Origin of the sequence: Streptomyces sp. NPDC050617, assembly GCF_040654795.1 — a bacterium.
In the GTDB taxonomy this organism is placed as follows: domain Bacteria; phylum Actinomycetota; class Actinomycetes; order Streptomycetales; family Streptomycetaceae; genus Streptomyces.
On record NZ_JBFAIS010000001.1, the window covers coordinates 1 to 114,671 of the forward strand.

At 72.5% G+C, this 114,671-nt stretch carries 97 protein-coding genes, 3 pseudogenes and 1 riboswitch (1 of these 101 running past the window's edge); of the genes and pseudogenes, 67 read left to right on the forward strand and 33 right to left on the reverse strand.

The window, feature by feature from the left end; genetic code table 11:
- The 5 genes and pseudogenes from AB0I49_RS00005 to recX all read left to right on the forward strand — a co-directional run.
- Positions 1–365, forward strand: a pseudogene (locus tag AB0I49_RS00005) (ABC transporter ATP-binding protein); the annotation flags it as partial.
- 213 nt (positions 366–578) lie between these two features.
- Complete coding sequence (locus AB0I49_RS00010; RefSeq protein ID WP_363224402.1) at positions 579–773, forward strand: DUF3046 domain-containing protein; 195 nt, start codon at positions 579–581, stop codon at positions 771–773.
- A gap of 50 nt (positions 774–823) precedes the next feature.
- Positions 824–2,038, forward strand: a complete 1,215-nt coding sequence (locus AB0I49_RS00015) for an AI-2E family transporter (RefSeq protein WP_363224404.1) — start codon at positions 824–826, stop codon at positions 2,036–2,038.
- Between the two features lie 218 nt (positions 2,039–2,256).
- Positions 2,257–3,384, forward strand: coding sequence for a recombinase RecA (gene recA / locus AB0I49_RS00020; RefSeq protein WP_363224406.1), 1,128 nt, complete (start codon positions 2,257–2,259; stop codon positions 3,382–3,384).
- 3 nt (positions 3,385–3,387) lie between these two features.
- Positions 3,388–4,155, forward strand: coding sequence for a recombination regulator RecX (recX, locus tag AB0I49_RS00025; protein ID WP_363224408.1), 768 nt, complete (start codon positions 3,388–3,390; stop codon positions 4,153–4,155).
- Positions 4,156–4,426: 271 nt separating this feature from the next.
- On the opposite strand, the gene AB0I49_RS00030 is transcribed toward recX, so the two are convergent.
- From AB0I49_RS00030 to AB0I49_RS00065, 8 genes are all read right to left on the reverse strand, one after another.
- Positions 4,427–4,840: a rhodanese-like domain-containing protein gene (locus tag AB0I49_RS00030; RefSeq protein ID WP_363224410.1), complete on the reverse strand. Its 414-nt coding sequence runs from the start codon at positions 4,838–4,840 to the stop codon at positions 4,427–4,429.
- Positions 4,837–5,388: a cysteine dioxygenase gene (locus AB0I49_RS00035; protein ID WP_363224412.1), complete on the reverse strand. Its 552-nt coding sequence runs from the start codon at positions 5,386–5,388 to the stop codon at positions 4,837–4,839. Before AB0I49_RS00035 ends, AB0I49_RS00030 begins: the two co-directional genes overlap by 4 nt.
- A 69-nt stretch (positions 5,389–5,457) precedes the next feature.
- Positions 5,458–5,544: a putative leader peptide gene (locus AB0I49_RS00040; protein WP_342668371.1), complete on the reverse strand. Its 87-nt coding sequence runs from the start codon at positions 5,542–5,544 to the stop codon at positions 5,458–5,460.
- A gap of 32 nt (positions 5,545–5,576) precedes the next feature.
- Complete coding sequence (locus AB0I49_RS00045; RefSeq protein WP_363224413.1) at positions 5,577–7,259, reverse strand: FAD-dependent monooxygenase; 1,683 nt, start codon at positions 7,257–7,259, stop codon at positions 5,577–5,579.
- A gap of 246 nt (positions 7,260–7,505) precedes the next feature.
- Complete coding sequence (locus AB0I49_RS00050; protein WP_363224414.1) at positions 7,506–8,429, reverse strand: amino acid ABC transporter permease; 924 nt, start codon at positions 8,427–8,429, stop codon at positions 7,506–7,508.
- Entirely contained in the window at positions 8,426–9,076 is a 651-nt protein-coding gene (locus AB0I49_RS00055; RefSeq protein WP_363224415.1) for an amino acid ABC transporter permease, read from the reverse strand. Before AB0I49_RS00055 ends, AB0I49_RS00050 begins: the two co-directional genes overlap by 4 nt.
- Before the next feature lie 110 nt (positions 9,077–9,186).
- A complete protein-coding gene (locus AB0I49_RS00060; protein WP_363224416.1) occupies positions 9,187–10,107 on the reverse strand; it encodes a glutamate ABC transporter substrate-binding protein in 921 nt (306 codons plus the stop codon).
- A 202-nt stretch (positions 10,108–10,309) separates the two neighbouring features.
- Positions 10,310–11,095 (reverse strand): amino acid ABC transporter ATP-binding protein, encoded by a 786-nt coding sequence (locus AB0I49_RS00065; RefSeq protein WP_363131115.1) that lies wholly within the window; start codon positions 11,093–11,095, stop codon positions 10,310–10,312.
- A 389-nt stretch (positions 11,096–11,484) separates the two neighbouring features.
- Between AB0I49_RS00065 and AB0I49_RS00070 the strand changes: the two genes are divergently transcribed.
- Together AB0I49_RS00070 and AB0I49_RS00075 are read left to right on the forward strand one after the other, a co-directional pair.
- Positions 11,485–12,192, forward strand: coding sequence for a response regulator transcription factor (locus AB0I49_RS00070; protein ID WP_363224417.1), 708 nt, complete (start codon positions 11,485–11,487; stop codon positions 12,190–12,192).
- Positions 12,193–12,207: 15 nt separating this feature from the next.
- The gene (locus AB0I49_RS00075) at positions 12,208–13,614 is read left to right on the forward strand and encodes a HAMP domain-containing sensor histidine kinase (RefSeq protein WP_363224418.1); all 1,407 of its coding nucleotides are present in this window, start codon (positions 12,208–12,210) and stop codon (positions 13,612–13,614) included.
- A 126-nt stretch (positions 13,615–13,740) separates the two neighbouring features.
- Here AB0I49_RS00075 and AB0I49_RS00080 read toward each other — a convergent pair whose 3' ends face one another.
- The gene (locus tag AB0I49_RS00080) at positions 13,741–14,739 is read right to left on the reverse strand and encodes a TAXI family TRAP transporter solute-binding subunit (protein WP_363224420.1); all 999 of its coding nucleotides are present in this window, start codon (positions 14,737–14,739) and stop codon (positions 13,741–13,743) included.
- Between the two features lie 185 nt (positions 14,740–14,924).
- Here AB0I49_RS00080 and miaB point away from each other — a divergent pair, with 185 nt between their 5' ends.
- From miaB to AB0I49_RS00095, 3 genes are all read left to right on the forward strand, one after another.
- Positions 14,925–16,463, forward strand: coding sequence for a tRNA (N6-isopentenyl adenosine(37)-C2)-methylthiotransferase MiaB (gene miaB, locus AB0I49_RS00085; RefSeq protein ID WP_363224936.1), 1,539 nt, complete (start codon positions 14,925–14,927; stop codon positions 16,461–16,463).
- A 110-nt stretch (positions 16,464–16,573) separates the two neighbouring features.
- A complete protein-coding gene (locus tag AB0I49_RS00090) occupies positions 16,574–17,059 on the forward strand; it encodes a hypothetical protein (protein ID WP_363224422.1) in 486 nt (161 codons plus the stop codon).
- Between the two features lie 123 nt (positions 17,060–17,182).
- Complete coding sequence (locus AB0I49_RS00095; RefSeq protein WP_363224423.1) at positions 17,183–17,893, forward strand: class III extradiol dioxygenase subunit B-like domain-containing protein; 711 nt, start codon at positions 17,183–17,185, stop codon at positions 17,891–17,893.
- Between the two features lie 109 nt (positions 17,894–18,002).
- Here the strand turns inward: AB0I49_RS00095 and AB0I49_RS00100 are convergent, their stop codons facing one another.
- Both AB0I49_RS00100 and AB0I49_RS00105 read right to left on the reverse strand, forming a co-directional pair.
- Positions 18,003–18,257 (reverse strand): antitoxin, encoded by a 255-nt coding sequence (locus AB0I49_RS00100; RefSeq protein ID WP_363224424.1) that lies wholly within the window; start codon positions 18,255–18,257, stop codon positions 18,003–18,005.
- Between the two features lie 24 nt (positions 18,258–18,281).
- Entirely contained in the window at positions 18,282–18,602 is a 321-nt protein-coding gene (locus tag AB0I49_RS00105) for a hypothetical protein (protein ID WP_363224425.1), read from the reverse strand.
- Positions 18,603–18,786: 184 nt separating this feature from the next.
- Here AB0I49_RS00105 and miaA point away from each other — a divergent pair, with 184 nt between their 5' ends.
- From miaA to hflX, 6 genes are all read left to right on the forward strand, one after another.
- Positions 18,787–19,725: a tRNA (adenosine(37)-N6)-dimethylallyltransferase MiaA gene (miaA, locus tag AB0I49_RS00110; RefSeq protein WP_363224426.1), complete on the forward strand. Its 939-nt coding sequence runs from the start codon at positions 18,787–18,789 to the stop codon at positions 19,723–19,725.
- Positions 19,726–19,842: 117 nt separating this feature from the next.
- Positions 19,843–20,325, forward strand: a complete 483-nt coding sequence (locus tag AB0I49_RS00115) for a hypothetical protein (protein WP_363224427.1) — start codon at positions 19,843–19,845, stop codon at positions 20,323–20,325.
- Between the two features lie 28 nt (positions 20,326–20,353).
- Positions 20,354–21,247: a diaminopimelate epimerase gene (gene dapF, locus AB0I49_RS00120; RefSeq protein WP_363224428.1), complete on the forward strand. Its 894-nt coding sequence runs from the start codon at positions 20,354–20,356 to the stop codon at positions 21,245–21,247.
- Positions 21,248–21,448: 201 nt separating this feature from the next.
- Complete coding sequence (locus AB0I49_RS00125; RefSeq protein ID WP_363224429.1) at positions 21,449–23,602, forward strand: HD domain-containing protein; 2,154 nt, start codon at positions 21,449–21,451, stop codon at positions 23,600–23,602.
- Between the two features lie 209 nt (positions 23,603–23,811).
- Positions 23,812–25,227 (forward strand): M1 family metallopeptidase, encoded by a 1,416-nt coding sequence (locus AB0I49_RS00130; protein WP_363224937.1) that lies wholly within the window; start codon positions 23,812–23,814, stop codon positions 25,225–25,227.
- A 115-nt stretch (positions 25,228–25,342) separates the two neighbouring features.
- Complete coding sequence (hflX, locus tag AB0I49_RS00135) at positions 25,343–26,878, forward strand: GTPase HflX (protein WP_363224430.1); 1,536 nt, start codon at positions 25,343–25,345, stop codon at positions 26,876–26,878.
- Between the two features lie 86 nt (positions 26,879–26,964).
- On the opposite strand, the gene AB0I49_RS00140 is transcribed toward hflX, so the two are convergent.
- Positions 26,965–28,137 (reverse strand): hypothetical protein, encoded by a 1,173-nt coding sequence (locus AB0I49_RS00140; RefSeq protein WP_363224431.1) that lies wholly within the window; start codon positions 28,135–28,137, stop codon positions 26,965–26,967.
- A gap of 430 nt (positions 28,138–28,567) precedes the next feature.
- Here AB0I49_RS00140 and AB0I49_RS00145 point away from each other — a divergent pair, with 430 nt between their 5' ends.
- From AB0I49_RS00145 to AB0I49_RS00165, 5 genes are all read left to right on the forward strand, one after another.
- Positions 28,568–30,004 carry a diaminobutyrate--2-oxoglutarate transaminase family protein gene (locus AB0I49_RS00145; protein ID WP_363224938.1) on the forward strand — a complete coding sequence of 479 codons (1,437 nt, stop codon included), beginning with the start codon at positions 28,568–28,570 and terminating at the stop codon, positions 30,002–30,004.
- A 205-nt stretch (positions 30,005–30,209) separates the two neighbouring features.
- Entirely contained in the window at positions 30,210–32,207 is a 1,998-nt protein-coding gene (locus AB0I49_RS00150) for an IucA/IucC family protein (RefSeq protein ID WP_363224432.1), read from the forward strand.
- Between the two features lie 102 nt (positions 32,208–32,309).
- A complete protein-coding gene (locus AB0I49_RS00155; protein WP_363224939.1) occupies positions 32,310–33,059 on the forward strand; it encodes a GNAT family N-acetyltransferase in 750 nt (249 codons plus the stop codon).
- 94 nt (positions 33,060–33,153) lie between these two features.
- Complete coding sequence (locus AB0I49_RS00160) at positions 33,154–34,959, forward strand: IucA/IucC family siderophore biosynthesis protein (RefSeq protein WP_363224434.1); 1,806 nt, start codon at positions 33,154–33,156, stop codon at positions 34,957–34,959.
- Between the two features lie 67 nt (positions 34,960–35,026).
- A complete protein-coding gene (locus AB0I49_RS00165) occupies positions 35,027–37,018 on the forward strand; it encodes an ATP-dependent DNA helicase (protein WP_363224436.1) in 1,992 nt (663 codons plus the stop codon).
- A 111-nt stretch (positions 37,019–37,129) separates the two neighbouring features.
- On the opposite strand, the gene lexA is transcribed toward AB0I49_RS00165, so the two are convergent.
- On the reverse strand, positions 37,130–37,915 hold the full coding sequence (gene lexA / locus AB0I49_RS00170; RefSeq protein ID WP_363224437.1) for a transcriptional repressor LexA: 786 nt from the start codon (positions 37,913–37,915) through the stop codon (positions 37,130–37,132).
- Between the two features lie 523 nt (positions 37,916–38,438).
- On the opposite strand from lexA, the gene nrdR reads away from it, so the two are divergent.
- From nrdR to AB0I49_RS00185, 3 genes are all read left to right on the forward strand, one after another.
- Complete coding sequence (nrdR, locus tag AB0I49_RS00175) at positions 38,439–38,951, forward strand: transcriptional regulator NrdR (protein WP_363224438.1); 513 nt, start codon at positions 38,439–38,441, stop codon at positions 38,949–38,951.
- Positions 38,952–39,064: 113 nt separating this feature from the next.
- On the forward strand, positions 39,065–41,938 hold the full coding sequence (locus AB0I49_RS00180) for a vitamin B12-dependent ribonucleotide reductase (RefSeq protein WP_363224439.1): 2,874 nt from the start codon (positions 39,065–39,067) through the stop codon (positions 41,936–41,938).
- Between the two features lie 89 nt (positions 41,939–42,027).
- A complete protein-coding gene (locus AB0I49_RS00185) occupies positions 42,028–42,534 on the forward strand; it encodes a DinB family protein (protein WP_363224440.1) in 507 nt (168 codons plus the stop codon).
- 91 nt (positions 42,535–42,625) lie between these two features.
- On the opposite strand, the gene AB0I49_RS00190 is transcribed toward AB0I49_RS00185, so the two are convergent.
- A complete protein-coding gene (locus AB0I49_RS00190) occupies positions 42,626–43,177 on the reverse strand; it encodes a TerD family protein (RefSeq protein WP_363224441.1) in 552 nt (183 codons plus the stop codon).
- Between the two features lie 138 nt (positions 43,178–43,315).
- Between AB0I49_RS00190 and AB0I49_RS00195 the strand changes: the two genes are divergently transcribed.
- From AB0I49_RS00195 to AB0I49_RS00215, 5 genes are all read left to right on the forward strand, one after another.
- Positions 43,316–43,921 carry a YdbC family protein gene (locus AB0I49_RS00195; RefSeq protein WP_363224442.1) on the forward strand — a complete coding sequence of 202 codons (606 nt, stop codon included), beginning with the start codon at positions 43,316–43,318 and terminating at the stop codon, positions 43,919–43,921.
- Positions 43,922–43,997: 76 nt separating this feature from the next.
- Complete coding sequence (locus AB0I49_RS00200) at positions 43,998–44,657, forward strand: histidine phosphatase family protein (protein ID WP_363224443.1); 660 nt, start codon at positions 43,998–44,000, stop codon at positions 44,655–44,657.
- A gap of 10 nt (positions 44,658–44,667) precedes the next feature.
- The gene (locus tag AB0I49_RS00205) at positions 44,668–45,558 is read left to right on the forward strand and encodes an ADP-ribosylglycohydrolase family protein (protein WP_363224444.1); all 891 of its coding nucleotides are present in this window, start codon (positions 44,668–44,670) and stop codon (positions 45,556–45,558) included.
- A 113-nt stretch (positions 45,559–45,671) separates the two neighbouring features.
- A complete protein-coding gene (locus tag AB0I49_RS00210) occupies positions 45,672–46,373 on the forward strand; it encodes a ribonuclease HII (RefSeq protein WP_363224445.1) in 702 nt (233 codons plus the stop codon).
- Between the two features lie 58 nt (positions 46,374–46,431).
- A complete protein-coding gene (locus AB0I49_RS00215) occupies positions 46,432–47,118 on the forward strand; it encodes a hypothetical protein (RefSeq protein ID WP_363224446.1) in 687 nt (228 codons plus the stop codon).
- Positions 47,119–47,244: 126 nt separating this feature from the next.
- On the opposite strand, the gene AB0I49_RS00220 is transcribed toward AB0I49_RS00215, so the two are convergent.
- Together AB0I49_RS00220 and AB0I49_RS00225 are read right to left on the reverse strand one after the other, a co-directional pair.
- Positions 47,245–47,901 carry a hypothetical protein gene (locus AB0I49_RS00220; RefSeq protein WP_363224447.1) on the reverse strand — a complete coding sequence of 219 codons (657 nt, stop codon included), beginning with the start codon at positions 47,899–47,901 and terminating at the stop codon, positions 47,245–47,247.
- Between the two features lie 220 nt (positions 47,902–48,121).
- Entirely contained in the window at positions 48,122–50,287 is a 2,166-nt protein-coding gene (locus AB0I49_RS00225; RefSeq protein ID WP_363224448.1) for a RecQ family ATP-dependent DNA helicase, read from the reverse strand.
- Positions 50,288–50,431: 144 nt separating this feature from the next.
- Between AB0I49_RS00225 and AB0I49_RS00230 the strand changes: the two genes are divergently transcribed.
- The 7 genes from AB0I49_RS00230 (at position 50,432) to AB0I49_RS00260 (ending at position 60,898) form a co-directional block, all read left to right on the forward strand.
- Complete coding sequence (locus AB0I49_RS00230) at positions 50,432–51,907, forward strand: DUF4192 domain-containing protein (RefSeq protein ID WP_363224449.1); 1,476 nt, start codon at positions 50,432–50,434, stop codon at positions 51,905–51,907.
- A gap of 215 nt (positions 51,908–52,122) precedes the next feature.
- Positions 52,123–54,063 carry a glycogen debranching N-terminal domain-containing protein gene (locus tag AB0I49_RS00235; protein WP_363224940.1) on the forward strand — a complete coding sequence of 647 codons (1,941 nt, stop codon included), beginning with the start codon at positions 52,123–52,125 and terminating at the stop codon, positions 54,061–54,063.
- 89 nt (positions 54,064–54,152) lie between these two features.
- Complete coding sequence (locus AB0I49_RS00240) at positions 54,153–54,914, forward strand: NUDIX hydrolase (RefSeq protein ID WP_363224450.1); 762 nt, start codon at positions 54,153–54,155, stop codon at positions 54,912–54,914.
- Between the two features lie 202 nt (positions 54,915–55,116).
- Complete coding sequence (locus tag AB0I49_RS00245) at positions 55,117–57,096, forward strand: ATP-binding cassette domain-containing protein (protein ID WP_363224451.1); 1,980 nt, start codon at positions 55,117–55,119, stop codon at positions 57,094–57,096.
- Positions 57,097–57,115: 19 nt separating this feature from the next.
- Positions 57,116–58,060, forward strand: coding sequence for a FadR/GntR family transcriptional regulator (locus AB0I49_RS00250; RefSeq protein WP_363224452.1), 945 nt, complete (start codon positions 57,116–57,118; stop codon positions 58,058–58,060).
- A gap of 318 nt (positions 58,061–58,378) precedes the next feature.
- A complete protein-coding gene (locus AB0I49_RS00255; protein ID WP_363224453.1) occupies positions 58,379–59,935 on the forward strand; it encodes an RNA polymerase sigma factor in 1,557 nt (518 codons plus the stop codon).
- A gap of 156 nt (positions 59,936–60,091) precedes the next feature.
- Positions 60,092–60,898 (forward strand): serine protease, encoded by an 807-nt coding sequence (locus AB0I49_RS00260; RefSeq protein ID WP_363224454.1) that lies wholly within the window; start codon positions 60,092–60,094, stop codon positions 60,896–60,898.
- Positions 60,899–61,047: 149 nt separating this feature from the next.
- Here AB0I49_RS00260 and AB0I49_RS00265 read toward each other — a convergent pair whose 3' ends face one another.
- Positions 61,048–61,284, reverse strand: a complete 237-nt coding sequence (locus AB0I49_RS00265) for a hypothetical protein (RefSeq protein ID WP_363224456.1) — start codon at positions 61,282–61,284, stop codon at positions 61,048–61,050.
- 434 nt (positions 61,285–61,718) lie between these two features.
- Between AB0I49_RS00265 and AB0I49_RS00270 the strand changes: the two genes are divergently transcribed.
- From AB0I49_RS00270 to AB0I49_RS00285, 4 genes are all read left to right on the forward strand, one after another.
- Positions 61,719–63,839, forward strand: a complete 2,121-nt coding sequence (locus tag AB0I49_RS00270) for a DNA topoisomerase IV subunit B (protein WP_363224457.1) — start codon at positions 61,719–61,721, stop codon at positions 63,837–63,839.
- Between the two features lie 225 nt (positions 63,840–64,064).
- Positions 64,065–64,553: a DUF1453 domain-containing protein gene (locus AB0I49_RS00275; protein ID WP_363224458.1), complete on the forward strand. Its 489-nt coding sequence runs from the start codon at positions 64,065–64,067 to the stop codon at positions 64,551–64,553.
- A 25-nt stretch (positions 64,554–64,578) separates the two neighbouring features.
- Positions 64,579–65,742 (forward strand): histidine kinase, encoded by a 1,164-nt coding sequence (locus AB0I49_RS00280; RefSeq protein ID WP_363224459.1) that lies wholly within the window; start codon positions 64,579–64,581, stop codon positions 65,740–65,742.
- Between the two features lie 35 nt (positions 65,743–65,777).
- Positions 65,778–66,470: a response regulator transcription factor gene (locus AB0I49_RS00285; protein ID WP_363224460.1), complete on the forward strand. Its 693-nt coding sequence runs from the start codon at positions 65,778–65,780 to the stop codon at positions 66,468–66,470.
- A 66-nt stretch (positions 66,471–66,536) separates the two neighbouring features.
- Here AB0I49_RS00285 and AB0I49_RS00290 read toward each other — a convergent pair.
- Together AB0I49_RS00290 and AB0I49_RS00295 are read right to left on the reverse strand one after the other, a co-directional pair.
- Positions 66,537–66,644 (reverse strand): annotated as a pseudogene (locus tag AB0I49_RS00290) (Zn-dependent oxidoreductase); the annotation flags it as partial.
- Between the two features lie 218 nt (positions 66,645–66,862).
- Positions 66,863–67,669, reverse strand: coding sequence for a TetR/AcrR family transcriptional regulator (locus tag AB0I49_RS00295; RefSeq protein WP_363224461.1), 807 nt, complete (start codon positions 67,667–67,669; stop codon positions 66,863–66,865).
- A 211-nt stretch (positions 67,670–67,880) separates the two neighbouring features.
- On the opposite strand from AB0I49_RS00295, the gene AB0I49_RS00300 reads away from it, so the two are divergent.
- A complete protein-coding gene (locus AB0I49_RS00300; protein ID WP_363224941.1) occupies positions 67,881–69,035 on the forward strand; it encodes an NAD(P)/FAD-dependent oxidoreductase in 1,155 nt (384 codons plus the stop codon).
- Between the two features lie 41 nt (positions 69,036–69,076).
- On the opposite strand, the gene AB0I49_RS00305 is transcribed toward AB0I49_RS00300, so the two are convergent.
- The gene (locus tag AB0I49_RS00305; RefSeq protein ID WP_363224462.1) at positions 69,077–69,778 is read right to left on the reverse strand and encodes a response regulator; all 702 of its coding nucleotides are present in this window, start codon (positions 69,776–69,778) and stop codon (positions 69,077–69,079) included.
- Entirely contained in the window at positions 69,775–71,520 is a 1,746-nt protein-coding gene (locus AB0I49_RS00310) for a sensor histidine kinase (RefSeq protein WP_363224942.1), read from the reverse strand. Before AB0I49_RS00310 ends, AB0I49_RS00305 begins: the two co-directional genes overlap by 4 nt.
- A 268-nt stretch (positions 71,521–71,788) precedes the next feature.
- Here AB0I49_RS00310 and AB0I49_RS00315 point away from each other — a divergent pair, with 268 nt between their 5' ends.
- From AB0I49_RS00315 to AB0I49_RS00325, 3 genes are all read left to right on the forward strand, one after another.
- Entirely contained in the window at positions 71,789–72,637 is an 849-nt protein-coding gene (locus AB0I49_RS00315; protein ID WP_363224463.1) for an ABC transporter ATP-binding protein, read from the forward strand.
- A gap of 61 nt (positions 72,638–72,698) precedes the next feature.
- Positions 72,699–73,589, forward strand: a complete 891-nt coding sequence (locus AB0I49_RS00320; protein WP_363224943.1) for an ABC transporter permease — start codon at positions 72,699–72,701, stop codon at positions 73,587–73,589.
- A gap of 168 nt (positions 73,590–73,757) precedes the next feature.
- The gene (locus AB0I49_RS00325; protein ID WP_363224464.1) at positions 73,758–74,837 is read left to right on the forward strand and encodes an ABC transporter substrate-binding protein; all 1,080 of its coding nucleotides are present in this window, start codon (positions 73,758–73,760) and stop codon (positions 74,835–74,837) included.
- A 197-nt stretch (positions 74,838–75,034) separates the two neighbouring features.
- Here AB0I49_RS00325 and AB0I49_RS00330 read toward each other — a convergent pair.
- Together AB0I49_RS00330 and AB0I49_RS00335 are read right to left on the reverse strand one after the other, a co-directional pair.
- Positions 75,035–75,931, reverse strand: a pseudogene (locus tag AB0I49_RS00330) (sucrase ferredoxin); the annotation flags it as partial.
- A 76-nt stretch (positions 75,932–76,007) separates the two neighbouring features.
- Positions 76,008–77,426: a citrate/2-methylcitrate synthase gene (locus AB0I49_RS00335; protein WP_363224465.1), complete on the reverse strand. Its 1,419-nt coding sequence runs from the start codon at positions 77,424–77,426 to the stop codon at positions 76,008–76,010.
- A gap of 123 nt (positions 77,427–77,549) precedes the next feature.
- Here AB0I49_RS00335 and AB0I49_RS00340 point away from each other — a divergent pair, with 123 nt between their 5' ends.
- Positions 77,550–78,713, forward strand: a complete 1,164-nt coding sequence (locus AB0I49_RS00340; protein WP_363224466.1) for a citrate synthase/methylcitrate synthase — start codon at positions 77,550–77,552, stop codon at positions 78,711–78,713.
- 20 nt (positions 78,714–78,733) lie between these two features.
- Entirely contained in the window at positions 78,734–79,879 is a 1,146-nt protein-coding gene (locus tag AB0I49_RS00345; protein ID WP_363224467.1) for a GTP-binding protein, read from the forward strand.
- A gap of 84 nt (positions 79,880–79,963) precedes the next feature.
- Here the strand turns inward: AB0I49_RS00345 and AB0I49_RS00350 are convergent, their stop codons facing one another.
- Positions 79,964–82,411, reverse strand: a complete 2,448-nt coding sequence (locus tag AB0I49_RS00350; protein ID WP_363224468.1) for a DNA topoisomerase IV subunit A — start codon at positions 82,409–82,411, stop codon at positions 79,964–79,966.
- A 204-nt stretch (positions 82,412–82,615) separates the two neighbouring features.
- Here AB0I49_RS00350 and AB0I49_RS00355 point away from each other — a divergent pair, with 204 nt between their 5' ends.
- The 3 genes from AB0I49_RS00355 (at position 82,616) to AB0I49_RS00365 (ending at position 86,625) form a co-directional block, all read left to right on the forward strand.
- Positions 82,616–84,013, forward strand: a complete 1,398-nt coding sequence (locus AB0I49_RS00355; RefSeq protein WP_363224469.1) for a pitrilysin family protein — start codon at positions 82,616–82,618, stop codon at positions 84,011–84,013.
- Positions 84,014–84,036: 23 nt separating this feature from the next.
- Positions 84,037–85,419, forward strand: coding sequence for a pitrilysin family protein (locus tag AB0I49_RS00360; protein ID WP_363224944.1), 1,383 nt, complete (start codon positions 84,037–84,039; stop codon positions 85,417–85,419).
- 229 nt (positions 85,420–85,648) lie between these two features.
- Positions 85,649–85,805, forward strand: a riboswitch (cyclic di-AMP (ydaO/yuaA leader).
- A 13-nt stretch (positions 85,806–85,818) separates the two neighbouring features.
- Positions 85,819–86,625 (forward strand): M23 family metallopeptidase, encoded by an 807-nt coding sequence (locus AB0I49_RS00365; protein WP_363224470.1) that lies wholly within the window; start codon positions 85,819–85,821, stop codon positions 86,623–86,625.
- 148 nt (positions 86,626–86,773) lie between these two features.
- Here the strand turns inward: AB0I49_RS00365 and AB0I49_RS00370 are convergent, their stop codons facing one another.
- On the reverse strand, positions 86,774–87,055 hold the full coding sequence (locus tag AB0I49_RS00370; RefSeq protein ID WP_030884355.1) for an HPr family phosphocarrier protein: 282 nt from the start codon (positions 87,053–87,055) through the stop codon (positions 86,774–86,776).
- A gap of 242 nt (positions 87,056–87,297) precedes the next feature.
- On the opposite strand from AB0I49_RS00370, the gene AB0I49_RS00375 reads away from it, so the two are divergent.
- From AB0I49_RS00375 to AB0I49_RS00390, 4 genes are all read left to right on the forward strand, one after another.
- Positions 87,298–90,111 carry a GNAT family N-acetyltransferase gene (locus AB0I49_RS00375; protein WP_363224471.1) on the forward strand — a complete coding sequence of 938 codons (2,814 nt, stop codon included), beginning with the start codon at positions 87,298–87,300 and terminating at the stop codon, positions 90,109–90,111.
- A gap of 27 nt (positions 90,112–90,138) precedes the next feature.
- Positions 90,139–90,726 (forward strand): DUF5998 family protein, encoded by a 588-nt coding sequence (locus AB0I49_RS00380; RefSeq protein ID WP_363224472.1) that lies wholly within the window; start codon positions 90,139–90,141, stop codon positions 90,724–90,726.
- Positions 90,726–91,937 (forward strand): nucleotide pyrophosphatase/phosphodiesterase family protein, encoded by a 1,212-nt coding sequence (locus tag AB0I49_RS00385; protein WP_363224473.1) that lies wholly within the window; start codon positions 90,726–90,728, stop codon positions 91,935–91,937. Before AB0I49_RS00380 ends, AB0I49_RS00385 begins: the two co-directional genes overlap by 1 nt.
- 65 nt (positions 91,938–92,002) lie before the next feature.
- Positions 92,003–92,683, forward strand: coding sequence for a thymidine kinase (locus AB0I49_RS00390; RefSeq protein WP_363224474.1), 681 nt, complete (start codon positions 92,003–92,005; stop codon positions 92,681–92,683).
- Between the two features lie 30 nt (positions 92,684–92,713).
- Here the strand turns inward: AB0I49_RS00390 and AB0I49_RS00395 are convergent, their stop codons facing one another.
- On the reverse strand, positions 92,714–93,505 hold the full coding sequence (locus AB0I49_RS00395; RefSeq protein WP_363224475.1) for a VOC family protein: 792 nt from the start codon (positions 93,503–93,505) through the stop codon (positions 92,714–92,716).
- Positions 93,506–93,778: 273 nt separating this feature from the next.
- Here AB0I49_RS00395 and AB0I49_RS00400 point away from each other — a divergent pair, with 273 nt between their 5' ends.
- Positions 93,779–94,615, forward strand: coding sequence for a sulfurtransferase (locus tag AB0I49_RS00400; RefSeq protein ID WP_363224476.1), 837 nt, complete (start codon positions 93,779–93,781; stop codon positions 94,613–94,615).
- A gap of 323 nt (positions 94,616–94,938) precedes the next feature.
- Here AB0I49_RS00400 and sepH read toward each other — a convergent pair whose 3' ends face one another.
- Positions 94,939–96,009, reverse strand: a complete 1,071-nt coding sequence (gene sepH / locus AB0I49_RS00405; RefSeq protein WP_363224477.1) for a septation protein SepH — start codon at positions 96,007–96,009, stop codon at positions 94,939–94,941.
- 441 nt (positions 96,010–96,450) lie between these two features.
- On the opposite strand from sepH, the gene AB0I49_RS00410 reads away from it, so the two are divergent.
- Positions 96,451–97,605, forward strand: coding sequence for a hypothetical protein (locus tag AB0I49_RS00410; protein ID WP_363224478.1), 1,155 nt, complete (start codon positions 96,451–96,453; stop codon positions 97,603–97,605).
- 15 nt (positions 97,606–97,620) lie between these two features.
- Here AB0I49_RS00410 and AB0I49_RS00415 read toward each other — a convergent pair whose 3' ends face one another.
- Both AB0I49_RS00415 and AB0I49_RS00420 read right to left on the reverse strand, forming a co-directional pair.
- Complete coding sequence (locus AB0I49_RS00415) at positions 97,621–98,928, reverse strand: D-arabinono-1,4-lactone oxidase (RefSeq protein WP_363224480.1); 1,308 nt, start codon at positions 98,926–98,928, stop codon at positions 97,621–97,623.
- The gene (locus AB0I49_RS00420) at positions 98,810–100,132 is read right to left on the reverse strand and encodes an MFS transporter (RefSeq protein WP_363224481.1); all 1,323 of its coding nucleotides are present in this window, start codon (positions 100,130–100,132) and stop codon (positions 98,810–98,812) included. The genes AB0I49_RS00415 and AB0I49_RS00420 overlap by 119 nt, the downstream gene beginning before the upstream one ends.
- Positions 100,133–100,271: 139 nt before the next feature.
- Between AB0I49_RS00420 and AB0I49_RS00425 the strand changes: the two genes are divergently transcribed.
- Together AB0I49_RS00425 and AB0I49_RS00430 are read left to right on the forward strand one after the other, a co-directional pair.
- The gene (locus AB0I49_RS00425) at positions 100,272–101,390 is read left to right on the forward strand and encodes a ferrochelatase (RefSeq protein ID WP_363224482.1); all 1,119 of its coding nucleotides are present in this window, start codon (positions 100,272–100,274) and stop codon (positions 101,388–101,390) included.
- A 51-nt stretch (positions 101,391–101,441) separates the two neighbouring features.
- Positions 101,442–102,245 (forward strand): inositol monophosphatase family protein, encoded by an 804-nt coding sequence (locus AB0I49_RS00430; protein ID WP_363224483.1) that lies wholly within the window; start codon positions 101,442–101,444, stop codon positions 102,243–102,245.
- Between the two features lie 158 nt (positions 102,246–102,403).
- Here AB0I49_RS00430 and AB0I49_RS00435 read toward each other — a convergent pair whose 3' ends face one another.
- The 3 genes from AB0I49_RS00435 to AB0I49_RS00445 form a co-directional block, all read right to left on the reverse strand.
- A complete protein-coding gene (locus AB0I49_RS00435; protein WP_363224484.1) occupies positions 102,404–103,864 on the reverse strand; it encodes an AlkA N-terminal domain-containing protein in 1,461 nt (486 codons plus the stop codon).
- On the reverse strand, positions 103,857–105,374 hold the full coding sequence (locus tag AB0I49_RS00440) for an MFS transporter (RefSeq protein WP_363224485.1): 1,518 nt from the start codon (positions 105,372–105,374) through the stop codon (positions 103,857–103,859). Before AB0I49_RS00440 ends, AB0I49_RS00435 begins: the two co-directional genes overlap by 8 nt.
- Positions 105,375–105,609: 235 nt before the next feature.
- Entirely contained in the window at positions 105,610–105,795 is a 186-nt protein-coding gene (locus AB0I49_RS00445) for a hypothetical protein (RefSeq protein ID WP_363224969.1), read from the reverse strand.
- 333 nt (positions 105,796–106,128) lie between these two features.
- On the opposite strand from AB0I49_RS00445, the gene AB0I49_RS00450 reads away from it, so the two are divergent.
- The 4 genes from AB0I49_RS00450 to AB0I49_RS00465 all read left to right on the forward strand — a co-directional run bounded on the left by AB0I49_RS00450 (position 106,129) and on the right by AB0I49_RS00465 (position 109,610).
- Positions 106,129–106,782 carry a response regulator transcription factor gene (locus tag AB0I49_RS00450; protein ID WP_363131049.1) on the forward strand — a complete coding sequence of 218 codons (654 nt, stop codon included), beginning with the start codon at positions 106,129–106,131 and terminating at the stop codon, positions 106,780–106,782.
- Between the two features lie 6 nt (positions 106,783–106,788).
- Positions 106,789–108,030, forward strand: coding sequence for a HAMP domain-containing sensor histidine kinase (locus tag AB0I49_RS00455; RefSeq protein ID WP_363224486.1), 1,242 nt, complete (start codon positions 106,789–106,791; stop codon positions 108,028–108,030).
- Positions 108,031–108,414: 384 nt separating this feature from the next.
- On the forward strand, positions 108,415–108,714 hold the full coding sequence (locus AB0I49_RS00460) for a DUF4193 domain-containing protein (RefSeq protein WP_030884311.1): 300 nt from the start codon (positions 108,415–108,417) through the stop codon (positions 108,712–108,714).
- A 14-nt stretch (positions 108,715–108,728) separates the two neighbouring features.
- A complete protein-coding gene (locus AB0I49_RS00465) occupies positions 108,729–109,610 on the forward strand; it encodes a hypothetical protein (protein WP_363224487.1) in 882 nt (293 codons plus the stop codon).
- A 74-nt stretch (positions 109,611–109,684) separates the two neighbouring features.
- Here the strand turns inward: AB0I49_RS00465 and AB0I49_RS00470 are convergent, their stop codons facing one another.
- Complete coding sequence (locus AB0I49_RS00470; protein WP_363224488.1) at positions 109,685–110,131, reverse strand: DUF3093 domain-containing protein; 447 nt, start codon at positions 110,129–110,131, stop codon at positions 109,685–109,687.
- A 59-nt stretch (positions 110,132–110,190) separates the two neighbouring features.
- Between AB0I49_RS00470 and AB0I49_RS00475 the strand changes: the two genes are divergently transcribed.
- The 6 genes from AB0I49_RS00475 to kdpB form a co-directional block, all read left to right on the forward strand.
- Positions 110,191–110,775, forward strand: coding sequence for a PaaI family thioesterase (locus AB0I49_RS00475; RefSeq protein WP_363224489.1), 585 nt, complete (start codon positions 110,191–110,193; stop codon positions 110,773–110,775).
- Positions 110,772–111,287: a dUTP diphosphatase gene (gene dut, locus AB0I49_RS00480; protein ID WP_363224490.1), complete on the forward strand. Its 516-nt coding sequence runs from the start codon at positions 110,772–110,774 to the stop codon at positions 111,285–111,287. Before AB0I49_RS00475 ends, dut begins: the two co-directional genes overlap by 4 nt.
- A gap of 1 nt (position 111,288) precedes the next feature.
- Positions 111,289–112,071: a DUF3710 domain-containing protein gene (locus AB0I49_RS00485; RefSeq protein WP_363224491.1), complete on the forward strand. Its 783-nt coding sequence runs from the start codon at positions 111,289–111,291 to the stop codon at positions 112,069–112,071.
- A 322-nt stretch (positions 112,072–112,393) separates the two neighbouring features.
- Positions 112,394–112,483: a K(+)-transporting ATPase subunit F gene (kdpF, locus tag AB0I49_RS00490; RefSeq protein ID WP_037965490.1), complete on the forward strand. Its 90-nt coding sequence runs from the start codon at positions 112,394–112,396 to the stop codon at positions 112,481–112,483.
- Positions 112,484–112,491: 8 nt separating this feature from the next.
- Entirely contained in the window at positions 112,492–114,183 is a 1,692-nt protein-coding gene (gene kdpA, locus AB0I49_RS00495) for a potassium-transporting ATPase subunit KdpA (RefSeq protein WP_363224492.1), read from the forward strand.
- A gap of 29 nt (positions 114,184–114,212) precedes the next feature.
- Positions 114,213–114,671: the 5' portion of a potassium-transporting ATPase subunit KdpB gene (gene kdpB / locus AB0I49_RS00500; protein WP_363224494.1), read on the forward strand. The gene runs 1,668 nt beyond the window's last position; the window shows 459 of its 2,127 coding nt (coding positions 1–459); it begins with the start codon at positions 114,213–114,215; its stop codon lies beyond the right edge, outside the window.

Genomic DNA, 114,671 nt, shown 5'->3' on the forward strand with positions numbered 1-114,671 from the left:
GGTATCAGGAGATCGTGGACTTCTCGGGGATCAATGAGAAGGGGGATTTCATCTCGTTGCCGATGCGGACGTATTCGTCGGGGATGGCGGCGCGGTTGCGGTTCGCGATCGCGGCGGCGAAGGATCATGATGTGCTGATGATCGATGAGGCGCTGGCGACGGGGGACCGGGCGTTTCAGAAGCGGTCGGAGGCGCGGATCCGGGAGCTGCGCAAGGAGGCGGGGACGGTGTTCCTGGTCAGTCACAACAACAAGTCGATCCGGGACACCTGTGACCGGGTGCTGTGGCTGGAGCGTGGTGAGCTGCTGATGGACGGTCCGACGGACGAGGTCATCAAGGCGTACGAGAAGGAAACCAACCGCTGACCTCACGGTCGGCCTCCGGCGGTGGTGTCATGGCGTCGTGGCCGGGGGCGACGCCGATGCCGGCGGCGTGAACGGAAGCGGGTGCGGGGGCCCGTACAAGGCACGGCGCGGCACGGACCCGTACAAGGGACGCCGACCGGGAACGGGCGCGGCGAACGTACGGTGTCGTGAACGGCGGACGACAGCGGGGCGGAGCGGCATGGAGTACGACGGATGCGGTTGACGATCTTCTGGCAGCGGATGGCGGATCACTTCGGTGAGGCGTACGCCGACTCCTTCGCGCGCGATCACGTGATGGCGGAGCTCGGCGGGCGGACCGTGCACGAGGCGCTCGCCGCGGGCTGGAGCGCCAAGGACGTGTGGCGCGCGGTGTGCGTCTCCATGGATGTGCCCCACGACAAGCGCTGAGCCGCGGGGCGGCGCGGGGACACCGTGGCCCATGGGCCAGACTGACCCCCGTGGCCCCGACAGATGAGACCGCTCAGGATGACCGCCGGCCGCCCGCGTCCGGTCCCCGCATGCCTCGTTGGCTGCCGCGCGCCATGGCGCTCGCGCTGGTCCTCTTCGCCTGCTTCCAGCTCGCGAGCTGGGCCTTCCACCAGCTCATCGGGTTGCTGCTGAACATCCTGATCGCGTTCTTCCTCGCGCTCGCGGTCGAGCCGGCGGTGGACCGGATGGCCGCGCGCGGCATGCGCCGCGGCCTCGCCACCGGCCTGGTCTTCCTTGGGGTCGTCATCGTCTCCGCCGGCTTCTTCGCGCTGCTCGGCTCGATGCTCGCCGACCAGATCTCCAACATGGTCGACGACTTCCCCTCCTACCTCGACTCGGTGATCAGCTGGGTCAACAAGACCTTCAACACCAGCCTGAACCGGGTCCAGGTCCAGGACAGCCTGCTGCACTCGGACTGGCTGCAGAAGTACGTGCAGAACAGCGCGAGCGGCGTGCTCGACGTCTCCGCGACCGTGCTCGGGGGCCTCTTCAGGATCCTGACGGTGCTGCTGTTCTCGTTCTACTTCGCGGCCGACGGGCCCCGGCTGCGGCGCGCGCTGTGCTCCGTGCTGCCGCCCGGCCGCCAGGCGGAGGTGCTGCGCGCCTGGGACCTCGCGGTCGCCAAGACCGGCGGCTACATCTACTCGCGCGCCCTGATGGCCGTGGTCTCCGGGATCGCCCACTACATACTGCTGGAGATCCTGGGGGTGCCGTACGCCCCGGCGCTCGGGATCTGGGTGGGGTTCGTCTCGCAGTTCATCCCGACGATCGGCACCTACCTCGCGGGCGCGCTGCCGATGCTGATCGCCTTCACGGTGGACCCCTGGTACGCGGTGTGGGTGCTCGGGTTCGTGGTGGTGTACCAGCAGTTCGAGAACTACGTGCTGCAGCCGCGCATCACCGCGAAGACCGTGGACATCCACCCGGCCGTGGCCTTCGGGTCGGTGGTCGCGGGCACCGCGCTGCTGGGGGCGGTGGGCGCGCTGATCGCGATCCCGGCGACCGCGACGCTGCAGGCGTTCCTCGGCACGTATGTGCGGCGCTACGAGATCACCGACGAGGCGCGGCTGCCCGACCGCCGGAGCCGCGGGTCGGCGGGGCGCGTGCGCCGTGCCCTGCGCCGGAACCCGCCGCCCGACGGCCGCGGCGATCCGCCGCCCGACAGCCGCGACGACGAGGGCTGAACCCGGCCGCTTCCGCCGTCCGCCCCGCGATTCCGGGTGGCGTGGTGCGCTTGACACCAAAATCGAACAGCCATTCTTATAGGGGTTCCGGCCCTGGTTACCGGGACGGTCCCGGCCGAGTTATCCACAGGGCGGCACGACGTCGGGGCCGATTGTCAGTGGCAGGCGTTAGCGTCGTGGACGTGAAGCGATCGACTCAAGCAAATCGGGTGGAACCCATGGCAGGTACCGACCGCGAGAAGGCGCTCGACGCCGCGCTCGCACAGATTGAACGGCAATTCGGCAAGGGCGCCGTGATGCGTCTCGGTGACCGGCCGAACGAGCCCATCGAGGTCATCCCCACCGGGTCGACCGCGCTCGACGTCGCGCTCGGCGTCGGCGGCCTGCCGCGCGGCCGCGTCGTGGAGGTGTACGGCCCGGAGTCCTCCGGTAAGACGACCCTCACGCTGCACGCCGTGGCCAACGCGCAGAAGGCCGGCGGCACGGTCGCCTTCGTCGACGCGGAGCACGCGCTCGACCCGGAGTACGCCAAGGCGCTCGGCGTCGACACGGACAACCTCATCCTCTCCCAGCCGGACACCGGCGAGCAGGCGCTGGAGATCGTGGACATGCTGGTCCGCTCCGGCGCCCTCGACCTGATCGTCATCGACTCCGTCGCCGCCCTGGTGCCGCGCGCGGAGATCGAGGGCGAGATGGGCGACTCGCACGTCGGCCTCCAGGCCCGGCTGATGAGCCAGGCGCTCCGCAAGATCACCAGCGCGCTCAACCAGTCCAAGACCACCGCGATCTTCATCAACCAGCTCCGCGAGAAGATCGGCGTGATGTTCGGCTCCCCGGAGACGACGACCGGTGGCCGGGCCCTGAAGTTCTACGCCTCGGTGCGGCTCGACATCCGCCGTATCGAGACCCTCAAGGACGGCACCGACGCGGTCGGCAACCGCACCCGCGTCAAGGTCGTCAAGAACAAGGTCTCGCCGCCCTTCAAGCAGGCCGAGTTCGACATCCTCTACGGGCAGGGCATCAGCCGCGAGGGCGGTCTGATCGACATGGGCGTCGAGCACGGCTTCGTCCGCAAGGCCGGCGCCTGGTACACGTACGAGGGCGACCAGCTCGGCCAGGGCAAGGAGAACGCCCGCAACTTCCTGCGGGACAACCCCGACCTCGCCAACGAGATCGAGAAGAAGATCAAGGAAAAGCTGGGCGTGGGCGTGAAGCCCGAGGAACTGCCGACCGAGCCCGGCGCGGACGCGGCCGGCGCGGTGGTCGGCGACGTGGCCAAGTCCGTCCCGGCCCCGGCGACGAAGGCCGGAGCCAAGGCCGCCAAGACGGCGGCGGCCAAGAGCTAGCCCATGACACGGCGAACCGACTGGCCGGACAGCCCCGGCGCGGACGATCAGCCGGGCGACTGGGAGGGGGAGCGGGGAGAGAGCCTCGGCCGGGGCCGCGGGGGCGGCAGACGCACAGGCGGCCGCGGGGGCGGCGGCCGTACGGGCGGGGGGCCGGGCAGGGGCACGGGCAGACGTGCGGGCGGCGGCACGGCACCGGGCCCCGACGCGGCGCTGGACTCCGGAGCGGAGGGCGCCGGATCGGGGGGCCGGGGGGAGGCGCCGCGCGACCCCGGTGAGCAGGCACGGGCGATATGCCTGCGGCTGCTCACCGGCTCGCCGCGCACTCGCAAGCAGCTCGCGGACGCCCTGAAAAAGCGCGACATCCCCGAGGAGGTGGCGGAGGAGGTGCTGTCCCGGTTCGAGGACGTCGGGCTGATCGACGACGCGGCGTTCGCCGAGGCGTGGGTGGAGTCCCGGCACCGCGGCCGGGGTCTCGCCCGCCGGGCCCTCGCGCGCGAGCTGCGTACCAAGGGGGTGCACACCGCGCTCATCGACGAGGCCGTCGGGCAGCTCGACGCCGAGCAGGAGGAGCGGACGGCCCGCGAGCTCGTCGAGCGGAAGCTGCGGGCGAGTCGCGGCCTGGACCGGGAGAAGCGGATCAGACGTCTCGCCGGGATGCTGGCCCGCAAGGGGTACCCGGAGGGCCTGGCCCTGCGGGTGGTGCGCAGGGCGCTGGAGGAGGAGGGGGAGGACCCGGAGCTGCTGGAGTACCACCTGCCCGACGCGTAACCGGGGGCAGCGCTCGGCATCCGAGGGGTGGGAGGCGTGGGGCCAGGGCGTTCGGCTCCGAAGCGCGGGGGCGTGCAGCGCGAGGTCATGCGGAGTTACGGGCGCGCGGTCCCGGCCGCGTAGTGCCGACCGCCCGTACCATCGCGGCTGCCCGCGCCGCACAGCCCCAGTCGGTCCGCCGGCCCGAGGCCGTACGGTCGGCGACCCGCACGGCCTCGGGTCGGCGGACCGCCCGCCTCCAGGCAGCCGAGCCGCCCCTCGGCCGGCTGCCTTACCGCTCTCCTTCCGCCTTCGCCCCTCCTTCCGCTTCCGCCTTCTCCACGGGAAGCCCCGCCTCCCGCCACGCCTGGAAGCCCCCTGCCAGGTCCGTCGCGTGGCGCAGGCCCAGTTGGCGCAGGCTGACGGCGGCGAGGCTCGACGCGTAGCCCTCGTTGCAGATGACGACCACGCGCAGGTCGTGACGGTCGGCCTCGGCCGCGCGGTGGTCGCAGGCGGGGTCGAGGCGCCATTCCAGTTCGTTGCGTTCGATGATCAGGGCGCCGGGGACGAGGCCGTCGCGGTCGCGCAGGGCCGCGTAGCGGATGTCGACGAGCAGGCCGCCGTCGTCGCGGACGGCAGCGGCCTCGTGCGGGGTGAGGCGGTTCAGCGAGGACCGCGCCTCGGCCAGCAGTTCTTCGACTGTCATGCCCACTCCTCGGCGCGCTCGATCTGTTCGAGCCGCAGCAGCGGGCCGGTGCGGCTGTAGCGCCGCATGAGCGGCAGCGGTGGGTAGTACGCGTGCACCGACACCGCGTGCCGGTCCTCGGACGCGTTGAAGACCTGGTGCACGTGGTGCGGGCCGAACGCCCGGCCGCGGCCGTCCGAGAGCCGGCGGCTGCGGTCGACGCCGTCCGCCAGTTCCAGGGTCTTCCAGCCCTCGGTGGGCAGTTGGGCCGCCAGGGACTGCTCGGTCAGCTCGCCGGCCGCCGCGGCGAACGCGCCGTGCGAGCCGCCGTGATCGTGCCAGCCGGTGCCGGTCCCCGGCGGCCAGCCGATCAGCCACGCCTCGCTGCCGCCAGGCCCCTCCAGCCGCAGCCAGGTGCGGCCCTCGGGGTCCAGCGGAAGTGAGGCCACCAGCCCGGCGTCCCCGGCGACCTGCCGTGCGAAGCCCAGGAGCTCGGCGGCGGTGGGGGCCGTCGCGGCCCCTTCCGCAACAGCTCCGGGCGCGGACGTACCTACTACAGGAAGTGACACAGAACCCGTCCTGAAAGATCGCGAAGATGCGCGACCGGTGTGTGCACGGCCGCGCGGATGAAGGCGTGATCAGCAGGACGGACGACAGACGCAGCCCGCGTAGCGGACCAGGTCCAGATGGACCCTCCGCCAGAAACGCGTGCCGCTCTCCGTCACGTTCCGGAGTGAATCACGGCCGTACGGGCAGGTCAACGGTTGGCCGTAGCCTCACTCGGCGGCGCGGCCACCGGCACCGTGACGGCCCCGCCGCGCACCGCGTCCGCGCAGGCGTACAGCTCCGCGGGGCGCACGCCGGAGAGCGCCGCCACCAGATACCCGTCCGGCCGCACCACCAGCACCGTGTGCGCCGCCGCGCCCGGATACCCCTCGGTGACCAGCAGTTCCGCCCGTACCGGCAGCGCGGCGACCGCCGCCGCCAGCCGCGGCATCAGCCCGGCGCCCAGCCAGTGCCGCCGCTCCCACACCCCGGTGCCGGGGGCGACGAGCACGACCAGCAGGTCGCGCCCGAGCCGGTCCATGAGCCAGGCCGAGGAGCCGTCCGGCGCGGTCACGGGCACATCGGCGGCGGTCGCGCCGACGGCCGTGCCGACGGTCACGGAGCCTTCCGGCGCGGGGGAGGGCACCAGGGGCGTACGGGCGTGCACCGGCGGCGCCCCCAGCGGGCCGCGCCCCAAGTGCCCGTCGGTGAGCAGCGCGTCGCGCCCCCGCCCCGAGCCCGGCACCACCGCGCGCCGCACCACCCGCCAGCCGCCGGACCCCCGCAGCCCGGGAAGGGCCTGGTCGGCGGCGCGCAGCCGGCGGCCGACGGCGGTCCGCCGCTCCGCCTGGTAGCTGTCGAGCAGCACCTCCGACGCGCCGTGATGCTGCGCCACCCCCAGCTTCCAGGAGAGGTTGTCCACGTCCCGCAGCCCCTCCTCCACCCCCTGCGTGCCGAGCGCCCCGAGCAGGTGCGCGGCGTCGCCCGCGAGGAAGGCGCGACCGGTCCGCCAGCGCCGCGCGAGCCGGTGGTGCACGGCGTGCACGCCGGTGTCCAGGAGCTCGTACGGCGGTACGTCCCCGCACCACCCCTCCAGCGAGTCCCGCACGCGAGCGATCAGGGCGTCCGGGGTGACCAGGTCGCGGCCCGGCGGCAGCAGCCAGTCCAGCCGCCACACCCCGCCGGGCAGCGGCCGGGCCGTGACCTCGCCGCCGTGCGGCGGCGAGCGGTGCAGCACGCCCTCGCCGGGCCAGGGCAGCTCGCAGCGCAGCGCCGCCACCGCGTGCCGCTCCACGGCCGTACGCCCCGGGAAGCGCACGCCGAGCAGCTTGCGGATGTTGGAGCGGGCGCCGTCGCATCCGACCAGGTAACTCCCGCGCCACCAGGTGCCGTTGTCGCCCCTGGTGCGCACGGTGACGCCGTCGGCGTCCTGCTCCAGGCTGTCGACGCGGCTGCCCTGGACGAGCTGGACCAGCGGCTGCCCGGCGAGGGCCACGCGCAGGGACCGCGTCAGGACGTGCTGCGGGATGTGCAGCGGCGAGGGGCCGGCGGGCTCCGTCCCGGCCTCGCCGTCGCCCTCCGCCGCCGTGCCGGTCGGGCCGCCCGCCTCGTCCGTGGAGGAGTCGTCGCCCTCCTCGCCGAAGGACAGCCGGTACACCACCCCCCGGCGGCGCAGCGTGCGCCACCCGCCCCAGCGCGCCCCGCCCTCCAGCGGGCACCCCAGCCGGGTCAGCTGGGCGACCGTGTCCGGCCGCAGCAGGACCGTACGGGCCGCGCGCCGCTCCTCGGCCCCCGTGCCCTCGTCGAGGACGACGACCGGCACTTCGTGGCGCGCGAGCCCGAGGGCGAGGGCGAGGCCGACCGGGCCGGCCCCGACGACGATCACCGGGTCCACGGCGCGGCTCCCTCGGCGCTGCGGAGCGCGCGGACGGCGCCGCCGAACGCACGAGCCGGATGGGGCCTACGGGCCGCATGGGCCGTATGGGAGCTGGCAGTTGAAGCCGGGGGCGCGATCACAGAACGTATGCAACCCACTGCGCGTGCTTGCGTCAAGTGACGCCAGCCTACTCGGCGGCGCGCCGGAACGAGTGCGCCCCGTCGGCCGCGCGGGGCAGCCGACGGGGCGTCATCGAATGGCGCGTCAAGGGGCCTTGGGGCCGTCCGGATCCGCCCCGGCGTCGCCGGGACCGGGCACGGCGCTGTGGCCGGGGTCGACCATGACGGTTGCGGCGGTGCCCTTGAGGGCGGGCGGGGTGCCCTTGCGGCTGCGCCGGCTGCGCCGCTCGACCCAGGTGGCGAGCGAGGACAGGGCGAGGCAGAGCAGGATGTAGATGGAACCGAAGACGATCACCATCGGAATGAAGGCGTACACGCCGTTCACCGGCGGGGTCTGCTGGGCGAAGGACTTGCCGACGAAGAGCAGCTCCTCGTAGAGGATCACGAAGCCGAGCGAGGTGTCCTTGAGGGTCACCACGAGCTGGCTGATGATCGACGGCAGCATCGAGCGGACCGCCTGGGGCACCAGGACGGTGGTCATCACCTGGGTCTTGCGGAGCCCGATGGCGTACGCGGCCTCGCCCTGGCCCTTGGGCACGGCGTTGATGCCGGACCGGAAGATCTCCGCCTGCACCGAGCCGTTGTAGAGCGTCAGACCGATGACCAGCGCCCACATGGGCTCGGTGGTGAAGACCGCCGCGAACAGCAGGAAGATCATGATCAGCAGCGGCATCGCGCGGAAGAACTCCACGATCACCGTCGCCGCCCACCGGACCGGTTTGTGGTCGGAGAGCCGCCCGACCGCCAGCACCGCGCCGAGCGCCACCGAGAGCGCCGCGGCGATCGCGAAGGTCTTGAGCGTCGTCAGCAGGCCGTCGACGATGCGCTGCTGGGTGTCGGTGTACTCGTACGCCTCCCAGAGCCCGGCCTGGAACTGCCCGGTGTCGTTGAACTTGTAGATGACGAAGGCGATCAGCCCGAGGATCGCGACCGTGGAGAGCAGGCCGTAGATCCGGTTGCGCACCCGGGATTTCGGCCCCGGCACGTCATAGAGGACGCTGGAACTCATCGGGCCACCGCCAGCCGGTTCTCCAGCAGCCGGAAGAGGCCGCTGAGCGCGAAAGTGATGATCATGTAGCTGATCGCGATCCACACGAAGATCACGTAGATGTTGTAGCCGGCGGCCGAGTTCAGCGTCTGCTGCACCGAGCCCAGCTCGGTGACGTTGAAGCCGGAGGCGATCGCCGAGTTCTTGGTCAGGGCGATCAGCAGGCTGCCGATCGGCGGCAGCGCCGTGCGCCCCGCCTGCGGCAGCACGATCTGGCCGAGCGTCTGGCCGAAGGTCATGCCGATCGACCGGGCGGCCTCGGCCTGCCCGACCGGCACCGTGTTGATGCCGGAGCGGATCGCCTCGCAGATGAAGGCGGAGGTGTAGCACCCCAGCGCCATCACGGCGAGCCAGAAGGAGTCCCACCCCTTGAGGCCCAGCGCGGGCAGGCCCAGGGTGACGACCAGGAAGAGGAGCACCAGCGGGGTGTTGCGCAGCAGCGTCACCCAGGCCGTGCCGAATATGCGCAGGGCGGGCACCGGAGAGACGCGGAACGCGGCCATGAGGGTGCCCAGCACCAGTGCGAGCAGTGAGCTGAGCGCCGTCAGCTCGACGGTTCCGAAGAACCCTTCGCGAAACATCGCGAAGTTGTCCACCAAAACGTTCAAGTCAACTCTCCGGGGATCACGTGGCGGACGCCCGCGGGCGCGGCGCGCGGCTCGGGAACCGGCGCCGCGGCCGCGGAACGATCAGGCGTCGGCCGCCGCCGCTGGGCGGATCAGTAGCGGTCGAGCTCGGGAACGGCCGGGGCGGCGGCGCCGGAGAGGCCGAGCGTCGCGTCGTACGCCTTCTTCCAGTCGCCGTTGTCCTCGTGCGCCTTGATCGCGTTGTTGACCGCGTCGCGCAGCGCCTTGTCGCCCTTCTTGAGGCCGACGCCGTAGGGCTCCTTGGAGAACGTCTTGCCGACGACCTTCAGGGCGCCCTTGTTCTGCGCGGCGTACCCCTTGAGGATCGAGTCGTCGGTCGTGACGGCGTCCACCGAGCCGTTGACCAGGTCCTGCACGCAGACCTGGTAGGTCTGCTGGGCCTTGACCTCCGCGACGCCGTACTTCGCCTCCTTGATCCGCTGGAGCGGGGTGGAGCCGGTCGCCGAGCAGACCTTCTTGCCCTTGAGGTCCTCCGGGCCCGCGATCTTGCTGTCGGACTTCACCAGCAGGTCCTGGCCGGCGATGTAGTACGGGCCGCCGAAGTCGATCTGCTTCTTGCGCTCGTCGTTGATCGTGTACGTGCCGACGTACAGGTCCACGCCGCCGCTGGCGATCTGCGTCTCGCGGGCCTCCGAGGGCACCGTCTTCCAGGTGATGTGGTCCTCGTCGAAGCCGAGGTCCGCGGCGATCATGCGGGCGATCTCGACGTCGAAGCCGGTGCGCTTCTTGGTGGTGGGGTTCTCGAAGCCGAGGCCCGGCTGGTCGGCCTTGGTGCCGATGGTGATCTTCTTGCCCTTGATCTTCGAGAAGACCGACGAACCCTTCACGTCCGCGGAGGTGTTCACCTTGTACGGCGGCAGCGCCGAGGCCGACTTGCCGCCGCTCGCCTTGTCGGAGTCGTCGTTGGGGCTGCCCGACTTGCCGCAGGCGGTCGCGGACAGCGCGAGCGCGACCACCGCGGCGGCCACGGATGCGGTCTTGCTGAGCTTCATGGTGAACATCCTTTGCGTCGGAAGAATTTGGCGTCGGGCGCGACCGGCCTCATCGATGCGGGTACGGAGCCGTCGGCGCCCGCGGTGCGAGCGGGGCGTACGGGCCGGCGCGGGCCCGGCGTGCGAGCGGGGCGTGAGCAGTGCGTGACCGGCGTGCGAGCGGTGCGCGCCCGGCGCGCCGCCGGGACACGTCGGCGCGCGGTCAGTGGTGCAGGATCTTCGACAGGAAGTCCTTCGCCCGGTCGCTGCGCGGGTTGCTGAAGAACTGGTCCGGCTGCGCCTCTTCGACGATGCGGCCGTCCGCCATGAAGACCACGCGATTCGCCGCGGAGCGCGCGAACCCCATCTCGTGGGTGACCACGATCATCGTCATGCCGTCCCGCGCGAGCTGCTGCATGACCTCCAGCACCTCATTGATCATCTCCGGGTCGAGCGCCGAGGTCGGCTCGTCGAAGAGCATCACCTTCGGGTCCATGGCGAGCGCCCGTGCGATCGCGACGCGCTGCTGCTGGCCGCCGGAGAGCTGAGCCGGGTACTTGTCCGCCTGGGCCCCCACGCCGACCCGGTCGAGCAGGGCGCGGGCCTTGTCCTCGGCGGCCTTCTTCTCCACCTTGCGGACCTTCGTCTGACCGAGCGTCACGTTCTCCAGCACGGTCTTGTGGGCGAAGAGGTTGAAGGACTGGAAGACCATGCCGACGTCCGCGCGGAGCCGGGCCAGCTCCTTGCCCTCCTGGGGCAGCGGCTTGCCGTCGATGCTGATCGCCCCGGAGTCGATGGTCTCCAGCCGGTTGATGGCCCGGCACAGGGTCGACTTGCCGGAGCCGGACGGACCGATGACCACGACGACCTCGCCGCGCTCGATGGTCAGGTCGATGTCCTGGAGTACGTGCAGCGCGCCGAAGTGCTTGTTGACGTTCTCCAGCGCGACCAGGACGTCCGCCGCGGGTGCCGTGTCTTTGGTGCCCTTGGTCACCGGTACTTCGCTCATCGGCGTTCCTCGCTCCGTCCTCCGTGGTTGAAAGGACAGTAATGACGGTCGTCGCACAGCGTCATTACATCTGAGCTGAAATTGAGCATAACGATCCGGCTGCAAAGCGACACTCCGCCGCAAGGCGGCGCACGGGCGTACCGGGTGCATAACAGAAGGCCACGGGGGCAACGAACCCCTTGACGAGTACCGCTTCCATCAGCGTGGATTCGGTGTCGGCGCACCGCGGAGCCGCCGAGCGCCATGAACGGTGCGCGACGGACGACGTGCGGCGGACGACAGGACGACGAGATGGCGGACCGCGCACGACGAACGACGAACGGTGTGCGACGGACAGTGCGCGACGGACGGTGCGCAATGATCGGAAACGAATAAGGGGGGCCGGGGCGATGCGACTGCTGCTCGTGGAGGACGACGAGCGGGTTGCCGCGGCGCTCGCCGCGGTGCTGGCCCGGCACGGCTTCGACTGCGTGCACGCCCGTAACGGCGAGGAGGCGCTGGCGGCGCTGCTGCCCGGCGCGGGCGCGCCCTTCGGCTGCGTCCTCCTCGACCTCGGCCTGCCCGACCAGGACGGCTTCGAGGTATGCGGCAAGATCCGCAAACGCACCAGCACCCCCGTCATCATGGTCACCGCGCGCGCCGACACCCGATCCAAGATCCACGGCCTGAACCTGGGGGCCGACGACTACGTGGTCAAGCCGTACGACACCGGCGAACTGCTCGCCCGTATCCACGCGGTCGGCCGCCGCACCCCGGCCGCCGGCGGCGGGGCGCGGCCGGGCCCCCGCGACGACGCCAAGCGCGCGCTGCGCGTCGGGGCCGTCACCATCGAGCTGCCCAACCGCCTGGTCAGGGTGGACGGCGCGCCCGTACCCCTGACCCGCAAGGAATTCGACCTGCTCGCGCTGCTCGCCCAGCGCCCCGGCGTCGTCTTCCGCCGCGAGCAGATCATCAGCGAGGTCTGGCGCACCAGCTGGGAGGGGACCGGCCGCACCCTGGAGGTGCACATCGCCTCCCTCCGCTCCAAACTGCGCATGCCCGCGCTGATCGAGACGGTCCGCGGCGTCGGATACAAAATCGTCGATCCGGTCGGCTGACGGCGCGACGAGCCTGTGCGCACCCGACTCCTTCCCCTGCTCATCGTGCTGATGGCGGGGGTCCTGATCGCCCTCGGCCTGCCGCTCGCGGGCAGCCAGGCCGCCGCCGAGCAACAGCGCGTCGTCGTCGACCGCATCGACGACACCGCGCGCTTCGCCTCCCTGGCCCAGTACGTCACCACTCGGCCGGCCCAGGGCGAGGAGGGGGAGGACGAGCGGCTCACCACGCTCACCGACGAACTCGCCCGGTACGAAAGCGTCTACGGCATTCATGCGGGTGTCTTCTACCGCGACGGTACGGCCATGGCCGCGGCCCCGGCCGGCTGGGCCGTACCGTCGGAGAACGAGGGCGAGCAGGCGTTCCAGGAAGCGCTCGCCGGCCGCCGCAGCCACGACCCCAGCCAGGTCTGGCCCTGGCAGCAGCACGCCCGCCTCACCGTCGCCTCGCCCGTCGTCCGGGACGGCGACGTCATCGCCGTCGTCGTCACCGACTCGCCCACCGGACAGCTGCGTTCTCGCATCCTGCATGGCTGGCTGCTGCTGATCGCGGGCGAACTGGCGGCGATGCTGCTCGCCGTCGGGGCCGCCTTCCGGCTCACCAGCTGGGTGCTGCGGCCCGTACGGACCCTCGACGCGGCCGCGCACGGCATCGCCACCGGACGGATGAAGTCCCGCGTCGCGCCGGGCGGCGGCCCCCCGGAACTGCGCCGCCTGGCCAGATCGTTCAACGAAATGGCCGACAACGTCGAGCATGTGCTGGAGCAGCAGCGCGCCTTCGTCGCCGACGCCTCGCACCAGCTCCGCAACCCGCTCTCCGCGCTGATGCTGCGCATCGAGCTCCTCGGCCTCGAACTCCCCGACGGGAACGAGGAGATCGCCTCCGTCAAGAGCGAGGGCAAACGCCTTGCCCAGGTCCTCGACGACCTCCTCGACCTGGCGCTCGCCGAACACGCCCCCGCCAACCTCCAGTTGACGGACATAGCGGAGCTCGCCGCCGGCCGCGTCGGCGCCTGGTCGCAGCTCGCCGCCCGCGAGGGCGTCGACCTCGCCTACCGGGGGTCCGCCGCCGCGACGGGCTGGGCCGACCCGATCGCCCTCTCCAGCGCACTCGACGCGGTCCTGGACAACGCCCTGAAGTTCACACCCGAGGGCGAGCGGGTCCGCGTCGGCGTCCAGGCGGACGGCGGCAGCGTCACCCTCGTCGTCGCCGACGGCGGCCCCGGCCTCACCGACGAGGAGATCGGCCGCATCGGCGACCGCTTCTGGCGCAGCAGCCGGCACCAGAACATCTCCGGCTCCGGGCTGGGCCTGTCCATATCCCGCGCCCTGCTCGCGGCGGGCGGCGCCACCATCGGGTACGAGCCGAACGAGCCGAACGGCCTGCGGGTGACGATCACGGTGCCGCGCCACGCCGACGAATGAGCGCCGGTCACCGCTGAGCGCCGGTCACCGCTGAGCGCCGGTCACCGCCGAGCGCCGGCCGCCGCCTCAGGATCTGACCAGGAGCCTCAGGTTTTGACCGAGAGCCTCAAGACCTGACCGGGAGCCTCAGGGCTTGACCGAGAGGTAGTACCGCCGCGCCCCCTCGTGTAAAGGCAGCGGATCGGTGAAGACGGCCGTCCGCAGATCGACCTTCTGCGCGGCGTGCACCTCCACGCCGATCCGGTCCCGGCTCTTGATCACCGTGCGCGTCACGCTCTCCGCGAGCTCCTCCTTCGTACGGTCCGTGGTGACCAGGAGGTTCGCGACCGCGATCGTCTTCACCGCGTGCTCCGCGTGCAGCTCCGGATAGGCGTCGACCGGCATCACGGCCGCCCGGTAGTAGCGCGCCTTCGCGCCGAGCCGGTGCAGCGGACCGGTCAGATCGCCGAGCTGCACGAGCTTGATCGGGTAGCGCGTCGCCAGGTTCTGCACCGCCGCCGTCGGCAGCCCCCCGGACCAGAAGAACGCGTCGAGCTTCCCCTCCTCCAGGAGCCTCGGCATCTTGTCTATTCCGACCCGTACGGGCGTGATGTCCCGGTCGAAGTCCAGCCCCGCCGCCTCCAGCAGCCGCCGCGTGATCAGCTGCACGCCGGACCCGTCCTCCCCGACGCCGACGCGTAGTTTCCGCAGGTCGCGCGCCGAGCCCACCGTCGAGTCCTTCGGGACGATGAGCTGCATGTAGTCGTCGTAGAGCCGCGCGCACGCGCGCAGCCGGTCCGCGTCCCGGCCGTGCCCGTCGAGATACGCGGAGACCGCGTCGGCCGTCGCGATCGCGAAGTTCGCCTCTCCGGACATGAGCTTGCGCAGATTGTCGACCGAGCCCTGGCTGCGTGTGAGCCGTACGTCCAGCGCGGGCGAATCCCGCGCCAGGTCCTCCTTCAGCAGGTCCCCGTACCGCGCGTACACCCCCGACGGCACCCCCGTGGCCAGCGCCACCCGTCCCCTGACCACCGGCTCGCCGTCGATCGGCAACAGCCACCACCCCAGCAGCGCGAGCACGACGGCGACCACGGCGGCGCCCGCCAGGGCGCGACGCCTGCCCAGGCGGGGAAGTGCGGTGACCATGGGCGGGATACTGCCAGTCACCCCCCTCCCTGGGGAGGGGCGTGGAGAGCATCGATCGGGTAACAGGTACGCAGGTCCGGGGCGTACGGGGTGATCACCCCCGGTGACCGTACCGCCGGTCCGAGGGCCGGCCCGGCGGCCTTTACCCTGGACGGGTGAGCGGTAACGACGTGGTTGGCGGAGCAGTGGGCGGCTTGAAGACGTACGAGGTGCGCACCTACGGGTGCCAGATGAACGTCCACGACTCGGAGCGGCTGTCCGGCCTGCTGGAGGGCGCGGGCTATGTCCGCGCGCCCGAGGGCACCCCCGAGGGCGACGCCGACGTCGTCGTCTTCAACACCTGCGCGGTACGGGAGAACGCCGACAACAAGCTGTACGGCAATCTCGGCCGGCTCGCCCCCATGAAGACGAAGCGGCCCGGCATGCAGATCGCCGTCGGCGGCTGCCTCGCGCAGAAGGACCGCGACACCATCGTCGAGCGGGCCCCTTGGGTCGACGTCGTCTTCGGCACGCACAACATCGGCAAGCTGCCGGTGCTCCTGGAGCGCGCCCGCGTCCAGGAAGAGGCCCAGGTCGAGATCGCCGAGTCGCTGGAGGCGTTCCCCTCCACTCTGCCGACGCGGCGCGAGAGCGCGTACGCGGCCTGGGTGTCGATCTCCGTCGGCTGCAACAACACCTGCACCTTCTGTATCGTCCCGGCGCTGCGCGGCAAGGAGAAGGACCGCCGCCCCGGCGACATCCTCGCCGAGGTGGAGGCCCTGGTCGCCGAGGGCGTCAGCGAGATCACCCTGCTCGGCCAGAACGTCAACGCGTACGGCTCCGACATCGGCGACCGTGAGGCGTTCTCCAAGCTGCTGCGCGCCTGCGGCGCCATCGAGGGCCTGGACCGGGTCCGGTTCACCTCGCCGCACCCGCGCGACTTCACCGACGACGTCATCGCCGCCATGGCCGAGACGCCGAACGTGATGCCGCAGCTGCACATGCCGCTCCAGTCCGGCTCGGACACCGTCCTGAAGGCGATGCGCCGCTCGTACCGGCAGGACCGGTTCCTCGGCATCATCGAGAAGGTCCGCGCCGCCATGCCGGACGCCGCCCTCTCCACCGACATCATCGTGGGCTTCCCCGGCGAGACCGAGGAGGACTTCGAGCAGACCATGCACGTGGTCCGCGAGGCGCGCTTCGCCCAGGCGTTCACCTTCCAGTACTCCAAGCGCCCTGGCACCCCGGCCGCCGACATGGAGGGACAGGTCCCCAAGGCCGTCGTGCAGGAGCGGTACGAGCGCCTGGTCGCCCTCCAGGAGGAGATCTCCTGGTCGGAGAACAAGAAGCAGGTCGGCCGCACGCTGGAAGTGATGGTCGCCGAGGGGGAGGGCCGCAAGGACGGCGCCACGAAGCGGCTGTCCGGCCGGGCCCCCGACAACCGCCTCGTCCACTTCAACCCCGCCCTGTCCGCGGCGGATGGCGCCGAGGGCACCGAGGGCGCCGCCGAGGAGCCGGTGCGCCCCGGCGACATGGTGACCGTGGAGGTCACCTACGCCGCCCCGCACCACCTGCTCGCCGAGGGCCCGGCCAAGGCCGTGCGCCGCACCCGCGCGGGCGACGCCTGGCAGAAGCGCCAGGGCGCCCCGGCCGAGCCGCCCAAGGGCGTCATGCTGGGCCTCCCGGGCATCGGAGCCCCGGCTTCGACCCCGGCGCCGGCCGCGACGGGCTGCGGCTGCGACTGACCCCGCACGGAGGGGCGGCCCGTACGGACGGAGGGTCCGTACGGATGCTTCGTACGGGCCGTGTACGGGTACCGGCGGGGGACGGACGGCGCGCGAGCGGGGGAGCGACGATGGCCACATGGGGCCTGATCGTGGAGTCGATGGACGGCTACGGCCAGCGTGCGCGCTGGTCGGCCGGGGTGATGGGCAGCGTGGAGGGCACCCGCGAGGAGGCCATGGCGGCGTTGGAGACGCACGTGCGGCGCCACCTGCCGACGCAGCCTCATAACGCCCGGCGCACCCGGCTGTTCCGGGACGGCGACGGCCTGCTGATGGTCGGGGACACCTCTTGGCGGGACTTCTACTCCCGTTTCACCGTCGCCGAAATGATCTACGACAGCGATGCCCCGCCGGAACCGGAGCCTGAGACGGTCGCCGCGGAACAGGAACAGGAACCTGAGCAGGAACCTGAGCAGCCGAAGCGGGCGAAACGGTCGAAGCGGCTGGAACGGTCGGCTCAGTCGGCACAGTCGGAGGATCAGGCTCCGGACGTCGACCGTTACCCGGACGGCATACCCGTCAGACCGTCCTGGCTGGGCCGCGACGACCTCCCCTGAAGCCGCGCGAAACCGTTATCGCGTGTCCCTAGGGGGCACGATTTCGTCGCGTGCGTCTATAGGGCGCACGTTTCGGTCGCTCGCCGCCCATAGGGCGCCGCACCGCCTTGTTAAGGTGCGCCCATGCTCGTAGCCGCCGCTGTCTGCCCCTGCCCGCCGCTGCTCGTCCCGGAGGTCGCCGCCGGGGCCGCGCCCGAGCTGGCGGAGCTGCGGGACGCGTGCGTGGACGCCATCGCCGTGCTCGCCGCCGCCCGCCCCGAACGGCTCGTCGTCGTCGGCCCCGCCGAGCAGGCGGGGCGCGGCTCGCACCCCCAGGGCGCCCCCGGCTCGTTCCGCGGCTTCGGCGTGGACCTGGACGTACGGCTCGGGCCCGGCGAAGCCGCGGGGGAGCGGGAGCTGCCGCCCTCGCTCGCCGTCGGCGCCTGGCTGCTGGAGCGTACGGGCTGGGCCGCCGCGCCCGTCGAGGGGCTGGGCGTCGGCGAACCGCTGGCGGGCGACCGCTGCCGGGACGTGGGCCGCGAGACGGCCGCCTCGGCCGAGCGGGTCGCCCTCCTCGTGATGGGCGACGGCAGCGCCTGCCGCACCCTGAAGGCCCCCGGCTATCTCGACGAGCGCGCGCAGGGCTTCGACGCCGAGGCCGCGCGCGCCCTGGGCGCCGCCGACGCCGACGCGCTGGCCGCGCTGGACGAGGAACTGGCCTACGAGTTGAAGGTCTCCGGCCGCGCACCCTGGCAGGTCCTCGCCGGGGCGGGCGCGGGCGCTGGGCTCAGCGGGGCGCTGCTCTACGACGACGCGCCGTACGGGGTGGGGTACTACGTCGCGGCCTGGTCGTAGCGCGGGAGGCGAGGGCAGCGGCGCGAAGGCGCGGAGATGCAGGGGTGCCGGGATACGGCGCGACGCGGGCGCGGGGCCGGACCGCCCCGCCGCCCGCGTCGCGGAGGATTCAGGAAGGCGTAGGGCCGGCGCCGGAGCCCTTCCCGTCGCTGTCGTCCTTCCGGGCGAGGCGGTCGAGGGCCTCCTTGGCCTTGCCCGTACCGGTCTCGATCTGGCTGCTGTACTTGCCCTTGGTCTTGGAGTCGACCGTCTGGGCCGCCTTCGCCAGACCCTGCTCGATCTTGTCCCCGTGCTGCTGCGCGAGGTCACCGGCCTTGTCCTTCACCGGTCCGAGCTTGGCCTTCAGATTGTCTAGCAGGCCCATGGGCCACCTTCCCTCTCGGAGGACTTAACTGCGGGCGCTCTCCCCGGCCTCGCTGTCGGCCGCCGCCTGCGCGGACTGCTGCTTCGGAATCTCCACCGCCTCGGCAGGGGCCTTGACGGCCTTGGCGCCGCCCGACTCCTCCGCCCGCTCCGCGCCGCCGTCGGTGCTCGCCTCCGCGGCCTCGTCCGCGGCCGTGACCGCGTCCGCGGCTTCGGCGGGCTCCGCCGCTTCGGCCGGTTCGGCGGGGTCCGCCGACTCCGCCGGCTCCGCCGTCAGAGTGGCCGCGGCGGCCTCCTCGGTTGACGCCTCGGCCGACTTCCGGCGAAACCTTGAAAACACGCCCATATCTGCTCCATTACCTTACTCGTGTGGGCGAAATCCCGCGTGGCCCTGAGCGTCCCCTTACGACGTCACGGGGGCACCGGCCCGTAAACCGGCTGTCGGAACCTCGCAACAGGCAACGAACCCGACAGCACCGCGTCACGTAGCTCATTCGAGGAGCGCGCCCGAGGTTTGCGAGACTGACCCGGTGAACAGCGCAGTTCCCGCACCGCGGGTCATCGCAGTCGTCGGTCCCACCGCGGCGGGCAAGTCCGATCTGGGCGTCGCCATCGCCCGCCGGCTCGGCGGCGAGGTCGTCAACGCCGACTCCATGCAGCTCTACCGCGGCATGGACATCGGCACGGCCAAGCTGACGGTCGAGGAGCGCCAGGGGGTGGTCCACCGGCTCCTCGACATCTGGGACGTGAAGGAGGCGGCCAGCGTCGCCGAGTACCAGCGGCTGGCCCGCGCCGAGATCGACCGGCTGCTGGCCGAGGGCCGCACCCCGGTCCTCGTCGGCGGCTCCGGGCTCTACATCAAGGGCGCGATCGACGTGCTGGACTTCCCCGGCACCGACCCGGCGGTACGGGCCCGGCTGGAGGGCGAACTGGAGCGGGACGGCTCCGGGGCGCTGCACGCCCGGCTGGCCGCCGCCGACCCCGCGGCCGCCCGCGCCATCCTGCCCGGCAACGGACGGCGCATCGTGCGCGCTCTGGAGGTCATCGAGATCACCGGCCGCCCCTTCACCGCGAACCTCCCCGGCCACGAGGCGGCCTACGACACGCTCCAGATCGGCGTCGACGTGGACCGGCCCGAGCTGGACGAGCGGATCGCGCTGCGCGTCGACCGCATGTGGGAGGCCGGACTCGTGGACGAGGTGCGGGAACTGGAGCGCGTCGGGCTGCGCGAGGGCCGCACGTCCTCCCGCGCCCTCGGCTACCAGCAGGTGCTCGCGCACCTCGCGGGGGAGTGCACCGAGGAGGCGGCGCGCGCCGAGACCGTACGGGCCACCAAGCGCTTCGCGCGCCGCCAGGACTCGTGGTTCCGGCGCGACCCGAGGGTCCACTGGCTCAGCGGCGCGGCCGGCCGGCGGACGGAACTGGAAGGGCACGCGTTGGCGTTGGTCGAACGGACGGTCACAGCCTGATCACGTGATGGCATCGGGACGCTCCGGGCGGCCTTGCGGCCTCCGTGAGCGTGCCATCATCGAGCTCCGATCGAGCTGTAACGAGCCGTGAAATCCGAGTTGGGAGGGCGCGTGGCGATGGAGGCCGGCCCTCGCGACAGACCGCAGCCGCAGCCGAGGAACGAGCCGGGGACGCCGGCTCCGGACGGCCCCGGCCCCCTCGCCGACGACGGGCTCGGAGCAGTGGCCGACGACGGCCCCGAGGAGGGGACCGGCGCAGCCCCGGAGGCGTTCCGCGACCTGCGCCCCCAGCGCCGGCTGCGGATCTGGCAGCTCGCGCCGATCGTCATGCTCGCGGCCCTCGGCTCGCTGATGTTCGCCTTCCCGCTCGCCTTCGAGTTCGGCGACGGCGGCCGCGTGGTCGCCATGCTCGGGCTGCTCATCAGCTGCTGCGCGGCCGGCTGGGGCGTGATGGCCGCCCGCCGCGTCGGATACACCTGGCCGGGCCTGCCGCCCCGCGGCTCCGGCCGCCGCCCCGACTGGCGGTACGTGGCGCTGTACGCGGCCGTCGCCGTGGCCCTGGTCTCGCTGGCCGTATGGCGCGTCGCCCGGCTGCGGTAAAGGGCCTCCGAGCCCTTACCATCGACATGTGAGCACCACAGGGATCGCCTTCCTCAAGGGACACGGAACCGAGAACGACTTCGTGATCCTCCCCGACCCCGACGGGCAGCTGGAGCTGTCCCCGGCGGCCGTCGCCCGGCTGTGCGACCGGCGGGCCGGCATCGGCGCGGACGGCGTGCTGCGGGTCGTACGGTCCGCAGCGCACCCCGAGGCGCGTCCGATGGCGGACACCGCCGAGTGGTTCATGGACTACCGCAACAGCGACGGCTCCGTAGCCGAGATGTGCGGCAACGGCGTGCGCGTCTTCGCGCGCTACCTCCAGCGCGCCGGTCTCGTCGGGGCGGGCGACCTCGCCATCGCCACGCGCGCGGGCGTGCGCGCGGTGCACATCGCCAAGGACGACGCCGACGGCGGTTTCGGCGACGTCACCGTGGGCATGGGCGCGGCGCGGCTCCCGGAGGGCGATGTCACCGTGGCGGTCGGGGACCTCCGCTGGCCCGCCCGCAACGTGAACATGGGCAACCCGCACGCGATCTCCTTCATCGGCGATCTCGCCGAGGCGGGCGACCTGCTCACCGCCCCCGTCGTCAGCCCGGCCGCCGCCTACCCGGACGGCGCCAACGTCGAGTTCGTCGTCGACCGCGGCCCGCGCCACGTCGAGATGCGCGTGCACGAGCGCGGCTCCGGCGAGACCCGGTCCTGCGGTACGGGCGCGTGCGCCGTCATGGTCGCCGCCGCCCGCCGCGACGGCGTCGACCCGTACGTCACCGGGATGCCCGTCACGTACACCGTGGACGTGCCGGGCGGGCGGCTGCTGATCGCCGAGAACCCGGACGGGACCATCGAGATGACCGGCCCCGCCGTGATCGTCGCCGAGGGGTTCCTCGACCCGGCGTGGCTGGATTCGGCGCTCGCCTCCTGAAGCCCTCTTCCCCGTCCGCGTCGCACCGGGCCGCGCCCGTGTACCAGGCGAACAACGCCGGGCGCACCACTTGTTCGCTCGAATGGGTGATCCGTTTCACTCTGGGCGAGAGCCGGTGAGCGGTGCGTGATGGGGTCGGTAGCATCAATCACCGGCCCGGAGGCGCCAGCCGACCGCCGGTCGACGCTGCCGGAGGTGCGCATGGGCGCAGAGGCCACGAACCACGCCGCTCCCGGCCGCAGGCGCGGCCGCCCCCGCATCGATCTGAGACGGCTCGGGCGCGCGGCGCTCAGCGGACCCGGATCGCGCGACGGGCTGCCCGACGCCATCGACCACGTCGCCAAGGCGCACCGCGGCCACCATCCCGGCGCCGACCTCGATGTGCTGCGCCAGGCGTACGTACTCGCCGAGTCCTCGCACCGCGGCCAGACGCGCAAGAGCGGCGAGCCGTACATCACCCACCCGCTGGCCGTGACCCTCATCCTCGCCGAACTCGGCGCGGAGACCACCACCTTGACCGCCTCCCTGCTCCACGACACGGTCGAGGACACTGAGGTGACGCTCGATCAGGTGCGGGAGCAGTTCGGCGAGGAGGTGCGCTATCTGGTCGATGGCGTCACCAAACTGGAGAAGGTCGACTACGGAGCGGCGGCCGAGCCGGAGACGTTCCGCAAGATGCTCGTCGCCACCGGAAACGACGTCCGCGTCATGTCCATCAAGCTCGCCGACCGGCTGCACAACATGCGCACGCTCGGCGTGATGCGCCCCGAGAAGCAGGCCCGTATCGCGCGCGTCACCCGCGACGTCCTCATCCCGCTCGCCGAACGGCTCGGCGTGCAGGCGCTGAAAAGCGAGTTGGAGGACCTGGTCTTCGCGATCCTGCACCCCGAGGAGTACGCCCGCACCCGCGACCTGGTCACCGCCCACGCGGCCCGCGAAGACCCCCTGGAGGCCACCGCCGCCGGCCTGCGGTCCGTGCTGCGCGAGGCGGGCATCGCGGCTGAAGTCCACGTCCGGCCACGGCACTTCGTCTCCGTGCACCGGGTGCTGCTCGGCCGGGGCCAGCTGACCGGGGCCGACTTCGGACGGGTGCTCGTCCTCGTGGCGGAGGACGCCGACTGCTACGCCGTCCTCGGCGAGCTGCACACCTGCTTCACGCCGGTCGTCTCCGAGTTCAAGGACTTCATCGCGGTACCGAAGTTCAACCTCTACCAGTCCCTGCACACCGCGGTCGCCGGGCCCGGCGGCGAGGTCGCCGAAGTCCTCATCCGCACACACCGGATGCACCGGGTCGCCGAGACCGGGGTGATCGCCCTCGGCAACCCCTACGCCGCGGCCGAGGGGCCCGCCCGCCCGGCGCCGGACGGCGAGCGCGAGGACCCCACCCGCCCCGGCTGGCTCTCCCGCCTCCTCGACTGGCAGCGCGCCACCCCCGACCCCGACACCTTCTGGACCTCGCTCCGCGCCGACCTCGCCCAGGACCGCGAGGTCACGGTCTTTCGGGCGGACGGCGGCACGCTCGGCCTGCCGGACGGCGCGAGCTGCGTGGACGCCGCGTACGCGCAGCACGGCGAGGCCGCCCACGCGTGCATCGGCGCGCGCGTCAACGGCCGCCTGGCGACGCTCAGTACGGTCCTGCGCGACGGCGACACCCTGCACCTGCTGATGTCCCGCGACGCCTCCTCCGGGCCCTCCCCGGACTGGCTGGAGCACGCCCGTACGCCCGCCGCGCGGATCGCCATCGGGCGCTGGCTGGCCGCCCACCCGACGCCGGACCCGACCGCCCCGCGCGTGCCGTCGGTGCGGCCCGGCGGCCGTCCGAGCAAGCCGGGCGCCGAGGGCGAGGACCGGCCCGCCGACGGGGAGCGGCGGCCGGCGAGCTGCCCCGCCGCCGTCACCGCCCGGGGGGACGCGGCCGTGCGGCTCGCGGGGTGCTGCACGCCCGTACCGCCGGACGAGATCACCGGCTTCGCGGTCCGCGGCGGCGTCGTCACCGTGCACCGCGCGCACTGCCCGGCCGTCGGCCGGATGTCCGCCGCCGGGCGCGCCCCCGTGGGCGTCCGCTGGGACGGTGCGCGGGACGAGGAGAGCCACGGCTACCGCGTCACCCTCCTCGCCGAGTCCTTCAGCCGCCCGCATCTGCTCGCCGACCTCACCGAGGCCATCGCGGCGGCGGGCGCGGCCGTCGTGTCGGCCGCCGTCGAGGCCCCCCGCGAGCAGCGGGTCCGCCATACGTACACGCTCCAACTGCCCGCCGCCGCGCAGCTCCCGGAGCTGATGCGGGCCATGCGCCGGGTGGCCGGGGTCTACGACGTGACGCGCGCGGTGCGGCAGGTGGCGGCGGCCGGGTCGTAAGGGGCGGGGCAGCCCGCCGCTTCCGGCGGCAAGGCGGTCCGCCCGGCACGCTCGTACGGGTGGGATCATGCCGCGCCGCCCGCGGCCGCGGCCCGCGCGCTGGTACCGGTTGACGCATGCCGCACACAGCCGGGGAACGCGCCCCGAAGCCGCGGGGGGCACGCGCCCCGGCGCGCCGCACCGCCCGTACGCTCCTCACCGCAGCCCTCATGGTCGCCCTCGTCGCGGCCGCGAGCCCGTCCTCCCAGACGCCGTCCGACGGGCCCCAGCGGGGGATCGGCGACCCGCTCTTCCCGGGGCTCGGCAACCCCGGATACGACGTCGCCGCCTACGACATCTCCTTCGACTACCACGGCAACGACCGGCCGCTGGACGCCGTCACCACCATCGACGCCCGCGCCACCGACCGGCTGCGCACCCTCAACCTGGACTTCTCGCACGGCACCGTGCGCTCCGTGGACGTCGACGGCAGCCCCGCCCGCTTCGCCTCCGCCGGCGAGGACCTCGTCGTGACCCCCGCCCGCCCGGTACGGCCCGGCGAGCACGTGCGCGTCACCGTCCGGCACACCAGCGACCCGCGCGGCGGCGCGGGCGGCGGCTGGGTGCGCACCCGCGACGGGCTGGCCATGGCCAACCAGGCCGACGTCGCCCACGAGGTCTTCCCCTGCAACGACCACCCCTCCGACAAGGCGCTCTTCACCTTCCACGTCACCGCGCCCAAGGCCCTCACGGTCGTCGCGAACGGGCTCCCGGCCGGCCGCACGAGCCGGGGTGCGGCCACCACCTGGACGTACACCTCGGCGCATCCCGTCGCCACCGAGCTCACCCAGGTCTCCATCGGCCGCTCCGCCGTCCTGCGTCGCACCGGGCCGCACGGGCTGCCCGTCCGGGACGTGGTGCCCGCCGCCGACCGGAAGCGGTTCGGGAAGCGGCTGGCCCGGACGACGGAGCAGCTGGCGTGGCTGAAGGGGAAGGTGGGGCGGTACCCCTTCGAGACGTACGGGCTGCTGATCGCCGACGCGAACACCGGCTTCGAGCTGGAGACCCAGACGCTGTCCCTCTTCGAACGGCGGCTGTTCACCGACGCCGCCGCCTACCCCGCCTGGTACGTCGACTCGCTGATGGTCCACGAGCTGGCGCACCAGTGGTTCGGCGACAGCGTCAGCCCGCGCCGCTGGTCCGACGTCTGGCTCAATGAATCCCACGCCACCTGGTACGAGGCGCTGTACGCGCAGGAGAAGGCCAGGAAGTCGCTGACCGCGCGGATGCGCGCCGCGTACGGCAACTCGGACGCCTGGCGCGCCGCGGGCGGCCCGCCCGCCGCCCCCAAGGCCTCCGCCCCCGGCAAGAAAATCAGCATCTTCCGCCCGGTCGTCTACGACGGCAGCGCGCTCGTCCTCTACGCGCTGCGCCAGGAGATCGGCGCGCCCGCCTTCGCCCGGCTGGAGCGGGCCTGGGTCGCGCTGCACCGCGACTCCGACGCCTCCACGGCCGACTTCACCGCCCTCGCCTCCCGGATCGCCGGGCGTGATCTCAGCGGATTCCTGCACCCCTGGCTGTACGGGGCCAAGACCCCTCCCATGCCCGGCCACCCGGACTGGAAGGCCGCCCGTAAACCCGCGTGACGCCCCCGGCCCGGCATGGGACCATCGATGACGTCGGCGAAGCGGCCGGTCCCGGGAATCCGCCGGGCCTCCCGCGCGTTGTGCCAGATGAGATTCCCTACACGTAAAGGATCAAATGACCTCCTCTTCTTCCCTTTCCCAGGACCGGCAGGACCGCCAGGACGCGTACGACGCCCCGGACGCGCAGAACCGGCAGAGCCTCCCGGAGAGCCTTCGGGCCGACGCCCTGATGGAAGAGGACGTCGCCTGGAGCCACGAGATCGACGGGGAGCGCGACGGCGATCAGTACGACCGCTCCGAGCGGGCCGCGCTGCGCCGCGTCGCCGGACTCTCCACCGAGCTGGAGGACGTCACCGAGGTCGAGTACCGGCAGCTGCGCCTGGAGCGCGTGGTGCTGGTCGGCGTCTGGACGTCCGGCACCGCTCAGGACGCGGACAACTCCCTCGCGGAGCTGGCCGCCCTTGCGGAGACGGCGGGCGCGCTCGTCCTCGACGGCGTCGTGCAGCGCCGCGACAAGCCCGACCCGGCCACGTACATCGGCTCGGGCAAGGCCCAGGAGCTGCGCGACATCGTGCTGGAGAGCGGGGCGGACACCGTCGTGTGCGACGGTGAGCTCAGCCCCGGCCAGCTCATCCACCTCGAAGACGTCGTCAAGGTCAAGGTCGTCGACCGCACCGCCCTGATCCTCGACATCTTCGCCCAGCACGCCAAGTCGCGGGAGGGCAAGGCGCAGGTCGCGCTCGCCCAGATGCAGTACATGCTGCCCAGGCTGCGCGGCTGGGGCCAGTCGCTGTCCCGGCAGATGGGCGGCGGCGGTTCGTCGGGCTCCGGCGGCGGCATGGCCACCCGCGGTCCCGGTGAGACCAAGATCGAGACCGACCGGCGCCGCATCCGCGAGAAGATGGCGAAGATGCGCCGGGAGATCGCGGACATGAAGACCGGCCGCGACATCAAGCGGCAGGAGCGGCGGCGCAACAAGGTGCCGTCCGTGGCCATCGCCGGTTACACCAACGCGGGCAAGTCCTCGCTGCTCAACCGGCTGACGGGCGCGGGCGTCCTGGTGGAGAACGCGCTGTTCGCCACGTTGGACCCGACCGTGCGCCGGGCCGAGACGCCCAGCGGGCGGCTCTACACGCTGGCCGACACCGTCGGCTTCGTCCGGCATCTGCCGCACCACCTCGTCGAGGCGTTCCGCTCCACGATGGAGGAGGTCGGCGACTCCGACCTCATCCTGCACGTGGTGGACGGCTCGCACCCCGCGCCGGACGAGCAGCTGGCGGCCGTGCGCGAGGTGATCCGCGACGTCGGCGCGGTGGACGTGCCCGAGATCGTGGTGATCAACAAGGCGGACGCGGCCGACCCGGTCGCCCTCCAGCGGCTGCTGCGCATCGAGAAGCACGCCATCGCGGTGTCGGCGCGCACGGGCGAGGGCATCGAGCGGCTGCTCGCGCTCATCGACGAGCAGCTGCCGCGGCCCGAGGTCGAGATCGAGGCGCTCGTGCCGTACACGCATGGGGCGCTGGTCGCGCGGGCGCACGCCGACGGCGAGGTCATCTCCGAGGAGCACACGGAGACGGGCACGCTGCTCAAGGCGCGCGTCCATGAGGAGCTGGCCGCCGATCTCCAGCCGTACGTGCCCGCTTCCGCGTAGCGCGACGTTGCCCGTACGAGCCTCATACGGAAAGGAGCCCGGCCCCCACACCGTGGGGGCCGGGCTCCTTTCCCGTTGCCGAACGGTCAGCGGTTCGCGAACTTCCTGCTGATCGCGTCGTAGAGGCCCTTGGCCTCGGGGCCGAGCCGCGGACCCGCCAGCCACGTGCTCGTGGCCGGGCCGATCGAGGTGTTGGAGACCAGCGCCAGCTTGCCGTCCGCGCCCCGCGCGAACCAGCCGCCGCCGGACGAACCGCCCGTCATCGTGCAGCCGATGCGGTACATCGTCGGCTGCTCGGCCCGCAGGGTCAGCCGGCCCGGCTTGTCGATGCAGTCGTACATCTTCTGGCCGTCGAACGGCGGCGCGGCCGGGTAGCCCCAGGCGCCCATGCTGGAGATCTCCGGCGCCTTCGGGGCGTCGAAGTCCACCGGGAGCGCCGTCCCGACCGTCTCCTCCAGCGACTTGCCGGTGCCGTTCTCCTGCTTCACGTGCAGCACCGAGAAGTCGTACGGCGCGCCCGCGCCGCCGGACTCCGCGCCCTGCGAGATCCACTGCGAGGAGGTCTGCGCCCAGTCGGCCCACCACACGCCGTACGGAGCGACGTCCTGCTCCGGGGCGGCGTTCAGCTGCGAGGCCGGCAGGCCCTTGTTGTTGTACGCGGGGACGAAGGCGATGTTGCGGTACCAGCCGCCCTTCTTGCCGGCGTGCACGCAGTGGCCGGCCGTCCACACCATGTTGGACTTGCCGGGGTGCGCGGGGTCCTTCACGACCGTCGCCGAGCAGACCATGTGGCCCTGGGGGCTGTCGAAGAAGACCTTGCCGACCGGGGCCGCGTTCCGCGTGTACGGCAGGCCGACGGGCTTGGCCTGCACCGGGCTGGGCTCGGGGTCGGTGGTGCCCTGGTCGTCCGAGAAGTCCTTCGTGCCGAGCGTCTTGTCGCTCGTGTGCGCGTCCTTCATCGTCTCGGGCTTCCAGTGGCCCTTGATGATGGGGTTGACGAAGTCCCGCGCCTCACGCAGCCAGTCGTCCTTGCTCCAGTTCTTCCAGGCGCCGTTCTTCCACTTGTCGAGGTCCTTCAGGGACGTCGGCAGGTCCTTGGGCAGCTTGAAGCCGCCGGACTTGTCCCCCTGGTCGGCCGACGCGGAGGCGCTGTCGCTGCCTGCCGCCTTGTCGTCGGACGGGCCGCAGGCGGTGGCGGTCAGCGCGAGTACGGCGGCCAGCGCTGCCGAGGCCAGCACTGGGCGGCGGATGGATGACATGGAGTGGGCTCCCCGTGTTGATCTTTTGTTCTGCGTGCGTGATGTGAACTTGTCATGCCTGGCCGGCACGTCCGTCCCGGCGTGGGGACAGAGGGCCACAACTATGCCGGTGCGGTGGGAGACGGCCGAGAGCGGGTCCTCGGTTCCGCTGCCAAGGATCTTGCTCCGGGCCGTGATCCGTGGCCCGCGACGTCGTTGGTACATACGGGGGACAGCCGACCGGCGTTCAGCAGCAGGTCCAGCAGCAGGAGGACACAGAGTCGTGGCCTTGACCCAGCTCCCGGTGACGCAACCGTCCGTTGCTCAGGAACCCGCGGCTCCGGAATCCGCCGCCCAAGAGACTGCCGCCCAAGAGTCCGCCGCCCAAGAGGTTGTCGCCCCAGAGGCCGCCGCCCAAGAATCCGCCGCTCCAGAAGGGGCGCACGAATCCATCCTGCGGCGTCAGTCGTCACGGGAGTCCGCGGCGCGTACGTACGCCCGCTCGCTGCCCATCGTGCCGGTGCGCGCGCGGGGCCTGACGATCGAGGGCGCGGACGGCCGCCGGTACTTGGACTGCCTCTCCGGCGCGGGCTCGCTGGCGCTCGGCCACAACCACCCCGTGGTCCTGGAGGCCATCCGCGGCGTGCTCGACTCGGGGGCGCCCCTGCACGTACTGGACCTGGCCACCCCGGTGAAGGACGCCTTCACCAGCGAACTGTTCGCCACCCTGCCGCCCGGACTCGCCGACTCCGCGCGCATCCAGTTCTGCGGACCCGCCGGTACGGACGCGGTCGAGGCCGCGCTCAAGCTCGTACGGACCGCCACCGGGCGCGACGGGCTGCTCGCCTTCTCCGGCGCGTACCACGGGATGACGGCGGGGGCGCTCGCCGTCTCCGGGGGAGCGCACAGCGCGCGCGTGACCCGGCTGCCCTATCCGCAGGACTACCGCTGCCCGTTCGGGACCGGCGGCGAGCAGGGCGCGCGGCTGGCGGCGCGCTGGACCGAATCCCTCCTGGACGACCCCAAGAGCGGGGTGAGCACGCCCGCCGGGATGATCGTCGAACCCGTGCAGGGCGAGGGCGGGGTGATCCCCGCGCCGGACGGCTGGCTGCGCCGGATGCGCGAGATCACCGCCGACCGGGGCATCCCGCTCATCGCCGACGAGGTCCAGACGGGGGTCGGGCGCACGGGAGCCTTCTGGGCGGTCGAGCACAGCGGCGTCGTCCCCGACGTGATGGTCCTGTCCAAAGCCATCGGCGGCAGCCTCCCGCTCGCGGTCATCGTCTACCGCGAGGAACTCGACACCTGGCGGCCCGGCGCCCACGCCGGCACCTTCCGCGGCAACCAGCTCGCCATGGCGGCCGGCACGGCGACCTTGAAGTACGTGCGCGAGAACGGGCTCGCCGAGCGCGCCGCCCAGCTCGGCGAGCGCATGACGGCCCAGCTGCGCGGGCTCGGGGACGAGTACGAGCGGATCGGCGACGTGCGGGGCCGGGGGCTCATGATCGGCGTCGAATTCGTCGATCCGGGCGTGGGCCGTGATGGAGCCGGGGCCGGGGATGGAACCGGGGACGGAGGGGGCGGAGACGGCAGCGTGGACGGGGGCCCGATCGAGGACGGGCGCCCGATCCAGGACGGGGGCTCGGTCGAGGACGGGGCGCGGCCCCACCCGGCCGATCCCGTGCTCGCGGCCGCGGTCCAGCGGGAGTGCCTGCGCCGCGGGCTGATCGTCGAACTCGGCGGACGCCACGCCGGCGTGGTCCGCCTGCTGCCGCCGCTCACCATCAGCGACGAACAGGCGGAAGCGGTCCTCGACCGGCTCGCCGACGCCGTCGCGGCGGCCGACGCCGCCATTCAGCGCCCGCATCGCGGCAGTACGAAGCAGTAGAGCGGTAGCAGTACGCCGCCGCGGACACGAGGCCACGGACACGGCGCCACCAGACACGGCGCCCCGGATACGACGCCGCACAGACGACGCGGCAGCAAGACCTAACAGCACATCGTGACGACCAGACGACCAGACGTGACGACATGACGACATCGCGAGGCAGAACTCAGTGAACGCATCTCCCGGAAACGGTGCGTCCGCCGCCGTGGCCCCGTCGGTACCGCGACAGGGCCGCCGCTCCGATGCGGCGGCCCCCGAGCGCCGCCAACCCGCATCGGCCGATCCGCTCGAACACCCCGATCCGTACGGCGCCGCCGACGCCGCGGCCGTCGAGAACCTGCTGCGCTGCTGGGTGCGCGAGAACGGCACCGCGCGCCCGGACCGCGACACCCTGGACCTGCCGCTCACCGCGAGCGGCACCGTGCTGCACGTACCCGTGCGGTACTGGTCGGCCACCGGCTGGCACCGCTTCGGGCCTACCACGCTCCAGGGCAGCCCGGCCGGGGCCCCGCCCGTCGACGCGGTCACCGTGGCCGCGCTGCTCGGCCGTGAGGCCGCGCACCGCGCCGCCCTGGAGGGCCGCGCCCCCGCCACCGAGGGCGCCGAACTCGTCGGCCGCGTCGCCGACTCCACCCGCCGCACCGCGGAGTTCATCGCGGAGCGGCGCGCGGCCCCCGCCGACCCCACGACGGGCGACCTCTTCCTCACCGCCGAGCAGTCCCTCCTCCTCGGCCACCCCCTCCACCCCACCCCCAAGAGCCGCGAGGGCCTCTCCGACACCGAAGCCCGCCTCTACTCGCCCGAGCTGCGCGGCTCCTTCCCCCTGCACTGGCTGGCCGTACACCGCTCCGTACTCGCCTCCGACTCCGCCTGGACCGAGCGCGGCCGGGCCGTCACCGCCGCCCGCCTCACCGCCCGGCTGGCCGGTCCCGGACTCGAACTGCCCGCCGAGAGCGCCGCCCTCCCGCTCCACCCGTGGCAGGCCCGCGAGATCCGCAACCGCCCCGCCGTCGCCGCGCTCCTCGACGCGGGGCTGCTGCACGACCTCGGCCCGCACGGCGAGCCCTGGCACCCCACCTCCTCCGTGCGGACCGTGCACCGCCCCGGCTCCGCCGCGATGCTGAAGCTCTCGCTCGGGCTGCGCATCACCAACTCCCGCCGGGAGAACCTCCGCAAGGAGCTGCGGCGCGGCGTCGAGGTCCACCGGCTGCTCCGCAGCGGCGTCGCGGCGCGCTGGCGTGCGGCCTGCCCCGCCGGGCCCGGCTTCGACATCGTCCGCGACCCCGCCTGGCTCGCGGTGGACTCGCCCGACGGCGAGCCGCTGCCCGGCCTCGACGCCGTCATCCGACACAACCCCTTCGGGCCCGGCGACGACGCCGTATGCGTGGCCGGGCTCGCCTCGCCCCGGCCCTGGCCCGGCCTGCCGGACCCGTCGGCCATGCGCTCCCGGCTCGCCTTCATCGTCGCCCGGCTCGTCGCGCGCACCGGCAGACCCGCGGGCGCCGTCGCCGCCGAGTGGTTCCTGCGGTACCTGGAAACGGTCGTACGGCCGGTGCTCTGGCTCGACGGCGAGGCCGGAATCGCCCTGGAGGCGCACCAGCAGAACACCCTCGTGCTCCTGGACGGCGACGGCTGGCCGGCCGGCGGCCGCTACCGCGACAACCAGGGCTACTACTTCCGCGAGTCCCGCCGGGAGGAACTGGAGCGCAGGCTGCCCGGCATCGGCGGCCTGAGCGACACCTTCGTGGCCGACGACGTCGCCGACGAGCGCTTCGCCTACTACCTCGGCATCAACAACGTCCTCGGCCTGATCGGCGCCTTCGGCGCACAGCGCCTCGCCGACGAGCAGATTCTGCTGGCCGGCTTCCGCCGCTTCCTGCGCGACGCGGCCACCGGCCCCGCCGCCACCCGCTCGCCGCTGCCCGCCCTCCTCCTGGAGACCACGGGCCTGCGCTGCAAGGCCAATCTGCTGACCCGGCTGCGCGGGCTCGACGAGCTGGTGGGCCCGGTCGACACCCAGTCCGTCTACGTCACCATCGCCAACCCCCTTGTCACATCCGCCTCTTCAACCGCACCGGGGGCGCCTGCGAAGCACCGCACCACCCCTGGCGCACCCTCCTCGCCTCCTCCGCCCTCCGCGCCTGCCGCCTCAACCGGCCCCTCCGCCTCCACTGCCCCCTCCGCCCCGCCGACCGCGGGCTGACCGCGGGCTCCCGAGCACCCGGCCATGCCCCCTGACCCCTGCCCACCCCGGAAGGAGAGCGCCGCCGTGCAGCAGCCCATCGACTCAAGCACCGGCACCACCATCGACCCCGACCCCGACCCTGACCTCGGCTCCGATCCCGACGCCGACGACACCATCGACCTGAACCTGTCCGAGGAGCTGGCGGCTTTCATCACCCCCGACCGCCCCGGCCCCGAGGGGCCCCTCAGCCCGCCGGACAGCCCCGACCTGCTACGCAGCTCCGATGCACTCGACAGCACCGACCTGCTCGACGGGCTCGCCTCATGGGGGCCCGTCGGCACCGACGCGGGCCCCTTCCAGCTCGTTCCCGTACGCCTCGAACGCGACCTGCGCCTCCTCACCGGCTGGATGAACGACCCGGCCGTAGCCGCCTTCTGGGAGCTCGCGGGCCCCGCCGAGACCACCGCGGCCCATGTCCGGTCCCAGCTCGACGGCGACGGGCGCAGCGTGCCCTGCCTCGGCGTACTCGCCGGGGCGCCCATGAGCTACTGGGAGGTGTACCGCGCCGATCTCGACCCGGTCGCCCGCTACTACCCGGCCAGACCGCACGACACCGGTCTCCACCTGCTCATCGGCGCGGTCGCCCAACGCGGCCGCGGGCTCGGCACCACCCTGCTCCGGGCCGTGGCCGACCACGTCCTGGACCACCGTCCCTCCTGCGCCCGGATCATCGCCGAACCGGACCTCCGCAACACCCCCTCCGTGGCCGCCTTCCTCGGCGCGGGCTTCCGCTTCTCCGCCGAGCTGGAACTTCCCGGCAAACGCGCGGCCCTGATGATCCGCGACCGCTCCCTCTGCGACGTCCTGTGACACGCCCCGTGATCCCACACCCGGCCCCCGCACGGGCCCCGCGACTCATATCTCCGCCTGGCGCGTCCAGGTTTCGCACCCGAGGAGTCCCCTCATGCCTCCTTTGCCCCGTCCCTCACAGTCAGCCTGGCATCACGCCTCCCGCGACCTCCTCGCCAAGCTCCTCGCCGAGCTGAGCTACGAAGGCGTACTCACCCCCGAGCCGGACGGCGCGGCCCAGGACGGGCAGCCCCAGAGTGGGCAGCCCCAGGGCGGCGCGGCGGCGTACCGTCCCTACCGGCTCCCCGTGGCCGAGCAGGTCACCTACCGCTTCCGCGCCCGCCGCGGTGCGTACGGACACTGGCGCGTGGAGCCGGGCTCCATCACCCCGCACGGCGACGTGCTCCGATTCCTCGCCGAGGCCCACGACACCGTGCTGGACCTCACCGGGGACACCACCGGCCACCTCGTCCGCGAGCTCACCGCCACCCTCGCAGCGGACGTCCGACTGAGCACCACCGCCCTCTCCGCACCCGCCCTCGCCGATCTGGGCTACGCCGACCTCGAAGGCCACCAGACCGGCCATCCCTGGCTCATCGCCAACAAGGGACGCTTCGGCTTCTCGGCCTCCGACGCCGCCCACTGGACGCCGGAGGCCCGCGTGCCCCAACGCCTGCCGTGGCTCGCCGTCCACCGCGACCTCGCCCGCTACCGAGGCGTCCCCGCCCTCGCCACCCCCGATCTCCTCTACCGCGACGAACTCGAACCCGGCACGCGCGCCGCCTTCGCCCGCACCATCTCCGACCAGGGCCGCGACCCCGCCGACTACCTCTGGCTCCCCGTCCATCCCTGGCAGTGGGACGAGACCATCGCGCCCCTCTTCGCCCCGCATCTCGCCGACGCCACCATCATCCCCCTGCCCACTGACAACGACCTCCGGCTGCCCCAGCAGTCGATCCGCACGTTCCTCAACACCAGCCGTCCGTACGCCCGTACGGTCAAGCTCCCGCTGTCCATCCTCAACACCCTCGTCTGGCGCGGCCTGCCCACCGAACGCACCCTCGCCGCCCCCGCCGTGACCGCCTGGGTGCACTCCCTCCGCGACGCCGACGAGTTCCTCCGCGACGAGACCCGCGTGATCCTCCTCGGCGAAACGGCCTCCGTCACCGTCGAACACCCCTTGTACGACCGGCTCCCCGGCGTCCCGTACCAGTACAAGGAACTGCTCGGCTGCATCTGGCGCGAGCCCCTCACGCCGCAGCTCGCGCCGGGCGAGCGCGCCCGTACCCTCGCGGCCCTGCTGCACACCGACGCCGGCGGACGGTCCGTCACCGCGGAACTGGTGCACCGCTCCGGGCTGCCGCCGGCCGTCTGGCTGCGCCGCCTCTTCGCCGCCCTGCTGCCGCCCCTGCTGCGGTTCCTCTACCGCTACGGCACGGTCTTCTCCCCGCACGGCGAGAACGCCATCGTCGTCTTCGACGACCACGACGTCCCCGTACGTCTCGCGGTCAAGGACTTCGTCGACGACGTCAACATCAGCGCCCAGCCGCTTCCCGAGCACGACGGAATGCCCGCCGACGTCCGCTCGGTGCTGCTCACCGAACCGCCCGCCTTTCTCACCCAGTTCATCCACGCGGGTCTTTTCGTCGGCGTATTCCGCTATCTCGCGCCGCTCTGCGCCGACCAATTGGGCGTTCCCGAAGCCGAGTTCTGGGCGCTCGTACGGGCCGAGATCCTCCGCCACCACGAGCGCTTTCCCGAGGGCAAGGAGCGCTATGAGACCTTCGATCTGCTGACGCCCCGCATCGCACGCCTCTGCCTCAACCGCAACCGGCTCCATCTCGACGGGTACCGCGACCGACCGAAACGCCCGCACGCGGCCGTGCACGGAACCGTCTCCAACCCCCTGCACGCACCGTGACCGCCGCTTCCGGCCGGAGGGGAGCGTGGACGGCGATGTCAGTGCCGCACCGTAGGGTGTCAGGGCTATGACGACGAAGCCCTCCCTCCCCGATCTGCTGCACGCCGCCGTCACCGCCGTGGGCGGCACGGAGCGCCCCGGACAGGTCACCATGGCCGAAGCCGTCGCCGAGGCCGTGGACGACAACGCCCACCTGCTGGTGCAGGCGGGCACCGGCACCGGCAAGTCCCTCGGCTATCTGGTGCCGGCCCTCGCGCACGGCGAGCGCGTGGTGGTCGCCACCGCGACGCTCGCCCTCCAGCGGCAGCTGGTCGAGCGGGACCTGCCCCGCACGGTCGACGCGCTGCACCCGCTGCTGCGCCGCCGCCCCGAGTTCGCGATGCTCAAGGGCCGCTCGAACTACATGTGCCTGCACCGGCTCCACGAGGGGGTGCCGCAGGAGGAGGAAGAGGGGCTCTTCGACCCGTTCGAGTCGGCCACCCCCACCAGCAAGCTCGGCAAGGACCTGCTGCGGCTGCGCGACTGGTCCTCGGACACCGAGACCGGCGACCGCGACGACCTGACGCCGGGCGTCTCCGACCGCGCCTGGTCCCAGGTATCCGTGACCTCCCGCGAGTGCCTGGGCGCAAGCAAGTGCGCGTACGGCGCGGAGTGCTTCGCCGAGGCCGCCAGGGAGCGCGCCAAGCTCGCCGACGTCGTCGTCACCAACCACGCGCTCCTCGCCATCGATGCCATCGAGGGCGCGCCGGTGCTGCCCAGCCACGAGGTGCTGATCGTCGACGAGGCCCATGAGCTGGTCTCCCGCGTCACCGGCGTGGCCACCGGCGAGCTCACTCCGGGCCAGGTCAACCGGGCCGTCCGGCGCGCCGCCAAGCTCGTGAACGAGAAGGCCGCCGACGCCCTCCAGACCGCCGCGGAGTCCTTCGAGCGCATCATGGAGCTCGCCCTGCCGGGCCGCCTGGAGGAGATCCCCGAGGACCTGGGCTACGCCCTGATGTCGCTGCGCGACGCCGCGCGCACGGTGATCTCGGCGATCGGCGCCACGCGGGACAAGTCGGTCCAGGACGAGGACGCCGTGCGCAAGCAGGCGCTCGCCGCCGTGGAGAACGTCCACGGGGTCGCCGAGCGGATCGTGGAGGGCTCCGAGTACGACGTCGTCTGGTACGAGCGCCACGACCGGTTCGGGGCGTCCCTGCGGGTGGCTCCGCTGTCGGTCTCCGGGCTGCTCCGGGAGAAGCTCTTCAGCGAGCGCTCCGTGGTGCTCACCTCGGCGACGCTCAAGCTGGGCGGCGACTTCAACGGGGTCGGCGCGTCGCTGGGGCTCGCCCCCGAGGGCACCGGGGGCGACGACGTACCGCAGTGGAAGGGCATCGACGTCGGGTCGCCCTTCGACTACCCCAAGCAGGGCATCCTCTACGTCGCCAGACACCTCTCCCAGCCCGGCCGGGAGGGCAGCCGCACCGACATGCTCGACGAGCTGGCGGAGCTGGTGGAGGCCGCCGGGGGCCGGACGCTGGGCCTGTTCTCCTCGATGCGGGCCGCCCAGGGCGCGGCGGAGGCGATGCGCGGCCGGCTCGACATGCCGATCCTGCTCCAGGGCGAGGAGACGCTGGGCGAGCTGATCCGCGCCTTCGCCACGGACGCCCGTACGTGCCTGTTCGGCACTCTGTCGCTCTGGCAGGGCGTGGACGTGCCCGGTGTGAACTGCCAGCTGGTCGTCATGGACCGGGTGCCCTTCCCGCGCCCCGACGACCCGCTGATGAGCGCCCGGCAGAAGGCGGTGGAGGAGGCCGGCGGCAACGGTTTCATGGCGGTCGCCGCGACCCACGCGGCGCTGCTGATGGCGCAGGGTGCCGGCCGGCTCGTGCGGGCCTCCGGGGACCGCGGCGTGGTGGCGGTGCTCGACCCGCGGCTGGCCACGGCCCGCTACGGCAGTTTCCTGCGGGCCTCCATGCCGGACTTCTGGTACACGACGGACCGCAATCAGGCGCGCCGCTCACTGGCCGCCATCGACGCGGCCGCGAAGGCGGCGGACGGGGCGCGGGCGGCGGGGGAGTAGTCCGCTACGGGCGGGCCCGCCGCCGGGGCCGTCAGCGCCCTGTCACCAGGGCCCCGTCACAGGGCCCCGGAACCGGCGCAGTGGTTCCGGGGCCGGTCTCTCGGTGCGCCCTCACACACGCCGCAGCACCGCGACCACCTTGCCCAGGATGGTCGCCTCATCACCGGGGATGGGCTGATAGGCGGCGTTGTGCGGGAGCAGCCACACGTGGTTGTCCTCGCGCTTGAAGCGCTTGACCGTGGCCTCGCCGTCCAGCATGGCGGCCACGATGTCGCCGTTCTCCGCGACCGGCTGGCGGCGCACGGTCACCCAGTCGCCGTCGCAGATCGCGGCCTCGACCATGGAGTCGCCGACGACCTTGAGGACGAACAGCTCGCCGTCGCCCACCAGTTGGCGGGGGAGCGGGAAGACGTCCTCGACGGACTCCTCGGCCAGGATCGGGCCGCCCGCCGCGATCCGGCCGACCAGCGGCACGTACGACGCGGCCGGCTTGCCGGTGGTGTCGGTGGGCTGGCTGCTCGGCTGGTCCGAGCCGCGCACCTCGTACGCCCGCGGCCGGTGCGGGTCGCGACGCAGGAAGCCCTTGCGCTCCAGGGCCATGAGCTGGTGCGCCACCGAGGAGGTGCTCGACAGCCCGACCGCCTGGCCGATCTCGCGCATGGACGGTGGGTAGCCGCGGCGCTGGACGGAGTCCCGGATGACCTCGATCACGCGGCGCTGGCGGTCCGTGAGCCCCGAACTGTCGGCCCGGATTCCGGGGGGTCGGCCGGGTAGCGAGCGGGTGGGCTTCTGCCCTTCGGGATTCATGGTCCCCTCGTTCAGCGGATACGCCGTATCGAGTCGGCTCTGGGAGCGGTCCTGGGCGGTGATGGTCGCGCTGCCTGCGGTGGTGGTCACGTCGGCCCCTCTCGAAATGTTCTCCCTAGTTGGACAACGGTAGTTGCTTTCGAAAGGTTGCGCCAAACACACGTTCGAGTGAAATTTGGCAAATTGGCTGACGTGATCACGGGAATGGGTGTACGGCCATGCGGTAATTCACCCCAAGGCGGTACTCTTCGCCGCGAAGCTCATAACCAGGACAGAGGTCATCAGTCCGGGCATCCGAACCGGCGGTCGCGAGCGCCGGGCGAGTCCCGCCGCGCCGGGCCCCAGTGTGGCACCCTCGCCCCCGTGGAGCCGTGACCGGGTGGCTTCCCGTACTCTCTTGGATGCCGCCAAGGCGCGACACGCGCCGGGCGTAGTTGACCGCCAGACACCAGATCTAGTGGTTTGATGGGCGTCAGCCACCTACAAGTTGTGGTCCCCGGTCAATCTTGGCCGAGGGCATCACCTATGCTTGGGGCTGCTTCGGGGGATCCGCACGGACCCGCCGGAGCCCTTGGTCGTGCAGCTTTTTCGAGGGTGAGGAGGGTAGAGAGCCATGCACTGCCCCTTCTGCAGGCACCCCGACAGCCGCGTCGTCGACAGTCGGACCACGGATGACGGCTGCTCGATCCGCAGGCGTCGTCAGTGCCCGGACTGCTCCCGCAGGTTTACGACCGTGGAGACCGCGTCACTGATGGTGATCAAGCGGAGCGGGGTCACCGAGCCCTTCAGCCGCAACAAGGTCATCTCCGGAGTGCGCAAGGCGTGCCAGGGGCGGCCAGTCACCGAGGACGCCCTGGCCCAGCTCGGCCAGCGGGTCGAAGAGGCGGTCCGCGCCACCGGCAGCGCAGAGCTGTCCACCCACGACGTGGGACTCGCCATACTGGGCCCGCTCAAGGAGCTCGATCTCGTCGCGTACCTTCGGTTCGCGTCCGTGTATCAGGCATTCGACTCGCTCGAGGACTTCGAGTCCGCGGTCGCCGAGCTCCGTGAGCAGCGGTCCACCACGGACGCGGGCGGGCCCGCAGGGGACCTGGACGTCCCCGCGCCCGCCGCGGCCGCCGACTGAGCGGCCACCACACAGACCTGTCCGGGGCGCGCCGCGCACCCGGGCAAAAGACAGACACCGCGCCAAGGAAGAAATGGGCGCATTAGGGCGTTTTGCCCGTACAGGGAGGCGGAATGACAGAGACGGCGAGTGGCCCGGCACGTGGCTCCCGTTCCAAGGGAACCAAGGCGAGCAAGGGTCTGCGTATCGAGCGCATCCACACCACCCCCGGCGTGCACCCGTACGACGAGGTGGTCTGGGAGCGCCGTGACGTCGTCATGACCAACTGGCGCGACGGCTCGATCAACTTCGAGCAGCGTGGCGTCGAGTTCCCCGACTCCTGGTCGGTGAACGCGGTCAACATCGTCACCAGCAAGTACTTCCGCGGCGCGGTCGGCTCCCCCGACCGCGAGGCCAGCCTGAAGCAGCTCATCGACCGCGTGGTGCGCACGTACCGCGAGGCCGGCGAGAAGCACGGCTACTTCGCCTCCCCGGCGGACGCCGAGATTTTCGACCACGAGCTGACCTACGCGCTTCTGCACCAGGTCTTCAGCTTCAACTCGCCGGTCTGGTTCAACGTCGGCACCAAGCAGCCGCAGCAGGTCTCCGCCTGCTTCATCCTCTCCGTCGACGACTCCATGGACTCGATCCTGGACTGGTACAAGGAAGAGGGGATGATCTTCAAGGGCGGCTCCGGCGCCGGCCTGAACCTCTCCCGCATCCGTTCCTCCAAGGAACTGCTCTCCTCCGGCGGCAACGCCTCCGGCCCGGTCTCCTTCATGCGCGGCGCCGACGCCTCCGCAGGGACGATCAAGTCGGGCGGCGCCACCCGCCGCGCGGCCAAGATGGTCGTGCTCGACGTCGACCACCCCGACGTCGAGGCCTTCATCGAGACCAAGGTGAAGGAGGAGGAGAAGGTCCGCGCGCTGCGCGACGCCGGCTTCGACATGGACCTGGGCGGCGACGACATCACGTCCGTCCAGTACCAGAACGCCAACAACTCGGTCCGCGTGAACGACGAGTTCATGAAGGCCGTGGAGACCGGCTCGAAGTTCGGCCTGCGGGGCCGTATGGACAACGAGGTCATCGAGGAGGTCGACGCCAAGTCGCTCTTCCGCAAGATGGCCGAGGCGGCCTGGGCCTGCGCCGACCCCGGCATCCAGTACGACGACACCATCAACCACTGGCACACCTCGCCGGAGTCGGGCCGCATCACCGCGTCCAACCCCTGCAGCGAGTACATGCACCTGGACAACTCCTCGTGCAACCTCGCCTCGCTCAACCTCATGAAGTTCCTGCGCGACGACGACCAGGGCAACCAGTCGTTCGACGCCGAGCGCTTCGCCAAGGTCGTCGAGCTGGTCATCACCGCGATGGACATCTCCATCTGCTTCGCCGACTTCCCGACCGAGAAGATCGGCGAGACCACCCGCGCCTTCCGCCAGCTGGGCATCGGCTACGCCAACCTCGGCGCCCTGCTCATGGCCACCGGCCACGCGTACGACTCCGACGGCGGCCGCGCCCTGGCCGGCGCCATCACCTCGCTGATGACCGGCACCTCGTACAAGCGCTCCGCCGAGCTCGCCGCGGTCGTCGGCCCGTACGACGGCTACGCCCGCAACGCCGACGCCCACAAGCGCGTCATGAAGCAGCACGCGGACGCCAATGGCACCGCCAAGCGCATGGACGACCTGGACACCCCGGTGTGGGCCGCGGCCACCGAGGCGTGGCAGGACGTCATCCGGCTCGGAGAGAAGAACGGCTTCCGCAACGCCCAGGCGTCCGTGCTCGCGCCGACCGGCACCATCGGCCTGATGATGGACTGCGACACCACGGGCGTCGAGCCGGACCTGGCCCTGGTCAAGTTCAAGAAGCTCGTCGGCGGCGGCTCCATGCAGATCGTGAACAACACGGTCCCCAAGGCGCTCAAGCGGCTCGGGTACGCGCCGGAGCAGGTCGAGGCGATCGTCGCCCACATCGCCGAGCACGGCAATGTCGTCGACGCCCCCGGCCTCGACCCGGCCCACTACGAGGTCTTCGACTGCGCCATGGGCGAGCGGTCGATCTCCGCCATGGGGCACGTGCGGATGATGGCGGCCGCGCAGCCGTTCCTGTCCGGCGCGATCTCCAAGACCGTCAACGTCCCCGAGGCGGCCACCGTCGAGGAGATCGAAGAGGTCTACTACGAGGGCTGGAAGCTCGGCCTCAAGGCCCTGGCGATCTACCGCGACAACTGCAAGGTCGGCCAGCCGCTCTCCGCCAAGAAGAAGGAGGAGGCCAAGGCCGAGGAGCCCGTCGCGGAGAAGGTCGTCGAGTACCGCCCGGTCCGCAAGCGCCTCCCCAAGGGCCGTCCCGGCATCACCACCTCCTTCACGGTGGGCGGCGCCGAGGGCTACATGACCGCCAATTCCTACCCGGACGACGGGCTGGGCGAGGTCTTCCTGAAGATGTCCAAGCAGGGCTCGACCCTCGCGGGCATGATGGACGCCTTCTCGATCGCCGTCTCGGTGGGCCTCCAGTACGGCGTGCCGCTGGAGACGTACGTCTCCAAGTTCACCAACATGCGGTTCGAGCCGGCCGGCATGACGGACGACCCGGACGTGCGGATGGCGCAGTCGATCGTCGACTACATCTTCCGCCGCCTGGCGCTGGACTTCCTGCCCTTCGAGACCCGCTCGGCGCTCGGCATCCACTCCGCCGGTGAGCGCCAGCGCCACCTGGAGACGGGTTCGTACGAGCCGAACGACGACGAGATGGACGTGGAGGGCCTGGCCCAGTCCGCGCCCCGCCACGTCGAGGCCCCCAAGGACGCGACGCCCGCCTCCGAGGTCGTCGAGGTCACGGCGGCTCCGGCTCCGAAGCAGGCGCACAACAGCACCGAACTGGTGGAGATGCAGCTCGGCCTCAACGCCGACGCTCCGCTCTGCTTCTCCTGCGGCACCAAGATGCGCCGCGCGGGCAGCTGCTACCTCTGCGAGGGCTGCGGCTCGACCAGCGGCTGCAGCTGATCCGCGACCGCGGGTGATCTGTGGGTAAGGGGCGTCGGCCATGGCCGACGCCCCTTACCCGTGCTCGGGCCGCCGCCTACACTTCTGCGATGACCACCGAACGAATCAGCCCGCCCCTGGCCGGCGGCGAGCGCGAGACGCTGCGCGCCTATCTCGACTTCCACCGCGCGACGCTGGCCATGAAGTGCGACGGCCTCGGGGACGAGGAACTGCGCCGTCGGTCGATGCCGCCCTCGGCCCTCTCGCTGCTCGGACTGGTGCGGCACATGGCCGAGGTGGAGCGCACATGGTTCCGCCGGGTGATCAACGGGGAGGACATCCCCTTCGTCTGGTCCGCCGAGGGCGACTACCAGGAGGCGTACGACGCGAGCGGCGCCACGCGGGCGGAGGCGTTCGAGGCATGGCAGACGGAGGTCGAGCACGCGCGGCGGATCGAGCGCGAGGCGGAATCGCTGGACATCACCGGCTATCAGCCCCGGTGGGGTGAGCATGTGTCGCTGCGGCTGGTGCTACTGCACCTGATACACGAGTACGCCCGGCACAATGGCCACGCCGATTTCCTGCGCGAGGGAATCGACGGGACTGTGGGAGCTTGAGTGTTCAGCGGCCGAAGAGGGAGGTCGGGCAGGGGCGGCCGGCCCGGCTCGGCCAGCCGCCCCACCGTCGCGTTTTCCCAGGTCAGCGACGCTATTGAGGGGTGTTTCCGTACGTCGGTCCGTTACCGCCCATCGTCGCGGCGAAGGTGGTCGGGTCGGTGTCGAATCCCCGGACGGACTCGTGGAATTTCCACTTTCCCGCGGCGTCCCGGACGAATTCGGCTACCGTCGATGCGGTCGATTCGGAAACGGCGGAGAAATCGCCCTCCGAAAGCACCGTATATCCTTCGAGAATCTTGACTCCGGTATTCGCGACGTCGCCGAAAGTCTTCCGTCCGTCACGCTGCTGAATGGCCACGCCCACGACCACCCGCGTGTATACGGGCGCCAGCCGGCCGAGTTCTAAGGTCATCACCTCGTCGGAGCCGAAGCCCAGGCCGGTCCGGCTGTCCCGGTTGAGGGCGATCGTGCCGTCCGGCGACCGGCTGTCGAAGTGCACGAGGTACGCGGGCGCGCCGTGCGCGGCGTCCGCTGAGTAGGTCGCGGCGATGATGTCGAGGTCGTGGGCGGGCGAGCCGGAGGGGCTCGGGTCCCATTTCAACGTCACCTTGACCTTCTCGATGCCTTTGTTGAGGCCGCTCATCGGTCGTCCCTTCCTCGTAACTGCCCAGGACCCAGCGCTGATTGACCATGTTGCCACCCCTGCCGCGGCCAGGGGCCCGGACGGCCGCGGCGCCCCAAGGCGTGATGCGGGCCACTGCGAGCGCCGTACGATGGCGCCGTGCTGGTCAAGTGGATTCGCTGCACCGTGGTGGACCGCCGCGGTTTCGAGCGAGGGCAGCGGAAATGGGCGGGATTGCTCGGCGAACCGGGGTTCCGGGGTCAGGGTGGAGGTTGGAGCAAGGGGCGTCCGCACGTGGCGCATCTCTTCGGGTTCTGGGAGAGCCGGTCGTTCTACGACTCGTTCATGGCCCGTTCGCACGACAGGCTCGCGGCCGCGCAAGCAGGCACGTACAAAGACATGCAAGTCCGGCTTTTCGAGCATCAACTCGATGTGAAAGTCGGATTCCGGCCGCACTTCGCGGACGCCGACGTGGTGCGCGTCGCCCACTGCCGGGTCCGCGAGGAACGGTTGGAGCACTTCACCCTGATGCAGGAAAAGGTGTGGAACCCGGCGATGGCCGGCTCGCCGGGCATGCTGCGCGGATCGTTCGGCCAGGCGCCCGGCGGCGAGTTCCTGGTGCTGTCGATGTGGGACTCACAGGCCGAACACGGCAAATACCGCACGGACCGGGTCGAGCGGCTCGCGTCCAGGACGCAGATCGAAGCGGACATGACGGCGATAGCCGGGGACGTGGTCGCCATCGAGCCCTCCTGGACCGTCTGACGGCCCCCGCCCCTCGTGGCACCCGTCCGCGGGCGGTATGAGGCAGGCCGCCGCCACCCGATCTAGGCTGGAGTGCATGGCACGGCCCCGGCGCATAGTCCTCATCCGGCACGGAGAATCGGAGGGGAATGTCGATGACACGGTGTACGAACGAGAACCCGATCACGCCCTGAGCCTGACGGAGGCCGGGCGCAAGCAGGCCGAGGAGGCCGGCACAGGGCTCCGCGCGACCTTCGGCGACGAACGCGTCTCCGCGTACGTCTCGCCCTACCGGCGCACCCACCAGACCTTCCAGGAGCTTCGCCTCGACGCCTCACGGGTCCGGGTCCGCGAGGAGCCGCGGCTGCGCGAGCAGGACTGGGGAAACTGGCAGGACCGCGACGACGTGCGCAAGCAGAAGGCGTACCGCGACGCCTACGGGCACTTCTTCTACCGCTTCGCCCAGGGCGAGTCCGGCGCCGACGTGTACGACCGGGTCGGCGCCTTCCTGGAGAGCCTGTGGCGCAGCTTCGAGGACCCCTCCCACCCGCCGAACGTCCTCCTGGTGACCCATGGCCTGACCATGCGCCTCTTCTGCATGCGCTGGCTCCACTGGAGCGTCGCGGAATTCGAGTCCCTGTCGAACCCCGGCAACGCCGAGTCCCGCACCCTGCTCCTCGGCGGCGACGACCGCTACCACCTTGACCGCCCGTTCGAGCACTGGTGCACCCCGGAGCCGTACGGCATCGCGGGTTAGAGTCGCTGCGATGACCGCTGACCGTTCCTTCCGTTCCCTCGCGAGCCTGCGCGGGCTGACCGTGGGCGACGCCCTCGGCTCCCAGTTCTTCGTACCCGCCAACTACCCGTCCCTCAAGCGCCGCGAACTGCCGCCCGCCCCCTGGCAGTGGACCGACGACACCGAGATGGCCTGCTCGGTGGTGGCCGTCCTGTTCGAATACGGACGCGTCGACCAGGACGCCCTGGCCCGCTCCTTCGCCGTCCACCACGACTTCGACCGCGGCTACGGCCCCGCGGTGAACCGGATGCTGCGCCTGATCCGCGAGGGCGGCGACTGGCGCGAACTCGCCTCCGGCCTCTTCCAGGGCCAGGGCTCCTGGGGCAACGGCGCGGCCATGCGGATCGCCCCGCTGGGCGCCTGGTACGCGGACGACCCGGAGCAGGCGACGCACCAAGCGGAAATCTCGGCCTACACCACGCACCAGCACCGCGAGGCCGTGGCCGGCGCGATGGCCGTCGCCGCGGCGGCCTCCCTGGCCGCCGCCCCCGAGCCGCCGAGCCCCGGCGGCCTGCTGGACTCGGTGGTCGAACTCGTCCCGCGCAGCGCCGTCCAGGCCGGACTGCGCCGGGCCCGCGGCATGCTCGACTACGGCGACGTGAACACCGTGGCCGCGGTGCTCGGCTGCGGCCGCCGCACCAGCGCCCACGACACCGTGCCCTTCGCCCTGTGGGCCGCCGCCCGCAACCTCGATTCCTTCGAGACGGCGTTCTGGACCACCGCCCAGGTGGGCGGGGACGTCGACACCACCTGCGCCATCGTCGGCGGCGTCGTCGCGGCGGGGGAGCGGGGCGCCCCGCCGACCGCCTGGCTGGAGCGCGCGGAGCCGCTGCCCGACTGGCTCCCGACCGGCGAAAACTGACCGCCCGAGCCCGCTGACGCGTCGATCCGGACCCGGTCCCGCACCCCGCGTCCGGATTGGACGGGTACCGGGGGCGGACACGGCGGCTCAAGGGGCGTACGCTTGCTCGCGCCATGCCGTACGAACCGCCCACCCACAGCGTCGAGCGCTCGCTCCGTGCCACCACCGGAGCCAAGACCGTCGCCGGAGTCGACGAAGTCGGACGCGGGGCCTGGGCAGGCCCCGTCACCGTGTGCGCCGCCGTCACCGGACTGCGCCGCGCCCCGGCCGGGCTGACCGACTCCAAGCTGCTGACCCCCAAGCGCCGCACCGCCCTCGCGACGGAGCTGCGGACCTGGGTCACCGCGCACGCGCTCGGCCACTCCTCCCCGCAGGAGATCGACGAGTTGGGCATGACGGCCGCCCTCAGGCTGGCCGCCGCCCGGGCCCTGGAGGCCCTGCCCGTACGGCCCGACGCGGTGATCCTCGACGGCAAGCACGACTACCTCGGAGCGCCCTGGCGCGTGCGTACGGTCATCAAGGGCGACCAGTCCTGCATCGCCGTCGCCGCGGCCTCCGTGATCGCCAAGGTCACGCGGGACGCGATGATGGCCGAACTCGGCGTCGACCACGCGGATTTCGCCTTCGTCGACAACGCCGGATACCCCTCGCCGGTGCACCAGGCCGCCCTGGCCGAGCTGGGTCCGACCCCGCACCACCGATTGTCCTGGTCCTACCTGGATGCGCTGCCTCGATGGCGGCACCTGAAGCGGGCTCGCAGTGCCCCGGAAACTGCTGCTCTGGAGGCCAGTGGCCAGCTCGGTTTCGATATCTGAGCGGTCCGGCCGCCACCCGCCGACGCGACCCGCACCGGCGTTTGATTAACATCAGCCCATGCCTCTCATCCCCGAGGAGCCTCAGATTCACGAGAGTGTCCCGGGTCCCCGCGCTACTCCGGCCGCCGGCCGCACCGCGCCGACCCCCCGTCCTGTCCCTGGTCCCGGCCCTCGTCCGGCCCCGAAGCGGCCCGGTGTTCCGGGCCCGAGCCGGAGTTCGGCCACGACCCCGTCCCAGCGCACCCCGCGCGATGCGGCGGTGAACACTCCGGCGGCCGCTCCGGCCGCCGAAGCCGCCACCGCCTCCCAGACCGCCGCGACCGCGGTGGCCCAGGCGGCCCCCGAGGCCGCCTCCACGGCGCCGCAGATCCAGCTGATCCCCGCCTCCGCGGAGGGGGCTCTGGACGCGGCCGACGAAGCCGTCGACCTGCTGCTGGACTCCGGCCGGGCACCCGGCGAGATCCTGGTGCTCACCACCGGAGACCCGCACCCGTGGGCGGCGCACGAGCTGTCCTTCGGCGAGGCGTCCTACTGGGCGCAGCACGACGCCGGTGACGACGTCTTCCACGCGGTCGCCCCCGCCGAGCGGGCCACGGCCCGCCCGGTCGTGGTCGTCGCCGTCAACGGCGGTGAGGACAAGGCCGTGTCCGCCGCGCTGCCGACGGCGATGGCCCGTGCCGGTGTGCTGTTGATCATCTGCGGCGACCCGCAGCGCATCAACGCCGTGATCTCCACCAGCGTCTAGTACGCGCGTAGAGGCACGCGGCACTCCGCGTCAGCGGATCGTCGGCCGGCCGCTCCCTGGTGAGGGGGCGGCCAGCCGACGCTTTCGCACACGGACCCCCATGCGTACGGGCCGTGGCCCCGTGCGTCAGCGGACGGCGGTACCGCGCAACAGAACCTCCCCCGGCGTCTTGGTTGCCCCCGCGCGCGTCGGCGCACTCGCGCCCCCGCCGTCTTCCCTCCCGCCGCCGCTCTCTGTCCCGGCCCCGGCACGTGACCCGTCCTGACGCGCGGCGGAGTGGGAGTGTGGCCGCCTGCCGCCCCGGCCCTCTCCGAGGACCTGCCAGCCGGTCCTGGTCAGCGTGATGTACGCGCCGCAGCGCAGCCCGTGCAGCGTGCAGGCGTCCCGCAGCCCCCACAGCCACGCGCCGTCCTCCTCCGTCCAACGGGCCTCGCCCTCGCGGCAGTAGAGCAGCACGGCCGTACGGACCGGAGCCCGCAGCCGCAGGTCGTGCGGGATGACCCTGCGCAGCTGAGCGAGGAGCGCGTTGCGGAACTCCCAGCCGTCCGCCTCGGCGGCCCGCCGGGCGAACGACGCGCTGGCCGCCAGGTGCTGCTCCGGGTCGAGCACGGCGACGACGGCCGTGCGCGGGGTCGGCAGATGGCGCGAGTGGAGACTGGTGACGAGCTCGCGGGGATTGCGCAGCAGGGGTATCCCGGCCGCGGCCCACTCGGCCGGTTCGAGCATTCTGCCCAGCCGGGACGAGGAAGCGGCAGACGGAGGCGGAGCGAAACCGAAGGTCACCTTCCTCCCTTCGTCTGTGCGCACACGGTCCGGGCAGACCGTCCGGTACGGGCACGCGCCGCCCCACAGCCCAGGCGGGCCGTGGACGGGCAGGAGCGGGGAACGGGGTCAATTCTCGCGGCCGCGTCGGCGGGCGGCAACGAGCAATCCGCGCCTGTGCCCGGTATTTGACGCCGTGCTCCCTATATTCCTTCCCGAACGACGGGCCTGCCACGCGCGTTCACCCCTGTACCGCGAGGACCAGGGGGAAGACTCCCGGAGCCCCGGCCCGGCGCAGCAGCCGTGCGGCCACCGCGAGCGTCCACCCGGTGTCGGACAGGTCGTCCACGAGCAGGACCGGGCCGCCGGCCCCGGCCAGCGCCTCCGCGAGCGCGGGAGGCACCGTCAGCGCCCCGTCCAGCGCCCGCAGCCGCTGGGCGCTGTTGGTGCGCGGCACGTGGGTGTCCGCCTCCGCGTCGCGGTACGCGACGGTACCGAGCAGCGGCATCCTGCCGATCGCCGCGATGCGTTCGCCGAGCGTCCGGACCAGCTCGGGCCGGGTGCGGGAGGCCATGGTGACGACGCCCACCGGGCGGGACGGCGCGTCCGGTGCGCCGGACGCCCAGCCGCCCGGCCCCTTGGCCCAGTCGGCGAGCACGGTGACGACCGCGTCGGCCACATCGTCGGGAACCGGGCAGTCCGGGGCCTGGGGAGCGAGCAGCGGCCGCAGCCGATTGCCCCAGCCGATGTCGGAGAGGCGGCCGAGCGCCCGTCCGGGGGCGGCCTGTTCGCCCGCCGGGATACGGCCCTTGAGGTCGATGCCGACCGCCGGCATCCCCGTCGGCCACATCCGCCGGGGTTCGAGTTCGGCGCCGGGCCGTCCGAGCTCGCCCCGCGAAGCGTCCAGCGAGGCGGCGGAGACATCGACGGCGAACCGGGGCCCCGCGCAGTTGTCGCACCGCCCGCACGGCGCCGCTTGCTCGTCGTCCAACTGCCGCCGCAGGAACTCCATCCGGCAGCCGGTCGTCGCCGCGTACTCGCGCATCGCCTGCTGCTCGGCCTCGCGCTGCCGCGCCACCCACGCGTACCGCTCGGCGTCGTAGGTCCAGGGCTGTCCGGTGGCGCCCCAGCCGCCGCGCACCCGGTGGACCGCGCCGTCCACGTCGAGGACCTTGAGCATGGTCTCCAGGCGCGACCGCCGCAGGTCGACGCGTGGTTCGAGAGCCGGCAGGGACACCGGGCGGTCCGATGCCGCGAGCACGTCGAGCGTGCGCCGCACCTGCTCTTCGGAGGGGAAGGCCAGTGAGGCGAAGTACTTCCAGATGGCCTCGTCCTCCCGGCCGGGCAGCAGCAGCACCTCCGCGTGCTCGACCCCGCGCCCGGCACGGCCGACCTGCTGGTAGTAGGCGATGGGGGAGGAGGGCGACCCGAGGTGCACCACGAAGCCGAGGTCCGGCTTGTCGAACCCCATGCCCAGGGCGGAGGTGGCGACCAGGGCCTTGACGCGGTTCGCGAGCAGGTCCTCCTCGGCCTGGAGCCGGTCCGCGTTCTCGGTCTTTCCCGTGTACGAGGCCACGGTGTGCCCTCGACGGCGCAAGAACACCGTCACCTCCTCGGCGGCCGCGACCGTGAGGGTGTAGATGATCCCGGAGCCCGGCAGCTCGTCGAGGTGGTCGGCGAGCCAGCCCAGCCGGTGTGCGGCGTCCGGCAGGCGCAGAACGCTCAGGCTCAGGCTCTCCCGGTCCAGCGGTCCGCGCAGGACGAGGGCTTCCGCGGCTCCCTCGCCCGTGCCGAGCTGTTCGGCGACGTCGGCCGTGACGCGCGCGTTGGCGGTGGCGGTCGTGGCCAGGACGGGGACGCCCGGCGGCAGCTCGGCGAGCATGGTGCGCAGCCGCCGGTAGTCGGGCCGGAAGTCGTGGCCCCAGTCGGAGATGCAGTGCGCCTCGTCGACGACCAGCATGCCGGTGGCGGCGGCGAGCTTGGGCAGCACCTGATCGCGGAAATCGGGGTTGTTGAGGCGCTCCGGGCTCACCAGCAGGACGTCGACCTCGCCCGCGGCGACCTCTGCCTGGACGGTGTCCCACTCCTCGGTATTGGCCGAATTAATGGTGCGCGCGCGGATGCCCGCGCGCTCGGCCGCCTCCACCTGGTTGCGCATGAGCGCGAGGAGCGGTGAGACGATCACCGTCGGTCCGCTGCCGCCCCGGCGCAGCAGCGCGGTCGCGACGAAGTACACAGCGGACTTGCCCCAGCCGGTGCGCTGCACGACCAGTGCCCGGCGGTGGTCCGCGACCAGCGCTTCGATCGCGCGCCACTGGTCTTCGCGCAGCTTTGCCCTGCCTGTCGTGTCCCCGACGAGACGGGACAGGACGGTGTCGGCCGCGGCGCGGAGGTCTTCGTTGCTCATGCCCCCATGCAACACGAGCCCACCGACAATGCGCGAACGAGTCGGAAGGCCTGTGGATAACTTCCGTCCACAAGATAAGTAAGACAATCTGCAGCTTATCCACAGGGCTGGCGAGGCTTGACACATCTGCGGGACTGTCTGGCCATGACGAAGCACAACGAATCAACTCGCCGTTCCGCCGCGCCGACCGAGCAGCAGATCACGCTCCGCAGCGCCGCCGAACTCGCCGACGCCCTGCCCTACCTCGTGGGCTTCCACCCGGACGACAGCGTGGTGATGGCAGCCCTGCACGGTGAGCGCGGCCGCCTCGGCGGCCGGCTCAGGCTCGGCATCCCCCGTACCCGCGAGGAGTGGCCGGACGTGTGCGACCAACTCGCCGAGACCCTCGTGACCAACTGCGAAAAGCGCGGATCCCGCCCCGACGGCATCGTCCTGTTCTTCTGCCAGGACCCCGCGCCGGGAGAGTCCGGCCGGGCCGTGATGGAGCGGCTCCGCCCGTTCGCCCAGCGGCTGCGCATCGCGTGCGGCGGGTTCGAGGTGCCCGTGTACGAGGCCCTGTGCATCTCGGACGGCCGCTTCTGGTCCTACTGCTGCCCGGACAGCCGCTGCTGCCCGGAGGAAGGAGTTCCCATGGCGCTGCCCGGCACCTCGGCCATGGCCGCCGCCGCCACCTATGCCGGCATGCGGGTGCGCGGAACGCTCAAGGAAATGGAGGCACGGCTCGCACCGATGACCGGGACATCCGTGCCCGAACAGGAACGAGCGCTGGACGCCGCCGCGGGCCGGCTCGTACCGCGGGTCCTGGACGGCGACGGCTGCGGAGCGGTGCGGGAGGAGACGATGGACGCCCTGCGCCTGGTCCTGGGCCGATTCCGGGACACGCCGCCCCTCGGGCACTCCTCGAAGTCCGATGCGCACGACGACGCACTCCTCAGCCCCGAGGAAGCCGCCACGATCATCATCGGGCTGCAGGACCGGACCACGCGGGACCAGGCGGCGGAGTGGATGGAAGGACCGGACGGCCAGGCCGCGCTGCGGCTCTGGCGGGTCCTCGCCCGCCGCTGCGTGGGCTCCTACACCGAGTACGGCGCGGCGCCGCTCGCGCTCGCGGGTTGGGTCGCGTGGTCGATCGGCGAAGGGCCGGAGGCCAGGGTCGCGTTCAGCCGCGCCCTGCGCATCGACCCCGACTATCTCTTCGCGCACCTCCTGTTCCAGGCGTGCAACGACGGGCTGGACCCGGAGACGCTGCGGAACTGCCTGCGCAGGGAGCGTGCCGACCGCGCGGTGCACGCGGCGGCTCACGCCGAACTGGAGCGTGCGGCCACCACCGACGGCGCCTCCGCGAACGGCCGACGCCGTCGGCCGCGCTCCAAGTGCGGCCCCGTGACCGGCACTCGTACGGCCCCCGCCCGTACGGCCGCTGCTCGTACGACTGGACCCGCTCGCACGACCGCCTCCGGACGACCGGCCGGAGCCGCCCGCGCGGCTGGATCCGGGGGTACGACCGGACCCGCCGGGCCCACCGGCCCCGGGAAGACCAGCGGGTCCGCCGGCAAGTCGCGTGCGCGCGGCAAGGACGGACAGCGGGACGGAATGCGCGGTACACGCAGCCCGCAGTGACACCTCACCGGTCCGTCCACCGTGTCCTGTGCGACGACCGCGCCGTTCATATCAGTGGCCGCGATCCTCATCAGGTCCGACACGTCCCCAGGGAGCACCCAGTGCAAGGCATGGTCCCCATCGGTCAGCCGGTCCGCCGTCCCACCGCGCCGGCTCGACCCGGAGCGAGTCGCACGGAACCGCAACCCGTACACACGGCGCTGATCTGTGTGGCCATGCCGTCCCTGGCCATCTCGGCCGAGCACGGTCAGCTCTCCGGCCAGGGACTCGACGGTTTCTACCGTTCGGGCCGGAGGGCCCTGGCTCGGTGCCGGCTGCGCGTCGCGGGAGCCGAGCCGCTGCCCGTGCAGGCTCGGCTCCTCGGCCCGGACCTAGCCCGATTCGTGGGCACGGTGCGCACAGTGGCCGACTCGGGCCCGGACCCGTCCGTCACCGTGGAACGGCTGCGCCACGCTGACGGCACCGAACGCATCACCTTGCACAGCACCGCCGTCCGTCCCCTCAGGCTGCCGATCGAAGTCTCCCTCGGCACCGACTTGGCTGAGCTCGGCGCGGCCGCCGCCGGGCGCACCGGGCCCGAACTCCCCGCCTGCGTCCACGACAGCGGCATGCGCTGGTCCACGCCGGGGCTGAACGCGGTCGTCACGGCCGAACCCGCCCCCAAGGACACGCTGGCGTCGGCGGGACTGCTCCGCTGGGAGCTGGAGGTGCCGCCCGGAGGATCGCGCAGCATCCAGCTCCACGTGCGGCTGGAGTGGGGAGACCAAGCGCGGATCGGTCCACCGCGCGGGCCCGTGGCCGGGGCCGCCGCACGCGGACGCGGCGCCGCTCCACTCTGGGGACCGACGCAGGCCAGGGGCGACGACACACGGGTCGAAACCCTGCTCCGCAGCGCCATGGACGATCTCGGGGCGCTGGTCCTGCGCGACCCCCGCCGCCCAGGCGACGCCTACGCCGCGGCGGGCGTCCCCTGGCGCTGCGGCCTCGCCCCCGCCGAAGCGCTCTGGGCGGCCCGCATGACACTGCCGCTGGGGGTGCGCCTCGCGGCCGGGACACTGCGCACCCTGGCCCGTACACAGCTGGGAGGGCCGGGGACGGAGGGCGGCCGTATCCCCGGCGCGATGCGGCATGCCGGACCGCATCTGCCACCAGGCTGCACCGGCGTCGAGGCCACCCTGCTGTTCCCCACGGTCCTGGCCGAGGCCCGTCGGTGGGGCCTGCCCGACAAGGACGCCGAGCCGCTGATGCCGGTGGCCGAACGCTGCCTGCTGTGGCTGCGTACCGCGGTGGGGGACCGCGGCTACCTCGCGGATCCGTCGCCCGGCGGCCCGTACCGCTGCGAGGCACAGGCCCACGCGCACCGGGCGGCGCTGCTCGGCGCGGACCTTCTGGACGCATACGGCCGTCCGGGGGCGTCGGGCTGGCGGGAATGGGCGGCCGATCTGCGCCGCCGCTTCCGGGAGGAGTTCTGGATCGAGGACCGGGGCGGCGGCCGGCCGGCGGCGGCCCGGATGCCCGACGGCAGCCGGATGAGGCAATTGGGGGCGGCGGCCTCCCACCTCCTCGATACGGGCCTGCTGGGCCGGAGCACCTTCGCCGAGGGGCTGCTCGACAAGGTCCAGACGGAGCAAGTGGCCCGGCTCCTCGGCGGGCCGGCCCTCGACTCCGGGTGGGGACTGCGCACCCTCGCCGCCAAGGAGCCCGGCTATAACCCGTTCGGCCACCGGAGCGGCGCCGTGCGCGTCCATGAGACGGCCGTGGCCGTCGCCGGGCTGGCCGCCGCCGGCTATGAGAAGGAGGCTGGCTCCTTGCTGCGCGGGGTCCTCAACGCCGCCCCCTCCTTCGCCCACCGGCTCCCCGAGATGTACGCAGGCGAACAGCGCACCTCGGGGAGCGCCCCACTGCCGCATCCGGCCGCGTGCCGCCCGGCCGCCATCGCGTCGGCGGCCGCGGTGCGGCTGCTCACGACGCCGGTCGGGGTGCTCCCGGACGTACCGGCCGGGACCGTGGCGGTCCGCCCGATGCACTCCGCTCCGCTCGGCGCGGTGCAGTTCACCGGGTTGCGCGTGGCGGAGCAGCCCTTCGCCGTGCGCGTCAGCAGGCTCGGTCTGGGCATGGTCGAGGAAGCCGCCGACGGACTGCAGCTGGGGGGCTGAGCGGTATGCGCCTCGCACAGCCCGATCAGTCTCCGGCGGACGATGCTCAAGGGCCTGTTTATCGTCAAGCAGACGACTATGATCGCGTCATGCCCTACGACCCGTCGGCCTTCCCGCCCTTCGCCGTAACCGTCGACTTGGTCGTGCTCACCGTGCGCCGCCACGCGCTGTGTTCCCTGGCCGTCCGCCGTGGTGAGCCGCCCTACCAAGGACGCTGGGCCCTGCCGGGCGGCTTCGTGCGCATCGATGAGGACCTGGGCGCGGCGGCGGCCAGGGAGTTGGCCGAGGAGACCGGGCTGCTGGCGCAGGACCCCGCGGGCACCGTGCCCGCCAACGCCGCGCACCTCGAACAGCTGGGGACCTACGGCGACCCCAAGCGCGACCCCCGGATGCGGGTGGTGAGCGTCGCCCACCTCGCGCTCGCCCCGGATCTGCCCGCGCCCCGCGCCGGGGGAGACGCGCGCAGCGTGCGCTGGGCGCCGGTGGACGATCTGCTCGACCAGGAGAGCGGCTTCGGCCGGGACGGGGAACAGGCGGCCCCGCTCGCGTTCGACCACGCCCGCATCCTGGCGGACGGCGTGGAGCGGGCCCGGTCCAAGATCGAGTACTCGTCGCTGGCCACGGCGTTCTGCCCGCAGGAGTTCACGGTGGGGGAGCTGCGCCGGGTGTACGAGGCGGTGTGGGGCGTCGCGCTGGACCCCCGCAACTTCCACCGCAAGGTGACCGGCACGCCAGGCTTCCTGGTGCCCACGGGCGGGACGACGACGCGTCAGGGCGGCCGACCGGCGCAGCTCTTCCGGGCGGGAGGCGCGACGCTGCTGAACCCTCCGATGCTGCGGCCGGACGCCTGAGCCTGACGCCTGGTCCCTGGCCTGTGGGGCGCCTGACACGGGACGGGGCGGGGTGTCCGACGGGGGGAGGGGATCGGACACGGGCGGCGCTGGGAAGCGCCAGGTGCACCATAAATGGGACATAACGGGTTACCGTGCCGGGGTACATCCCCCGCCCTTCCGTATGCGCCGCCCAGCGGTCTCACGCCCCGCGAGAGAAGCCATGATCCAGGCCATCGGGCTGACCAGTGTCCCCCGCCGCAACCAGCCACCCGCCGTCGACGACCTCACCTTCGAAGCGCACTCGGGACGCGTCACGGTGCTGCTCGGGGACTCCGGGGCCGGTAAGACCAGTGCGCTGCGCCTGCTGCTCCGGCTCGACCCCGGCCGAGGCGTCGCCCTCTTCAGGGGGCGTCCGCTGCACAGGATCCCGCACCCCGCCCGCGAGATCGGTGTGCTCCTCGGCGACCTGCCCGGCCACCCCGCCCGAACGGCCCGTGGTCACCTGCGGATGCTGAGCGCGGCCGTCGGGGTGCCGGCCGAACGCGCTGACGACGTCCTCGAAGTCGTCGGGCTCAGCGGTCTCGCCGATCAGCGGCTCGGTGACTTCTCGCTCGGCATGGACCGCCGGCTGGGCCTCGCGGCGGCGCTCCTCGGCGACCCGCACACCCTGGTGCTCGACGAGCCCGCGCAGGGGCTCTCGCCGCGCGAAACCGCCTGGCTGCACGGTCTGTTGCGGGGGTATGCGGAACAGGGCGGCGTCGTGCTGGTCACCTCTCGCGAGCCGAAGGAGGCCGCTCGGATCGCCGACCGGGTGGTCACCGTCGAGGCCGGGTGCCTGCTGGCGGATCAGGAGGTCGCGGACTTCGCCCGTACCCGGCTGCGGCCGCGGGTCGCCGTACGGTCGCCGCTCGCGGAGCGGCTCGCCGCGCTCCTCGCTGATGAGTCGCACGGCTCGGACAAGCCCGTCGAGGTGGTGCGCGAGGGCGGGAGCCGCATCTCCGTCTACGGCAGCACGTGCGCGACTGTGGGGGAGGTCGCGTACCGGAACGGCATCGTGGTGCACCGACTCGCCGAGGAGAGCGGTGACACCGCCCCGGCGGCCCCGCTCCAGCGGGCCGACGGCCGCCGTACGGGTAAGGGCGAGCCGCTGCCGGCGGCGGCCGTGGCGAGCGCGCGAGGGGAGGGGGAGGAGGGAGGGGCGGGGGCGGCCCCGGTGTCGGACGGTGCGGGCGATGGCGCCGAGCGGCCCGTGGGGCCTCCCGCTGCGGGGCTGCCCGCGGGGCCGGCCGTGGAGTCCGTTCCGGCGTCGCACGCTTTCGGGCGGCTGCCGCCGCCGGGGCCTGTGCAGCCGTTCCGCTACGAGCTGCGCCGGGCCGCCGGGGCGCGCCCCGGCTGGGTGGTCGCGGCGGTCTCACTGGCCGCCTCGCTGCTGGCCTCCGTGCTGATCGCCCGCAACGGGCAGCCTTCGGCGCTGCCCCTGTTCGCGGGCTGGCCGGACGTCTTCCCGCTGCCGCCGGCCGCGGTGGGGGCCGGGCTGCTCGGGGCGCTCGCCTTCGGCCAGGAGTTCCGCTACCCCGCGCTCTCCCCGGATCAGGGCGCGCTCCCGCGCCGCCTCGGTCTGCTGGGCGCCAAGCTCGCGGTCAGCGCCGCCACCGCACTGCTGCTCGCGCTCGCCGTCCTCGTGCTCGACGGGTTCGCGCTGCGCTTCCTCTACGGGGCCGGGGCGGCGGCGATTCCCGCCGGCTGGCCCGCGCTCGTCGTGGGGTGGGCCGGGCTCGTGGTGGGGTGCGCCTGGGCCGGGCTGCTGGCCGCGGGGGTGTTCCGGTCCGCGTTGATGGGGCTGGCCGCGGTACTGGCGATGCCGGTGGTGATGGTGCCGGTGGTGCGTCAGGTGCTGGCCGACCCGTCGGCCCGGTCGATCATCGGGCTGCCGGACCGGCTCCGGTCGGTGGCCTTGATGCAGTGGCCGGCCGGTGTCGATCAGGGGATGTCGGCCGTCCTGCGGCTGCCGGCGCATCCCGTGGGCTGGGCGCTGGCGCTCTTGCTCGCCGTACTGCTCTGCGCCTACGCGCTCACCGCGCTCCGGGGGCGGCCGCTTCGGTGGCGTGGAGGTGGGGGCGGAGGGGGTCAGTCGCATGATCGGCCCGCTATCCCCGAGGGGCGCCCGATTGTGTCCGATAAGGCGTCAATTATGAGGTAATGCGCGATCACCCTTTCGTGTGCTTTTCACCAAAGAACTCAAGGGTTTCCGGGGCGTCGCCGACAAAGGATGCGTGAGTACCCTTGCGCACACCATGATGACCGCGGCTCGCCCCGCCGACACCGGCCTCGCAGCTCCGGGCGAGCTTGACCGCTACTCCTACGCGGGCGCCTCCGGCGCCGACCGCGGCGGCGCCCCGTCCTGGGACGGAGGTGACGCGGAGCTGGGCCGGGGCGGCGGCCGCAGGGCCGCCGGCAGCCGGGGCCGCGGGCTGCACGGCCAACTCGTCCAGCAACTCGGCCAGATGATCGTCTCCGGGGACCTGGGCGCCGACCGCCCGCTGGTCCCCGAGGAGATCGGCCAGCGTTTCGAGGTGTCCCGTACCGTCGTCCGCGAGTCGCTGCGCGTCCTCGAGGCCAAGGGGCTGGTCAGCGCCCGGCCCAATGTCGGCACCCGGGTCCGGCCCGTCAGCGACTGGAACCTCCTCGACCCGGACATCATCGAGTGGCGGGCGTTCGGGCCGCAGCGCGAGGACCAGCGCCGCGAGCTGTGCGAGCTGCGCTGGACCATCGAGCCGCTCGCGGCCCGGCTCGCCGCGGGCCACGGGCGCGAGGACCTTCAGCAGCGCCTCGCCGACATGGCCGAGATCATGGGCCACGCGCTGACTCAGAACGACTCGCTGACCTTCTCCCGCGCGGACAACGAGTTCCACTCGCTGCTGCTGCAGGTCGCGGGCAACCGCATGCTGGAGCACCTCTCCGGCATCGTCTCCTCCGCCCTGCACGTCTCGGGCGGCCCGGTCGTCGGCTGCGACCGCCCCAGCGAGACCGGCGTCGGGCACCACCTGCGGATCGTCGAGGCGATCGGCGCGGGGGACCCGGCGGGCGCCGAGGCCGCGATGCGCCAACTGCTCACCGTCCACCCCGAGGTCGAGCGCGTGGTGCCGGCGCCGCGCGAGCACTGACCGTACGGGCTCCATGAGCGGTACCGGCGCCGCCGGACCCTGGCCCGGGTCCGGCGGCGGGGAGCGAACTGTCCTCGTGTGATGCGTCTCGTCCTGTTATGCGGTGTGACTCGGGCCACGATGATTGGGCGTAACGCTCTTTGAGGCAGTGCGATGACTAAAGAGGTGGCAGCAGAGGAGGGAATACAGCTCTCGCCAGAGACGCTGTACAGCTCCGCACTCCCGCCCGCGCCGTCGGTTCATCCTGCCGTCGGTCGTCGGCTCCGGTCCATTGTGGACGGGGTCGGAAGCCATTTCCATCGTTCCGAGAGGTTGTTCGTGTCGGCCAGCACATCCCGTACGCTCCCCACGGAGATCGCCGAATCCGAGTCTCTGTTGGCGCTCATCGAGCGGGGAAAGGCTGAGGGGCAGATCGCCGGCGATGACGTGCGTCGGGCCTTCGAGGCTGACCAGATTCCGCCAACCCAGTGGAAGAACGTTCTGCGCAGCCTCAACCAGGTCCTCGACGAGGAGGGTGTGACGCTGATGGTCAGTGCCGCAGAGGCGCCCAAGCGCACCCGCAAGAGCGTCGCAGCGAAGAGCCCGGCGAAGCGCACTGCCACCAAGGCGGTGGCGGCCAAGGCGGTTACGGCCAAGAAGGCCACCACCGCTGCCACCACGTCCGCCGCCGCGGCCGAGGTGACGGACGGCGAGACCGACGACGCCATGGCATCGCCCGCGAAGAAGGCCGCCGCCAAGAAGGCCGTGGCCAAGAAGACGGTGGCGAAGAAGGCCACCGCGAAGAAGACGGCCGCGAAGAAGACCGCCGGCAAGAAGGACGTCGACGAGATCCTCGACGACGAGGTCGAAGAGGTGCCGACGCCGGGCAAGCCCGAGGAAGAGGAAGAGGGCGGCGAGAACAAGGGCTTCGTCCTCTCCGACGACGACGAGGACGACGCCCCGGCCCAGCAGGTCGCCGTGGCCGGCGCCACCGCCGACCCGGTCAAGGACTACCTCAAGCAGATCGGCAAGGTCCCGCTGCTCAACGCCGAGCAGGAGGTCGAGCTCGCCAAGCGCATCGAGGCGGGGCTGTTCGCCGAGGACAAGCTGGCCAACTCCGACAAGCTCGCGCCGAAGCTCAAGCGCGAGCTGGAGATCATCGCCGAGGACGGCCGCCGCGCCAAGAACCACCTGCTGGAGGCCAACCTCCGTCTGGTGGTCTCCCTGGCCAAGCGCTACACCGGCCGCGGCATGCTCTTCCTGGACCTCATCCAGGAGGGCAACCTCGGTCTGATCCGCGCGGTCGAGAAGTTCGACTACACCAAGGGCTACAAGTTCTCGACGTACGCGACGTGGTGGATCCGGCAGGCGATCACGCGCGCCATGGCCGACCAGGCCCGCACCATCCGCATCCCGGTGCACATGGTCGAGGTCATCAACAAGCTCGCGCGTGTCCAGCGCCAGATGCTCCAGGACCTGGGCCGCGAGCCCACCCCGGAGGAGCTGGCCAAGGAGCTCGACATGACCCCCGAGAAGGTCATCGAGGTCCAGAAGTACGGCCGCGAGCCCATCTCGCTGCACACCCCGCTGGGTGAGGACGGCGACAGCGAGTTCGGCGACCTCATCGAGGACTCCGAGGCGGTCGTCCCCGCCGACGCGGTCAGCTTCACGCTCCTCCAGGAGCAGCTGCACTCCGTGCTCGACACGCTCAGCGAGCGCGAGGCCGGTGTGGTGTCCATGCGGTTCGGCCTCACCGACGGACAGCCGAAGACCCTCGACGAGATCGGCAAGGTCTACGGGGTGACGCGCGAGCGCATCCGCCAGATCGAGTCGAAGACCATGTCGAAGCTGCGCCACCCGTCGCGCTCCCAGGTGCTCCGCGACTACCTGGACTGAGCCTGACGCTCTGACGTGACGAAGCGCCCCCGGCCGATGAGTTCCACGGTCGGGGGCGCTTCGTCGTGGTACGGGGGCGCGCGATGTCGGGATGCGACGACGGCCGTACGGAGTGACGCTGGGTACGCACTACACTCCGCACGGTCAGGAGGTCGTATGCGTTCTCTTATTTCCGCGATGCTTGGTGCCCTCGCGCTGGTGGTGGCGGTTCCGAGTCCGGCGTCGGCGGACCGGATAGTCGTCGGGGGGCAGCAGGTGGAGGTCGCGGACGCCCCCTGGGTGGTGGCCCTGGCCAGCCGGAGCCGCTTCGGCACGGCGCGCTCGGGGCAGTTCTGCGGCGGTGTGATGGTCTCGCGCACGGCGGTGGTCACCGCCGCACACTGCCTGGGCCGGGAAGTGCTCGGCGTGGATCGGCAGGACGTCCGGGACCTGCGCGTTCTCGTCGGGCGCGAGGATCTGGGGGGTAACGGTGGGCGCGAGATCGAGCTGAAGAAGGACTGGGTCAACCCGGACTACGACTCCGTGAGCAACGCCGGCGATGTGGCGGTGCTCACGCTGGCGGAGCCGGTGCCGGCCTCCGACGTCATCCGAATGGCCCCCAAGGGCGACGCCGCCTACCGGCCGGGCTCCACGGCCGCGGTCTACGGCTGGGGCGACACCACGGGCAAGGGGAGCTACGCCTCCACCCTGCACGCGGCCCAGGTGCGGGTCCTGGACGACGCGCGGTGCCGCCGCGCGTACCCGGGCAGCGCCGACGGTACGTACCGGCCCTCGTCGATGCTCTGCGCGGGGCAGCCGGGGGGCGGGCGCGATGCCTGCCAGGGGGACAGCGGCGGGCCTCTGGTGGCCCGTGGGCGGCTCATCGGGCTCGTGTCCTGGGGCAGCGGCTGCGGGGAGCCCAGAAGCCCGGGTGTCTACACGCGGATCTCGGCGGTCGCCCCGCTGGTGGCCCGGCACGACTGAACCGCGCCATGGGCAGGCCCGGTCCTGGAAGGGGCCGGGCCTGCCCACGGGCGTGCCGGGACACGAGAGCGGGCGGCGTTCCCTGGATCGGGATAGCCGCCCGCGGCTGTCCGGCCTGGCCGGACCTCGCTCGTCGTGGATGCGATGTGTCAGCGTTCCTCGTCGGACGCGGACGCGGACGCCGGGGCAGCGGTCAGCCGCTCCGTCTCATCCTGTATTTCCGCGGCGATCTTCTTGAGTTCTGGCTCGAACTTGCGCCCATGGTGAGCGCAGAACAGCAGTTCACCGCCGCTCATGAGAACGACGCGCAGGTAAGCCTGGGCGCCGCAGCGGTCGCAGCGGTCTGCGGCCGTCAGCGGGCTCGCGGGGGTCAGAACAGTAGTCACGTCGCCTCTTCTCTAGCTCGACGAGCTGTCGTACCAGGGTCAACATCCAACCAGGCCGAAAACGTTCCCGCTGCCGGCTTTTCCTCGAAACTTCCTTCCGAGGGGTCGGATCCTGACGGTTTGGCGGCGAATGAGCCGTAGTGCGTTGGCTTACGGTTTCACGTCGCTTGTCGGTATGTGTCCTCCCGGCTGGGTTGCCGGCTTGTTGAAGAGGACGTGCCCGGAGCCTAAATGGTTCATGCCTCCAAGGGAACGTGATGTGGGCGTCACTCCATTGAGGGATCGAACGTACGAGCGACTCTGGACTACCATGGGCGTTCTCATGGGTGGCGGCACAAAGGCTCTATCAGGCGTCGGTACCCTCTGAACGGCGACCGAGCCAACCTCTGAACCCGGACTCGGGTCAGACAGAAATTCAGCGAGGAGCGAACCGCGTGACCGCCGATACGTCCGTGCCGTCCACCGCATTGCTGACCGGGGCAGACCGGGACGAATCCAACTACACCGCGCGGCACCTACTCGTCCTTGAGGGCCTGGAAGCCGTCCGCAAGCGCCCCGGCATGTACATCGGGTCGACCGACAGCCGCGGTCTGATGCACTGCCTCTGGGAGATCATCGACAACTCCGTCGACGAGGCCCTGGGCGGCTACTGCGACCGCATCGAGGTGATCCTCCACGACGACGGGTCCGTGGAGGTCCGGGACAACGGCCGCGGCATCCCCGTCGACGTCGAGCCGAAGACCGGCCTGTCCGGCATCGAGGTCGTGATGACCAAGCTGCACGCCGGCGGCAAGTTCGGCGGCGGGTCCTACGCCGCCTCCGGCGGCCTGCACGGCGTCGGCGCCTCCGTCGTCAACGCCCTCTCCGCCCGGCTCGACGTCGAGGTCGACCGCAACAGCAAGACCCACTCGATCAGCTTCCGCCGCGGCGTCCCCGGCATCTTCACCGAGTCGGGGCCGGACGCGCCCTTCGACCCGGAGAGCGGCCTCCTCAAGGGCAAGCGGGTGCCCAAGACCCGCACCGGCACCAGGGTCCGCTACTGGGCGGACCGGCAGATCTTCCTCAAGGACGCCAAGCTCTCCCTGGAGACGCTGCACGGGCGGGCCCGGCAGACCGCCTTCCTGGTGCCGGGGCTGACCCTCGTCGTGCGCGACGAGCGGGGCCTCGACGGGGAGGGGAAGACCGAGGAGACCTTTCGCTACGACGGCGGCATCAGCGAGTTCTGCGAGTACCTCGCCCAGGACAAGGCCGTCTGCGACGTGCTGCGCCTCAGCGGCCAGGGCACCTTCAAGGAGACCGTCCCGGTCCTCGACGACCGCGGGCATATGACCCCCACCGAGGTCACCCGCGAGCTCGGCGTCGACATCGCACTGCGCTGGGGCACCGGCTACGACACCACTATCCGGTCCTTCGTGAACATCATCGCCACCCCCAAGGGCGGCACCCACGTCTCCGGCTTCGAGCGCTCGCTGACCAAGACGGTCAACGAGGTGCTGCGCTCCGCGAAGCTGCTGCGGGTCGCGGAGGACGACGTCGTCAAGGACGACGCCATGGAGGGGCTCACGGCGGTCGTGACCGTACGGCTGGCGGAGCCGCAGTTCGAGGGGCAGACCAAGGAGGTGCTCGGCACCTCGGCGGCCGCCCGGATCGTCGGCAACGTGGTCGCCAAGGAGCTCAAGGCGTTCCTGGCCTCGACCAAGCGGGACGCCAAGCAGCAGGCGCGGTCGGTCATGGAGAAGATCGTCGCCGCGGCCCGTACGCGCATCGCGGCGCGGCAGCACAAGGAGGCCCAGCGGCGGAAGACCGCGCTGGAGTCGTCCTCGCTGCCCGCGAAGCTGGCCGACTGCCGCAGCGACGACGTGGACCGCAGCGAGCTGTTCATCGTCGAGGGGGACTCGGCGCTGGGCACCGCGAAGCTCGCGCGGAATTCGGAGTTCCAGGCGCTGCTGCCGATCCGCGGCAAGATCCTCAACGTCCAGAAGTCGTCCGTCTCGGACATGCTCAAGAACGCCGAGTGCGGCGCGATCATCCAGGTGATAGGGGCCGGCTCGGGCCGCACCTTCGACATCGACGCCGCGCGTTACGGCAAGGTCCTGCTGATGGTCGACGCCGACGTCGACGGCGCGCACATCCGCTGCCTGCTGCTCACGCTCTTCCAGCGCTATATGCGCCCGATGGTCGAGGCCGGCCGGGTCTTCGCCACCGTGCCGCCCCTGCACCGGGTCGAGCTGGTGAACCCCAAGAAGGGGCAGGAGAAGTACGTCTACACCTACTCGGACAGCGAACTGCGGCAGACGCTGCTGGAGTTCGACCGCAAGGGGACGCGCTACAAGGACAGCATCCAGCGCTACAAGGGCCTCGGCGAGATGGACGCGGACCAGTTGGCCGAGACCACGATGGACCCGCGCCGGCGGACCCTGCGGCGGATCAACATCAGCGACCTGGAGGGCGCGGAGCAGGCCTTCGACCTGCTCATGGGCAATGAGGTGGCGCCCCGGAAGGAGTTCATCACGAACGCGGCGTCCACCCTGGACCGTTCCCGCATCGACGCCTGAGGATCGGTGCCCGAGCACCGGTGCCTGAGCCCTGGTGTCCGTGTAGCGACGCCTGAGCACCGGTGCCGGCATATCGGGGCGGCCCGGGCCCCGGCCGCCGGTGGTCCACCTCCGGGTGGAGGGGCGGTCTCCACCCGGAGCCAACCCGTGCGCTGATCCGCCGGCCGACGGATCTCCGTAGGTTCGGGAGCGTTGTCCGCTCCTGCGCCTACGGAGGCTCCCGACATGTCCGGTCTGGTCGAAGCCGTGGTGATCGCCGCGGTCCTCGTACTGGTGCTGCTGCGCCAGTTCGCGCCGCAGCGCGTGGCGTCGGACGTCCGGCGGTGGTGGGTGCTGCCCGCGGTGCTGGTCTTCATGGCGGTGCGGAAGCCGGGGCTGGTCGACCACGCGCATGAGGCCGTCTCGGTGGCGCTGCTGGCGGCCGGGGTGCTGGCCGGGCTGGCGACGGGCGCGGGCTGGGCGTGGACCACGCGGGTGTGGTCCGACGCGTCGGGCGCGCTGTGGGCCCAGGGCGGCAAGGCGTCAGCCCTGGTGTGGGCGGGCGGCGTGGTGCTGCGGCTGGCCCTGCACGCGGTCGGGGCCGCGGCCGGGGTCCACCAGGGCGGGTCCGCGACCATGCTGACCGCGGCCGCGATGCTGCTGGCCCGCAGCGGTCTGGTGGTCTGGAAGGCTCAGGGGGTGCGGCCGGCGTACCGTGTCCCGGCCGGTGAGTGAGCGCGCCGCGACGGAAGGACCGTACGTGCCCGTCGAGAGCTGGACCGGCTGGCCCTACCGGGAGGCGCTGTCCCACGAGGGGGTTCCGCGCCGCCGGGTCGCGATGAACCAGTGCGTGAGGTTCACGCTGGTCGTGCTGATCGCCTGGCGGGCGTTCCAGGAGGGCTCCTTCCACGGCTGGGGTCTGCTCGTGCTGGCCGGCGGCATCGCGGTCTTCGCGGCCGTGGCGCGGGGCTACTTCCGGACCACCCTGGAACACCGGCTGCTGCCCTCCCTGGGGCTGTTGGGGCTGCTGTTCACCCTGGGGCTCGTGGTGCAACTGTTCGGGGCGTACAGCCCCGCCCGGTCGCTCTGGGCCGTGGGCGCGATCATCGCCGTGGAGCGGCTGCCGATGGCGTACGCGCTTCCCGCCGCCGCGGTCCACGCACTGGCGTACGGGCTGGTGAACGAGGACCGGCCGGTGGTGACCGCGGGGACCTGCGTCGGCCTCGCGCTGGTCGGCTACGCGCTCCGCCTCGACGCGGAGGCACGCGGCACCGGCTTCCGGCTGCTGGCCCAGGAGCGCGCGGCGCGGGCGGCGGAGGCCGAGTCCGCGGCGCTCGCCGAGCGCGCCCGGATCGCCCGCGAGATCCACGACGTGCTCGCCCACAGCCTCTCCGCGCAGCTGGTGCACCTGGAGGCGGCCCGGCTGCTGATCGAACGCGGCGAGAGCGACGAGCGGATCCTGGAGCGCGTCGTCCTGGCCCGCGGCATGGCCCGTGAGGGGCTGGCCGAGACGCGGCAGGCGCTCTCGGCTCTCCGGGGCGAGATGGCCCAGGTCGGGGACTTCCTGCGGGAGGTCGCCGACTCCCAGGGAGCCGCCGTCGAGGTGACGGGCGAGCCCCGGCAACTGCCCGCGGAGGCCGGGCTGGCGGTGCGCCGGGTCGCGCAGGAAGCGCTGACGAACGTCCGTAAGCACGCTCCGGGAGCGCCGGTCCGGGTGAGATTCGCCTATCTGGACGGCGAGGTGGAGCTGGAGGTCCGGGACGGGGGAGCGCGGCGGGCGGCCGGGGGGCTCGCGTCCACCGGCTCCGGGTACGGTCTCCTGGGGATGCGGGAGCGCGCCGAACTGCTCGGCGGCACCCTGGAGGCCGGCCCGGCGGGGCCGGGACAGGAGGGGTTCGTGGTGCGGCTGCGGGTGCCCGGATGACGCGCGGGACAGGGGGCGGTGTGACGGAGGACGGCATGTCGCGGCCGGCGGCTCGGGTCGTCGTGGCCGACGATCAGACCGTGGTGCGCGAGGGCATCGTGATGCTGCTGGGGCTGTTGCCGGGCATCGAGGTGGTCGGTTCGGCCGGCGACGGCGAGGAAGCGCTGCGGCTGGTCGCCGAACACGCCCCGGACGTGGTCCTGATGGATCTGCGCATGCCGCGCTGCGACGGCGTCGAGGCGACGCGGCGCGTCCGCGCCGAGCACCCGGCCACGCAGGTCGTCGTCCTGACGACCTACGCCGACGACGACTCGCTCTTCCCGGCGCTCCAGGCCGGCGCGCGCGGCTACCTCACCAAGGACGCCGACGGCGACGAGATCGTACGAGCGGTGGCGCATGTCATGTCCGGCGAGGCCGGGCTGTCGCCGCAGATCCAGCGGCGGCTGCTGGAACGGCTCGCCGCGCCCGTCCCCGAAGCCGCCTCCGCTCCCGCGGCGCCCCGCGAGCTGCCGGACGGGCTGACCGCGCGTGAGGCCGAGGTGCTCGCGCTGGTCGCCGACGGGCTCTCCAACGCCGAGATCGCCGGTGGCCTGCATGTCTCCACCGCGACGGTGAAGACGCACATCAACAACCTCTTCGCCAAGACGGGGGTGCGGGACCGGGCGCAGGCGGTGCGGTACGCGTACCGGCACGGCATCGCGAAGCCGCCGGGCGCGCCGGGCGGTTGACGACGCCGATGCCCGCCGCCCGGTACGGGGTCCACCGGCAGGCGGCGCGCGTGACGGCCGGGTGCGTCAGGGGCGCAGTGTGAGCTTGCCGAATACGGGGGTCGATGCGAGGCGTTCGTGCGCACGGCGGGCTTCGGCCGGCGGGATCTGTTCGTCGACGACCGGCCGCAGGTTGCCACTGGCCGCTTGGGCGAAGAGTCCGGCCGCCGCCGAGGCGGCCGCTTCGGGATCGACGGAGTTGAGGCTGAAGGCGAAGAGGGTCGGCGAGCGGTGGTAGGCGGTCTGGAGGCGGCGCTCGACGCGGCGTCAGAGGCCGCCACCTGCACCGGTGCGGCGGTGTCGGGCGGCGGGCGCGTGTGAACGGGCCGCCTGAAGGCCCTCCGGCGGCGTGGTCAGTGGCGGGGCAGGCGGGCGGCGATGCCGTCCAGGATGTACGTGAGGCCGGTGTCGAAGACGGTGTCGGCGTCGCGCGGGGCGGCGTCCACGACGGCCTCGGAGAGGGCGGGATAGCGGCCGGTGGCGAGCATGCGGCCGATGTACGGGCCGGCGGCGACCTGCCACTGCTGCTCGTCCAGGCCGGTGGACCGTTCGGCCCGCAGTTCGGCGATCTCCTTGCGGACCGCCCCGACCAGGTACGCGTCCACTGCCTCGACGGCGGCCAGGACCGTGTCGATGCCCTCGAAGCCGGGGGCGCGGCGCAGCGCGGCCAGGGACGATTCGAAGTTGGCCAGCGCGTTCGGGCCGAGGTGCGGACGCCCGCCGAGCAGGTCGGCGAACCACTCGTGCCTGAGGGCCGCCGCCCTGGTGCGGCGCGCGTGCGACCGCAGGTCGCGGCGCCAGTCGCCGCCGGACGGCTCGGGCGCGTCGATCTCGCCGTAGACCTCGTCGACCATGAGGTCGAGCAGTTCCTCCTTGGTGGAGAGGTAGCGGTACAGCCGCATCGGTCCCGCGTCGAGCACGGCGGCGACCTTGCGCAGCGACACCGCGTCCAGCCCGTCCGCGTCGGCGAGCGCGATGGCCGCCCGTACGATCCGGTCCCTGCTCAGCGGGGACGGCGCCGGACGGCTCGGGGGCTCGGGGCGCTCCCATACGAGCGTGGGGGTGTCGGCCGAGAACGTGGCTCCGTCGGCCGCGTCCCCGTCGAGATCGGAGTCATCGGCCCGGTCGCTGTGAGGCTCGGGCCGCCGTCGTATCGCCATCACGCCTCGTCCTCCACCTGGCTCCGGTTGGTCGTCCGTCCCGCTCTTCCGGTTTATCAGTAACGATACAGCGCACTGTTCGATACGGTGTATCGGCAGTTGTGGTGAGCGATGCGGCGCTCGCCATGTCGAAGTGCCATATCAATGTGGCCATATCGAAGTGGCCCTGTCGAAGCGCGTCAATGACACCTGGGGGCGGATCGCCGTGAGTATCGCCGTAGCCATCATCGGAGCCGGACCGGGCGGGCTGACCCTCGCCCGTACGCTGCGGGTCCACGGCATCGACGCCGTCGTCTACGAGCGCGAGGCGTCCCGTGCCGCGCGCGCCCAAGGCGGCATGCTCGACCTGCACCGCGAGAGCGGGCAGCGGGCCCTGCGGGAGGCCGGTCTGGAGGCGGAATTCCTCGCCGTCGCCCGCGGGGAGGGCCAGGACATGCGCCTGCTGGAGCCCGACGGCACGCTTCTCCTCCAGGAGGACACGCCCGACGACGCTCCGCTGGAGCGCCCCGAGGTCGACCGTGCCGACCTGCGGAACATCCTGCTCGACTCGCTCCCCGAGCAGGCCGTTCAATGGGGGCGCGACTTCCGGTCGGCGACCGCCTGGCCCGGCGGCGGGCACCGGATCCGCTTCGCCGACGGCTCCACCGCCGAGTGCGACCTGCTCGTCGGCGCGGACGGTGCGTACTCGCGGGTCCGGCCGCTGCTGACCGATGCCCGGCCCGTTCATATCGGCCGCAACACCGTCGAAGGCGTCATACCTGACCTCGACCGCACCCACCCCGAGCTGGCCGCGGCCCTCGGGCGCGGCACCTACTGGGTCCTCGGCCCCGACCAGTCGCTCGCGACCCAGCGCAACGGCGACGGGCGGGTCCGCGTCTACCTCAGCTTCCATACGGGCGAGGGCTGGCTCACCGACGCAGGCGGTCCGTTCGCCGACCCCGATCCCGACCGCGTCCGCGCGGCCCTCCTGGAGCTCTTCGCCGACTGGGCCCCGCAGTGCGCAGCCCTGATCCGGGCGTGCGAGGGACCCTTCGTGCCGCGCCCGATCGCCACCCTGCCGATCGGCCTGACCTGGGACGCCGTCCCCGGCGTCACGCTGCTCGGCGATGCCGCGCATCTGATGGCGCCCGCCGGACTGGGCGCCAATACGGCCATGCTCGACGCCGCCGAACTCGCGCTGCGGCTCGCCTCCGCAGCCGTCGGCGGCAACGGCGACGGCCGTGTGGAGGCTGCCGTCCGCGCCTACGAGGAGGAGATGTTCGTGCGCGCGGCCGAGGCCGCGCGGGAGGCCCAGAGGATGACGGAGCTTCTGATGTCCCCCGAGGGCGCGCGGGGGCTGTTGAAGTTCTTCCAGCCCGAGCGTTAGAGGGGCCCCAGGGCGACAAAGGGGGCGCATGGCGGAAGCGCTTACGCCGCCGGGCTGCCCTCCGCCCAGCTGTAGCGGTGCTCCGGGCGGCCCGTTTCGCCGTATTTCAGGGTGAGGCGCAGCCTCCCCGAGCCTTCCAGTTGTTTGAGGTAGCGCTGGGCCGTCGAGCGGCTCAGCCCCGAGCGCTCGGCGACCTCGTGGGCGGACAGGGGGAGCGACGCGTCCGACAGGACCCGGCGGATCAGTTCGGCGGTCGGGGCGGAGTGGCCTTTGGGCAAGGGCGTGATGGTGCTGGCGGTGCGCAGGGTGCCGAAGATGCGGTCCACCTGGTCCTGGCCGGCCTCACGGCCCGCCTCCTGCGCGCCGTCGAGGGTGCGGCGCAACTGCGCGTACGCGTCGAGCTTGACGCGCAGTCCGGCGAAGGTGAACGGCTTGACGATGTACTGGAGCGCCCCGAACCGCATGGCCGTCTGCACGGTGGCGACGTCGCGGGCCGCCGTCACCATGATCACGTCGGCGAGGTGGCCGGACTGCCGGATGCGGCGGACCAGCGACAGGCCCGTCTCGTCCGGCAGGTAGTGGTCGAGCAGCACCAGGTCGACGCCGCCGCGCTCCAGCAGCGCCAGCGCCTGGGCCGCGTTGTGCGCCGTGCCCAGGACGTGGAAGCCGGGCACCTTGGCCACGTACGCGGCGTTGATCCGGGCGACGCGGAAGTCGTCGTCCACGACCAGGACCTCGATCATCGCTTCACTCCTTCGAGTCGGAGTTCGAGTTCGCATTCAGGCCCGGGGTCGGGACCGGGGTCGGGGTCGGTTACGGGGTCGGGGTCGGTTACGGGTCCGGGGCCGGGCTGTGGGGCGGGTCCAGGTCCGATTCGGGGAGTGCGCAGCGCCTCCGGCAGCTCCACCGTGAACACCGCGCCGCCTCCCTCCCGCCGCGTCACCTCCGCCGTGCCCCCGTACCGCTCGGCGAGCCGCCGCACCAGCGCGAGGCCGAGGCCCCGACGGCGGTGCGGCGGCGGCTCCTTGGTGGACCAGCCGTCGGTGAAGACCAGATTCCGCGCCGCCGCCGGGACGCCGGGGCCGTTGTCCGAGACGCGCAGCCGCAGCGTCGTGCCCTCGGCCCGCAGCTCCACTTCGACGAAGGGCGCCTCGCCCGCGTCCCGCCGTACGGGCGCCCCCGCCGCGTCCAGCGCGTTGTCGACCAGGTTCCCGAGGACCGTGACCAGGTCGCGGGGGTCCACGACCCGGTCCGGCAGATCGGTGGCCGGTGCGATCCGCAGCGCCGCGCCGCGCTCCGCGGCGATCGCGCTCTTGCCCACCAGCAACGCGCTGACCAGCGGTTCTCGTACGCGCTCGGTCACCTGCTCGGCGGTCGCGCGGTGCGCGCCGGCCACCTCGGCGACGAACTCCGCGGCCTCCTTGTACAGCTCCAGCTCCAGCAGCCCCACGATGGTGTGCAGCCGGTTGGCGTGCTCATGGTCCTGGGCCCGCAGTGCCTCGGTGAGTCCGCGGGTGCCGTCCAGCTCCCGCCCCAGCTCCTCCAGTTCGGTACGGTCGCGCAGCGTCGCGACCGTGCCCCCGTCGGCCGTGTCCATCCGGTTGGCGACCAGGACCCGGCCGCCGCAGACCGTGAGCAGGTCCGTACCGGCCACCCGGCCCGCCAGGACGTCCGTCGTACGGCCCGGCGGCAGCACCTCGTCGAGGGGGCGGCCGGTGACGCCGGCCCCCGCCGCCAGGCCGAGCAGCCGCTGCGCCTCGTCGTTGACGAGCCGGACCCGGCCGCGCCGGTCGAGCGCGACGACGCCCTCGCGGATGCCGTGCAGCATCGCCTCCCGCTCGTCGAGGAGCGCGGAGATCTCGGACAGTTCGATGCCGTGGGTGCGCCGCCGCAGCCGCCGCGAGGCGACGAGGGCGGCCAGGGCCCCGACGCCCAGGGCGGCGCCCGCGTACTCAAGGATGCCGGGGACGGCGTGCAGAAGCAGGGCGCGCACGCTGTCGTAGGCGATGCCGACCGAGACCGCGCCGACGACCGCGCCCGCGGAGTCGCGCAGGGGGACCTTGCCGCGGGCGGAGCGGCCGAGCGTCCCGCGGTCGATGCCGGTCCACTCGTGCCCGGCCAGCGCCTCGCCCGGGTCCGTGGAGACCGGCCGGCCGACCTCGGCGGGGGTGGTGTGGGAGTAGCGGATGCCGTGCGCGTCGACGATCACCACATAGCTGGCGCCGGTCGCGCGCCGGACGCGTTCGGCCGCGGCCTGCACCGGGCCGTCGACCGAGGGCCGGGTGGCCAGCACGTCGTGGGCGATGTCCGGCCGGGCGGCGGTGGTCTCGGCGATGGCCAGGGCGCGGCGCGCCGCCTGGGCGTCGAGCTGGTCGCTGAGCGGGGCGAGGAAGAGGCCGGCCGCGAGGACGGTGACGCCGGTGGTGATCAGCAGCTGTACGAGCAGGACCTGGGCGAAGACGCGGCGGGGCCACCGGATGTGCATGCGCGTCCCTTCCCTGCTGTCGCCGCCCCGGTCCGGGGCCCGTTCTCCCGGCGCGCACAGCACGTACAGCACGCTGTCGCGACCCGCCCGCTCCTCCGGTCGCCGCCGTCCCGTGTCGCATGTGCTGTTGTAGCGCGAGCAAAACGAGCAGAACAGGGTTTGCGCGCTCAAGCCGCACAGTGCTCACAAGACTCCCGCCGCGCCGCAGGCCGCGCCTAGCCTCCAGCCCCAGTCGCCCCGCTCGGGACCGCGGGGCAGGAGGTGGGCGATGACCAAGAACAGCGACCCCGGCCCCGGCGCCGCCCCGGCCATCGAACTGCGCGGCGCGAGCAAGGTGTTCCGTACGCCCTCGGGCGCCGGGCACACGGCCGTACGGGATCTCGGTCTGACCGTGCGCCAGGGCGAGTTCGTGGCCGTGGTGGGGCCGACGGGCTGCGGCAAGTCGACCACGCTGACGCTGGTGAGCGGGTTGGAGGAGCCGACCGAGGGCGAGGTGCTGATCGGCGGCGAGCCCGTGACCGGCATCAGGCCGGAGGTCGGCTTCGTCTTCCAGCAGGACGCCGTCTTCCCGTGGCGCACGGTGCTCTCCAACGTCATGGCGGGGCCGCGCTTCCGCGGCGTGCCCAAGGCGGCGGCCAGGGAGCGGGCCCGCGACTGGCTGGACCGGGTGGGCCTCGGCGCCTTCGAGGACCGCTATCCGCACCAGCTCTCGGGCGGTCAGCGCAAGCGCGTCGCGCTCGCCCAGACGTTTGTGGGGGAGCCGCGGATCCTCCTCATGGACGAGCCGTTCTCGGCGCTCGACGTGCAGACGCGGGCGCTGATGTCGGACGAACTGCTGGAGCTGTGGGGCGGCGCGTCGGCCCCGGACACCGCCGCCTCGGTCGTCTTCGTCACGCACGACCTGGAGGAGGCGATCGCGCTGGCCGACCGGGTGGTGGTGATGACGGCGGGCCCCGCCACGGTCAAGGAGACCTTCGCGGTCGATCTGCCGCGCCCGCGCCGGGTGGAGTCGGTGCGGCTGGAGCCGCGGTTCATCGAGATCTACCGGGAGATCTGGTCGTCGCTCGGCGAAGAGGTCCGCATCACGAGGGAGAGGGGGGCCGGCCATGCCGCGTGAGCCGTTGGGGGAGTCGGCGGATCGGGTGGGTTCGGCTGTCGCGCCCGCGTCCGCAGCCGTGTTGGAGGAGAGCGTTACGGGCGGTGGGGGTGGCGGGGGTGGCGGGGACGACGGGGGCCGTACGGGCGGTACGGGCCGTACGGAGGCCAGGGCGCGCGCTGCCCGTAGCCGTCGGCTGCTCGTGCACACGACGCGCGTGCTGCTGCTGGTCGCCGTGATCGCCGCCTGGGAGCTCATGGCGCGCAACGACGTCATCGACGCCTTCAACTTCTCGATGCCGTCCAGGATCTGGGACCAGATCGTCCAGTGGGTGGGGCACGGCACCGCGCAGGGCTCGCTGGGGGAGCAGATCTGGTACACGCTCTACGAGGCGCTGCTCGGCTGGCTCATCGGCGTCTTCGGCGGCGTGCTGCTGGGGATCGCGCTCGGCCGGATCTCCTTCCTCGCCGATGTGCTCGGCCCGTACATCAAGGTGCTCAACGCGCTGCCGCGGATTGTGCTCGCGCCGATCTTCCTCATCTGGTTCGGCCTCGGGCCGGCCTCCAAGGTCGCCTCGGCCGTGGTGCTGGTCTTCTTCCCCGTCTTCTTCAACGCGTTCCAGGGGGCGCGCGAGGTGGACCGCAACCTGGTCGCCAACGCCCGCATCCTGGGCGCGAGCAACCGCAGGGTGACACTCCAGGTGGTCGTCCCGTCCGCGACCTCGTGGATCTTCACGAGCCTGCATGTGAGCTTCGGCTTCGCGCTGATCGGCGCGATCGTCGGCGAGTACATCGGCGCCACGAAGGGGATCGGGCTGCTGGTCTCGGCTTCCCAGGGCACGTTCAACGCGGCCGGGGTCTATGCGGCGATGGTCATTCTCGCCGTGGTCGCGCTGCTGGCCGAGGGGCTGCTGACCTTCGCGGAGAAGCGGCTGTTCCGGTGGAAGCCGGGCGGCTCCGGCGGCGACCGCTGACCGCCCTCCGGGGCTGTATGCCCCCTGGGGCCATGTGGCCGCCCCGGGGTCGCATGCCCCCTGGGGCCATATGACCGCCCCGGGATCGCATGCCCCCTGGGGCCGTATGACCGCCCCTGGGCCGTAAGGACATCACCAGTTTCCCGACCTCATCTCAAGGACACGATGATGCGCACTCTCAGCAGGATCTCCGCGGCGGCCGTCGCGGGCGCGCTCTGCCTCTCGCTCGCCGCGTGCGCCAACGACGCGCAGGTGGGCGGTGGTTCGGGCGGTGGCACCGGCGGTTCGGGCGGCGGTTCAGGTGGCGGCGCGGGCGGCGGCGGCCAGGTCAAGATCATGGTCGGCGGCCTGGACAAGATCATCTATCTGCCGGCCATGCTCACCCAGAAGCTCGGCTACTTCAAGCGGGAGGGCGTGGACGTCCAACTGCTCACCGAGCCCGCCGGCGTGCAGGCCACCACCTCGCTGGTCGCCGGGGACGTCCAGGGCGTCGTCGGCTTCTACGACCACACGCTCGACCTCCAGGTCAAGGGCAAGCACGTGGAGTCGGTGGTGCAGTTCGCGCGGACGCCGGGCGAGGTCGAGGTGGTCTCCAAGAAGTCCGCGTCGCGGCTCGGCTCCCCGAAGGACTTCAAGGGCAAGAAGCTCGGGGTGACCGGTCTCGGCTCGTCCACCGACTTCCTCACCAAGTACTTGGCGGTCAGGAACGGCGTCGACGTCAGCGAGTTCACGCCGGTCGCCGTCGGGGCGGGCCAGACGTTCATCTCCGCGCTCCAGCAGGGCTCGATCGACGGCGGCATGACCACCGACCCGACCGTCGCGCAGGTCGTGGCCAAGGACGCCGGGAAGGTGCTCGTCGACATGCGCACCCCCGAGGGCTCCAAGGCCGCGCTCGGCGGCCTCTACCCCGCCGCGAGCCTCTATATGAACACCGACTGGGTGAAGGGCAACAAGGCGACCGTGCAGAGGCTCGCCAACGCCTTCGTCAAGACGCTGAAGTGGATGCGGGCGCACACGCCCGAGGAGATCGCGGCCAAGATGCCCGCCGACTACGCGCAGGGCGGCAAGGAACTGTACGTACAGGCCATCAAGAGCAGCCTGCCGATGTTCACCGACGACGGGGTGATGCCGGCCGACGGCCCGAGGACCGTGCACGAAGTGCTCAAGGCGTTCAATCCGACGCTGAAGAACGCCACCGTGGACCTGGAGAAGACCTACACCACGGAGTTCGTCAGGAAGGCGGGCTGAGGGGCCGGGCTCCGGCACTCCTCGTGGTCGGCGGCGGCGCGCTGCCGGCCGCCCGGACGGTGCTCGGCGGCGGCCCGGTGTCCGGCGGCGCCCCCGTGCGCTGGAGCGGTTCCGTGATCAGCAGCGGTCCCGCGTTCAGCAGCGACTCCGTATTCAGTGGCGGGCCCGTCCTCGGGGGCGACCGCGAACACGCCCGTTACGTCCATCCGGGCCGGGGAGCCGAGCGCCCTGCCGCAGCTCTCGGGCCGGGGCGGCTCCGCGGCGCCCTGCTCGACCGCGACCCACCACTGGCGGCCGTCCCGGTGGCCGACCGTCACGGTCCACGAGGGCGCGGCGCCCTCGGTCCGTACGACCGTGAACGCGTCGGCGGCGTCTTCGCCGGTCAGCTCCCGGACCGCCAGTTCGGCGGCCTGCGCCGGACGCTCCCACGCGGACCGGCCGCGGCAGCCGTCGGTGACCATCCGGCCCTCGCGCACCGCCTCGACCACCTCTTTCACGGCGGCCGCGGTGGCCCGCCCGTACGCGTATCCGTACGGCAGCACGACCAGCGTCGGCGAGAAGCGGTGGCCGCCGATGTGGGTGATCTCCCAGACGGCGGCGGTCTCCGAGGCCGCCAGTTCGGCGGCGAGCGGGCGGCCCAGCAGGGCGCAGCAGCGGTCCCGCTTGCCGTTGGTGCACACGAGCGTGAGCGGGTCGCCGAGGTACGCGCGCCAGTCGTACGGGCCGCGCAGCCCGCGCTCGTCGCCGGCCCCGAGCGCCGCGAAGTCCAGCTCCGCCAGGTGTGCGGGGTCGGTGATCTCGGCCGTACGCACCCAGGAGCGGCCCGGCAGGGTGTGGGCCGCGAAGACGCGCCGGGCGGCCGGTTCGCGGCAGTCCGCGGTACGGGCGGGGCGGCGGATCAGCGCGACGCGCACCCCGTGGGGCTCGGCGGCCTTCTCCAGGGCGCGCCCGAGGGCCGGTTCGAGGCGGCTGGCGGTGAGGGCCTCGGCGCCCCAGGGGCCGGGCTGTTCGATCAGCAGCCAGGTCCGGGCGGTGGCGGCGGTACCGGCCAGCGGCTCGGACAGGTCACGGGAAGCGGTCGCGCACGTGCTCACATAGGTAAGCCTAACCTGAGTTGCCGGGCGGGGCTTACCACTTGGGGAAGCCGGGCTCTCGACGGAGGCCGCGCCCCTACGGCTGCGGCAGCGGCAGCGGCTGCGGCGGGCGCGGGCCGCGGTAATGGCCGCTGGGGCGCATGCGCATGGGGCGTTCCTCGTACTCCTCCAAGGCGTGCGCGATCCAGCCCGCCGTGCGGGCGACGGCGAAGACCGTCTCGCCCGCCTCCACCGGCATCCCGGCCGCGACCGACAGCACGCCCAGCGTGAGGTCGACATTCGCGTGCAGCGAGGCGTGCCGGGCGGTGGCCGCCACCACGTCGCGGGCGGCGGCCAGTGCGTCGGCCGCCCCCGGCACGTCCGCCAGCATGCCGAACAGCGCCTGCGCGCGCGGGTCCTCGCCGGGGTAGAGGCGGTGCCCGAGCCCCGGCACCCGGCGGCCCGCCCGCAGATAGTCGGAGACGACCGCCCCCGCGCTGCCGCGCTCCAGCACCTCCGCCAGCATGCGGTGCGCGAGCCCGCTGGCCGCGCCGTGCAACGGGCCGTCGAGCGCGCCGAAACCCGCGGAGACGACGGCGTACGGGTGCGCCCGCGCGGAGGCGGCGACGCGGACGGCCAGCGTGGAGGCGGCCAGATCGTGGTCGATGAGCAGTACGAGCGCGGCTTCGAGGGCTCGTAGCGACGGCTCGTCGGCGGGCTGGTCGGTCAGCCGGAGCCACAGCCGCTCGGCGAGCCGGCCGCTCTCGCCGGCCGCGGCTTCCTCGGCGGGCGGCCAGTCGAACTGCCCAGGCGCGACTGACCCGTTGCCCTTGCCTATCTCTCCGGCGGCGACCGGTCCGGCGTGCGCGTCGTCCCCTCCGGCCGTCGGCCGGGAGTTTCGACCGACCCCCGCGCTCCCCGCCCGCCCGGCCGGCGGCAACGCGTCGACCAGTGTCGGGATCAGCCCCCGCGCGGCGCCCAGCACCGCCTCGGGGGAGAGGTCGAAGCGCAGCGGATCGGCGGCCGCCGCGGCGATGGTCGCCACGCGCAGCCGGTCCATCGGGCCGCTGTGCGCGGGCAGCGCCGCCACCGTGCGGCGCGCCGCCGCCAGCGCCTCGGCGGGGGCGGTGAACCGGGCGCCGGGCCGCAGCCGCCCGGTCCAGAGCCAGTCGGCGACCTCCTCGTAGCCGTACCGCCCGGCGAGCTCCGTCGCGTCCACGCCGCGGAAGTAGTAGCGGTCGGCGTCGATGAGCGTGATGCCGGTACGGACCGCCGGGTCGCCCCCGGCCGCCGACTCGCGCCGGCCGCCGCGCCGTACGAGCGCGTCGACCTCCCGCGCGTCGAAGGTGGAGCCGCGCCCGCCGGGGCTGCGGTGGCTCGTCAGCTGGCCCCGGCTCACGTACGCGTAGACCGTCTCGGGCTTCACGCCGAGCCGTTCGGCCGCCTCCCGCGTGGTCAGCCGCTCGCGCTCACGACTCGCCGCCCCACCAGCCCCATCCGCCTCTTGATCCACCATGCGTCACACCGTATCGATAGTGATTCACCCTAGACTCGACATTGATTCAATCAATATTGACAGCGAACGAGTCAAGCATAGACAGTCAAATCAATGAGCGAAACAGACCGAGGGAGACCGAACATGCCGACCACCGCGGCGAACGCGCCGATCGACGTACCCCGCGGGCTCGCGGGCGTCGTCGTCACCGAGACGGCGCTGGGCGACGTCCGGGGGCGCGAGGGCTTCTACCACTACCGCCAGTACTCGGCCATCGAACTCGCCGAGAACCGCGGCTTCGAGGACGTCTGGCACCTGATGTGCCGTGGCTCCCTCCCCGACGCCGGGCAGCGCGCGGCCTTCGCCGCCGAGACCGCCGCCCTGCGCCACCTGCCCGCCGACGTCCGCGACGCCCTGCCCGCCATCGCCCGGTCCTGCGCGCTCACCGGCCCGCTCGCGGGGCTGCGCACCGCGCTCTCCCTGCTCGGCGCCTCCTCGGGCGGCCGCCCGCTGTACGACATCGACGCCGACCGCCGCCGGGCCGACGCCCTCGCCGCCTGCGCGGCCGTGCCCACCCTGCTCACCGCGCTGCACCGGCTGGGCCAGGGGCTCGCGCCCGTAGAACCGCGCGACGACCTGTCGTACGCGGCCAACTACCTCTACATGATGACCGGTTCGGAGCCGGAGCCGGAGCGCGCGCGGGCCATCGAGCAGTACCTCGTCTCCACCGTGGACCACGGCTTCAACGCCTCCACCTTCACCGCCCGCGTCATCGCCTCCACCGGCGCCGATCTCGCCGCCTGCCTCGTCGGAGCCGTCGGAGCGCTCTCCGGCCCGCTGCACGGCGGCGCGCCCAGCCGCGCCCTGGACACCCTCGACGCCATCGGCACCCCGGACCGCGTCGACCCCTGGATCCGCGAACGCGTCCTGGCGGGGGAGCGGATCATGGGCTTCGGGCACCCCGTCTACCGCACCGAGGACCCGCGCTCCCGCATGCTGCGCGGCGTCGCGGAGCGGTTCGGCGGCCCCCTGGTCGAGTTCGCCGTGCACGTCGAGCGGCGCGTCCTGGAGCTCCTCGCGGAGCTCAAGCCGGGCCGCGAGCTGCACACCAATGTGGAGTTCTACGCGGGCGTCGTCATGGAGCTGTGCGGGGTGCCGCGCGCGATGTTCACCCCGACGTTCGCGGCCGCCCGGGTCGTCGGCTGGAGCGCCAATATCCTGGAGCAGGCGGAGGACTCGAAGATCATCCGCCCGGCGGCCCGCTACGTCGGCCCGCCGCCGCCCCAGCCGGTGCCCGCCGTGCGCTGACGAACGATGGAGACGCCCCCTTGGCCAAGCGACAGATCCCGGTCATCGTGCTCGCGGGATTCCTGGGATCCGGCAAGACCACCCTGCTCAACCACCTGCTGAGCAGGGCCGGGGGCAGCCGGATCGGGGCGGTCGTCAACGACTTCGGGAGCGTCGAGATCGACGCGATGACCGTCGCCGGGCAGGTCGACTCGATGGTCTCGCTCGGCAACGGCTGTCTGTGCTGCGCCGTCGACACCAGCGAGCTGGACGACTACCTCGACCGGCTGGCCCGCCCGGCGGCGCGCATCGACGTCATCGTCATCGAGGCGAGCGGCCTCGCGGAGCCGCAGGAGCTCATCCGCATGATCCTGGCCAGCGAGAACCAGGACATCGTCTACGGCGGGCTCGTCGAGGTCGTCGACGCCGCCGAGTTCGCCCGTACCCGCGCGGCGCACCCCGAGCTCGACCGCCACCTCGGCCTCGCCGACCTCGTGGTTCTCAACAAGGCGGACCGCGTCGCGGACGCCGAGCGCGATGACCTGCTCGTCACGTTGGCCGGGCTCGCCCCCGGTACGCCCGTCATCCCGGCCTCGTACGGGCGCGTCGACCCGGAGCTGCTCTTCGACCGCCGCCCCCGCGACGACCGCGCGGAGGCGGTGCGGCAGCTCTCCTTCGAGGACCTGGTGGCCGGCGACGACCACGGGCACGAGGACCACAGCGGCCATCTGCACGCGGCGTACGACAGCCTCTCCTTCGTCGCCGAAGCCCCCATGAACCCGCGCCGCCTGATGGACTTCCTCGACAGCAGGCCGCCCGGCCTCTACCGCATCAAGGGCATCGTCCGCTTCGAAGTGCCCGGCAGCCGGCAGAAGTTCACCGTCCACGCGGTCGGCGACTTCCTGCGCTTCTACCCGTCCCCCTGGGCCCGCGGCGAGGAGCGGCTCACCCAGCTCGTACTGATCGGCTCCGGCATCGACACCGCGGCCCTCCGCGAGGAACTGGAAGCCTGCCAGGACACGGAGGCCGCCGCCCAGGCCGCGGGCGAGCAGACCATGTGGGGCGTACTGCGGTACGTACAGGACCCCGAGGAGCAGCACGACCCCGAGGCCCGCCACGATCCCGAGGGCCGCCACGACCCCGAGGTCCACGTCGATCCGGAGGAACGGGCGGACGCCTGGTCGTAGCGGGGCCGCCGTACGGTTCCGCGGCGGCGGCCGGGCCCCCTCACGGGGAACCCGGCCGCCGCCGCTGTCCGTCCGGCTCCGCGCCTACACCGGCCCGGCGACCACCGCGACCGGCTTCGGGATCGGGACGCCCGAACCGTCGCGGCGCGGGTCGATCTCCGGGAGCTCCACCGGGGCGCCGTTCGCGGCCGCGGCCCGCGCGGGGGTCGCGCCCGCCCAGGCGGTGACCAGGCAGTCCTCGCCCTTGAGGAACCGCTGGCAGCGGACCCCGCCCGTCGCCCGCCCCTTGCGCGGGTACTGGTCGAACGGCGTCAGCTTCGCGCTCTGCAAGGAGTCGTCCAGGGTGCCGTGCGAGCCCGCGACCGTGAAGACCACCGCGTCCGCGGCCGGGTCGATCGCGGTGAAGGAGATGACCTTCGCGCCCGCGCTCAGCTTGACGCCCGCCATGCCGCCCGCGGGCCGGCCCTGCGGCCGGACCTGGCCCGCCGGGTAGCGCAGCAGCTGGGCGTCGTCCGTGATGAAGACCAGGTCCTCCTCGCCGGTGCGCAGCTCCACCGCGCCGACGATCCGGTCGCCGTCCTTGAGGCCGATGACCTCCAACTCCTCCTTGTTCGCCGGATAGTCGGGGACCACGCGCTTGACCACGCCCTGCTCCGTGCCGATCGCGAGGCCCGGCGAGGACTCGTCCAGCGTGGTGAGGCAGACCAGCCGCTCGCCGTCGTCCAGGGACAGGAACTCGGAGACCGGCGCGCCGCCCGACAGGTTCGGCGCGGCGGCCGTGTCCGGGAGCTGCGGCAGATCGATCACGGGCAGCCGCAGCAGCCGGCCGGCCGAGGTCACCGCGCCCACGTCGGCCCGCGCCGTCGCCGGCACCGCCGAGACGATCACGTCGTGCTTGACGCGCTTGGCGTCCTCGTCGAACGACAGCCCGCCGTTGGCCGTACGGGCCAGGAGCCCCGTCGAGGAGAGCAGCACCCGGCACGGGTCGTCGGCGACCTCCAGCGGCACCGCCGCCACCGTCGCGCCCGCCGAGGCCAGCAGCACCGTGCGCCGGTCGGTGCCGAACTTCTTGGCGACGCCGGCCAGTTCCGAGGAGACCAGCTTGCGCAGCTCCGCGTCGGATTCGAGGATTCCGGTGAGCTCGTCGATCTCGCCGTTGAGCCGGTCGCGCTCCGACTCCAGCTCGACCCGGTCGAACTTCGTGAGCCGCCGCAGCGGGGTGTCCAGGATGTACTGCGTCTGGACCTCGGACAGCCCGAACCGCGCCATCAGGGCTTCCTTGGCCTTCGCCGCGTTCTCGCTGGACCGGATGAGGCGGATGACCTCGTCGATGTCGATGAGCGCGACGAGCAGCCCCTCGACCAGGTGCAGCCGGTTGCGCCGCTTGGTGCGTCGGAACTCGCTGCGCCGCCGGACCACCTCGAAGCGGTGGTCGACATAGACCTCCAGCAGCTCCTTGAGGCCCAGCGTCAGCGGCTGGCCGTCCACCAGCGCGACGTTGTTGATGCCGAAGGACTCCTCCATCGGCGTCAGTTTGTAGAGCTGCTCCAGGACGGCCTCCGGGTTGAAGCCGTTCTTGATCTCGATGACCAGCCGCAGGCCGTGCTCGCGGTCGGTGAGGTCCTTGACGTCCGCGATGCCCTGGAGCTTCTTCGCGCCGACCAGGTCCTTGATCTTGGAGATGACCTTCTCGGGGCCGACCGCGAACGGCAGCTCCGTGACGACGAGGCCCTTGCGGCGCGCCGTCACATTCTCCACGGTGACCGTGGCGCGGATCTTGAAGCTGCCGCGCCCCGTCTCGTACGCGTCCCGGACGCCGGACAGGCCCACGATCCGGCCGCCTGTCGGCAGGTCCGGCCCCGGCACGTACTTCATCAGGGTGTCGAGGTCGGCGTTCGGATGCTTGATCAGATGCCGGGCGGCGGCGATGACCTCGCCCAGATTGTGCGGCGGCATGTTCGTCGCCATGCCGACCGCGATCCCCGACGCGCCGTTGACGAGCAGGTTCGGGTAGGCGGCGGGGAGGGTGACCGGCTCCTGCTCGCTGCCGTCGTAGTTCGGCGCGAAGTCGACGGTGTCCTCGTCGATCGAGTCCGTCATCAGCGACGAGGCCGCCGCCATCTTCGCCTCGGTGTACCGCATGGCGGCCGGCGGGTCGTCGTTGCCGAGCGAGCCGAAGTTGCCGTGCCCGTCGACCAGCGGCACGCGCATCGAGAAGGGCTGCGCCATGCGCACGAGCGCGTCGTAGATCGAGGCGTCCCCGTGCGGGTGGAGCTTTCCCATCACCTCGCCGACGACGCGGGCGCACTTCACGTGCGCGCGCTCCGGGCGCAGGCCCATCTCGTTCATCTGGAAGAGGATGCGGCGGTGCACCGGCTTCAGCCCGTCGCGCGCGTCGGGCAGGGCGCGCGAGTAGATGACCGAGTAGGCGTACTCGAGGTAGGAGCCCTGCATCTCGTCGACGACGTCGATGTCGAGGATGCGCTCCTCGAAGTCGTCCGGCGGCGGGGTTTTCGTGCTGCGGCGGGCCATCGCGGCTGCGGCTCCTTCATGTACCGGTGCGGGGTGGTGACGCCGACCATTGTGGACCGCGCCACTGACAACGCCGACCGCGACCCGTCCGTAAGAGCGTTCCTCGCCGGGAACTTCGCCAGATGTCAGCGCGCTTGCATACAGTGACAGGACCGATTTGAACGCGGGACATCACGCGGGTCATCACGCAGCGAAGGGACGTACATGCCCATGGGTCACACGGCCACGCAACAGGCCGGTACCAGCGGCCTGACAGCGACCGAGCACCGCCTGGCCAATGGCCTGAGGGTGGTGCTCTCCGAGGACCACCTGACCCCGGTCGCCGCGGTCTGCCTCTGGTACGACGTCGGTTCCCGCCACGAGGTCAAGGGCCGTACGGGCCTGGCTCACCTCTTCGAGCACCTGATGTTCCAGGGCTCCGCGCAGGTCAAGGGGAACGGCCACTTCGAGCTGGTGCAGGGCGCCGGCGGCTCCCTGAACGGCACCACGAGCTTCGAGCGCACCAATTACTTCGAGACCATGCCGGCCCATCAGCTGGAGCTCGCGCTCTGGCTGGAGGCCGACCGGATGGGCTCGCTGCTCACCGCGCTCGACGAAGAGTCCATGGACAACCAGCGGGACGTCGTCAAGAACGAGCGCCGCCAGCGTTACGACAACGTGCCTTACGGCACGGCGTTCGAGAAGCTGACGGCCATGGTCTACCCCGACGGCCACCCCTACCACCACACGCCCATCGGCTCGATGGCCGACCTCGACGCGGCCTCCCTGGAGGACGCGCGGGCCTTCTTCCGCACGTACTACGCCCCCGGCAACGCGGTCCTCTCGGTCGTCGGCGACATCGACTCCGAGCAGACCCTCGCCTGGATCGAGAAGTACTTCGGCACCATCCCCTCGCACGACGGCAAGCAGCCGCCCCGCGACGGGACCCTGCCCGACACCATCGGCACGGAGCTGCGCCAGGTCGTCGAGGCCGAGGTGCCCGCCCGCGCCCTGATGTCCGCCTACCGCCTGCCGCACGACGGCACGCGCGAGGCGGACGCCGCCGACCTCGCCCTCACCGTCCTCGGCGGCGGCGAGTCCTCGCGGATCCACAACCGCCTGGTCCGCCGGGACCGCACCGCCGTCGCCGCCGGCTTCGGGATGCTGCGGCTGGCGGGCGCGCCCTCCCTCGGCTGGCTGGACGTCAAGACGTCCGGCGGGGTCGAGGTGCCGGCCATCGAGGCCGCGGTCGACGAGGAGCTGGCCCGGTTCGCCGCCGAGGGGCCGACCCCGGAGGAGATGGAGCGGGCCCAGGCCCAGCTGGAGCGCGAGTGGCTGGACCGGCTCGCCACGGTCGGCGGGCGCGCCGACGAACTGGCCCGGTTCGCCGTGCTGTTCGGCGACCCGCAGCTCGCGCTGTCCGCCGTGGGGCGCGTACTGGACGTCACCGCGGAGGAGGTGCGGGCCGTCGCCGCGGCCCGGCTGCACCCCGACAACCGCGCGGTGCTCGTCTACGAGCCGACCGAGCCGGCGGAGACCGAGCCGGCGGACGCCGGGCAGGCGGCCGACGGAGCCATCGAAGACATCGCGAAGAACGCCGAAGAGCAGGAGGCGGGCCAGTGAGCGACACCGTGGCCACCACCACCATGCAGTTCCACCCGCAGCCGCAGCCCGGCGCCCCCACCCCGTGGGCCTTCCCGGCCCCCGAGCGCGACCAGCTGCCCAACGGCCTCACGCTGCTGCACTGCCACCGCCCCGGCCAGCAGGTCGTCGCCGTGGAGGTCAACCTCGAAGCGCCGCTGGAGGCCGAGCCGGCCGGGCTGGACGGCGTCGCCACGATCATGGCGCGCGCCCTGTCCGAGGGCACCGACAAGCACTCCGCCGAGGAGTTCGCCGCCGAGCTGGAGCGCTGCGGCGCCACCCTCGACGCGCACGCCGACCACCCGGGCGTCCGGGTCTCGCTGGAGGTCCCGGCCTCCCGGCTGCCCAAGGCGCTGGCCCTGCTCGCCGACGCGCTGCGGGCGCCGGCCTTCGCGGACAGCGAGATCGAGCGGCTCGTGGGCAACCGCCTCGACGAGATCCCGCACGAGCTGGCCAACCCGGCCCGGCGGGCCGCCATGGCGCTGTCCAAGCAGCTCTTCCCCGCGGGCGCCCGCATGTCGCGGCCCCGCCAGGGCACCGAGGACACCGTCCGGAACATCGACGCCGCGGCCGTACGGGCTTTCTACGAGGCGCACGTACGGCCCGCCACCGCGACCGCCGTGGTCGTCGGCGACTTCACCGGCGTCGACCTGGCCGAGGCCCTCGCGGACACGCTCGGCACGTGGACCGGCGGCACCGCCGAGCCGTATCCGGTCACGCCCATCACCGCCGACGACACCGGCCGGGTGGTGATCGTGGACCGCCCCGGCGCCGTGCAGACCCAGCTGCTCATCGGCCGGATCGGCCCCGACCGGCACGACCGCGTCTGGCCCGCCCAGGTCCTCGGCGCGTACTGCCTCGGCGGCACCCTCACCTCGCGCCTGGACCGCGTCCTGCGCGAGGAGAAGGGCTACACCTACGGTGTCCGCTCCTACGCCCAGGTGCTGCGCTCCTCGGAGCCCACGGCCCTCCAGGGGTCCACGGGCGCCTCGCTGCTGGCCATCAGCGGCTCGGTGGACACCGAGTCCACCGGACCGGCGCTCGCGGACCTGTGGACCGTGCTGCGGACGCTGGCCGCCGAGGGGCTGACGGACGCCGAGCGCGACGTCGCCGTGCAGAACCTCGTGGGCGTCGCCCCGCTGAAGTACGAGACGGCCGCCGCCGTCGCCGGGACGCTCGCCGACCAGGTCGAGCAGCACCTCCCGGACGACTTCCAGGCCCAGCTGTACGCGCGCCTCGCGGAGACCGGCACGGTGGAGGCCACCGCGGCCGCCGTCAGCGCCTTCCCGGCCGACCGGCTCGTCACGGTCCTCGTCGGCGACGCCGCGGAGATCCAGGGGCCCGTCAAGGCGCTCGGCATCGGAGAGGTGACGGTCGTCTCCGGCTGACCGCCGGGAAAAAGGACCGCGATAACGGCAGGACCCCCATAACGGGGTGAGTGGGGCGCGAGGGACCTTTGGGGCCTTCGCGCCCCGCTGTATGTCCGGTTTATCGGAGAGGTTGCCTTTCTGCTGTGTGGCCTAGGGCACAAAATCGCGGTTCTGTTTGCCGATTGAAAGAAGCGCCGAATAAGTTCGTGGCGGTTGTCCGTCAGATGTGAGTCGCATCCGCGGCCCCGGGCAACCATCGCCGAGTCCCCGAGATGGCGTGAGCCAGGGGAGCCGGGGACCCACACGTCCCTGGGGTGAATCGGACCCCTTCCCGGAGGGGCCCGTAGGAGACCTTCCTGCTCCGAACCCGTCAGCTAACCCGGTAGGCGAGAAGGAAGGAAAGGATCAGCCGTACCTATGGCGTTCACCCGTGCCACCGGGAAGCACCGTCGTCCGAGCCGCGCCGTGCGCGTCGGCGCCAACGCGGCGGGGGTCGCGACCCTGGCCGCGACCGGCGTCGTCGCCGGCCTCGCCTCCCCGGCCCTCGCGTCCGGCGGCGACCGCGCCCCGCAGGTCGAGGACACCGGCCTCACCCAGGCCGTCGTCATGAGCAACGACGTCGCCGACAGCATCGGCGCCCAGGCCGACACCCAGCAGCACGCGGCCGAGGCGGCCGCCGCCAAGGCGAAGGCCGAAGCCGAGGCCAAGGCGAAGGCCGCCGAGGCCAAGAAGCGCGCCGAGGAGGCCAAGCGGAAGGCCGACGCGGAGCGCGCCGCCAAGGCGAAGGCCGCCCGAGACGAGGAGCGCAGGCGGCTCAACGCCTTCGTCCTGCCGGTCGACGGCTCGTACGTCTCCACCGGCTACAAGGCGTCCAGCGGACTGTGGTCCTCCGGCAGCCACACCGGCGTCGACTTCCACGCCGGCCAGGGCTCCTCCGTGCACGCCGTGGGCGCGGGCACCGTCGTGGAGGCCGGCTGGGGCGGCGCGTACGGCAACAACATCGTCATCAAGATGAACGACGGCACGTACACGCAGTACGGGCACCTCTCCTCCATCGGCGTCTCCGTCGGCCAGACGGTCACTCCGGGGCAGCAGATAGCCCTCTCGGGCGCCACCGGCAACGTCACCGGCCCGCACCTGCACTTCGAGGCCCGTACGTCCCCCGAGTACGGCTCCGACATCGACCCCGTCGCGTACCTGCGCGCGCACGGCGTCAGCCTCTGAACCTCGCACAGAAGGCCCCGGCCCTCCCGGCCGGGGCCTTCTGCGTGCGCGAGTGCCGCCTGTACGCACGCAAAAGCCGCGGCGACCGTGAGAACAGTCACCGCGGCCCGTCGCCGCGCGCGGCCGTGCCGCGCCGGTGGAAACCGAATCAGACGGTCTCCGGGAGCTCCTCGAGGCCCTCGGCGACCAGCTTCGCGAGGCGGTCGAGCGCGGCCTCGGCGTCGTCGGCCTCGGAGGCGAGGACGATCTCCTCGCCGCCCTGGGCGCCCAGGCCCAGCACCGCCAGCATGGAGGCGGCGTTGACCGGGTTGCCGTCGGCCTTGGCGATCGTCACGGGGACGCCCGAGGCGGTCGCGGCTCGGACGAAGATCGACGCGGGGCGGGCGTGCAGCCCCTCGGCCCAGCCGACGGTGACGCGGCGCTCAACCATGGTGTTGCCCTTCAAGTCGTCATTGGTTGTCTAGACCAGTCTCTCACGGTGCCGCCGTCGCTCCTGCGGAGACGTCCGGCGCCGCGCCGCCCCCTGCTCCCTCCTCCATTGTGCCGCCCCGCCCGCCGTCACCCGCCTCCACCTGCCGTGCTCCCGCGCCCGCCGCGCCCCTCCCCACCCTGCCCCGACCCTCCGGTGTCCGCGAGCCGAGCTCTGTCGGCGCCCGGTCGTACGCTGGCCCCATGCACACGCCGTCGGAGCACGCCGCGTACCCGACCCACTGGGAAGCCGATGTCGTGCTGCGCGACGGCGGCACGGCTCAGATCCGGCCCATCACCGAAGCCGACGCGCAGCGCCTGACCAGCTTCTACGAGCAGGTCTCGGACGAGTCGAAGTACTACCGCTTCTTCGCCCCCTATCCGCGCCTGTCCGACCGCGACGTCCACCGCTTCACCCACCACGACTACGTGGACCGGGTCGGCCTCGCCGCCACGGTCGGCGACGAGTTCATCGCCACCGTCCGCTACGACCGCATCGACGCGCGCGGCATGGCCGCCACCGCCCCCGCCGACGAGGCGGAGGTGGCGTTCCTCGTCCAGGACGCGCACCAGGGCCGCGGCGTCGCCTCCGCCCTCCTCGAACACATCGCGGCCGTCGCCCGCGAGCGCTCGATCCGCCGGTTCGCCGCCGAGGTGCTGCCCGCCAACACCAAAATGATCAAGGTCTTCACGGACGCCGGGTACACCCAGAAGCGCTCCTTCGAGGACGGCGTCGTCCGCCTCGAATTCGACCTGGAACCCACCGACCAGTCCCTCGCCGTCCAGCGGGCCCGCGAGCAGCGCGCCGAGGCCCGCTCCGTGCAGCGGCTGCTCGCCCCCGGCTCCGTCGCCGTCGTCGGCACCGGCCGGGAGCCCGGCGGCGTGGGCCGCACCGCCCTGCGCAACGTCCTGGCGGGCGGCTTCACCGGCCGTACGTACGCGGTCAACCGGGCCTTCCCGGCAGGCGCCTCGCGGCTGCTCCCGGAGGACGTCCCCGCCTACCGCTCGGTCGGCGACATCGGGGAGACCGTCGACCTGGCGGTCGTCGCGGTCCCCGCCGACCAGGTGCCCGCAGCCGTCGCCGACTGCGGCGAGCACGGCGTGCAGGGCCTCGTCGTGCTCTCCGCCGGATACGCCGAGAGCGGCCCCGAGGGCCGCGACCGCCAGCGCGAACTGGTCCGCCAGGCCCGCTCGTACGGCATGCGCGTCATCGGCCCCAACGCGTTCGGCCTCATCAACACCGCCTCCGGCGTCCGGCTCAACGCCTCCCTCTCGCCCGAGCTGCCCGCCGCCGGACAGGTGGGGCTGTTCTCCCAGTCCGGCGCCATCGGCATCGCGCTGCTCTCGGGACTGCACCGCCGCGCGGCCTCGCTCGCGGGCGTCTCCACCTTCGTCTCGGCCGGCAACCGCGCCGACGTCTCCGGCAACGACTTCCTCCAGTACTGGCACGACGACCCGGAGACCGCCGTCGTCGTCATGTACCTCGAATCCATCGGCGACCCGCGCAAGTTCACCCGCCTCGCCAAGCGCACCGCCGCCGTCAAGCCGGTCGTCGTCGTCAAGGGCGCCCGGCACGGCGGCACCGCCCCCTCCGGCCACGCCGTGCCCACCACCCGCATCCCGGACGCCACCGTCTCCGACCTGTTCCGGCAGGCCGGGGTCATCCGCGTGGACACCGTCACCGAACTCGCCGACACCGGGCTGCTGCTGGCGGCCCAGCCGCTGCCCGGCGGCCCGCGCGTCGCCATCCTCGGCAATTCGGACTCCCTCGCCCTCCTCACCTACGACGCCTGCCTCACCGAGCGGCTCCGCCCGCTGCGGCCGCGCGACCTCACCACGTCCGCCGGGCCGGCCGACTTCCGCGCGGCGCTCGCCGACGCCCTCGCCGACGACCTCTGCGACGCGGTCGTCGTCACCGCCATCCCCTGGGTCGGCGACGCCTCGGCCGCGCAGCTCGCCCAGTCCCTGCGCGAGGCGGTGGCCGCCGCCCCGACAGCGAAGCCGGTGGCCGTCGTGCACCTCGAAATACCGGGCCTGGCCGAGGCGCTGGCCGCCCCGCGGGAGGACCCGGAAGCCGCGCCGGGCCCCGCCGCGGGCGGCATCCCCTCCTACCCCGCCGCCGAACGGGCCGTACGGGCGCTGGCCCAGGCCGCCCGGTACGCGCAGTGGCGCAAGGGGACCGCCACGCCCGGGCGGGTCCCGGAGTACGAGGACATCGACGAGGCCGGGGCCGCGGCCGACATCGACGTGCTGCTCGCCGCGCACGGCGAGGCCGCGTACGGGCGCGCCGCGCACGCGGGCGGCGACGCCCCGGCCGCACCCGCCCCCCGCTCCGTGCAGCTGTCCGCCGCGGACACCCAGCGGCTGCTGGCCCGGTACGGCATCCCCGTGCTGCCCGCGCTCCCCGCGCCCGGCCCCGACGAGGCCGTACGCGCAGCCGAGCGGCTCGGCTACCCCGTGGCCCTCAAGCCCACCGCGCCGCACCTGCGCCACCGCGCGGACCTCGGCGGGGTCCGCCTCGACCTCGGCGGCGAGCGCGAACTGCGCCGCGCCTACGCCGAGCTGACCGAGCTGCTCGGCAAGCCCGAGGAGCTGCGGCTCGTCGTGCAGTCGATGGCCCCGCGCGGCGTCGACACGGTCGTACGGGCCACCATCGACCCGGCCGTCGGCGCGGTGCTCTCCTTCGGGCTGGCCGGGGCGCCCTCCCTGCTGCTCGGCGACACCGCGCACCGGCTCGTACCGGCCACCGACCGGGACGCCGCCGAGCTGATCCGGTCCATCCGCACGGCCCCGCTCCTCTTCGGCTGGCGCGGCACCACCCCCGTGGACACCAAGGCGCTCGAAGAGCTCCTGCTGCGCGTCTCCCGCCTCGTCGACGACCACCCCGAGGTCGTCGCGGCCGACCTGGAGCCCGTGGTCGTCGCCCCGCACGGCCTCCAGGTCCTGGGCGCCGCCCTGCGCCTCGCGCCCCCGCCCGTCCGCACCGACCTGGGCCCCCGCCGACTGCCCGCCTACTGAGACCCATACGCCCCGTAGGATGGGCGTATGGCGAAGACCGGTACGACGACCCAAGGGCTGCGCGCGGCGATCGAGCGCAGCGGCTACTACCCGGCCCTCGTGGCCGAGGCGGTGGAGGCCGCCGTGGGCGGTGAGCCGGTCGTGTCCTATCTGGTTCACCAGGAGACGACCTTCGACTCCAACGAGGTCCGCCGGCACGTCACGGTCCTCGTGCTGACCGGCACCCGCTTCATCGTGAGCCACACCGACGAGCAGGCGGCCGACGGCACCTCGCCGTCGCCGTACGCCACGACCTCCACCGAGTCCGTGAAGCTCGGCCGGATCTCCTCGGTGGTGCTCAGCCGCGTCGTGGCCAACCCCGAGTCGTACACCCCCGGCACCCTGCCCCGCGAGGTCGTGCTGACCATCGGCTGGGGCGCGGTCGCCCGCCTCGACCTGGAGCCCGCCGCCTGCGGCGACCCTAACTGCGAGGCCGACCACGGCTACACCGGCTCCTCCACCGCCGACGACCTGAGCCTGCGCGTCAGCGAGGCGGGGGACGGGCCCGACACCGTGCGCCAGACCCTGGCGTTCGCGCAGTCCCTGTCCGAGGCGACGGCGGCGACCGGCCGCTGATGACCGACTACGCCTCCGGTCCCGCCACGTCCTGGCAGGACCCGCACCCGCTCGACCCCCGTTCCGCCCCCCTCCCGCGCTACGGCGCGGGCGCCCTGTCCGACCTCCTGCCCGCCGTCGCCGCGGGCCTGGAGGTCCCCGGCATCACCTCCGGCCTCCACCTGGAGCCCGCCGACCGCGCCTGCGTGTTCCTGATCGACGGCCTCGGCTGGGAGCTGCTGACGGCCCACCCCGCCGAGGCCCCGTTCCTGCACTCGCTGCTGGGCAGCTCCATGAACGGCACCGGGCAGCCGATGACCGCGGGCTTCCCCGCCACCACGGCCGCTTCCCTGGCCTCCGTCGGCACCGGCCTGCCGCCCGGCGCACACGGCCTCCCCGGCTACACGGTCCGCGACCCGGCCACCGGTCAGTTGATGAACCAGCTGCGCTGGCAGCCCTGGACCGACCCGTACGTGTGGCAGCCGTACCCCACGGTCTTCCAGCTCGCCGACGCCGCGGGCGTGCACACCTGCCAGGTGTCCGCCCCCGACTTCCAGCACACCCCGCTGACCAAGATCGCGCTCAGCGGCGGGACCTTCCACGGCCGGCAGCTCGGCGAGGACCGCATGGACCTCTCCGCCGACCGGCTGGCGGCCGCCGACCGCTCGCTCGTCTACACCTACTACAGCGAGGTCGACGGGGCGGGCCACCGCTTCGGCGTCGACTCGGACGAATGGCGCGGCCAGCTGATGTACGTCGACCGGCTCGCCCAGCGCCTCGCCGAGCAGCTGCCGCCCCGCTCCGTCCTGTACGTCACCGCCGACCACGGCATGATCGACATCCCCTTCGACCCCGAGTCGCGCATCGACTTCGACGAGGACTGGGAGCTCGGCGCGGGCGTGGCGCTCCTCGGCGGCGAGGGCCGCTGCCGCCATGTGTACGCGGTGCCGGGCGCGGCCGGCGACGTGCTGGCCTGCTGGCGCGAGGTGCTCGGCGAGCAGATGTGGGTGGCGGGCCGCGACGAGGCGATCGAGGCGGGCTGGTTCGGGCGGCCCGGCGACGGCGTGGACGAGCGGGTGCGCGGCCGGATCGGCGATGTCGTCGCCGCCGCCCGCGACGACATCGCCATCGTGGCCTCGCGGACCGAGCCGAACGAGTCGAGGATGGTCGGCCTGCACGGCTCGATGACCCCCGTGGAGCAGTTCGTTCCGCTCCTCGAAGTACGCACCTGAACCTCTGTTCCCCCTCCCGCATCCCGCCCCACGCTCCCGCACGACCGAAAGGCCCCCGCCCCCTCATGTCCGAGCTGGTGTTCTTCAGCGGAACGATGGACTGCGGCAAAAGCACACTCGCTCTGCAGATCGAGCACAACCGCTCGGCCCGCGGCCTGCAAGGGATGATCTTCACCCGCGACGACCGGGCGGGGGAGGGCAAGCTCTCCTCCCGGCTCGGCCTCGTCACCGAGGCCGTCGAGGCCGCGGACGGCTTCGACTTCTACGCGTACGTCGTCGCCCACCTCTCCGCGGGCGGCCGGGCCGACTACGTCATCGCCGACGAGGCCCAGTTCCTCGCCCCCGACCAGATCGACCAGCTGGCCCGCGTCGTCGACGACCTCGCGCTCGACGTCTTCGCGTTCGGCATCACCACGGACTTCCGCACCAAGCTCTTCCCCGGCTCCCAGCGGCTCGTCGAACTCGCCGACCGGATAGAGGTCCTCCAGGTGGAGGCGCTCTGCTGGTGCGGGGCGCGGGCCACGCACAACGCCCGCACCGTGGCCGGCCAGATGGTCATCGAGGGCGCGCAGGTCGTCGTCGGCGACGTGGACGGGGCGCAGGACACCGTGGGGTACGAGGTGCTGTGCCGCCGCCACCACATCCGCCGGATGACGGCGGCGACCGCCGGGGCCGGGGCGCTCTCCCCGGACGTCCTGCCCGTGGACGCCGAGGCCCACCGGCCGTACGCGCCGCGGCCGGTCTGAGCCCGCGCCCGTACGGCCGCCCCCCCCCGCTCAGCCCGCCTTCGGCGCCGGTGTACTGCTGCGGAGCAGGCTGAAGACCGCGCCCTCCGGGTCCGCGACCGTGGCCAGCCGGCCCGGCGCGGCGTCGCGGGGCGGCGCCAGCACCTGCCCGCCCAGCTCGGTCACCAGGCCGGCCGCCGCGTCCGTGTCCGCCGTCTCGAAATACGTCATCCAGCGCGGCCCCTGGTCGCGTGGGAGCGCGTTGCCGACGCCGTGGATCGCGGCCGCGGGCGAACCGTTCACATTGAGGGTCAGATAGTCGAAGTCCGCCGCCACCACGGCCTCGGTCTCATAACCGAAGACGGACTCGTAGAACTTGGCGATCATCGTGGTCTCGCCGGTCAGCAGCTCGTGCCAGACCGGCGTGCCGGGCACGCCCGCGCCCTGCGTGCCGAGGTGGCGGCGCCCCTCCCAGACGCCGAACGTCGCGCCGGACGGGTCCATGGCGATCACCAGCCGCCCCTCCTCCTCCGCTTCGAGGGGACCGACGCCCACCGTGCCGCCGCAGCACCGGATCCGCTCGGCCGTGATGTCGGCGTCGTCGCTCGCGAGATACGTCGTCCACGAGACCGGGAGCTGCCGGCCCGGCGGCAGCTCGCCGATGCCGGCCACGGGCCGGCCGTTCAGCTCCGCGCGCACGTACGGACCGAGCTGCCCCGGGCCCGAGTGGTACGTCCAGCCGAACAGGCCGCTGTAGAACTCCTGCGTCGCCGCCAGGCTGTGCACCATGAGGCTGGTCCAGCATGGCGTTCCAGGGGTGCGCCGAGTCGTTTCCTCGGTCATCGTCACTCTCTCCTCGGACGATCGTGGTGGCCGTGTCACCCGGGCCGGTCGTCGGCGCGCGGGGTGGTACGGGGACGGGGCCAGTCCAGATGTTCGCACCGCCTGTCATGGTGTGCGCCCCGGCCGCGCCGGATTTGGCGGGTTCCCCCCGGAGCCTGCCCGAATCGGCATGTCGCATCCGTTTCGGCGCCGTTGCCGTCCGGTATCGGACCATCGCCGCCACGGACCGGAACGCCGGACACGGGCGCCGGTCGCTGCGCGAGGATGGTCCTTATGAATGCCATCATCACCGCATCCGAACTCGCGAGCGAGTTGGCGGCGGCCCGCCCGCCGGTTCTCCTGGACATCCGCTGGCAGCTCGGCGGCCCGCCCGGCCGTCCGGAGTACGAGGCCGGGCACCTCCCCGGCGCCGTCTACATCGACCTCGACAGCGAACTGGCGGGCCCGGCGGGGGAGCGGGGCCGCCACCCGCTGCCGGACGTCGCGGCCTTCGGCGCCGCGATGCGCCGCGCGGGGGTCCGCGCCGACCGGGCGGTGGTCGTCTACGACGGCGGCCAGGGGTGGGCGGCGGCCCGCGGCTGGTGGCTGCTGCGCTGGACGGGGCACACGGACGTACGCGTCCTGGACGGGGGCCTGGCGGCGTGGACGGCCTCCGGCGGGGCCCTCTCCACCGAGGCCACGGCCCCCGAGGCGGGCGACTTCGAGCCGGAGCCGGGGGCCGCGGGGCTGCTGGCGGCCGACGACGCGGCGGCGCTGGCCCGCCGGGGCGTCCTGCTCGACGCGCGGGCGGGGGAGCGCTACCGGGGCGAGGTCGAACCGATCGACCGGGTCGGCGGCCATATCCCCGGCGCGGTATCCGCGCCCACGACGGAGAACGTGGCCGAAAACGGCCGCTTCCGCCCGGCCCCCGACCTGGCGGCCCGCTTCGCGTCCCTCGGCGCGAACGGCGAAACCGAGGTCGGCGTCTACTGCGGCTCGGGCGTGTCGGGCGCCCACGAGGTCCTGGCCCTGGCGGTCGCGGGCATCCCGGCGGCGCTGTACGTCGGCTCCTGGAGCGAATGGTCCGCCGACACGGCCCGCCCGGTGGCCACGGGAGCGGAACCGGGCTGACGACGCCCGCGGTGAGCACGGGACCGCCCCACGATCGCTGCCCCTGGCTCGTACGGGCCGGGGGCAGCGAGATGGTGGGGCCGTACGAGCCGTGGCTGTACGAGCAGGGGCTGTACGGGCCGGAATTGGGTACGCGCGCCCGGCTGACCGGGCCCGCCCGAACCGGTCGACGCCCGCGGTACGTACGGGCCGGGGCGCACCTCACACCCCGCCGACCCAAACCCCTCGCCCGGGGCCCGAGCCCACCGGCACCACCGGCGGCCCAGCCGGACGGCCACAGGCGCAACGATTCCGCACCTGCCGATCCAAGGGGCGGTGGCCCGCTACTCCTGCTTTTTGCGGCGGGTGCCGAAGACGATCTCGTCCCAGCTCGGGACGGCGGCGCGCCGCCCCGGCCGTACGCCGTCGGCCTCGGCCTGCCGGTCCGTGGTGCCCGTGAGCCGGTCCCGGTGGCCCGCCACCGAGCGCGGCATCAGCACGTCCGCGTAGGCCGATCCGGCGCTGGCCGCCGGCGCGGGCGGTTCGGCCGCCTCCGGCTCCTCGTCGTCGGGCTCCTCCGACGTGTCGCCGGTGGGCTGCTCCGGCACGATCATGTCGCCCCGGAAACTGGGCACGGCTTCCAGGAGGCTCGTCAGGGAGTCGCGCTCCCGCGGCGCGTCCTCGGTGGGCGGCTCCGGCTCGGGCTCGGCGGCGGACGACGGCGACTGCCGGTCCAGCGCGCGGTCGAGCGGCCGGTCCCGCGGCAGCCGGGCGATGCGCGGCACGAAGGGGAAGCTCGGCTCGGGCGTGTCGTCGCTCTCGCCGATCAGGACGCGGGCCTCGTCGTCCATGGCCTGGACGATCCGCCGGGGCGGGTCGTACGTCCAGCTCGCCGAGCGCATCTCGCCCGCGACGCGGTAGACGAGGAGCACCTCCCAGGTGCCGTCCTCGCGCCGCCAGGAGTCCCACTGGGCGGTGTCCTTCTCGGCGCCACGCAGCAGCAGGCGCTCCGCGACGGCCTCGCCGAGCTGCGGACCGGTGTTCTCGCCGGGGCGCCGCACGGGCGTCTTGCGGGCCCGCTCGGCCATGAAGGCGCGCTCGGCGAGCACGGGGCCCTCGAAGCGGCGGACGCGGTCGACGGGGATGCCCGCCATCTGCGCGACTTCCTCGGCGGAGGCTCCGGCCCGTATCCGGGCCTGGATGTCGCGCGGGCGGAGGTGGCTCTCCACCTCGATCTCGATCTGGCCGAGGCGGGCGCGGTCGTTGCGCACGGCGGCGCGCAGCCGCTCATCGATCGGAAGCGTGTACTCCGTGCTGTCCGCAGCCTTGAGCACCAGCCGTGTGCCGTCGTTTGAGACGGCCACGACACGCAGTTCGGGCATGGGGACCTCCCGGGTGGTGCCTGCCGACGTCACGTGCGTCGCTGCTTCCGCTAGTCGAGTGTGGCCTGCCCGGGTGCAGCCTGCCACAACATTGCCGAGTTGACCGGCGTGTCGGGTCGGGGACCCGATTCGCCGTTATGCCACGGTTACCGGTTCGCCACTCTCGGTGACCGTGCCATTCGCCCTGTACAGCCCGCTTCCCGTGCCGGATGTCGTCCTCCGGAGGAGGGCCTTCCGGGGCCCTCTCCCGTGAGTCCGGGCAGCCGGACGGGATACCGGGCCAGGGCTCGCCACAGTACTCCATTCGGGCCACCTGGGTGGATCGGCGCGCCATGGAACCTCTCGCGGGGCAAGGGAGTTGATCGCGCGCCTGTTCACCCCTGGGGGCGAGGTGAGTGGCGAGGTTCACACAATCACCTAAATCGGAACTGATCGCATCGCCCATAAGTCCCTTCTCTGTGCAGGGTGGAGTGAATGGGCAAGCAGAGGCTGGAGATGCAAGTAAAGGACGAAAGCGAGGAAAAACCGCAGAGTAAGCGGCTGGATCTCAGCATCGCCCAGGTGGCCGGCAGTGGACTGGCCGCCGTGATCGCCGCGCTCCTCGCGGGCAAGCTCGGCGTCTACGGAACGATCATCGGTGCGGGCGTGGTGAGTGTCGTGGCCACCACAGGCGGCACGATTTTTCAGCACCTCTTCCGGCGAACGGGTGAACAGATCCGTGATGTGACGGTCCTGGCGAAGCCGAAGGCGCGCCAAGTCCCCGTCGCGGACACGGACAGTGACCACTGGTCTCGCGGCGCGGCCGGGGACGAGCAGGCGACGACCATGCTCCCCGCGGTCGGGCAGGAGCAGGGACAGGACCGGGGCGACGACGCCGACCCGGACCGTACGCAACTCCTCAAGCAGGCCGAGGCCACCCAGATGCTGCCGCGCGTCGAGGCGACGCAGATGCTCCCGCGCGCCGAGGACTCCACGCGGCTGCTGCGGCAGGCTCAGGGCGGCGACCCGGCGTCCGGCCCCGCGGCCGGGTCCGAGGAGTTCACCTCGGCCACCACGCACGGCACCCGGCTGCGACGCTGGAAGAGCCCGCTGCTCCACGCGATCTTGATCTTCGTGCTCGCGATGGTCACCGTCACCGTCGTCGAACTGGCCACGGGCTCCACGCCCGACGGCAAGAGCGGCACCACCTTCCAGCAGCTCTTCCGCTCGAACGACTCCGGGAACCACGCCCCGGTCACGCCCTCCGGAACCCCCGGCACCGGCCACTCCTCCGAAGGCGGCACCTCCGGCGACGGCTCGACGCAGTCCCCGGGCGCCGACCAGTCCGGCGGCGGCAGCGGCAGCGGCGACAAGCCGTCGCCGCACTCGACGCCCTCGAACCCGGCGGGCGGCGACGGCTCGACGCCCACGCAGCAGCCGACCCCCACCCCCTCCCAGTCGCAGGGCGGCTCGGACCAGGGCGGCGCGGACGGCGGCACGGGCTCCGGCAAGGACAAGGACAAGGGCAAGGGCGGCGGCCAGACCGACGGCAAGCCCGGCAGCGGGAACCAGAACCCCGACCCCGGCGCGCAGCAGAACGACGCCGCCGCGGCCGGCGCCCAGGGCGCCGGCTCGGGCTCGGACTCGTAGCGCCCGGCCGCCGGCTCAGGCCCCCAGCACCCTCCGCAGGTAGTCGTTGCCGAACAGGCGGTGCGGGTCCAGCCGGTCCCGCACCGCCGTGAACTCGCCGAAGCGCGGATAGACCCCGGCCAGATACGCGGCGTCGCGGCTGTGCAGCTTCCCCCAGTGCGGTCGCCCGCCGTGCGCCGTCATGATCTGCTCGGCCGCGGAGAAGTAGGCGTGGTGCGGGGTGCCCCGGTACTGGTGTACCGCGATGTAGGCGGTCTCACGGCCGTACGCGGTGGAGAGCGGGATGTCGTCGGCGGGAGCGGTCCGTACCTCCACCGGAAAGCTGATCCGCAGGTTCGACCGCTCGACCATCGCCTTCAGCTCGCGCAGCGCCGCCACGGCCGCCTCGCGCGGCAGCGCGTACTCCATCTCCACGAAGCGGACCCGGCGGGGGCTGGTGAAGACCTTGTACGGGATGTCGGTGTACGTACGGGCCGACAGCGCGCGACTGGAGATCCTGGCGATGGCCGGTATGGTCGCCGGCGCCGCCCGGCCCAGCGCGCAGACGGCCTGGAAGAGGCCGTTGGAGAGGAACTCGTCCTCGATCCAGGCGCTCAGCGGCGAGGGCGGCGCGGCCGGGCCCGGACTGCGGTTGTTGCGTTTGGTGTTGCAGTTGGCGGTGTGCGGGAACCAGTAGAACTCGAAGTGCTCGTTCTCGGCCACGAACTGCTCGAACTCGGCCGTGACCCGGTCGAAGGGCATCGGCTCCTCGCGGGCCGTGAGCCAGAACTCCGGCTCCACGGCGAAGGTGACGGACGTGATCACCCCGAGCGCGCCGAGGCCGAGCCGGGCCGCCGCGAACACCTCCGGGTTCTCCTTTTCGGAGCACGTCAGCACCGAGCCGTCCGCCGTCACCAGCTCAAGGCCCGTGATCTGGGCGGCGATCGAGGCGGAGTCCCGGCCGGTGCCGTGCGTGCCGGTGCCGGCCGCGCCGGAGACCGTCTGCTCCGTGATGTCGCCCATGTTGGCCAGCGACAGCCCGTGCGCGCCGAGCGTTTCGTTGAGGCGCTTGAGCGGGGTGCCCGCCGCGACCGTCACGGTCCCGGCCGTACGGTCGATCTTCCGGACGCCGGTGAGGCGTTCGGGCCGGATGAGGAGGCCGTCGGTGGCCGCCGCGGCGGTGAAGGAGTGGCCCGTGCCCGCCGCCTTCACCCGCAGCCCGTCCTCAGCCGCCCTGCGGACCGCCGCCGCCAGCTCCTCCGCGCTGGAGGGCGTCACGGTCCTCGCGGGCCGGACCACGACGTTCCCCGCCCAGTTCCGCCACGCGCTGCTCGTCTCGGTCATGTGCGCCAGACCCCTCCCGATGCGGCGCCGGCCGCAGCCGGCGGTACCCGAGGAACGCGACCGCGGCCGCGAGCGCACCCGCCACGCCGGACACCGCGTACCCCGCCGCGGGCCCGGACGCGTCCACCACCCAGCCGGCGGCCGACGAGCCGAGCGCGAATCCGACCGCGAGCCCGGTGCTCGTCCACGTCATGCCCTCGGTCAGCTTCGCGCGCGGTACATGCTGCTCGACGAGGGCCATGGTGGTCACCATCGTCGGCGCGATGGACAGGCCCGCGACAAAGAGCGCCACGGCCAGGAACGGCAGGTTCCCGACCAGTTGGAGGGGGATCATACTCACGGCCATCGCACACACGCCCAGCAGCCAGCGGCGGTACGGCGCGCTCTTGAACCGCAGCAGCCCGTAGACCGCGCCGGCCAGACAGGACCCCAGCGCGCACACCGCCAGCACCAGGCTGGCGGCGGACTTGTGGCCCTGGTCGTCGGCGAACGCCACCGTCACCACGTCGAGCGACCCGAAGATCACCCCTGTCGCCACGAACGTCGCCACCAGCACCTGGAGCCCCGGGGAGCGCAGCGCGGAGCCCCCGGAGTGCTCACCGCGCGGGTGCGGTACGGGCTCCGTGGCGCGCTGCGCGGTCAGCGCGAAGACCCCGCCGATCAGGAAGCAGCCCGCCAGCAGCGGCCCCGCCTCCGGGAACCAGGAGGTGGACAGGCCGATGGAGATGATCGGCCCGAAGATGAAGCACACCTCGTCGATCACGGACTCGGCGCTGTAGGCGGTGTGCAGCAGATGCGGCGAGTCCCCGTATATCGCGGCCCAGCGGGCCCGGACCATCGCGCCGACGCTCGGCACGCAGCCGACGCCCGCCGAGAAGACGAACAGCGTCCAGTCCGGCCACCGCTGCTGCGTGCTCACCAGCAGCCCCGCGAGGGCCGCCGTCGTGATGAGCGTCGCGGGGCGCAGCACCCGGCGCTGCCCGTGCCGGTCCACGAGCCGGGATATCTGGGGCCCCGCCACCGCGTCGGCGACCGCGACCGTCGCGGAGAGCGCGCCGGCCAGCCCGTAGCGGCCGGTGAGCTGGGAGACCATTGTGACGATGCCGATGCTCATCATCGACAGCGTCATCCGGCCGAAGAAGCCGGCGGTCGAGAAACCCTTCGCGCCGGGGGCGGCGAATATCGCGCGGTAGGGACTGGGCAAGGGGTGGACTCCACCGGTAAGGGATGTTCGTGGCCGGTACAGGTTACGGGTGGCCGCCATCCGCCGCACCGGTATTTTCCGCCTGCCGGCAGGGGGTGGCAGGGTCGGACTGTCAGTGGGGGGTGGCAGGATCGGACGTATGTCGGATCAGCCAGCCCCCGCCCCGTATGACGCCCTCCTCCTGCTCTCCTTCGGCGGACCGGAAGGCCCGGACGACGTGGTGCCGTTCCTGGAGAACGTCACCCGCGGCCGTGGCATCCCCCGCGAGCGGCTCAAAGAGGTCGGGCAGCACTACTTCCTCTTCGGCGGCGTCAGCCCGATCAACGCGCAGAACCGCGAGCTGCTCCAGGCGCTCCGCAAGGACTTCGCGGAGCACGGCCTGGACCTCCCGGTCTACTGGGGCAACCGCAACTGGGCGCCGTATCTGACCGACACCCTCCGGGAGCTGGCGGCCGACGGCCACCGCCGCGTCCTCACCCTGGCCACCAGCGCGTACGCCTCGTACTCCGGCTGCCGCCAGTACCGCGAGAACCTCGCCGAGTCGCTCGCCGCGCTGGAGACCGAGGGCGTCGAGCCGCCGCGCGTGGACAAGCTGCGGCACTACTTCAACCACCCCGGCTTCGTACGGCCCATGGTCGACGCGACCCTCGCCGCCCTCGCCGAGCTCCCCGAGGGGCTGCGGGCCGGGGCGCACCTGGCCTTCACCACGCACTCCATCCCGACCGCCGCCGCCGACACCTCCGGCCCCGTGCCCGCCCACGGCGACGGCGGGGCGTACGTCGCCGAGCACCTCGACGTCGCCCGCCTCATCGCCGACGCGGTCCGCGAGGAGACCGGCGCCGACCACCCCTGGCAGCTCGTCTACCAGTCCCGCAGCGGCGCCCCGCACATCCCCTGGCTGGAGCCCGACATCTGCGACCACCTGGAGGCCCTGCACGCCGAGGGCGCGCCGGCCGCCGTGATGGTCCCCATCGGCTTCGTCTCGGACCACATGGAGGTCAAGTACGACCTCGACACCGAGGCCGCCGCGAAGGCCCGGGAGCTGGGCCTGCCCGTCGCCCGCGCCGCCACGGTCGGCGCGGACCCGCGCTTCGCCGCGGCCGTGCGGGACCTGGTCCTGGAGCGGGCGGCGACCGAGCGCGGCGCCGCGCCGCAGCGCTGCGCGCTGGGCGCGCTCGGCCCCAGCCACGACGTCTGCCCGGTGGGCTGCTGCCCCGCGCGGACCCCGCGCCCGGCCGCCGCGGGCGCCGCCGAGTGACCGGCGCGCCCCTTCGGTGTACGCCGCCGCCCCACACGATCTAGGAGAGCCGTGACCGACCGCCCCCTCAAGGACGAGCTCCTCGCCGTCGCGCTCGAAGCGGCCCGCCGCGCCGGCGAGCTGCTGCGCGACGGCCGCCCCGCCGACCTCGGCGTGGCCGCCACCAAGACCAGCCCCATCGACGTCGTCACCGAGATGGACATCGCCGCCGAGAAGCTGATCACCGACTTCCTCGCCGAGACGCGCCCGGACGACGGGCTGCTGGGCGAGGAGGGCGCCAGCACGACGGGCAGCAGCGGCGTGCGCTGGGTCATCGACCCGATCGACGGCACCGTGAACTACCTCTACGGCCTGCCCTCCTGGTCGGTCTCCATCGCCGCCGAGCTGCACGGCGAGGCGGTGGTCGGCGTCGTCGCGGCCCCGATGCGCGGCGAGACCTACCACGCGGTCCTCGGCGAGGGCGCGTACGCCGGCGAGGACCGGGTGCGCTGCAACCCCGCCCCCGCCTTCGAACAGGCCCTGATCGGCACCGGCTTCGGCTACCTCACCGAGCGCCGGGCGGCCCAGGCCGAGGTGGTCCGCGCCCTGCTGCCGCGCGTGCGCGACATCCGGCGCGCCGGCTCGGCCGCCATCGACCTGTGCGACGTGGCCTGCGGCCGCCTCGACGGCTATTACGAGCGCGGCCTCAACCCCTGGGACTTCGCGGCCGGCGCCCTCATAGCCCGCGAAGCCGGCGCCCGCACCGGCGGCCGCCCCGGCGACCCCCTCTCCGGAGAACTCGCCGTCACCGCCCCACCCGGCCTCTTCGAGCCCCTCCAGGAGCTCCTGGACAACCTCGGCGCCTGGCACGACTGACCCTGCCACCCGCCCGGCCCGCCCTGTACACCCTGTACGAGCCGTACGGCCCCCCTCACGCCCCCGGCAACCCGGCCGCCCCCCTCCGGGACAGGCCAGGCCCGCCAGGACGGCGTGGGGCCGTATGGCGGCCCGTACGGAACGGTCCGGCCGAGGGCTCAGCCGTCCGCCCCGGCCGTTTCGACGCTCGACCACAGGTGTACGAGTGCGTACGACCGCCAAGGACGCCAGCGCTCGGCCAGCCGGGCCGCTCCCGCCGCGTCGACGGCCCGGCCGAGCCGCGTGAGGGCGGCACGTGCCGTCCGGTCCCCAGCCAGGAAGACGTCCGGGTCGCGGAGCCCGTGCAGCGCGACGTACCCGGCGGCCCGGCAGCCGATGCCCGGCAGCCGCAGCAACTGCCGCTCCGCCTCGGCCCGGTCCGCGCCGTCTCCGAGGACGAGGGCGCCGGAGGCCAATCCCGTCGCGGCGGCGCGTATCGCCGAGGCCCGGCGGGGCGGCAGCAGGGCGGCGAGATCCGCCTCGGCGAGCGTTTCCGGGCTCGGGAACAGATGCGTGACACCGCCCGTCGGCGACCGCAGCGGCGTGCCGCAATGCCGCACCAGCCGGGCCAGCGCCGCCGTCGTGGCGGGGGAGCGGGGCCCCAGCAGGGCCCTGACCATGAGCTCCGGACCGTCGGCCCGTCCCGGAACGCGCAGTCCCGGGTTGCCGCGTACCAGCGGCGCGATCACCTCGTCCCGCGCCAGCAGCTCCGAGACGGCCACCGGGTCGGCGTCCAGGTCGAGCAGCCGCCTGCACCGGTGGATGGCCGCCGCCAGGTCCCGGATGTCCTGGAGCCGGAACTCGGCGCGGACGTGGTCGCCGACCGGCGTCAGGGCGACCGTCCCCGCGCCCCGAGGCAGCGACAGGCTTCTGCGGTACGTGCTCAGCGCTCCGGCCTCGATCACCTCCTCGACGCCCGGCACGGCATGTGCGGCGAAGAACCGCAGGAGCCCCGGCCCGTCGAAGGGTTCACGGACCGACAGGCGCACCGTGACCGCCCCTGTGGTGTCCGCGCTTCCGCCGCTCCCGCGCCGCAGAGCCGTCGGGGACGTGCCGAAGACGGTGCGCATCGTGTCGTTGAACTGGCGGAGGCTGGAGAAGCCGGCGGCCGTCGCCACGTCCGTGACCCGCAACCCGGTCGTCTCCAGCAGCACTCGCGCCGTCTGGGCGCGCCGGGCCCGCGCCAGCCCCTGCGGCCCGACGCCGATCTCCGCGACGAGCTGCCGGTGCAGGTGGCGCGCCGTGTAGCCGAGTCTCTCGGCCAGTCCCGACACGCCGTCCCGGTCGACGACGCCGTCGCCGATCAGCCGCATGGCGCGGCCGACCACGTCGGCCCGTACGTCCCACTCCGGCGACCCCGGACTCGCGTCCGGGTTGCACCGCTTGCAGGCCCGGTACCCCGCGCCCTGGGCGGCGGCCGAACTCCCGTAGAAGCAGACGTTCTCCCTTTTGGGGCAGCCGGGGCAGCTCGGCCGGCAGTAGACCCCCGTCGTCCTGACGGCCGAGTAGAAGACGCCGTCGAACCGTGTGTCGCGGCTCAAGGTGGCACGCCAGCACCGCTCGAAGTCGAGATCACGCATCGCGGCCCGCCTCCCGCCCGAGGGCCGGCCGGATCAGCAGCCGGGTGGCCGCCGCACCCAGGAAGGCCACGACGGCGCTCACCATGAAGGCGGTGTGCAACCCGGTCTCGTAGGCGGAGTCCGCCGCCGCGTGGAAGGCGTGCCGCGCGGTCGGCGGCAGGGACGCCGTGGCGCCGCGGATGTCCCCGATGGCGACTCCGGTAGCCAGTTCCGTAAGCCGTTCGCGGACGCCCGCGATATGGCCGGCGTGCGCTGCCAGCTGGTGCGAGACGACAGCGGCCAACAGTGCCCCCATGCCGCCGAACGCCGCTGTCATGCCGACGATCCGCGCCGTGGAGTTGATGCCCGAGGCCATGCCGGAGCGCGCGGCGGGCACGAGGCCGATGGCTACGTTGCTCATCTCCCCGTTGACGAGCCCGGTCCCCAGTCCGCCGAGGAGCCCGCCGGCCGCGTACTCCGGCCAGCCGCTGCCGAGCGGGGCGAGCGCGAGCAGGGCGGCCCCGAGCCCGACGAGGAGCTGTCCGAGGCCGAGGAGGGCCCCGGAGGACAGCAGACGGGCCAGCCGCGCGCCCAGCGGGCCCGCGCCGAACAGCGGCACGGCGAAGGGCAGCATGGCGAGCCCGGCCTGCAGCGGGCTGTAACCGAGAACGCCCTGGAAATACAGCGGCGTGGTCAGGAAAAGCCCCCAGAATCCAAAACTGAGAACCACGGGAACGATGCAGACGCCGACGAATCCGGGGTTCGTGAACAGCCTGAGGTCGATCAGCGGATAGCGCTTCCGCAACTCCACGCGGACGAATGCGGCCAGCAGCACGGCGGAGAGCGCCAGGGCCGCCACCGTGACGGGACTCGACCACCCGGCCCGGGGCGCCGTGACCACGGCGTACACGAGCAGCAGCATCGCGCCGCTGAAGAGGACCAGGCCCGCCAGGTCCAGGCGCGTGGCCTCCGGGTCCCTGGACTCCCTGGTGCGCAGCAGGCCCAGTACGAGCATGGCGGCGCCGACGGGCACGTTGATGAGAAACGCCCACCGCCACCCGCCGAGCCCGACCGCCAGCCCGCCGACGAAGGTCCCCAGCGCCGCGCCCAGCCCCGAGGCGACCCCGAACACCGCGAAGGCGGTCGTACGGCGTCGCCCGGTGAACTCCTGCACCAGCAGTGCCAGCGCCGAACTGAACATCGCGGCGGCGCCGACCCCCTGCACGACCCGCCCGAGAGTGAGCCAGAGGATCGAGGGCGCTGCCCCGGCGAGGAGCGAACCGGCGGTGAACAGCGAGAGCCCCGACAGGAATACCTTTCGGCGGCCGAGGAGATCGGCGAGCCCGCCGCCCGCCATCAGCAGGGCCGCGAAGGTCATGGTGTAGCCGTTGACGATCCATTGCTGTTCGCTGAATGTCGCATGGAATTCTTTTTGGATATCCCGGAGGGCGACGGATACGACAGTGAAGTCGAGGGGTAGCAGGAAAGTGCTGACGCTGCTCACTATCAGAGTGGCGGTCGCATAGTTCATGCGAGGCCATTTCTTCATGATATAGGGGCAAATGGATGGTTGTTGTTCACCGGTCCACCCTTGCAGCGGAGCGGCGCCCCGTGCTGGCGGGCATCGGACGTGCTCGATCGGACGTGCTGAAGCGAGAACCCGGGCCCGGCAACACGAAGCGCCCCCGCACCAGGATTCGGTGCGGAGGCGCTTCGCTGCGTGGGTGGTGCCGTTCGGGTCGGGCCCCGTTTCGGGGCGGGGGGACTCAGGCGGCGGTGACCTCGACGCCGTGTTCGGCGGCCAGTCGGCGCAGGTCGTCCAGTTCTGCCTGCTCGACCTCGACGAGGAAGTCGTCGCCCGCTTCGCGGGCCTGGTCGAGATCGGTCTGGGTGCTCTCTATACGCTGCAGAATTCCAGCGGTGAACGCGTCCATGATGCGCCCCCTCGGCATGGGTCGATGGCACGGGGGTGTGCCGACGGCGGTTCGATCACGTGCGTGGCCCCTGAGCGGCGACGAGGTGTGGCGCGCCACAGTCAGGGCGTGATCGCGGGTGTGTGCAGTCGTCCTCCCCAACCCCGCGTGAGGGGAAACCTCGGGCGGCCCGTTGAATCTCGTCTTCGTCGAGGAAGAGGCGAGGAAGGGACGAGGGGGAGGCGCGGGAATCCTTGGTCATGATCGGCCGCTCGCCCCCCTTACAGCCGGTTTATCGGGCTTGGGGGCAGGATGGAGTGGCTAACAGCCTGGCAGCCTGCCCAAAAAGGGGCCAAACGGAAGGACAGCGCCGTGCGCGTACTCGTCGTCGAGGACGAGCAGCTGCTCGCCGATGCGGTAGCCACCGGATTGCGCCGGGAGGCCATGGCCGTCGACGTCGTGTACGACGGTGCCGCCGCCCTGGAGCGCATCGCCGTCAACGACTACGACGTCGTGGTCCTCGACCGCGACCTCCCGCTCGTCCACGGGGACGACGTCTGCCGCAAGATCGTCGAGCTGGGCATGCCCACCCGCGTGCTGATGCTGACCGCCTCGGGCGACGTCAGCGACCGCGTGGAGGGGCTGGAGATCGGGGCGGACGACTATCTGCCCAAGCCCTTCGCGTTCAGCGAGCTGACCGCGCGCGTGCGGGCGCTGGGGCGCCGTACGACCGTCGCGCTGCCGCCGGTCCTGGAGCGCGCGGGGATCAAGCTCGACCCGAACCGCCGCGAGGTCTTCCGGGACGGCAAGGAGGTGCAGCTGGCGCCGAAGGAGTTCGCGGTGCTGGAGGTGCTGATGCGCAGCGAGGGGGCCGTGGTCTCGGCAGAGCAGCTGCTGGAGAAGGCGTGGGACGAGAACACCGACCCGTTCACCAACGTCGTACGGGTCACGGTCATGACGCTCCGCCGCAAGCTCGGCGAGCCCGCCGTGATCGTCACCGTGCCCGGCTCCGGATACCGGATCTGACCCCGCATGGCCTCGACCCCCGCCCCGCCGACGGCCCCGCCCAAACCCGCGTGGGACCCGCGCCAGCCCGTCGTGCGCCCGTTCCCGTGGTTCCGCCCGACCATCCGGATACGGCTCACCCTGCTCTACGGCGGGATGTTCCTGATGGCCGGGATCGTGCTGCTCACGATCATCTACCTGCTGGCGGCCCAGGCCCTGCACGTCGGCAACGAGCTGCCGTTCAAGCTGCTGGGCGGCAGCGTGCAGTCCACCAACGACACCTGCCCGGGGATCTCCGGCAACCTCAAGACGGACCAGTTCAACGAGGTCCTCTACAACTGCATGCAGGACCAGCGCCGGCTCGCCCTCAACGGCCTGCTGCGCCGCTCGCTGCTGGCCCTGCTGGGCCTGAGCGTCGTCGCGTTCGCCTTCGGCTACGCGATGGCCGGACGGGTGCTCTCCCCGCTGGGCAAGATGACCCGCACGGCCCGCCGCGTCGCCGGTACGGACCTGAGCCGGCGCATCGAACTGGGCGGCCCGGACGACGAGTTGAAGGAGCTCTCGGACACCTTCGACGAGATGCTCGACCGGCTGGAGCGCTCGTTCACCGCGCAGCAGCGCTTCGTGGCGAACGCCTCCCACGAGCTGCGCACGCCGCTGGCGATCAACCGCACCCTGCTGGAGGTGCACCTCTCCGACCCGGAGGCGTCCCCGGAGCTCCAGCAGCTCGGCAAGACCCTGCTGGCGACCAATGAGCGCAGCGAACAGCTCGTGGAGGGGCTGCTGCTGCTCGCGCGCAGCGACAACGAGCTCGTGGACCGCAAGCCCGTGGACCTCGCCGAGGTGGCCACCCAGGCCGTCGACCAGACCCGCGCGGAGGCGCAGGCCAAGGACGTGGAGCTGACGGGCGACCGGCAGCCCGCCGTCGTCCAGGGCAACGGCGTGCTGCTGGAGCGGATCGCGCTGAACCTGGTGCAGAACGCGGTGCGCTACAACACCCCGGACGGCTGGGTGCGGGTCACGACCGAGAGCCAGCGGGGGCAGGCGGTGCTGGTGGTGGAGAACACCGGGCCGGTCGTCCCGGCGTACGAGGTGGACAACATCTTCGAGCCCTTCAGGCGGCTCCGCACCGAGCGTACGGGCAGCGACAAGGGCGTCGGTCTCGGCCTGTCGATCGTGCGCTCCGTGGCGCGCGCGCACGGCGGCCGGATCACCGCGGAGCCACGGGAAGGCGGTGGGCTCGTGATGCGCGTTGTGCTCCCGGCCTGAGATCCTTCTCTTGAGAGGTTCGCTTTGGGCGGAATTTTCATGGTCCGCCGACGCCGTGATCATGTGTGATCGATCACATGAGCAAACTTCAGGCCATCCACTCTCCGTGATCGGAAAAGCCGCCGGAAGGCCGGGAAAATCCGGGTTTCCAGGGGTCTTGATCACGGGAAGTACTCGTGATGGCGCGTGACAGTGCGACTTTCGGACCGTGTACGGTCCCGATCGCCACCCAACCTGATCACCTCTTCAGGGGTGCGGTTGGGTGTCGATTGAGTAACAGACCTTGATGTGAGGCAAAATCTCCGCCTCAGGTCGGGCACAAGTCCGGCCTCTCACGCGTTACGTGCGCTGAGACACCGCAGACACCCAGAGGGGGAGAGCGACATGGCAACGGATTACGACACCCCACGCAAGACCGACGATGACGTCAACGAGGACAGCATCGAGGAACTGAAGGCCCGGCGGAACGACAAGTCGGCGTCGACCGTCGACGTCGACGAGTTCGACCAGGCCGAGGGCCTTGAACTGCCCGGCGCGGACCTCTCCAACGAGGAGCTGTCCGTCCGGGTGCTGCCCCGGCAGGCCGACGAGTTCACCTGCATGGAGTGCTTCCTCGTGCACCACCGCAGCCAGCTGGCCGCGGAGAAGAACGGCCAGCCGATCTGCCGCGACTGCGCGGCCTGAGGGACGGGTCTGCGATGGCAGGCTCGTCCCCGTTCCGGAAGCGGCGCTCCCGGCAGCCCGAACCGACCCCCGAGCTGACCGAGGACGCCGCCTTGCAGCGCGCCATGGCCCAGGACGACGAGCACGACGAGCGAGGCCGCACGGCCTCGCTCGCGGCCGCCGTAGGCCGTGGCGCGAAGATCGGCGCCAAGCGGGGCGGACAGGGCGCCAAGGCGGGCCTGACCGCCATCGCCGACCGCATCATCGCCAACGCCCCGCGCGTCCCGGTGCGCGACCTGGCCACCCTGCGCGCGCAGTTCCCGGGGCTCGGCCCCGAGCAGCTCGCGGACAAGCTGGTGGCCGGCGCCGCGAACGGCTCCTCCACCATCGGCGCGGGCATCGGCGCCGCGGCCATGCTGCCCGTACCGCCCGCGATGCCCGCCGAGCTGGCCGCCGAGATCGTCGGCGTCGCCGCCGTCGAGTTCAAGCTGATCGCCGAGCTCCACGAGGTCTACGGCGTACGCGCGCCCGGCACCGTCCGGCAGCGCTCGATCGCCTACCTCGGCGCCTGGGCCGACGAGCGCGGCATCGACATCACCGCCCCCACCTCCGTCAACGCCGCGCTGGGCGGACAGCTCAAGCGCGAGCTGCGGCAGCAGATCCTCAAGCGCACCTTCCGCAACCTGCCCAACCTCGCGCCCTTCATGGTCGGCGCGGCCGTCGGCGCGGTGCTGAACCGGCGCGACACCCGGAAGCTCGCCGCGAAGGTCCGCAAGGACCTCCGGACCAAGCAGGTTCCCTGGGACGCGCTCCCGTCGTCCGGCACGGACCCGGAACTCCCGCCGTCCGGCACGGACCCGGAGCCCCCGCCGTCCGGTACAGGCCGCGAGCTGCCGCCGCCCGGGACCGGGGGCTGAGAAACCCCGCCGTCCGGCAGCTCGGAGAAACGGGCCCAGGACGTACGTACGGCCGTCAAGGGCGGGAACCGGACCTAGGACGCCCGTACGGCCGTCAGAGCCGCCGCCAGGCGCTCCGGTGAGCGCGTGGAGAGATAGACATACGGGGTGGGGTCGGCCGGATCCGTGATCTCGACCCGCAGCGCCGTCGGGATATAGCTGCGCAGCAGCATGAACGCCCGCGTATCGGCCTTGTACGAGCGCCAGGCGCGCGCCTCCTCCGCGTCCAGCACCTCGGGCGTCCCCAGCGCCGTCAGCGGGATCTTCGCGTCCCCCGCGACCAGCGAGCCCGCCACCACCCGGATGCGGGGCGAGCCGTACGAGCTCACCACCACGCCCGCCACCACCGCGCCGCCGATCAGACCGCCGAGGATCGGCAGCGTGCCGAACGGCACCATGATCAGTGCCATCGCGACGCCGACGAGGACCGCGATGAACCACCAGGAGCGCGGCGCGGTCAGCCGCTCTTCGTAAGGCTGCATGCGGTCCAGCTTGGCACGGCAGCGCCCGCCCGCCGCGCGCGCGGGTAAGGTCAGCCCCTGTGAGTGGACGAACGACAGCGCTGACGCCGCCGGCCGGCGCCGTGGAGCCGACGCGGCACCCCGACGCGCCCGCGCCCGGCGAGATCATAGGCGCGCACTACGACCGCTGCTTCGGCTGCGGCGACGGGGCGCCGCACGGCCTGCACCTGGTGACGCGGGCGGGCGAGGGGGTGCGGATCACCGCCGAGTTCACCGTCCAGGAGGCCCACCAGGGCGCCCCCGGCCTCGCCCACGGCGGGGTGCTGGCCACCGCGCTCGACGAGACGCTCGGCTCGCTGAACTGGCTGCTGCGGGTGATCGCGGTGACGGGCCGGCTGGAGACCGACTTCGTACGGCCTGTGCCGGTGGACACCGTGCTGCACCTCGACGCCGAGGTCACCGCCGTCGCCGACCGCAAGATCTACTCCACGGCGACCGGCCGGATAGGCGGTCCGGACGGGCCCGTCGCGGTGCGCGCCGAGGCCCTCTTCATCGAGGTGAAGGTGGACCACTTCATCGACAACGGCCGCCCCGCCGAGATCGACGCCGCCCTCGCCGACCCCGACCAGGTGAAGGTCGCGCGAGCTTTCGAGGTGAACCCGTGACCCGTGACCCGCTCGATGTGTTGATCCGCCGGGTGGACCCGGCCGTCCCCGTGCCCGCGTACGGGCATCCCGGCGACGCCGGGTGCGACCTCGTCACCACCGAGGCCGCCGAGCTGGCCCCCGGCGAGCGCGCCGTGCTGCCCACCGGGGTGTCGATCGCGCTGCCCGACGGGTACGCGGCCTTCGTGCACCCCCGCTCGGGCCTGGCGGCCCGCTGCGGAGTCTCCATGGTGAACGCCCCGGGGACCATTGATGCCGGGTACCGTGGAGAGATCAAAGTGATCGTGGTCAATCTGGACCCGCGCGAGAGCGTGCGGTTCGAGCGGCTCGACCGGGTCGCCCAACTGGTCGTCCAGCAGGTCGAGAAGGTGCGCTTCCACGAGGTGGCGGAACTTCCCGGCTCGGCGCGGGCCGAGGGCGGCCTGGGGTCCACCGGCGGCCATGCCGCCGTGGGCGGTGCAACGGGTGGGAATGGATTCGCTTCGGTCGTAGCCGACCGGGAAGGACAGTGACGTGTTCGGTCGTCGCCGCAAGGGCAGCGAGGAGACCGTCGACAGGCTCGACGACGGCGTGACCTCCGAGGAGCTGGCGCAGGACGGGGAGTCCGGTACGGACGCCGCGGGCGCCTCGGCCGAGGGCTCGGCCGGTCTGCCGCCGGGGCCGCGCCCCGACGGCCCCTGGGACATCAGCGAGGTCCGGGACCCCGGCGAGGGCCGGGTCGACCTGGGCGGCATCTTCGTGCCCGGGGTCGAGGGCATGGAGCTGCGGGTGGAGGTCGCGGGCGACGCCATCGTCGCCGCGACCCTGGTGCTGCGCGACAGCGCCGTGCAGCTCCAGGCGTTCGCCGCCCCCAAGCGCGAGGGCATCTGGCGCGAGGTGCGGGACGAGATCGCGGGCGGCATCACCCAGCAGGGCGGTGTCGTGGACGAGGTCGAGGGGCCGCTCGGCTGGGAGCTGCGGGCCCAGGTGCCCGTACAGCTGCCGGACGGCACCAACGGGGTGCAGCTGGTGCGCTTCGTCGGCGTCGACGGGCCGCGCTGGTTCCTGCGCGGCGTGATCTCGGGCCAGGGCGCGGTGCAGCCCGACACCGCGGGGCTGCTGGAGCAGATCTTCCAGGACACGGTCGTGGTGCGCGGCGACTCCCCGATGGCGCCGCGGGACCCGATCGTCCTCAAGCTCCCGGACGACGCCCAGATGATGCCCGACGGCGTCCAGCAGGACGAGGCCGAGGGGTCGCGCTTCGCGGGCGGCGTGGACCGCCTCCAGCGCGGTCCGGAGATCTCCGAAGTGCGCTGACGGGCGGCCGCGTCGGGTGGCTATTGGACCGTCCAGCGGCCGGATTTGAACGTTCCGATGGGCCGGATTCCCTTTTCAGGGGTCCGGCCCATCGGCGTTTTCGCAGGTCTGAGACGTCTGCGTATGAATTACGTCAACGAGGCGCTAATGGCCGTAAGAGAGGCGTCAACGGGTCATTCGGGTGTGCGAAACGGAGGTTTCCTCTAGAGGTCCGTTCATATCCGAACCTCTAGGAGCACACGATGGCCGACGTGGCCTTCGTCGTCACCACGATCGCGGTCTTCGCGCTGGTGGCACTCGTCGCCAAGGGGGTGACGAAGCTGTGACCGCCGAGAACATCGTCGGCCTCGTCGTGGCCGTCGCCCTGCTGGGCTACCTCGTCATAGCCCTCGTTTTCCCGGAGAGGTTCTGAGCGCAGATATGAGCCCCGTCCTCGCCGGAGTCCTCCAGCTGCTCGCGCTGTTCGCGGCACTGGCCCTGGCCTACCGTCCGCTCGGCGACTACATGGCCGCCGTGTACAGCTCCACCAAGCACCTGCGCGTCGAGAAGTGGATATACCGCTGCATCGGCGCCAACCCCGCGGCCGAAATGCGCTGGCCCGCGTATCTGCGCGGCGTCCTCGCCTTCTCCGCCGCCGGCCTGCTCCTCCTCTACCTGCTCCAGCGGGCCCAGGGCGTCCTGCCCAAGGGCCTCTCGCTCGGCTTCCACGCGATCAGCCCGGACCAGGCGTTCAACACCGCGGCGTCCTTCGTCGCCAACACCAACTGGCAGTCGTACTCGGGCGAGCAGGCCATGGGCCACGCCGTCCAGACGCTCGGCCTCGCGGTGCAGAACTTCGTCTCCGCGGCCGTCGGCATCGCGGTGGCCATCGCGCTCGTACGGGGCTTCGCCCGCTCCCGCACCGGGAACCTCGGCAACTTCTGGGCCGACCTGGTGCGCGGCACCGTCCGCATCCTGATCCCCATCGCCATCGTCGGCGCGCTCGTGCTCGTCGCGTGCGGCGCCATCCAGAACTTCGCCGGAATCCATGAGATCGGTCAACTGACCGGCGGCACCCAGCAGGTCAACGGCGGCGCCGTGGCCTCCCAGGAGGTCATCAAGGAGCTCGGCACCAACGGCGGCGGCTACTTCAACGCCAACTCCGCCCACCCCTTCGAGAACCCCAACGGCCTCTCCAACCTCTTCGAGCCGTTCCTGATCCTGGTGATCCCGTTCGCGCTCACCCGGACCTTCGGCAAGCTCGTCGGCAACGTCCGCCAGGGGTACGCGATCCTCGCCACCATGGGGCTGATCTGGATCGGCTTCACGGCGCTGATGATGTGGACCGAGTTCCACCACGGCGGCCCGGCCCTACAGGCCGCGGGCGGCGCGATGGAGGGCAAGGAGCAGCGGTTCGGCGTCGGCGGCTCGTCGATCTTCGCGGTCGCCACGACGCTGACGTCGACCGGCGCGGTGGACTCCTTCCACTCCTCGTACACCGGCTTCGGCGGCGGCCTCACCCTGCTCGGCATGATGCTCGGCGAGATCGCGCCCGGCGGCGTCGGCTCCGGCCTGTACGGCATGCTCGTGATGGCGATCATCGCGGTCTTCATCGCGGGGCTGATGGTCGGCCGTACGCCCGAGTACCTCGGCAAGAAGATCGGCACCCGCGAGATCAAGCTGGCCGCGTGCTACATCCTCATCACGCCGACCCTGGTGCTGGGCTTCACCGCCCTGTCGATGGCGCTCGCCGGACCGCCGGACTCCATCCTGAACACCGCCTCCAACTCGGTGCACGACAGCGGCGCGCACGGCTTCTCCGAGGTGCTGTACGCCTTCACCTCCGGCGCCAACAACAACGGCTCCGCCTTCGCCGGACTCAACGCCAACACGCCCTGGTACAACACCACCATCGGCCTCGCGATGCTGCTCGGCCGCTTCCTGCCGATGGTGTTCGTGCTGGCCCTGGCCGGCTCGCTCGCCGAGCAGCGGCCGGTGCCCGAGACGGCCGGCACCCTGCGCACGCACAAGCCGCTCTTCGCGGGGCTGCTGGTCGGCGTGATCCTGATCATCACCGGTCTCACCTACTTCCCGGCGCTGGCCCTCGGGCCGATGGCGGAGGGGCTGTCATGAGCCGCGTAGACACTTCTGTTGAGGACCCCATGTCCACTGCGACACCCGTACGCACGCCCGAAGGGGGCGAGGCGCAGCACTCGGCGGAGGCGGACCACGGCCGCGTCTCCGGCGGCATCTTCGACCCGAAGGCGCTGCTGAAGTCCTTCCCGGACGCGTGCCGCAAGCTCCACCCGCGGGTGATGATCAAGTCCCCGGTGATGTTCGTGGTCGAGGTGGGCTCGGTGATCACCACCGTCCTCGCCGTCACGGACCCCGGCGACTGGTTCGGCTGGGCGATCACCGCCTGGCTGTGGCTGACCGTCCTGTTCGCCAACCTGGCGGAGGCCGTCGCCGAGGGCCGCGGCAAGGCGCAGGCGGACACCCTGCGCAAGGCCAAGACCGATACGGTCGCCCGGCGGCTGAACGGCTCCGGCGCCGACCGGAGCGAGGAGCGGGTGCCCGGCACCGAGCTGCGCGTCGGCGACCTCGTCGTCTGCGAGGCCGGC

What these genes read in the sequence shown, in the direction of transcription:
- AB0I49_RS00080 (WP_363224420.1), bottom strand. Translation starts at nt 14,739, where the DNA reads ATGGTCACCGCACTTCCCCGCCTGGGCAGGCGTCGCGCCCTGGCGGGC.
- AB0I49_RS00305 (WP_363224462.1), bottom strand. Translation starts at nt 69,778, where the DNA reads ATGATCGAGGTCCTGGTCGTGGACGACGACTTCCGCGTCGCCCGGATC.
- AB0I49_RS00275 (WP_363224458.1), top strand. Translation starts at nt 64,065, where the DNA reads ATGTCCGGTCTGGTCGAAGCCGTGGTGATCGCCGCGGTCCTCGTACTG.
- recA (WP_363224406.1), top strand. Translation starts at nt 2,257, where the DNA reads ATGGCAGGTACCGACCGCGAGAAGGCGCTCGACGCCGCGCTCGCACAG.
- AB0I49_RS00210 (WP_363224445.1), top strand. Translation starts at nt 45,672, where the DNA reads ATGCCGTACGAACCGCCCACCCACAGCGTCGAGCGCTCGCTCCGTGCC.
- AB0I49_RS00215 (WP_363224446.1), top strand. Translation starts at nt 46,432, where the DNA reads ATGCCTCTCATCCCCGAGGAGCCTCAGATTCACGAGAGTGTCCCGGGT.
- AB0I49_RS00410 (WP_363224478.1), top strand. Translation starts at nt 96,451, where the DNA reads ATGGGCAAGCAGAGGCTGGAGATGCAAGTAAAGGACGAAAGCGAGGAA.
- AB0I49_RS00465 (WP_363224487.1), top strand. Translation starts at nt 108,729, where the DNA reads ATGGCAGGCTCGTCCCCGTTCCGGAAGCGGCGCTCCCGGCAGCCCGAA.
- AB0I49_RS00070 (WP_363224417.1), top strand. Translation starts at nt 11,485, where the DNA reads ATGCGACTGCTGCTCGTGGAGGACGACGAGCGGGTTGCCGCGGCGCTC.
- AB0I49_RS00340 (WP_363224466.1), top strand. Translation starts at nt 77,550, where the DNA reads ATGCCGACCACCGCGGCGAACGCGCCGATCGACGTACCCCGCGGGCTC.
- AB0I49_RS00460 (WP_030884311.1), top strand. Translation starts at nt 108,415, where the DNA reads ATGGCAACGGATTACGACACCCCACGCAAGACCGACGATGACGTCAAC.
- AB0I49_RS00395 (WP_363224475.1), bottom strand. Translation starts at nt 93,505, where the DNA reads ATGACCGAGGAAACGACTCGGCGCACCCCTGGAACGCCATGCTGGACC.
- AB0I49_RS00295 (WP_363224461.1), bottom strand. Translation starts at nt 67,669, where the DNA reads ATGGCGATACGACGGCGGCCCGAGCCTCACAGCGACCGGGCCGATGAC.
- AB0I49_RS00375 (WP_363224471.1), top strand. Translation starts at nt 87,298, where the DNA reads ATGCACACGCCGTCGGAGCACGCCGCGTACCCGACCCACTGGGAAGCC.
- AB0I49_RS00335 (WP_363224465.1), bottom strand. Translation starts at nt 77,426, where the DNA reads ATGGTGGATCAAGAGGCGGATGGGGCTGGTGGGGCGGCGAGTCGTGAG.
- AB0I49_RS00310 (WP_363224942.1), bottom strand. Translation starts at nt 71,520, where the DNA reads ATGCACATCCGGTGGCCCCGCCGCGTCTTCGCCCAGGTCCTGCTCGTA.
- AB0I49_RS00225 (WP_363224448.1), bottom strand. Translation starts at nt 50,287, where the DNA reads ATGAGCAACGAAGACCTCCGCGCCGCGGCCGACACCGTCCTGTCCCGT.
- AB0I49_RS00010 (WP_363224402.1), top strand. Translation starts at nt 579, where the DNA reads ATGCGGTTGACGATCTTCTGGCAGCGGATGGCGGATCACTTCGGTGAG.
- AB0I49_RS00380 (WP_363224472.1), top strand. Translation starts at nt 90,139, where the DNA reads ATGGCGAAGACCGGTACGACGACCCAAGGGCTGCGCGCGGCGATCGAG.
- AB0I49_RS00200 (WP_363224443.1), top strand. Translation starts at nt 43,998, where the DNA reads ATGGCACGGCCCCGGCGCATAGTCCTCATCCGGCACGGAGAATCGGAG.
- AB0I49_RS00425 (WP_363224482.1), top strand. Translation starts at nt 100,272, where the DNA reads ATGTCGGATCAGCCAGCCCCCGCCCCGTATGACGCCCTCCTCCTGCTC.
- AB0I49_RS00095 (WP_363224423.1), top strand. Translation starts at nt 17,183, where the DNA reads ATGCTCGTAGCCGCCGCTGTCTGCCCCTGCCCGCCGCTGCTCGTCCCG.
- AB0I49_RS00455 (WP_363224486.1), top strand. Translation starts at nt 106,789, where the DNA reads ATGGCCTCGACCCCCGCCCCGCCGACGGCCCCGCCCAAACCCGCGTGG.
- AB0I49_RS00470 (WP_363224488.1), bottom strand. Translation starts at nt 110,131, where the DNA reads ATGCAGCCTTACGAAGAGCGGCTGACCGCGCCGCGCTCCTGGTGGTTC.
- AB0I49_RS00325 (WP_363224464.1), top strand. Translation starts at nt 73,758, where the DNA reads ATGCGCACTCTCAGCAGGATCTCCGCGGCGGCCGTCGCGGGCGCGCTC.
- AB0I49_RS00205 (WP_363224444.1), top strand. Translation starts at nt 44,668, where the DNA reads ATGACCGCTGACCGTTCCTTCCGTTCCCTCGCGAGCCTGCGCGGGCTG.
- AB0I49_RS00365 (WP_363224470.1), top strand. Translation starts at nt 85,819, where the DNA reads ATGGCGTTCACCCGTGCCACCGGGAAGCACCGTCGTCCGAGCCGCGCC.
- AB0I49_RS00435 (WP_363224484.1), bottom strand. Translation starts at nt 103,864, where the DNA reads ATGCGTGATCTCGACTTCGAGCGGTGCTGGCGTGCCACCTTGAGCCGC.
- AB0I49_RS00370 (WP_030884355.1), bottom strand. Translation starts at nt 87,055, where the DNA reads ATGGTTGAGCGCCGCGTCACCGTCGGCTGGGCCGAGGGGCTGCACGCC.
- AB0I49_RS00390 (WP_363224474.1), top strand. Translation starts at nt 92,003, where the DNA reads ATGTCCGAGCTGGTGTTCTTCAGCGGAACGATGGACTGCGGCAAAAGC.
- AB0I49_RS00245 (WP_363224451.1), top strand. Translation starts at nt 55,117, where the DNA reads ATGATCCAGGCCATCGGGCTGACCAGTGTCCCCCGCCGCAACCAGCCA.
- AB0I49_RS00090 (WP_363224422.1), top strand. Translation starts at nt 16,574, where the DNA reads ATGGCCACATGGGGCCTGATCGTGGAGTCGATGGACGGCTACGGCCAG.
- recX (WP_363224408.1), top strand. Translation starts at nt 3,388, where the DNA reads ATGACACGGCGAACCGACTGGCCGGACAGCCCCGGCGCGGACGATCAG.
- AB0I49_RS00355 (WP_363224469.1), top strand. Translation starts at nt 82,616, where the DNA reads ATGCCCATGGGTCACACGGCCACGCAACAGGCCGGTACCAGCGGCCTG.
- AB0I49_RS00180 (WP_363224439.1), top strand. Translation starts at nt 39,065, where the DNA reads ATGACAGAGACGGCGAGTGGCCCGGCACGTGGCTCCCGTTCCAAGGGA.
- AB0I49_RS00105 (WP_363224425.1), bottom strand. Translation starts at nt 18,602, where the DNA reads ATGGGCGTGTTTTCAAGGTTTCGCCGGAAGTCGGCCGAGGCGTCAACC.
- AB0I49_RS00165 (WP_363224436.1), top strand. Translation starts at nt 35,027, where the DNA reads ATGACGACGAAGCCCTCCCTCCCCGATCTGCTGCACGCCGCCGTCACC.
- AB0I49_RS00360 (WP_363224944.1), top strand. Translation starts at nt 84,037, where the DNA reads ATGCAGTTCCACCCGCAGCCGCAGCCCGGCGCCCCCACCCCGTGGGCC.
- AB0I49_RS00240 (WP_363224450.1), top strand. Translation starts at nt 54,153, where the DNA reads ATGCCCTACGACCCGTCGGCCTTCCCGCCCTTCGCCGTAACCGTCGAC.
- AB0I49_RS00125 (WP_363224429.1), top strand. Translation starts at nt 21,449, where the DNA reads ATGGGCGCAGAGGCCACGAACCACGCCGCTCCCGGCCGCAGGCGCGGC.
- AB0I49_RS00160 (WP_363224434.1), top strand. Translation starts at nt 33,154, where the DNA reads ATGCCTCCTTTGCCCCGTCCCTCACAGTCAGCCTGGCATCACGCCTCC.
- AB0I49_RS00065 (WP_363131115.1), bottom strand. Translation starts at nt 11,095, where the DNA reads ATGAGCGAAGTACCGGTGACCAAGGGCACCAAAGACACGGCACCCGCG.
- AB0I49_RS00050 (WP_363224414.1), bottom strand. Translation starts at nt 8,429, where the DNA reads ATGAGTTCCAGCGTCCTCTATGACGTGCCGGGGCCGAAATCCCGGGTG.
- nrdR (WP_363224438.1), top strand. Translation starts at nt 38,439, where the DNA reads ATGCACTGCCCCTTCTGCAGGCACCCCGACAGCCGCGTCGTCGACAGT.
- AB0I49_RS00060 (WP_363224416.1), bottom strand. Translation starts at nt 10,107, where the DNA reads ATGAAGCTCAGCAAGACCGCATCCGTGGCCGCCGCGGTGGTCGCGCTC.
- AB0I49_RS00440 (WP_363224485.1), bottom strand. Translation starts at nt 105,374, where the DNA reads ATGAACTATGCGACCGCCACTCTGATAGTGAGCAGCGTCAGCACTTTC.
- AB0I49_RS00190 (WP_363224441.1), bottom strand. Translation starts at nt 43,177, where the DNA reads ATGAGCGGCCTCAACAAAGGCATCGAGAAGGTCAAGGTGACGTTGAAA.
- AB0I49_RS00140 (WP_363224431.1), bottom strand. Translation starts at nt 28,137, where the DNA reads ATGTCATCCATCCGCCGCCCAGTGCTGGCCTCGGCAGCGCTGGCCGCC.
- AB0I49_RS00130 (WP_363224937.1), top strand. Translation starts at nt 23,812, where the DNA reads ATGGTCGCCCTCGTCGCGGCCGCGAGCCCGTCCTCCCAGACGCCGTCC.
- kdpA (WP_363224492.1), top strand. Translation starts at nt 112,492, where the DNA reads ATGAGCCCCGTCCTCGCCGGAGTCCTCCAGCTGCTCGCGCTGTTCGCG.
- hflX (WP_363224430.1), top strand. Translation starts at nt 25,343, where the DNA reads ATGACCTCCTCTTCTTCCCTTTCCCAGGACCGGCAGGACCGCCAGGAC.
- AB0I49_RS00260 (WP_363224454.1), top strand. Translation starts at nt 60,092, where the DNA reads ATGCGTTCTCTTATTTCCGCGATGCTTGGTGCCCTCGCGCTGGTGGTG.
- AB0I49_RS00030 (WP_363224410.1), bottom strand. Translation starts at nt 4,840, where the DNA reads ATGACAGTCGAAGAACTGCTGGCCGAGGCGCGGTCCTCGCTGAACCGC.
- AB0I49_RS00115 (WP_363224427.1), top strand. Translation starts at nt 19,843, where the DNA reads ATGGAGGCCGGCCCTCGCGACAGACCGCAGCCGCAGCCGAGGAACGAG.
- AB0I49_RS00385 (WP_363224473.1), top strand. Translation starts at nt 90,726, where the DNA reads ATGACCGACTACGCCTCCGGTCCCGCCACGTCCTGGCAGGACCCGCAC.
- AB0I49_RS00445 (WP_363224969.1), bottom strand. Translation starts at nt 105,795, where the DNA reads ATGCCGAGGGGGCGCATCATGGACGCGTTCACCGCTGGAATTCTGCAG.
- AB0I49_RS00285 (WP_363224460.1), top strand. Translation starts at nt 65,778, where the DNA reads ATGTCGCGGCCGGCGGCTCGGGTCGTCGTGGCCGACGATCAGACCGTG.
- AB0I49_RS00415 (WP_363224480.1), bottom strand. Translation starts at nt 98,928, where the DNA reads ATGACCGAGACGAGCAGCGCGTGGCGGAACTGGGCGGGGAACGTCGTG.
- AB0I49_RS00350 (WP_363224468.1), bottom strand. Translation starts at nt 82,411, where the DNA reads ATGGCCCGCCGCAGCACGAAAACCCCGCCGCCGGACGACTTCGAGGAG.
- AB0I49_RS00235 (WP_363224940.1), top strand. Translation starts at nt 52,123, where the DNA reads ATGCCGTCCCTGGCCATCTCGGCCGAGCACGGTCAGCTCTCCGGCCAG.
- AB0I49_RS00400 (WP_363224476.1), top strand. Translation starts at nt 93,779, where the DNA reads ATGAATGCCATCATCACCGCATCCGAACTCGCGAGCGAGTTGGCGGCG.
- AB0I49_RS00315 (WP_363224463.1), top strand. Translation starts at nt 71,789, where the DNA reads ATGACCAAGAACAGCGACCCCGGCCCCGGCGCCGCCCCGGCCATCGAA.
- AB0I49_RS00185 (WP_363224440.1), top strand. Translation starts at nt 42,028, where the DNA reads ATGACCACCGAACGAATCAGCCCGCCCCTGGCCGGCGGCGAGCGCGAG.
- AB0I49_RS00230 (WP_363224449.1), top strand. Translation starts at nt 50,432, where the DNA reads ATGACGAAGCACAACGAATCAACTCGCCGTTCCGCCGCGCCGACCGAG.
- AB0I49_RS00100 (WP_363224424.1), bottom strand. Translation starts at nt 18,257, where the DNA reads ATGGGCCTGCTAGACAATCTGAAGGCCAAGCTCGGACCGGTGAAGGAC.